The organism is Halobacillus litoralis (assembly GCF_020171725.1).
In the GTDB taxonomy this organism is placed as follows: domain Bacteria; phylum Bacillota; class Bacilli; order Bacillales; family Halobacillaceae; genus Halobacillus; species Halobacillus litoralis_F.
In genome coordinates this window covers 1-115,343 of sequence record NZ_JAIVAJ010000003.1, presented here as the reverse complement: position 1 = coordinate 115,343, position 115,343 = coordinate 1, and the positions used below count along the sequence as shown (strand labels likewise).

At 46.3% G+C, this 115,343-nt stretch carries 107 protein-coding genes, 2 tRNA genes and 2 rRNA genes (1 of these 111 running past the window's edge); 32 read left to right on the top strand and 79 right to left on the bottom strand.

Annotation, left to right across the window (positions count from 1 at the left end):
* The 3 genes from LCM20_RS07995 to LCM20_RS07985 all read right to left on the bottom strand — a co-directional run.
* Window positions 1–519: the 5' portion of a ribose-phosphate diphosphokinase gene (locus tag LCM20_RS07995; RefSeq protein ID WP_225194914.1), read on the bottom strand. Its footprint begins 426 nt before the window's first position; 519 of the gene's 945 nt are visible here — the first part of the coding sequence; its start codon is at window positions 517–519; the stop codon falls past the left edge of the window.
* 157 nt (window positions 520–676) lie between these two features.
* Window positions 677–1,327 (bottom strand): SDR family oxidoreductase, encoded by a 651-nt coding sequence (locus LCM20_RS07990; RefSeq protein ID WP_225194913.1) that lies wholly within the window; start codon window positions 1,325–1,327, stop codon window positions 677–679.
* 289 nt (window positions 1,328–1,616) lie between these two features.
* Complete coding sequence (locus tag LCM20_RS07985) at window positions 1,617–1,961, bottom strand: hypothetical protein (protein ID WP_225194912.1); 345 nt, start codon at window positions 1,959–1,961, stop codon at window positions 1,617–1,619.
* 134 nt (window positions 1,962–2,095) lie between these two features.
* Between LCM20_RS07985 and LCM20_RS07980 the strand changes: the two genes are divergently transcribed.
* Genes LCM20_RS07980 through LCM20_RS07970 form a run of 3 tightly spaced genes read left to right on the top strand, consistent with a single transcriptional unit; the run spans window position 2,096 to window position 3,908 of the window.
* Complete coding sequence (locus LCM20_RS07980; protein ID WP_225194911.1) at window positions 2,096–2,845, top strand: hypothetical protein; 750 nt, start codon at window positions 2,096–2,098, stop codon at window positions 2,843–2,845.
* Entirely contained in the window at window positions 2,846–3,226 is a 381-nt protein-coding gene (locus LCM20_RS07975) for a GntR family transcriptional regulator (protein WP_225194910.1), read from the top strand.
* Window positions 3,219–3,908, top strand: coding sequence for an ABC transporter ATP-binding protein (locus LCM20_RS07970; RefSeq protein ID WP_225194909.1), 690 nt, complete (start codon window positions 3,219–3,221; stop codon window positions 3,906–3,908). The genes LCM20_RS07975 and LCM20_RS07970 overlap by 8 nt, the downstream gene beginning before the upstream one ends.
* Window positions 3,909–3,922: 14 nt before the next feature.
* Here LCM20_RS07970 and LCM20_RS07965 read toward each other — a convergent pair whose 3' ends face one another.
* Both LCM20_RS07965 and LCM20_RS07960 read right to left on the bottom strand, forming a co-directional pair.
* The gene (locus LCM20_RS07965) at window positions 3,923–4,108 is read right to left on the bottom strand and encodes a hypothetical protein (RefSeq protein WP_225194908.1); all 186 of its coding nucleotides are present in this window, start codon (window positions 4,106–4,108) and stop codon (window positions 3,923–3,925) included.
* Window positions 4,109–4,113: 5 nt separating this feature from the next.
* Window positions 4,114–4,494 carry a YbaN family protein gene (locus tag LCM20_RS07960; RefSeq protein WP_225194907.1) on the bottom strand — a complete coding sequence of 127 codons (381 nt, stop codon included), beginning with the start codon at window positions 4,492–4,494 and terminating at the stop codon, window positions 4,114–4,116.
* Between the two features lie 164 nt (window positions 4,495–4,658).
* Here LCM20_RS07960 and LCM20_RS07955 point away from each other — a divergent pair, with 164 nt between their 5' ends.
* The 3 genes from LCM20_RS07955 (at window position 4,659) to LCM20_RS07945 (ending at window position 9,074) form a co-directional block, all read left to right on the top strand.
* Window positions 4,659–6,185 (top strand): BCCT family transporter, encoded by a 1,527-nt coding sequence (locus LCM20_RS07955; RefSeq protein ID WP_225194906.1) that lies wholly within the window; start codon window positions 4,659–4,661, stop codon window positions 6,183–6,185.
* Window positions 6,186–6,431: 246 nt separating this feature from the next.
* Window positions 6,432–8,564, top strand: coding sequence for a choice-of-anchor J domain-containing protein (locus LCM20_RS07950; protein ID WP_225194905.1), 2,133 nt, complete (start codon window positions 6,432–6,434; stop codon window positions 8,562–8,564).
* Window positions 8,565–8,693: 129 nt separating this feature from the next.
* Window positions 8,694–9,074 (top strand): DUF4870 domain-containing protein, encoded by a 381-nt coding sequence (locus LCM20_RS07945; protein ID WP_225194904.1) that lies wholly within the window; start codon window positions 8,694–8,696, stop codon window positions 9,072–9,074.
* Window positions 9,075–9,224: 150 nt separating this feature from the next.
* Here the strand turns inward: LCM20_RS07945 and LCM20_RS07940 are convergent, their stop codons facing one another.
* The 33 genes from LCM20_RS07940 to LCM20_RS07780 all read right to left on the bottom strand — a co-directional run bounded on the left by LCM20_RS07940 (window position 9,225) and on the right by LCM20_RS07780 (window position 45,583).
* Window positions 9,225–9,719: a DUF1456 family protein gene (locus LCM20_RS07940; RefSeq protein WP_225194903.1), complete on the bottom strand. Its 495-nt coding sequence runs from the start codon at window positions 9,717–9,719 to the stop codon at window positions 9,225–9,227.
* A 14-nt stretch (window positions 9,720–9,733) separates the two neighbouring features.
* The gene (locus LCM20_RS07935; protein WP_225194902.1) at window positions 9,734–11,104 is read right to left on the bottom strand and encodes a S41 family peptidase; all 1,371 of its coding nucleotides are present in this window, start codon (window positions 11,102–11,104) and stop codon (window positions 9,734–9,736) included.
* 126 nt (window positions 11,105–11,230) lie between these two features.
* Window positions 11,231–12,820 (bottom strand): metal ABC transporter solute-binding protein, Zn/Mn family, encoded by a 1,590-nt coding sequence (locus tag LCM20_RS07930; RefSeq protein WP_225194901.1) that lies wholly within the window; start codon window positions 12,818–12,820, stop codon window positions 11,231–11,233.
* A 139-nt stretch (window positions 12,821–12,959) separates the two neighbouring features.
* Entirely contained in the window at window positions 12,960–13,442 is a 483-nt protein-coding gene (locus LCM20_RS07925; protein ID WP_225194900.1) for a hypothetical protein, read from the bottom strand.
* 18 nt (window positions 13,443–13,460) lie between these two features.
* Window positions 13,461–15,593 carry a type IA DNA topoisomerase gene (locus LCM20_RS07920; RefSeq protein ID WP_225194899.1) on the bottom strand — a complete coding sequence of 711 codons (2,133 nt, stop codon included), beginning with the start codon at window positions 15,591–15,593 and terminating at the stop codon, window positions 13,461–13,463.
* 164 nt (window positions 15,594–15,757) lie between these two features.
* On the bottom strand, window positions 15,758–16,156 hold the full coding sequence (locus LCM20_RS07915; RefSeq protein ID WP_225194898.1) for a nucleotidyltransferase substrate binding protein: 399 nt from the start codon (window positions 16,154–16,156) through the stop codon (window positions 15,758–15,760).
* A gap of 264 nt (window positions 16,157–16,420) precedes the next feature.
* Window positions 16,421–17,077: a TetR/AcrR family transcriptional regulator gene (locus tag LCM20_RS07910; protein ID WP_225194897.1), complete on the bottom strand. Its 657-nt coding sequence runs from the start codon at window positions 17,075–17,077 to the stop codon at window positions 16,421–16,423.
* Between the two features lie 33 nt (window positions 17,078–17,110).
* A complete protein-coding gene (locus tag LCM20_RS07905; protein WP_225194896.1) occupies window positions 17,111–18,124 on the bottom strand; it encodes an ABC transporter permease in 1,014 nt (337 codons plus the stop codon).
* Complete coding sequence (locus LCM20_RS07900; protein ID WP_225194895.1) at window positions 18,121–18,843, bottom strand: ABC transporter ATP-binding protein; 723 nt, start codon at window positions 18,841–18,843, stop codon at window positions 18,121–18,123. Before LCM20_RS07900 ends, LCM20_RS07905 begins: the two co-directional genes overlap by 4 nt.
* A 175-nt stretch (window positions 18,844–19,018) precedes the next feature.
* On the bottom strand, window positions 19,019–19,708 hold the full coding sequence (locus LCM20_RS07895) for a 2OG-Fe(II) oxygenase (protein WP_225194894.1): 690 nt from the start codon (window positions 19,706–19,708) through the stop codon (window positions 19,019–19,021).
* 539 nt (window positions 19,709–20,247) lie between these two features.
* The gene (locus LCM20_RS07890) at window positions 20,248–20,703 is read right to left on the bottom strand and encodes a PH domain-containing protein (protein ID WP_225194893.1); all 456 of its coding nucleotides are present in this window, start codon (window positions 20,701–20,703) and stop codon (window positions 20,248–20,250) included.
* Between the two features lie 122 nt (window positions 20,704–20,825).
* Window positions 20,826–22,262, bottom strand: coding sequence for a 23S rRNA (uracil(1939)-C(5))-methyltransferase RlmD (gene rlmD, locus LCM20_RS07885; protein ID WP_225194892.1), 1,437 nt, complete (start codon window positions 22,260–22,262; stop codon window positions 20,826–20,828).
* Window positions 22,263–22,362: 100 nt separating this feature from the next.
* Complete coding sequence (locus LCM20_RS07880; protein WP_225194891.1) at window positions 22,363–23,091, bottom strand: phosphatase PAP2 family protein; 729 nt, start codon at window positions 23,089–23,091, stop codon at window positions 22,363–22,365.
* 64 nt (window positions 23,092–23,155) lie between these two features.
* Window positions 23,156–23,881: a phosphatase PAP2 family protein gene (locus tag LCM20_RS07875; protein ID WP_225194890.1), complete on the bottom strand. Its 726-nt coding sequence runs from the start codon at window positions 23,879–23,881 to the stop codon at window positions 23,156–23,158.
* 149 nt (window positions 23,882–24,030) lie between these two features.
* A complete protein-coding gene (locus LCM20_RS07870; protein ID WP_225194889.1) occupies window positions 24,031–25,071 on the bottom strand; it encodes a Gfo/Idh/MocA family protein in 1,041 nt (346 codons plus the stop codon).
* A 7-nt stretch (window positions 25,072–25,078) separates the two neighbouring features.
* Window positions 25,079–26,176: a Gfo/Idh/MocA family protein gene (locus LCM20_RS07865; protein ID WP_225194888.1), complete on the bottom strand. Its 1,098-nt coding sequence runs from the start codon at window positions 26,174–26,176 to the stop codon at window positions 25,079–25,081.
* A 33-nt stretch (window positions 26,177–26,209) separates the two neighbouring features.
* The gene (locus tag LCM20_RS07860) at window positions 26,210–27,031 is read right to left on the bottom strand and encodes a carbohydrate ABC transporter permease (RefSeq protein WP_225194887.1); all 822 of its coding nucleotides are present in this window, start codon (window positions 27,029–27,031) and stop codon (window positions 26,210–26,212) included.
* Window positions 27,028–27,969, bottom strand: coding sequence for a carbohydrate ABC transporter permease (locus tag LCM20_RS07855; RefSeq protein WP_412097989.1), 942 nt, complete (start codon window positions 27,967–27,969; stop codon window positions 27,028–27,030). Before LCM20_RS07855 ends, LCM20_RS07860 begins: the two co-directional genes overlap by 4 nt.
* A gap of 51 nt (window positions 27,970–28,020) precedes the next feature.
* A complete protein-coding gene (locus tag LCM20_RS07850; RefSeq protein ID WP_225194885.1) occupies window positions 28,021–29,283 on the bottom strand; it encodes an ABC transporter substrate-binding protein in 1,263 nt (420 codons plus the stop codon).
* A gap of 21 nt (window positions 29,284–29,304) precedes the next feature.
* Window positions 29,305–30,069, bottom strand: a complete 765-nt coding sequence (locus LCM20_RS07845) for a sugar phosphate isomerase/epimerase family protein (protein ID WP_225194884.1) — start codon at window positions 30,067–30,069, stop codon at window positions 29,305–29,307.
* 123 nt (window positions 30,070–30,192) lie between these two features.
* Complete coding sequence (locus tag LCM20_RS07840) at window positions 30,193–31,212, bottom strand: LacI family DNA-binding transcriptional regulator (RefSeq protein ID WP_225194883.1); 1,020 nt, start codon at window positions 31,210–31,212, stop codon at window positions 30,193–30,195.
* Between the two features lie 215 nt (window positions 31,213–31,427).
* Complete coding sequence (locus LCM20_RS07835; RefSeq protein WP_225194882.1) at window positions 31,428–32,618, bottom strand: MFS transporter; 1,191 nt, start codon at window positions 32,616–32,618, stop codon at window positions 31,428–31,430.
* A 512-nt stretch (window positions 32,619–33,130) separates the two neighbouring features.
* Window positions 33,131–33,436: a putative quinol monooxygenase gene (locus LCM20_RS07830; protein WP_225194881.1), complete on the bottom strand. Its 306-nt coding sequence runs from the start codon at window positions 33,434–33,436 to the stop codon at window positions 33,131–33,133.
* A 222-nt stretch (window positions 33,437–33,658) separates the two neighbouring features.
* Complete coding sequence (locus LCM20_RS07825; protein WP_225194880.1) at window positions 33,659–34,717, bottom strand: bifunctional transcriptional activator/DNA repair enzyme AdaA; 1,059 nt, start codon at window positions 34,715–34,717, stop codon at window positions 33,659–33,661.
* Between the two features lie 615 nt (window positions 34,718–35,332).
* A complete protein-coding gene (locus tag LCM20_RS07820) occupies window positions 35,333–36,283 on the bottom strand; it encodes a biotin-dependent carboxyltransferase family protein (protein WP_225194879.1) in 951 nt (316 codons plus the stop codon).
* Complete coding sequence (locus tag LCM20_RS07815) at window positions 36,276–37,049, bottom strand: LamB/YcsF family protein (RefSeq protein ID WP_225194878.1); 774 nt, start codon at window positions 37,047–37,049, stop codon at window positions 36,276–36,278. The genes LCM20_RS07820 and LCM20_RS07815 overlap by 8 nt, the downstream gene beginning before the upstream one ends.
* On the bottom strand, window positions 37,046–37,777 hold the full coding sequence (gene pxpB / locus LCM20_RS07810; protein WP_225194877.1) for a 5-oxoprolinase subunit PxpB: 732 nt from the start codon (window positions 37,775–37,777) through the stop codon (window positions 37,046–37,048). The genes LCM20_RS07815 and pxpB overlap by 4 nt, the downstream gene beginning before the upstream one ends.
* Window positions 37,778–37,788: 11 nt before the next feature.
* A complete protein-coding gene (locus tag LCM20_RS07805) occupies window positions 37,789–39,027 on the bottom strand; it encodes an NRAMP family divalent metal transporter (RefSeq protein WP_225194876.1) in 1,239 nt (412 codons plus the stop codon).
* 129 nt (window positions 39,028–39,156) lie between these two features.
* The gene (locus tag LCM20_RS07800; protein WP_225194875.1) at window positions 39,157–40,521 is read right to left on the bottom strand and encodes a sigma-54-dependent transcriptional regulator; all 1,365 of its coding nucleotides are present in this window, start codon (window positions 40,519–40,521) and stop codon (window positions 39,157–39,159) included.
* Window positions 40,496–42,202 (bottom strand): sensor histidine kinase, encoded by a 1,707-nt coding sequence (locus LCM20_RS07795; RefSeq protein WP_225194874.1) that lies wholly within the window; start codon window positions 42,200–42,202, stop codon window positions 40,496–40,498. Before LCM20_RS07795 ends, LCM20_RS07800 begins: the two co-directional genes overlap by 26 nt.
* Entirely contained in the window at window positions 42,186–43,625 is a 1,440-nt protein-coding gene (locus tag LCM20_RS07790) for a sodium:solute symporter family protein (RefSeq protein ID WP_225194873.1), read from the bottom strand. Before LCM20_RS07790 ends, LCM20_RS07795 begins: the two co-directional genes overlap by 17 nt.
* A 141-nt stretch (window positions 43,626–43,766) precedes the next feature.
* Window positions 43,767–44,165, bottom strand: coding sequence for a hypothetical protein (locus tag LCM20_RS07785; protein ID WP_225194872.1), 399 nt, complete (start codon window positions 44,163–44,165; stop codon window positions 43,767–43,769).
* 194 nt (window positions 44,166–44,359) lie between these two features.
* Entirely contained in the window at window positions 44,360–45,583 is a 1,224-nt protein-coding gene (locus LCM20_RS07780; protein ID WP_225194871.1) for a NupC/NupG family nucleoside CNT transporter, read from the bottom strand.
* Window positions 45,584–46,053: 470 nt separating this feature from the next.
* Between LCM20_RS07780 and aceB the strand changes: the two genes are divergently transcribed.
* From aceB to LCM20_RS07760, 3 genes are all read left to right on the top strand, one after another.
* The gene (gene aceB, locus LCM20_RS07770; RefSeq protein ID WP_225194870.1) at window positions 46,054–47,646 is read left to right on the top strand and encodes a malate synthase A; all 1,593 of its coding nucleotides are present in this window, start codon (window positions 46,054–46,056) and stop codon (window positions 47,644–47,646) included.
* A gap of 13 nt (window positions 47,647–47,659) precedes the next feature.
* Window positions 47,660–48,955: an isocitrate lyase gene (gene aceA, locus LCM20_RS07765; RefSeq protein ID WP_225194869.1), complete on the top strand. Its 1,296-nt coding sequence runs from the start codon at window positions 47,660–47,662 to the stop codon at window positions 48,953–48,955.
* A 101-nt stretch (window positions 48,956–49,056) separates the two neighbouring features.
* A protein-coding gene (locus LCM20_RS07760) for an IS3 family transposase (protein ID WP_225194868.1) occupies window positions 49,057–50,216 on the top strand; the annotation gives its coding sequence in 2 pieces (ribosomal slippage) (window positions 49,057–49,336 and window positions 49,336–50,216; 1,161 coding nt in all).
* 69 nt (window positions 50,217–50,285) lie between these two features.
* Here LCM20_RS07760 and LCM20_RS07755 read toward each other — a convergent pair.
* The 10 genes from LCM20_RS07755 to LCM20_RS07710 form a co-directional block, all read right to left on the bottom strand.
* Window positions 50,286–50,600, bottom strand: coding sequence for a hypothetical protein (locus LCM20_RS07755; protein ID WP_225194867.1), 315 nt, complete (start codon window positions 50,598–50,600; stop codon window positions 50,286–50,288).
* A 50-nt stretch (window positions 50,601–50,650) separates the two neighbouring features.
* Window positions 50,651–51,589 carry a glycine betaine ABC transporter substrate-binding protein gene (locus LCM20_RS07750; protein ID WP_225194866.1) on the bottom strand — a complete coding sequence of 313 codons (939 nt, stop codon included), beginning with the start codon at window positions 51,587–51,589 and terminating at the stop codon, window positions 50,651–50,653.
* A gap of 346 nt (window positions 51,590–51,935) precedes the next feature.
* Window positions 51,936–52,916, bottom strand: coding sequence for a hypothetical protein (locus tag LCM20_RS07745; RefSeq protein WP_225194865.1), 981 nt, complete (start codon window positions 52,914–52,916; stop codon window positions 51,936–51,938).
* 14 nt (window positions 52,917–52,930) lie between these two features.
* Complete coding sequence (locus tag LCM20_RS07740) at window positions 52,931–54,142, bottom strand: glycosyltransferase family 2 protein (RefSeq protein WP_225194864.1); 1,212 nt, start codon at window positions 54,140–54,142, stop codon at window positions 52,931–52,933.
* Window positions 54,139–54,915, bottom strand: a complete 777-nt coding sequence (locus LCM20_RS07735; protein ID WP_225194863.1) for a GGDEF domain-containing protein — start codon at window positions 54,913–54,915, stop codon at window positions 54,139–54,141. The genes LCM20_RS07740 and LCM20_RS07735 overlap by 4 nt, the downstream gene beginning before the upstream one ends.
* Window positions 54,916–55,146: 231 nt before the next feature.
* Window positions 55,147–56,718, bottom strand: coding sequence for a BCCT family transporter (locus LCM20_RS07730; protein ID WP_225194862.1), 1,572 nt, complete (start codon window positions 56,716–56,718; stop codon window positions 55,147–55,149).
* Window positions 56,719–56,850: 132 nt separating this feature from the next.
* On the bottom strand, window positions 56,851–57,402 hold the full coding sequence (locus LCM20_RS07725) for an SRPBCC family protein (protein ID WP_225194861.1): 552 nt from the start codon (window positions 57,400–57,402) through the stop codon (window positions 56,851–56,853).
* 129 nt (window positions 57,403–57,531) lie between these two features.
* Window positions 57,532–58,020, bottom strand: a complete 489-nt coding sequence (locus LCM20_RS07720; protein ID WP_225194860.1) for a hypothetical protein — start codon at window positions 58,018–58,020, stop codon at window positions 57,532–57,534.
* Window positions 58,017–58,901 carry a phosphotransferase gene (locus LCM20_RS07715; RefSeq protein WP_225194859.1) on the bottom strand — a complete coding sequence of 295 codons (885 nt, stop codon included), beginning with the start codon at window positions 58,899–58,901 and terminating at the stop codon, window positions 58,017–58,019. Before LCM20_RS07715 ends, LCM20_RS07720 begins: the two co-directional genes overlap by 4 nt.
* Window positions 58,902–59,307: 406 nt before the next feature.
* Entirely contained in the window at window positions 59,308–60,267 is a 960-nt protein-coding gene (locus LCM20_RS07710) for an ATP-dependent 6-phosphofructokinase (protein ID WP_225194858.1), read from the bottom strand.
* Window positions 60,268–60,523: 256 nt separating this feature from the next.
* Here LCM20_RS07710 and LCM20_RS07705 point away from each other — a divergent pair, with 256 nt between their 5' ends.
* The 3 genes from LCM20_RS07705 to LCM20_RS07695 all read left to right on the top strand — a co-directional run bounded on the left by LCM20_RS07705 (window position 60,524) and on the right by LCM20_RS07695 (window position 64,226).
* Complete coding sequence (locus tag LCM20_RS07705; protein ID WP_225194857.1) at window positions 60,524–62,563, top strand: catalase; 2,040 nt, start codon at window positions 60,524–60,526, stop codon at window positions 62,561–62,563.
* Between the two features lie 211 nt (window positions 62,564–62,774).
* Window positions 62,775–62,951, top strand: a complete 177-nt coding sequence (locus LCM20_RS07700; protein WP_225194856.1) for a hypothetical protein — start codon at window positions 62,775–62,777, stop codon at window positions 62,949–62,951.
* Window positions 62,952–63,011: 60 nt separating this feature from the next.
* The gene (locus LCM20_RS07695) at window positions 63,012–64,226 is read left to right on the top strand and encodes a hypothetical protein (RefSeq protein WP_225194855.1); all 1,215 of its coding nucleotides are present in this window, start codon (window positions 63,012–63,014) and stop codon (window positions 64,224–64,226) included.
* Between the two features lie 74 nt (window positions 64,227–64,300).
* Here the strand turns inward: LCM20_RS07695 and LCM20_RS07690 are convergent, their stop codons facing one another.
* Together LCM20_RS07690 and LCM20_RS07685 are read right to left on the bottom strand one after the other, a co-directional pair.
* The gene (locus LCM20_RS07690) at window positions 64,301–65,578 is read right to left on the bottom strand and encodes a hemolysin family protein (RefSeq protein WP_225194854.1); all 1,278 of its coding nucleotides are present in this window, start codon (window positions 65,576–65,578) and stop codon (window positions 64,301–64,303) included.
* 490 nt (window positions 65,579–66,068) lie between these two features.
* Complete coding sequence (locus LCM20_RS07685; RefSeq protein ID WP_225194853.1) at window positions 66,069–66,347, bottom strand: hypothetical protein; 279 nt, start codon at window positions 66,345–66,347, stop codon at window positions 66,069–66,071.
* A 452-nt stretch (window positions 66,348–66,799) separates the two neighbouring features.
* Between LCM20_RS07685 and LCM20_RS07680 the strand changes: the two genes are divergently transcribed.
* Together LCM20_RS07680 and LCM20_RS07675 are read left to right on the top strand one after the other, a co-directional pair.
* Window positions 66,800–67,012 carry a hypothetical protein gene (locus tag LCM20_RS07680; RefSeq protein ID WP_225194852.1) on the top strand — a complete coding sequence of 71 codons (213 nt, stop codon included), beginning with the start codon at window positions 66,800–66,802 and terminating at the stop codon, window positions 67,010–67,012.
* 24 nt (window positions 67,013–67,036) lie between these two features.
* The gene (locus tag LCM20_RS07675; protein ID WP_225194851.1) at window positions 67,037–67,219 is read left to right on the top strand and encodes a DUF4083 family protein; all 183 of its coding nucleotides are present in this window, start codon (window positions 67,037–67,039) and stop codon (window positions 67,217–67,219) included.
* A 544-nt stretch (window positions 67,220–67,763) separates the two neighbouring features.
* Here LCM20_RS07675 and betA read toward each other — a convergent pair.
* A complete protein-coding gene (gene betA, locus LCM20_RS07670) occupies window positions 67,764–69,452 on the bottom strand; it encodes a choline dehydrogenase (RefSeq protein WP_225195033.1) in 1,689 nt (562 codons plus the stop codon).
* 90 nt (window positions 69,453–69,542) lie between these two features.
* Window positions 69,543–71,036: a betaine-aldehyde dehydrogenase gene (gene betB, locus LCM20_RS07665; protein WP_225194850.1), complete on the bottom strand. Its 1,494-nt coding sequence runs from the start codon at window positions 71,034–71,036 to the stop codon at window positions 69,543–69,545.
* A gap of 271 nt (window positions 71,037–71,307) precedes the next feature.
* Between betB and cudC the strand changes: the two genes are divergently transcribed.
* Entirely contained in the window at window positions 71,308–71,859 is a 552-nt protein-coding gene (gene cudC, locus LCM20_RS07660) for a choline uptake/conversion transcriptional regulator CudC (protein WP_225194849.1), read from the top strand.
* 177 nt (window positions 71,860–72,036) lie between these two features.
* Window positions 72,037–72,939, top strand: a complete 903-nt coding sequence (locus tag LCM20_RS07655) for a glycine betaine ABC transporter substrate-binding protein (RefSeq protein WP_225194848.1) — start codon at window positions 72,037–72,039, stop codon at window positions 72,937–72,939.
* Window positions 72,940–73,437: 498 nt separating this feature from the next.
* Here the strand turns inward: LCM20_RS07655 and LCM20_RS07650 are convergent, their stop codons facing one another.
* Window positions 73,438–74,784: an Ig-like domain-containing protein gene (locus LCM20_RS07650; protein WP_225194847.1), complete on the bottom strand. Its 1,347-nt coding sequence runs from the start codon at window positions 74,782–74,784 to the stop codon at window positions 73,438–73,440.
* 343 nt (window positions 74,785–75,127) lie between these two features.
* Between LCM20_RS07650 and LCM20_RS07645 the strand changes: the two genes are divergently transcribed.
* The 4 genes from LCM20_RS07645 (at window position 75,128) to LCM20_RS07630 (ending at window position 79,738) form a co-directional block, all read left to right on the top strand.
* Window positions 75,128–75,703, top strand: a complete 576-nt coding sequence (locus tag LCM20_RS07645) for a TetR/AcrR family transcriptional regulator (RefSeq protein ID WP_225195032.1) — start codon at window positions 75,128–75,130, stop codon at window positions 75,701–75,703.
* A gap of 71 nt (window positions 75,704–75,774) precedes the next feature.
* A complete protein-coding gene (locus tag LCM20_RS07640; protein ID WP_225194846.1) occupies window positions 75,775–77,973 on the top strand; it encodes a YhgE/Pip domain-containing protein in 2,199 nt (732 codons plus the stop codon).
* 114 nt (window positions 77,974–78,087) lie between these two features.
* Window positions 78,088–78,534, top strand: a complete 447-nt coding sequence (locus LCM20_RS07635; protein WP_318247303.1) for a DUF2202 domain-containing protein — start codon at window positions 78,088–78,090, stop codon at window positions 78,532–78,534.
* Between the two features lie 115 nt (window positions 78,535–78,649).
* Entirely contained in the window at window positions 78,650–79,738 is a 1,089-nt protein-coding gene (locus LCM20_RS07630; protein WP_225194845.1) for an FAD-dependent oxidoreductase, read from the top strand.
* A gap of 65 nt (window positions 79,739–79,803) precedes the next feature.
* Here LCM20_RS07630 and LCM20_RS07625 read toward each other — a convergent pair whose 3' ends face one another.
* Together LCM20_RS07625 and LCM20_RS07620 are read right to left on the bottom strand one after the other, a co-directional pair.
* Window positions 79,804–80,178, bottom strand: coding sequence for a DUF805 domain-containing protein (locus LCM20_RS07625; RefSeq protein ID WP_225194844.1), 375 nt, complete (start codon window positions 80,176–80,178; stop codon window positions 79,804–79,806).
* A 312-nt stretch (window positions 80,179–80,490) separates the two neighbouring features.
* Complete coding sequence (locus LCM20_RS07620) at window positions 80,491–81,198, bottom strand: glycosyltransferase (protein WP_225194843.1); 708 nt, start codon at window positions 81,196–81,198, stop codon at window positions 80,491–80,493.
* Window positions 81,199–81,437: 239 nt separating this feature from the next.
* On the opposite strand from LCM20_RS07620, the gene LCM20_RS07615 reads away from it, so the two are divergent.
* The 4 genes from LCM20_RS07615 (at window position 81,438) to LCM20_RS07600 (ending at window position 85,438) form a co-directional block, all read left to right on the top strand.
* The gene (locus LCM20_RS07615; protein WP_225194842.1) at window positions 81,438–82,739 is read left to right on the top strand and encodes a nucleotide sugar dehydrogenase; all 1,302 of its coding nucleotides are present in this window, start codon (window positions 81,438–81,440) and stop codon (window positions 82,737–82,739) included.
* The gene (locus LCM20_RS07610) at window positions 82,736–83,722 is read left to right on the top strand and encodes an NAD-dependent epimerase/dehydratase family protein (protein ID WP_225194841.1); all 987 of its coding nucleotides are present in this window, start codon (window positions 82,736–82,738) and stop codon (window positions 83,720–83,722) included. Before LCM20_RS07615 ends, LCM20_RS07610 begins: the two co-directional genes overlap by 4 nt.
* On the top strand, window positions 83,719–84,624 hold the full coding sequence (locus tag LCM20_RS07605; protein ID WP_225194840.1) for an NAD-dependent epimerase/dehydratase family protein: 906 nt from the start codon (window positions 83,719–83,721) through the stop codon (window positions 84,622–84,624). The genes LCM20_RS07610 and LCM20_RS07605 overlap by 4 nt, the downstream gene beginning before the upstream one ends.
* A gap of 85 nt (window positions 84,625–84,709) precedes the next feature.
* Window positions 84,710–85,438 (top strand): GT-D fold domain-containing glycosyltransferase, encoded by a 729-nt coding sequence (locus LCM20_RS07600; protein ID WP_225194839.1) that lies wholly within the window; start codon window positions 84,710–84,712, stop codon window positions 85,436–85,438.
* A gap of 104 nt (window positions 85,439–85,542) precedes the next feature.
* Here the strand turns inward: LCM20_RS07600 and LCM20_RS07595 are convergent, their stop codons facing one another.
* The 9 genes from LCM20_RS07595 to LCM20_RS07555 all read right to left on the bottom strand — a co-directional run bounded on the left by LCM20_RS07595 (window position 85,543) and on the right by LCM20_RS07555 (window position 94,428).
* Entirely contained in the window at window positions 85,543–86,325 is a 783-nt protein-coding gene (locus tag LCM20_RS07595) for a glycosyltransferase family 2 protein (protein WP_225194838.1), read from the bottom strand.
* A gap of 129 nt (window positions 86,326–86,454) precedes the next feature.
* A complete protein-coding gene (locus LCM20_RS07590) occupies window positions 86,455–86,775 on the bottom strand; it encodes a hypothetical protein (protein ID WP_225194837.1) in 321 nt (106 codons plus the stop codon).
* 123 nt (window positions 86,776–86,898) lie between these two features.
* Window positions 86,899–89,385, bottom strand: coding sequence for a heavy metal translocating P-type ATPase (locus LCM20_RS07585; protein WP_225194836.1), 2,487 nt, complete (start codon window positions 89,383–89,385; stop codon window positions 86,899–86,901).
* Window positions 89,382–89,774 (bottom strand): ArsR/SmtB family transcription factor, encoded by a 393-nt coding sequence (locus tag LCM20_RS07580; protein ID WP_225194835.1) that lies wholly within the window; start codon window positions 89,772–89,774, stop codon window positions 89,382–89,384. Before LCM20_RS07580 ends, LCM20_RS07585 begins: the two co-directional genes overlap by 4 nt.
* A 210-nt stretch (window positions 89,775–89,984) precedes the next feature.
* Window positions 89,985–90,836 carry a DegV family protein gene (locus tag LCM20_RS07575; protein ID WP_225194834.1) on the bottom strand — a complete coding sequence of 284 codons (852 nt, stop codon included), beginning with the start codon at window positions 90,834–90,836 and terminating at the stop codon, window positions 89,985–89,987.
* A 126-nt stretch (window positions 90,837–90,962) separates the two neighbouring features.
* Entirely contained in the window at window positions 90,963–91,712 is a 750-nt protein-coding gene (locus tag LCM20_RS07570; RefSeq protein WP_225194833.1) for an SDR family NAD(P)-dependent oxidoreductase, read from the bottom strand.
* 42 nt (window positions 91,713–91,754) lie between these two features.
* Window positions 91,755–92,462, bottom strand: a complete 708-nt coding sequence (locus tag LCM20_RS07565; protein ID WP_225194832.1) for an HAD family hydrolase — start codon at window positions 92,460–92,462, stop codon at window positions 91,755–91,757.
* A gap of 117 nt (window positions 92,463–92,579) precedes the next feature.
* A complete protein-coding gene (locus LCM20_RS07560; RefSeq protein WP_225195031.1) occupies window positions 92,580–93,785 on the bottom strand; it encodes a Bcr/CflA family efflux MFS transporter in 1,206 nt (401 codons plus the stop codon).
* Window positions 93,786–93,996: 211 nt separating this feature from the next.
* Window positions 93,997–94,428 (bottom strand): GNAT family N-acetyltransferase, encoded by a 432-nt coding sequence (locus LCM20_RS07555; RefSeq protein WP_225194831.1) that lies wholly within the window; start codon window positions 94,426–94,428, stop codon window positions 93,997–93,999.
* A gap of 210 nt (window positions 94,429–94,638) precedes the next feature.
* Between LCM20_RS07555 and LCM20_RS07550 the strand changes: the two genes are divergently transcribed.
* From LCM20_RS07550 to LCM20_RS07535, 4 genes are all read left to right on the top strand, one after another.
* Window positions 94,639–96,159, top strand: coding sequence for a multicopper oxidase family protein (locus LCM20_RS07550; RefSeq protein ID WP_225195030.1), 1,521 nt, complete (start codon window positions 94,639–94,641; stop codon window positions 96,157–96,159).
* Between the two features lie 164 nt (window positions 96,160–96,323).
* Complete coding sequence (locus tag LCM20_RS07545) at window positions 96,324–97,244, top strand: ABC transporter ATP-binding protein (RefSeq protein ID WP_412097993.1); 921 nt, start codon at window positions 96,324–96,326, stop codon at window positions 97,242–97,244.
* On the top strand, window positions 97,241–98,341 hold the full coding sequence (locus LCM20_RS07540) for an ABC transporter permease (protein WP_225194829.1): 1,101 nt from the start codon (window positions 97,241–97,243) through the stop codon (window positions 98,339–98,341). Before LCM20_RS07545 ends, LCM20_RS07540 begins: the two co-directional genes overlap by 4 nt.
* A gap of 238 nt (window positions 98,342–98,579) precedes the next feature.
* Window positions 98,580–98,789 (top strand): hypothetical protein, encoded by a 210-nt coding sequence (locus LCM20_RS07535; RefSeq protein ID WP_225194828.1) that lies wholly within the window; start codon window positions 98,580–98,582, stop codon window positions 98,787–98,789.
* Window positions 98,790–99,061: 272 nt separating this feature from the next.
* On the opposite strand, the gene LCM20_RS07530 is transcribed toward LCM20_RS07535, so the two are convergent.
* The 3 genes from LCM20_RS07530 to groES form a co-directional block, all read right to left on the bottom strand.
* Entirely contained in the window at window positions 99,062–100,309 is a 1,248-nt protein-coding gene (locus LCM20_RS07530) for a hypothetical protein (RefSeq protein WP_225194827.1), read from the bottom strand.
* 436 nt (window positions 100,310–100,745) lie between these two features.
* Window positions 100,746–102,380, bottom strand: a complete 1,635-nt coding sequence (gene groL, locus LCM20_RS07525; RefSeq protein WP_225194826.1) for a chaperonin GroEL — start codon at window positions 102,378–102,380, stop codon at window positions 100,746–100,748.
* 51 nt (window positions 102,381–102,431) lie between these two features.
* On the bottom strand, window positions 102,432–102,716 hold the full coding sequence (groES, locus tag LCM20_RS07520) for a co-chaperone GroES (protein ID WP_225194825.1): 285 nt from the start codon (window positions 102,714–102,716) through the stop codon (window positions 102,432–102,434).
* Window positions 102,717–102,985: 269 nt separating this feature from the next.
* Between groES and LCM20_RS07515 the strand changes: the two genes are divergently transcribed.
* Both LCM20_RS07515 and LCM20_RS07510 read left to right on the top strand, forming a co-directional pair.
* Entirely contained in the window at window positions 102,986–103,693 is a 708-nt protein-coding gene (locus LCM20_RS07515) for a CPBP family intramembrane glutamic endopeptidase (RefSeq protein WP_225194824.1), read from the top strand.
* 1 nt (window position 103,694) lies between these two features.
* Window positions 103,695–103,907: a YdiK family protein gene (locus LCM20_RS07510; protein WP_225194823.1), complete on the top strand. Its 213-nt coding sequence runs from the start codon at window positions 103,695–103,697 to the stop codon at window positions 103,905–103,907.
* A 390-nt stretch (window positions 103,908–104,297) separates the two neighbouring features.
* Here LCM20_RS07510 and LCM20_RS07505 read toward each other — a convergent pair whose 3' ends face one another.
* Window positions 104,298–105,728 (bottom strand): MDR family MFS transporter, encoded by a 1,431-nt coding sequence (locus LCM20_RS07505; RefSeq protein WP_412097988.1) that lies wholly within the window; start codon window positions 105,726–105,728, stop codon window positions 104,298–104,300.
* Between the two features lie 193 nt (window positions 105,729–105,921).
* Here LCM20_RS07505 and LCM20_RS07500 point away from each other — a divergent pair, with 193 nt between their 5' ends.
* Window positions 105,922–106,740: an SDR family oxidoreductase gene (locus tag LCM20_RS07500; protein WP_225194822.1), complete on the top strand. Its 819-nt coding sequence runs from the start codon at window positions 105,922–105,924 to the stop codon at window positions 106,738–106,740.
* Window positions 106,741–107,175: 435 nt separating this feature from the next.
* Here the strand turns inward: LCM20_RS07500 and LCM20_RS07495 are convergent, their stop codons facing one another.
* Both LCM20_RS07495 and moaC read right to left on the bottom strand, forming a co-directional pair.
* Entirely contained in the window at window positions 107,176–107,829 is a 654-nt protein-coding gene (locus tag LCM20_RS07495; RefSeq protein WP_225194821.1) for a redox-sensing transcriptional repressor Rex, read from the bottom strand.
* A gap of 14 nt (window positions 107,830–107,843) precedes the next feature.
* Entirely contained in the window at window positions 107,844–108,320 is a 477-nt protein-coding gene (moaC, locus tag LCM20_RS07490) for a cyclic pyranopterin monophosphate synthase MoaC (RefSeq protein ID WP_225194820.1), read from the bottom strand.
* A gap of 144 nt (window positions 108,321–108,464) precedes the next feature.
* Between moaC and LCM20_RS07485 the strand changes: the two genes are divergently transcribed.
* Complete coding sequence (locus LCM20_RS07485; protein WP_318247302.1) at window positions 108,465–110,399, top strand: ABC-F family ATP-binding cassette domain-containing protein; 1,935 nt, start codon at window positions 108,465–108,467, stop codon at window positions 110,397–110,399.
* Window positions 110,400–111,054: 655 nt separating this feature from the next.
* On the opposite strand, the gene tsaD is transcribed toward LCM20_RS07485, so the two are convergent.
* From tsaD to LCM20_RS07440, 9 genes are all read right to left on the bottom strand, one after another.
* Entirely contained in the window at window positions 111,055–112,098 is a 1,044-nt protein-coding gene (gene tsaD, locus LCM20_RS07480; protein ID WP_225194819.1) for a tRNA (adenosine(37)-N6)-threonylcarbamoyltransferase complex transferase subunit TsaD, read from the bottom strand.
* Window positions 112,095–112,538 (bottom strand): ribosomal protein S18-alanine N-acetyltransferase, encoded by a 444-nt coding sequence (gene rimI, locus LCM20_RS07475; RefSeq protein ID WP_225194818.1) that lies wholly within the window; start codon window positions 112,536–112,538, stop codon window positions 112,095–112,097. The genes tsaD and rimI overlap by 4 nt, the downstream gene beginning before the upstream one ends.
* A 1-nt stretch (window position 112,539) precedes the next feature.
* Complete coding sequence (tsaB, locus tag LCM20_RS07470) at window positions 112,540–113,226, bottom strand: tRNA (adenosine(37)-N6)-threonylcarbamoyltransferase complex dimerization subunit type 1 TsaB (protein ID WP_225194817.1); 687 nt, start codon at window positions 113,224–113,226, stop codon at window positions 112,540–112,542.
* Window positions 113,223–113,678: a tRNA (adenosine(37)-N6)-threonylcarbamoyltransferase complex ATPase subunit type 1 TsaE gene (gene tsaE, locus LCM20_RS07465; protein ID WP_225194816.1), complete on the bottom strand. Its 456-nt coding sequence runs from the start codon at window positions 113,676–113,678 to the stop codon at window positions 113,223–113,225. Before tsaE ends, tsaB begins: the two co-directional genes overlap by 4 nt.
* A 4-nt stretch (window positions 113,679–113,682) precedes the next feature.
* Window positions 113,683–114,660: a thiamine-phosphate kinase gene (gene thiL / locus LCM20_RS07460; RefSeq protein WP_225194815.1), complete on the bottom strand. Its 978-nt coding sequence runs from the start codon at window positions 114,658–114,660 to the stop codon at window positions 113,683–113,685.
* Between the two features lie 152 nt (window positions 114,661–114,812).
* Window positions 114,813–114,889 (bottom strand) — tRNA-Asp (locus tag LCM20_RS07455).
* Between the two features lie 33 nt (window positions 114,890–114,922).
* Window positions 114,923–114,999, bottom strand: a tRNA-Met gene (locus tag LCM20_RS07450).
* 48 nt (window positions 115,000–115,047) lie between these two features.
* A 5S ribosomal RNA gene (rrf, locus tag LCM20_RS07445) occupies window positions 115,048–115,161 on the bottom strand.
* Between the two features lie 73 nt (window positions 115,162–115,234).
* A 23S ribosomal RNA gene (locus tag LCM20_RS07440) occupies window positions 115,235–115,343 on the bottom strand; the annotation flags it as partial.

The window sequence follows — 115,343 nt, the reverse complement described above, 5'->3', positions numbered from 1 at the left end:
TGTCGCTGGAGCCACGACTACAACGTCCTCAATGTTCTGCTTCTGGTAATACTCCGCAAGAATCGGAATCCCAAGCAGTTGATCCACCGGTACATTATAGAAACCTTGAATCTGAGGTGCATGTAGATCAAGCGTAATCACTCGGTCTATGCCGGCTTTTTCTAATAAATTCGCCATTAACTTCGCTGTAATCGGCTCTCTTGGACGAGCCTTCCTATCCTGTCTCGCATAGCCATAATAAGGAAGCACAACGTTGATGGTACGTGCGGACGCGCGCTTCAATGCATCAATCATGATCAACAGCTCCATGACGTGCTCGTTGACAGGCTGCGACGTGGACTGGATGACGTAAACATCTTCCCCACGCACGCTCTCCTCAATCGCAATCTGGACTTCCCCATCACTGAAACGAACCACTTTGCTTTTTCCGATCGGCAAGTTCAAGATTTCTGCAATCTCGCTCGCCAATGGCTCGTTCGAATTTAATGTAAATAACTTCATTTCAGATTCTGTACTCATGTCAAACCTCCCAGTCATAGCTTCTCCCATTATAGCATTAAGAAGACGCAAGATTCATCTTCCAAACGTCCCTCTTCCTACTCCACCGTTTTGAACCCCCTGATACATTCCCCCATAAAAAAGACAGCCTGACATCACGTCAGCCTGCCTCTTCTACTTATAATGATTTCACAGCATCCTCAACCGAAGTCGAGCCGCCTACCACTTGAAACTCTTTACCGATCGTCGAATCATTCTGCAGCGTCTCTAAGATGATACGCGCTACATCCTCACGTGGAATCTCGCCGCGTTCTACGGTTTCTGCAGCTTCCACTTGACCCGTTCCACCCTCATTATTAAGCATACCCGGGTGGATGATCGTATGATCGAGATCTGTTTTTCTCAACCAATCGTCTGCGTAATGCTTCGCAACCACATAAGGGGCGAAGGATTCAGGAGCCGACTGGATTGCTTCGCGTGTCGTATCGAATGAGCTGATCATCACATAACGCTTCACGCCTTTATGCTTCGCTGCTTCAATTGTCTTCACCGCCGCATCCAGGTCGATCATCATCGTTTTATCAGGACCTGTATTCGGACCGGAACCGGCTGTGAACACGACAGCATCCACACCGTCAAAGGCTTCGGCAATCGTATCAGGACCACTCTCTAAGTCAACAATCACAGGCTCTGCCCCAAGATCTTTGAAGTAAGAGGCCTGCTCTTCTTTACGGATCATCGCTTTCGCTTCCATATGTTCTGTATCTTGAATGAATTTCACAAGATGCTTCCCAACTTGTCCATTTGCACCTACTACAAGTACTTTCATCTTTGTTCATCCCTCTTTCTTTAAGTCCATATTCGTACTCTATATATGTATCCAAAAAAAGAAAAGGAAAAACATCTCAATAATCTGCCCGCCTTTCAAAATGCGGAAAAGGAACAGCTGAACTCGTAGTACTCACGTAGGATGAGCTGATGAAAAGTGAAGCAGCCTATCCGCTCCTTTTTACAGTTGGAAAGTAGGGATGTTTGCACCTCACACAGTCAAAGAGTCTGCGTGTAGCATGAGGTTCTGTACCCACTTCACTCATCCTAATACAGAACCTCCCCCTAGCCTATTTCCTAGCTTCCAGCTCCTCAGAGACTTGCACAACCGGTTCGTCCCATGGGTGGTTCGGGTAGATTCCTTCTTCGATGACACGCTTCAGAAGGTCCTCATCCCTCGGAATCGAAAACTCGAGACGTATAGACGGGACATACGTTCTCTCTCCCGCTTCTCCTTCTGTAGGTACAGAGCCTTCTGCAGGAACGAACTGCTCCACTCCAGGCTGGGACTGCCACATGACATTTTTGTAATTGCCCACCTGTAGAGCGTTGATGGACAAGACCCCTTCTTTGACTTTCTCAAGGTTCTCTTCTATGACAAACGTTTTAATTCTGTAGATTTTCACGAGTTCCATGGTTTTCATCCTTTCACAGGGATTTTCACCCTTAGTTTACCACCATGACTGGAAAAGAAAAATAAAGCTCTTGTTTTCTGAATTGACACAGTGTACTATTTAACTAGTACACTAATGTAAAAGGATGGATAAACATGAACATAATGGCTATGAAAGGGATTTGGAAAAAAGAATGGTTGATGATGCGTGGATACTATTTGACAGCTATGACTTTTAATATCCTCTGGCTCGTCTTTGCCCCTACAATCATGGGGAACAGTCCCTATCTTTCCACACCAACTGCTTTAATTCTCATTCACCTGTTCTATATGTCCGGCCTGCTCATTTACAGCTTTAACCGAGAGGCGGATCATATGGAACAGACGCTTCACTCGCCGTTATCCGGCTATCACATTGCAGGCGTGAAGATTTTTCAGTCCTTCATTTTCTTTACAGCATCTCTTCTCCTTGTGATTCTGGTCGGTATGGTTAGTGCACGTTATGAAACCATCTTGACTCTGCCGCAAATATTTACCGCGTTCAGTCAATTGGCCCTCTTCGTCATCGGAATCGCCATTTCTCTAGCGATCATTTTGTTTTTCCTATGGTCCTTACACCAGGTGATGAAAAAGTACATCGGTGGCTTCAGTGTCGTCATCTGCATTGTACTATTCTTTTGTATCGCCGCTTTCTTAACGTGGATTCAAGACACAGCCTTTTACCAAGCATTGCTATCAGTTGGTCCCGTGTTCTTCGATCAGGAGATCAGTACAACACAAGGAAATATCAGCTTTGATATAGGGACTGGACCTATCACATTAGGAAAAGTGTTCTTTTTCTTTATGTTGAATGCCCTACTCATACTTTCAGGAATGACGATTTTCGATCGAAAGGTTGAAGTGTAAATGACCATCGACTTCCAACCAGATAAGCCGATTTACCAACAGCTGATCGACCGACTTGCAGGCGAGATTATCCGGGGCATTCGAAAGCCCGGCGACAAACTTCCTTCAGTCAGGGAATATGCCGTCAAAACCGGCGTCAATGCCAACACCATTCAACGCGTGTACAGGGAGATGGAGCAGATGAACATAGCCCAGTCCAGAAGAGGTCAGGGAACGTTTGTAACAGAGAATACGGAGAGACTTCAAGAGCTGAGGGAACAGATGAAAGAGGAATACATCGAGTACTTCGTCCAGGATATGAGCGATCTCGGCTTTTCCTTAGAAGAGATGATGGAAGGGTTGAAGCTACACCAGAAAGAAAAGGGGGATTCACATGATTGAAGTGCAGCAGTTGGAGAAGCGATTTCTCGCTAAGAAAGCCATTCAGAACATTCATTTGACCATTGAGACGGGGCGGATTTATGGCATTATCGGAGAAAATGGAAGTGGTAAATCGACGCTGCTAAAGCTGATGGCGGGACTTATACACCCATCCAAAGGCTCAGTCAAGGTGAACGGGGAGCCTGTTACGAGGAAATCTGCGTCTCACATCGGCTACATGACAGACCGGGACACCTTCTATCCCTATTTGAAAGTAAAAGAGCTCGTCGATTTTTATGATAGTCAATTTCCTGATTTCAACCGTGAAAGAGCCCAGGACATCCTGGACTTCTTATCCGTTGATCCAGATGAAAAATTGACGAACCTTTCTAAGGGAAACCTGGGTCGTGCTAAGCTTGCCGTCACCATCGCTCGAGAGGCACCGTTCCTTCTTCTCGACGAGCCGCTCTCAGGGCTCGATCCGATGGTGCGCGAATCCATCGTCAAAGGGATTCTTCAATTCGTCGATTTCGAGCAACAGTCACTCGTCATCACGACGCACGAAATCCGTGACATCGAACCGTTACTCGACGAAGCCATCATCATCCACCAAGGTAGAAAACTCGCCCAGCAAAGCGTAGACGATATCCGGGAACACCAACACCTCGATGTCGAAAGCTGGCTGAAGAAAAACATGAAGTGAGGGATACGTCTCCCTCACTTTTTTCTACTAAACAGCACACCTGCAACCACGAGGGCTGAACCCACAACTAAATAAACCACACTGATCATCCCCCGCACACCCGACCACCCGAAGAATCCGATTCTCTCCAATATAAAGAACAACGGCGCAGTTAGTATGATCAAAATCCCCACTAACACTCGATTACTTCTCAACCACACCCCTATTACTCCTCCGGTCTATACGTTTTCGTTAAATAAATGACCACCGTGAAGAAGCAGGCTCCAAAGATAAATCCGATCCGCAGAAGAAGATTCGGTGCAATATAGATCGCTGAGAAAAGAAACGAAAACCAAATCATGATCAGCACAGAAATTTTCGCCTTGATCGGGATGCCGCGCCCCTCTTTGTAATTCTTAATATAAGACCCGAACCACTTATTTTCCATCAGCCAGTTATAGAGACGATCCGAACTGCGAACATAGCAGGCCGCAGTCAATAAAAGAAACGGCGTCGTCGGCACGAGTGGCAGAATGATACCCAAAACGCCGAGTCCAAGCGATATACTTCCGATGATAATTAATAGAATTTTGACAACCTGGTTCATAGCAAGCGCTCCTCAAACATTATCTCTCCTTAACATACCACTTACACGCCTTTTCTTTCATTTCATAGCTTTTACATTTAAATTTATTTCCAAAATTAGGTTTCGATTGGAAGTGCAGGGGGATATATAAAGTAGCCTATTCGATCTTCTCGAAAGGAGACGTTATGAAAAAACAATTACGCAATCCTGTCTTTCTCATTTCATCCATTGTTGTTTTACTGCTCGTCATCCTTGGGGCCGTCAATCCTGAAGGTTTCGGCGCTGTAGCCACGAAGCTTTTTGAGTTCACTACGATCAACTTCGGTTGGTTTTACCTCCTTTCTGTATTCGGTTTCGTCCTGTTCCTCGTCGGATTAGCCTTCAGTAAATATGGCAAAATCAAGCTCGGGCCACAGGATTCCAAACCAGAGTACCCGTTCTTCACTTGGATCGGTATGCTTTTTTCTGCCGGATTCGGGGCAGGTCTTGTCTTCTGGGGCGTGGCAGAGCCGATGAGTCACTTCTTCGAGACACCATTCTCAGACCTGGATGCCCAAACCGAAGAAGCAGCCCGTGTCGCCATGGGGTATTCCTTCTTCCACTGGGGAGTCAACCAATGGTCCGTCTTTGCGATTGTCGGTCTATTAATCGCCTTTTTACAATTCAGGAAAAACAAAGACGGTTTGATTTCAACCGCACTTGAACCTGTCCTTGGCAAGAAGAAAGGTGTCAAAAATGCCATCGACTCACTCGCTGTCATAGCAACCGTCATGGGAATCGCTACATCACTCGGGCTTGGCATCCTGCAAATGAACGGTGGTTTGAACGCCGTCTTCGGCTTACCGAATGAGAAATGGGTACAGCTTCTCATTACAGCCGGTCTGCTCGCCTTATACTTACTATCGTCCTCGACTGGTTTGAACAAAGGGATCAAGTGGCTGAGTAATATCAACCTCGGTCTATGTCTTGTTCTGCTCCTATTCGTATTTGTAGCAGGACCGACGGTATTCATCTTGAATTCCTTTACGCTTGGAATCGGAGACTATATTGCCAATTTCGTCAACTACAGCCTGCGCCTGACGCCTTATCAAGGGGATGGATCGTGGCTTAGGGAATGGACGATTTTCTACTGGGCATGGGTGATTGCCTGGTCTCCATTTGTCGGAGCCTTCGTTGCCCGTGTATCAAGAGGACGTTCGATTCGCGAATTTATTTTCGGTGTACTCATCGTCCCGCCCGTTATTGCCTGCTTCTGGATTGCATCGTTCGGAGGTACAGCGTTGAACAGTGACTTGAACAATGGTACGAATATCGCCCAGGCGGTGAACGAGAACATTACGGTCGCACTGTTTGAAACGTTCCAATACCTGCCGATGACGAGCATTCTATCGATCTTGTCAATTTTGTTGATTGCCACCTTCTTAATTACATCAGCAGACTCAGCGACCTATATATTAGCCAGCATGACATCGAACGGGGATCTTCAACCATCCCTCGTCATTAAGATGATCTGGGGCGTTCTCATGGCTGCCATCGCCGGAGTCCTGCTCGTTGCGGGTGGACTGAATGCACTGCAGACAGCCTCCCTCGTATCCGCTCTGCCCTTTACAGTCGTGATCATCTTGTTCGTTTATGCGTTTATCAAGATGATACGAAAAGAAGAAATACCACATAAGAAAAAGGATCAAGTCCAGAAAAGAAAGTCCAGTTGATATTCGATTTGCCCCCTAATCTATTACCATGACTAGATAAAGAAGAGCCGATTCTAGACAGAATCGGCTCTTCTTCTACATTCTCTTACATTTTATAGTCTTTTATGACCATAACTTAAAACCCCCATTGAACCTTTCGAGGCACGAATGTTCGTATAATTTCATTCTAATCTACCATTCAAAATTTTCTTAATATTCTTCATAATAGAAGACGGACTTACAAAATTTACTTCGGGAGGAATTCATTTGAACAAGCATAAATTAACCGCACTGCTTTCTACTGGTGCATTGACGTTGTCTTTACTGGCCCCTGTAGCAACGCCGAGTGCAGAATCAAGCTCTACATACGAGAACTGGAATGTAGAACGCTACGGCGACCGTATCGACATTGACAGTCAGCTTCAAAAACAAACAGAAAGTGACAGCTTCCAAAGAAAGGCGCTACAGGACATTAAAGACAGTGCCAAAAAGACGAACTTCAACGAAGAGGAAGCGAGTGCCAAGTCTTCTGACGGAAACTTTACGTACGACGGAGGTACGAAGCAGTTCTTGAACCGTGACCTTCAGTTCCAGGATTTCACGCTCAGAAGTGTTGGCGAGCACGTTGAAGTATGGGTAGCCAATGACTTGTCCTTCGGGGAAGGCGACCCGCGTGAGGCACATGTTGTCAATCAGGAACAAGTAGATAAGATGGCGAAAGAATTCGATGAAAACATCTATCCGAAAGCTACAGAATTCTTCGGTTCTCCTGAAACACTGGATGGAACGAACGCACAGCTTGAAGACCTTGGCATCGTACCAGAAGGCTACTATAACGGAGAAGGCGACAAAGTCATGATCCACGTCAGCAACATTAAAGATGACAACTACGCGGATCCTGAATATCCATTCTTCGTAGCCGGATTCTTCTGGCAGACTCTTGAGAACTACACAGACCGCAATATTATTTCCATCGACTCCAGCGACTGGGATAACCGTCTGGAAAGCACGTTCTTCGCTACAACGATTCACGAGCTTCAACACTTGATTCACGCAGACAACGACGGAGACGAAACATCCTGGTTGAACGAAGGAATGTCTACGTTCTCTGAATACCTTGGAGGCTACGGATTAAGTGAAGGATCCGTTAACTTCTTCCTCGATCACCCGGAAAACTCTCTAACAAACTGGGACGAGCACGTGAATGCAGCTACAGGACCAGAAACGATTGCGGATTACGGCCTTGTACAACTGTTCACCCTTTATAACTACGAGCGATTCGGACAAGAGTTCATCCGCCACGTAGCAAAAGACGATAAAAACAGTATTGAAAGCTTCGAAAGTGCTTATGAAGACTTCAACCTTGGCGTGACGTTTAATGAAGTGTATCGGGACTTCACTACAGCACTTGTTATGGATGATGACAAATTCAAAGGCGGCAAATACGGCTTCCAAAACGTGGACCTGCGTAAGCTTCCAACAGAGAACGGTGAGCGCGGATTTACCGTAAACTTTGAAAAAGCGAAAACCTATGAAAAAGAAGGAGTCCCTGCTTGGGGAACAGACTTCAAAGAGTTTGATTTCTCACCACACGAGAAAGTAGATACCATCAACTTCAACGGAACAGACTTCGTCGGCAACACATGGGAATCTCAAGAAGATCCACTTGGTTCTGACAATGAAGTTCTATGGGCTGGCGAAGGTGACGAACTGGATAACAACTTGATCTTTAAAGCGGACCTTTCCGAAGTAAGCGAAGCAACGCTGAACTTCGATCACTTCGTCGACATTGAAGAAGGATGGGATTATGGCGTCGTTCAAGTCTCAACAGACGATGGACAAACTTGGACTTCCCTATCAAATGAGAACACACGCACGGATGTAGTAGAAGATGGTTACCCGAAAATCAAAGAGAACGTTCCTGGCTTCACAGGTCACTTTGAAGACTATCAATCTGAGTCGTTCGACCTTTCTGAGTATGCAGGACAGGAAGTACACATCTCCTTCCGTTACCTGACGGATTGGGGTTACAATGACACAGGCTGGTTCATTGACAACATCGAAGTACCAGAAGTCGGCATCAGCTATGACGGATCTACGAAAGAACCGTTCATGTCGAAAGCTGAACTACTAGGCAACTACGTCAACTACGGCGTGACGTTCCTGAAAGAGAAGAACAACGGCAAATATCAGGTCATCGAAGTGGATCCATTCAACATCACGCAGCAAGATGCACTTGACCTGAAACAAGCCTTCCGTAAAGGCAAGACGTACATGACCACTTACTATGCAGCACCACAAGACAGCCTGAACCCTGTTTCCTTTGAATATGAAGTGAAGTATAAGGAAAACGGAAAAGATAAGAAAAAAGACAAAGGTAAAGGTAAAGACAAAAACTAATGAAAAGTGGGATCCAGCTGGGCATTGTCCAGCTGGCTTCTTTTTCGTAAAAAAATAGATTGCATTCATCCGACAATATTATATAATTAATTTAACAGAATAATCTGATAGTTATAAGGAGGAGACGACGTGACACAAGGACCAAACCCTCCCGTACCTGGTGGCACAGGAGCGAAGAAGTCATCCACTGGTTTGCAGGAAAATGCAGGTGGTTTACTGGCGTATTTGTTGGGGTTTGTCAGCGGCATTGTCCTATTGCTTGTAGAAAAAGAAAACGAGACCATCCGTTTCCATGCCATGCAGTCCACAATCGTTTTCGGCGGGCTTTTTTTAGTAGGAATCGTGTTGAACTTCATTCCGATCATTGGTTTAATCGTCAGTATTTTTCTAGCACCGGTCACCGTCATTCTCTGGATCTACTTGATGATCAAAGGCTATTCAGGTGAACGATATCACCTTCCGATGGCTGGATCATTCGCTGAGGAGCAGTTGAAGAAGTTTTCGAAATAACGAAAGAAGCTTGCCATGATCCCTTTCATGACAAGCTTCTTTTTTGTCGAGAAATGGACTCTACCAAAGCGTCGTGAGACTTCCCTTCTCGTCCCTTTCATTCCCTTTTACACTATAAAAAAGTTGAGAGCACACCGCTCTCAACTACTTTCAGCCTCTATACCTGATCGCAAGACCTTTCAGGAAGTTCCGGGCATATTTGTCCATGCAGACTTTATAGTTTTTGTGACCTTCCTTGCGTAGGAACGAGCCCAACTCGCCTTTGGTCATCGTCACGCCGGCTTCATCGAGGATGTCGATCACATCTTCGTTCGTCAGCTTCAAGGCGATCTTCACTTTTTTCAACATGACATTATTCACGCTCGAATAGTTCTTGATTGAGCGGTCCGGCTTCACCGGCTGGCCGTCCTTCGTCTTCTGTGGACCGCGCTTGAATGTGATGAACCCGTTCAGGAAGGATTCGAGCATGCTGTTCGTGCAACGGATGTGCTCGTCTTCATCGAGATCATCATCGGTTCTCGTCAAAATCTTCTTCACTTCTTCTTTCGTGAAATCTTCGCCACCAAGCTCAAAGATTTCCACCATCTCGATATCCTTCAGGTCGAGCGCATAGCGTAATCGAATTAATATATCATTGTTATCCATTTATAAGCCTCCTCTTATGGTCGAACTAAGACCTCTGTCATGACGCCTTTTTCGCTTGGGACACCCTTCTCACTTTCCCATCCCGGGTGGACAAGGAGCAGATATTCCTCCCCTTCTACCAATGGTTGCTGCGGCGTCACGTCCACCGCATTCTCTTCGCTCTGGTTAATTGTAACCGGCACCTCTCCTCCACCTAAGTGAACGAGTTGTACGTTTTCGACAAAAGAATGAACGTCTGCGGCTGTAGACAGCTTAACATGAAACACTTTATCTGTCGGCACTTTTTTCAAACCGGCCAAGCGCTCGTAAGCTTCGTGGTGGTCGACGAACCAATCCTCGTGAGCGTCTTCCAGCGGCGTTGTCGTTTTTACATCAGGTGAGATGCCGACTCCTTGGATCGCATTTCCGTCAGGCGTTCGGAAGCTTGCAGTCGTAAGGACGACATATCCTCCGTGATCAAGGGTGAAGGTATTCTGCATCAACCCTTTTCCAAACGTGTTTGTGCCATATAATGTCGCACTTCCACTATCCTGCAACGCTCCTGCCACGACTTCCGAAGCACTGGCACTTCTTTCATTGATTAAAAGATCGACTTCATCTTCAAATTGCTTAGGCTGTGGGTCTGACGGAAGTACCTCGCTTCCGCTCTTGCTATGAATTTTCATCGTTACATCGACACCTTCGAACATACCGACAAACTTCTGCGTCGCCGTCACGTAACCACCGGGGTTGTTCTGAACATCAAGAATCCAGTGCTCTACGTCTTCGTATTCCCTTAATTCCTCCTGCATACGCGGCACTGTATCATGATTGAAAATCGATACCTTCATATAACCGACGTTTCCAGCTAGTTTTGACGCTTCAACAACCGGCGTCTTCTCGATCGTACGTGTTAACGATGTCGGTACCAAGGAATCGGTCGACACACGATAAAACGTCACGTCCACACTCGTTCCATCAGGCCCGTAGATGTCAGCATTCACATCGCTTAGAGCACGTCCATATACGGTTTCCCCGTCGATGGAATGAACAAGATCTCCGACCATAACCCCTTCTTCCGTTGCAGTCGTTCCTTCCAGCACGTCGGTCACCTCAAGCCCTCTTTCGCTTACCATCAGTTTGACCCCAATGCTGATCGTTTTATTCTGAATAAAATCGATGTACTGCTGGTAGCCTTCTTCTGTGTAATAGACAGAGTAAGGGTCCAGATCACCGAGAATCCCTTCAATCGTTGTTTGACTCAACACGTCCTCTTCCACTGGTTGATAGTACTTCTCCTCGACAAGGTCCCTCAAATCTTCGACAGGCGTCAGTGGATCAGCTGCAACCGTCGCCGTGGATCCAAGCAGGAAAGCGGCGCACAGACTGGCTGTTTTACTTTTCAAAGACAAAAAATCATTCCTTTTCTATGTATTCTATCCTTAGTATCCTATAGACCTTTTGGAATGGAAAGAGGCGAATAATGGAATGAAAGTATAAAAGAGCGACCACAATAGTGATCGCTCCCTCTATTAATGCGCCATCATCTCATGCGCAATTTCCTCACCGCTCAAATCAGACGGATAATACGTCGGCCAGTGCTCGACTTCTTCCAGAAGCGCTGCGCGATCATCGCCCCAGTATAAGTGGTAGTGATGCGCGTCTGTCGGGTAGATGCTGTGGTCGCTGAACTGGATGTATTGCGGCATATCGCCCTGTTCATCGGTGAGCTTGAATACATAACGAACACCACGGTTACCGGCTTCATAGGTTAACACTTCATATCCATCGTACGTGTAGCTCCCGGACATCTCCTCTCCATTCTGGTAAAAAGTGAAGGTGTCTCCGTCGATGACGATGCGATCTACATCGGTTTGATATCCCTTCGTATAGTACGCTTTATACTCCTCGGCTGTCTTGTCGCCTTCTTCTGCTTTGTGGGCAAACACTTCATCAAGCGTTCCGTCCTTCAGGTAAGGATAGACAGACTGCCAGTCGCCTTCCCAGTCCGCGAGCGTACGGTCTTTGATCTGCTCGTCCTCAAAGTAGCCGTCGTAGATTTTCTGGGCTTCTTCACCTGATGCATGTCCGTGGTTATGGCTGTGTTCCTCTCCATGCTCATGGTCATGCTCGTCTCCGTGGTCGTGGCCATGATCTTCTTCTGGTACAGATTGCGCTTCGGAAAGTGCAGTGGTCAGCTGTTCCAGGTTGTGTTCCATCAACGTAAAGTACGTTTCTTCATTCTGGATATCCTCTTCTGTCAGCACGGAGACGTTATGGAGTCTCAATGCTTCTGCTCCGATCTCCTTACGCACGACGTCTGCGATTTTCGGTGTAACATTTTGTTCAAAGAAGACGTAGTTCAATCCATATTGATTGGCCTTCTCAACGATATTTTCCAAATCCTTCTGAGAAGGTTCGTTCGTCGGGCTTAGGCCGGAAACGGCGATTTGCTTAATCCCATAAGCCTCTTCCCAGTAGCCGTAAGCTGCATGGGAAACGATGATGTAGCTGCCTGGTAAAGATTCAAGCTGTGATGAGAACTGTTGGTCCAGCTCTTCAAGCTCTGCTTTCAAAGTTTCAAAGTTTTCCGTGAAAACCGCTTCTTTCTCCGGTCTCAATTCTACCAGCGTATCTTTCACTTTTTCTGCTAATTGAACGGAACGCATCGGGTCAAGCCACACGTGAGGGTCCTGGTCCCCATGATCGTGTCCGTGGTCGTGATTGTGGGCGTGTTCTGCCAGGTCCATCCCTTTAGAGGCTTCAACCACTTGTACAGATTCCGATCCAACGGAACTTGCAATTTTCTCTGCGTATGCCTCAAGTCCCGCTCCATTATAAATAAAGGCATCCGCGTCCGCGATCTCGATCATTTCCTTCGATGTCGGCTCATACGTATGAGGGTCCGATCCAGGTGGCAGAATCGATTCAACGTCCGCCTCCTCACCCGCTACTTCCTGTGCAAAAAACTGAAGTGGATAAACGGTCGTGAACAGTTTTAACGGTTCAGCGGAAGGTTCACTCTCCTCTTCCTCGCCATTTCCACTAGTCGCTTCTTCTCCCCCGCAAGCTGCAAGGACGAGAAGGGTAAGTATAGATAATAGAAACATCCATTTCTTCATTTTGTTATTCCTCCTTCTATGTCACAACATATATTATCGTAATGATTACACTTTGTAAATAGTAATCATTACTTTTTATGAGAAATAAAAAAAGAGCCTGCCCCATTTTGGACAGACTACTAATGTTTTTTTCAACGAGTTAAACGAGCAAGATTGCGACAATCAGGAAAACGACCGTGCCGGCATAACTCGACTTGATCACCGATTCATCTTTATCTACATACTTGGACACAATCGATACAATCAATAGATAAGTAACCGAAATGAACAGGACGAGGAATGCGTGGACCAACCATTGTTGACTGACAGGGTCCCCCGCAAGTCCAAACCATAGGAAGAGTACAATGAGAAGCCCTTCCATGACTCCGAAAACGAGCGGCCCTTTTTCCCACACAGGGCGGTCGAAGAAGGCTGAGTCCTTCTTCTGCATCTGCCAATAGAGCATCAAATAATTGAAACTCACGAGCAGGTAGATGACAGAGCCGACAAAGAGCTGCATGCCGATTTCGGACTCCATGGACGCCAGCACATTGATAAAGTCGCCTGCCATCCAATCAAACAGGATAAACGCAGCAACAAGCAGGATGATTCCGAGCACTTGATACAAACTCCACTTACTCATAAAACAAAATCCCTTTCGTTACGCTTTCTGTTTCCCGAAATCAAACTTGATCTTATATTCTTCGTCCAGCGCAAGGGCGGTACTGAACTTTTTCTTCCCTTTGAAGCCTTTCAGCACCCTCGTCTTCTTCTTCTCACATAACGTCTTGATCATATTGCGCGTCAGCGACTTCCCAGCAAGCCTCTTCGGAAAGGCGACGGTGCACTCTTTCTTGTAATTGGAGCACGCATAGAATTTATAGCGGTCCATAATCTGACCCGTCTGACAGGCAGGACATTTGGCAATCGGTTCTTTCCAGTCCTTTTTCTCCTCACCCGTATCGCGGATGTTCACGTTCTGAATCGCATCAGGCGTTTCCTGGATCAGCTTCTCGATGAACTGACTCGTCTGCTTGATGAACATCTGTTTCGAGCCTTCGCCGCTTCCGATCTTTTTCAAATACGATTCCCATTTCGCGGTCATCGACGGGCTCGATAACAATGTTCCTTCAATCGCTTCACACAGCATGATACCTTTATTGGTGACATAGACGTTGTTTTTTCGAACGGATATATATTTCTGTGCCTTGATCGTCTCGATGATGCTCGATCGGGTAGCCTCGGTGCCGAGACCTTCCACTTCCTTCAGAATTTCCACGTCTTCCTCATCGTCCATCAGCCTTCCGCACGTCTTCATCATGTTGATCAGCTGACCTTCCGTATAAGGCTTAGGCGGTTTCGTCATGCTTTCTTTGATCTCCACGTTCGCCGCGACCTGTTCGCCGTTCTGCACGTTCGGAAGTTTCGGGTCCGTTTCCTTTTTCGGCTTTGGAAAAAGCTCCTTCCACCCTTGCTTGACGTCGCGACGTCCAGTCGTCTTGAACGGAAGCTCATTCACGTGCGTCCAAATCGTCGTTTCTTCATAGACGTAGTCGCCGTGGAACATCGCAAGCGTCGTCGCCATCACTTCGTTATAGATGTTGCGCTCATCACGGCTCAGGCTGTTGAGCTTTTTCTCGGTCGGAACCGTCTTCGTCGGAATGATCGCATAGTGCTCCTGGACTTTGCTGCTGTTCACGTAGCGTCCATTCGGGCGTGTCGATGCCGGCGTGAACGAAACATTCATCGCCTTTTGATACCCGTCCAGATTTTTGACAAGGTAATTGAATTCGCTGTTGGTGATAAAGTTACAGTCCGTACGCGGATAAGAAACAAGCCGCTTCTCATAAAGCTTCTGCATCGTCTTCAGCGTATGGGACGGCGTGTACTTCCAGCGCCTGTTCGCGACACTCTGCAGCGTAGACAGCGAATGAAGCTTCGGCGATTTCTGATGCTTCGTCTTCTTATCGACTTTATGGACAACTCCGGAATGCCTCTCTTTTTCCTTCAGCCCGTGCTTGTCCATCAACGCCTGCACCTTCGCCTTGTCCTTTTCCTTAATCTCAGCCAGTCCCTTGTACAAGCCTTCCTCTGCCTTGAACTGCCCTTCAATTTGGTAAAAAGGTTCCGGCTTAAAGTTCTCGATTTCCTTATGTCGCTGATAAATCAGGTACACCGTCGGCGACTGCACACGTCCGATCGACAAGTAGCTTCCGAACCCTTTCTTCTGCAAATGCAGCGTAAACAGGCGGCTCGCATTAATCCCGACCATCCAGTCACTAATCTGACGCGCCTTCGCTTCATCGAACATCCTTAAGTCCTGATCGTTATCACGAAGATTCTGGAACCCTTTCTTCACTTCATCCTTCTCAAGTGAATTGATCCACAACCGCTTGATCGGCTTCCCTTTCACTCCCGTTAAGCGGAGAATGCTGTAGAAAATATTCGAGCCTTCACGGTCGACATCGGCTCCGTTCACAATGACATCCGCCTGCTGGAACAAGCGCTTCACTTCCTTGAACTGATCCCACTTTCCCTTGGACACCTTTTCGAGAAAACGATCCGGTACGATCGGCAGCTGCTCAAGCTTCCAGCGCTTCCACTCCGGTTTATAGTCATGCGGTTCTTTTAATTCCACAAGGTGACCGACACCCCACGTAATCGTCGCCCCGCTTGGGAACGTGGCGTCCGGCTTCAGTTGTATGTATGTCTTTGTCTTTTGTTGTACGGTAAAAGCCTCAGCATAGGCTTTCGCCTGCGAGGGCTTCTCGGCTAAGATGACCACTCGTGTCATGGCCGCCCACTCCCTTCTCTTCACACAGAAAGCGCCGGAAGCCTAGAGGCTCTGGCCAGCGCTTTTGTTCGTTTCCTGTTTCTTATAGATGACCTTGCCTTCACGTTCGATATGCTCCCTGAGGCTCTGATGATAAATTGTTCTTTTCAACCCGTATGGGATTACTATTCTTTTTTTAGCGTTTGATAAAGTTCGTCAAAGGCTGGAACATAGACCTTTTTAACCTCTTCAACAAACTTCTCCGCAAAAGCTTCATCATACGTATGAGTTGTAAGGGTCCGCTTCGACAACCCTTCCATCCAGATATGTCCATCTGAGATCAATTCAGTTTGGTAGGCTTGTTTAATGGTTTCTCTAGGACTTATAACCTGATAGCCTTCACCTTCCAGATAGTCCTTGATGACATTAAGGGAGAGTTCAAAAGTAATTTCAAAAAAATGGATAATACCCGCTTCCTCTATCTCTGACTTCTGCTCTTGAAATGAATATTTCTTTAAAATAAGGAATGCTTTTTCAAAGTTTTCAAACCGTTGTTTCCATCTTGTATCTTTCAGGTTATCCATCTGTCTCCCCCTATTATGAAGGCTGGCTTTTCTTATATTTTACCATATTAAGGGCAGACATTATATCTCTCATGGTATAAGTGCAGAAACCGACGAGACACCCGCTCTCACAACCTTTTCAATCTCTGAACGCCTCGGAAACGGTTGATGAGAAGAAGAATCTAGACTGTTTCACGTCTTATCATGCACCAAAATGGTCGTGACTACCTTTCTCTCAACCATTTAAACAGCCATAAAAAAACAAGTACTGCGAGAGTACTTGTCTTATGAGTTGGATAACCCATGCATAATAAAGTGAACCGTCTGATCGAGCTCTTTGTCATCATCCCAAGGAAGATCCGGCGCAATCAAGAATCGTGTAACAAGAAAACCGATAATCGGGGACATGATCATCCGGATGATCGTCGCATTCGAAAATTCGACGACCGCTCCTTTTTCCTTCAGTTGATCAATCGCCGCCTCGAATTTCGGAAAGATCTCATCGTAGAAAACGGCCTGGAACTGCTCCTTCAGCTCGGGGTGAAAAGCGAGTTCCTGAAGGACGATCTTCAATAACGGCGCGTTTTCCTTCACGAATTCGAAACGGTTTTTGATGAGTGTCTTGAGTAAATCTTCGAGCTTCTCAGGGGGCACATCGAATACTTCATTTACGAAACGTGCCGCAAAGAACGGGACGGCAAACCCTCTCATGAAGGGCTTTACGATCGCGATCAGAAGCTCTTTTTTCGTTTTATAGTGACGGAAGATGGTGCCTTCCGCAACATTCGCTCTTGAGGCGATTTCACTTGTAGAAGACGATGCGTATCCTTTCTCAGCGAACACCTCCACCGCCGCCTTCAGGATCTGCTCCTGTTTGGGCGTCAGCTTCTTCTCTTCTGATGGCGGGTGCAGGGTGTTCATCATTTCTTCAAACTCTTTCATAAAACAGCCTCCTAGGCAGGATATCTCCCTCTATTATAGACTGCGATGACGCTTCAATGCGAATATATTTAACGTCGTGAAAAGAATCGAGAATCCGATTAAGATATAGATGTCAAACTGAATCCCGGCAAGCCCTTCCCCTCGAAGCATGATGCCTCTAAGCGCCTCTGCCCCGTAGGTAAGCGGCATGATCTTCCCGATTGCCTGAAGCCACGATGCCATTCCTTCTGTCGGAAACAACCCCGAGAAGAAAACCTGTGGAATGATGACAAGCGGAATGAATTGGATCAACTGAAATTCATTTTTGGCAAACGCTGATAGAAGCGTCCCGAGACTCAAAGCCGTCAAAGCCAGCAGGAACGTCACGACGATGACATAGAAGAAGTTCCCCGTCATATAAACCTGCAAAATATAAATGGAGAAGGCCGCAATAATGATCGACTGGATAATGGTGAATATCCCAAAGCCGCCAAGGTAGCCGAATACAAGCTCCCTGCGCTGGATCGGCGTTGCGAGGAGTCGCTCCAATGTCCCTTGCGTTCGCTCCCTCAGGAAGGAAACCCCTCCAACGATGAAAACGAAGAAGAAGACGAAGAATCCAATCAACACGGGACCAACGTAATCGAATAACCCATGCGAATCCGTGCCATGCCAGAACTCCACCTGCATCTCAGGTTGAGCCCCTGAAGAAAACGCGCTGCTGAGCACCTTTTGAACCTCACCACCAGTTGTTGGACTGCTGCCTTCTACAGTTAGAAGAGGCGCGCCCTCCTCCCACTGAAGCATGGCGTCAATATTCCCTTCCTCCAGTGACTTTTCTGCTTCCGAGAGCGAAAGATCCAACCACTCAGCTGAGTCATCGTCTAGCTGTTGTTCTACTTGATCCGGGACATCAACCAAGGCAACCTCAAGCGTTTGGTCGTCTGCATCCAGCACAAGCCACATTAGAGTCAGCACAAGCATCGGAGCCACAATCATCAGCGCCACACTTCTTTTATCCCGTTTGAACTGTTTCAGAATCCTCTTCATGACGGCCCATGTATTCATTGATTGCCACCTCCATAATGTAAAAAGACCTCTTCAATGCTTGCTACACCAATCGTCTCCTTCAACTGCGACGGGGTGTTCAAGGCAATGACTTCGCCTTCCCGAAGCAGCGCAAGACGATCGCATTTTTCCGCTTCATCCATGACGTGCGTCGTCACAACAATCGTAATCCCCTTTTCCTTCAAACGCTGAAGTTCATTCCAGATGGACTGCCTGAGCACCGGGTCAATTCCGACCGTCGGCTCATCCAAAATAATCAGTTCAGGTTCATGCATCAACGCTGCCGCAAGCGACAACCGCCTCTTCATCCCACCCGAGAACGTCTCAACCGGCTGATGCAGATGCCCAGAAAGATCCACCATCTCCATCACTTCTGAAATTCTCTTTTTTCGATACGTCTTAGACATTTTGTACAGCGACCCGAAAAAGTCGAGATTTTCATAGGCCGTCAATTCTTGATAAAGTGCATCCGATTGAGCCATAAATCCGTACTTCTTCATCTGCTCCAAAGACGGAATCTGCTCCCCGTTCATAAACACTTGACCCTCCGTCGGTACGAGCGTCCCCGTCATCATCTTGACGAGCGTCGTTTTGCCGGCACCAGAAGGCCCTAGCAAACCAAAGATCTCCCCTTTTTGAATATCGAACTCAATGTTATTGAGAATGTTCCGCTGGTTAAACTGCTGAGAAATGTCTTTTAATTGCAAAATCGCATCCATTTTCATCCCTCTTCCTTTTTATGTGAGTGATTACTCACTTTTTATTATACTCGGATTGAAGGGAAAGTAAAGTGAGTAATCACTCTTATTGTTCTGAGCAATTGACACAAAAGCTATAACCCGCCTCTTTAACCAACAAAAAAAAAAGACGAGCCGCAGCCCGCCTTTGTCTCATTTATCGATATTGTTTTCGGCGCACCCACATCGTAGCTGCCCATTTTTCGCCCTCTGTTACCGGCGAACCACCATGAAGCGTACGCTCATTGATCGCAGAATCAGAATAGAAGTATTCAAAGTAAACCGCCATCCCCTTTTGAGGCGTGATGGATAGATTCATATGAGGGAAATACGTCTGGCCGCCCTCTTCGACGTCATTCAAATAGACAACGAGCGTACTGATTCTCGGATTGGGTGTCGTGCCATTGTTCTTTGGTTTGAAGAAATCATAGTGGGCCTTATATTCCTGCCCGACCTTATAATTCAAAATATGAAGGCCTTCTCCATTTTCAACCGGCACATTCATAATCTGAGCAATGCGTTTTTCAATCTTCGCCGTCACATCGTCTCCATCAAGAAAAGCCCCGCTGCTCGTACGGATGTCGCTTACATCTTTTCTGGAGCCGATTTTCGACCGATTGATTTTATCTTGGGAAATGCGGATCAGCTCCTCACATTCCTCATCACTCACGACATTGCCGAGAAGGGCAATCACCGGGTCCTCCATACGCGCAATAATCGAGATCTCGCGGTCCTCTGTCACAATCTTATTTCCAGTGTAATCAAAGATTGAAGCTTCTTTCACCTGCGTATTCAACTGTTCATCTTCCTCTACTTTTTGATAAAACCTGTATACAAAAAATATCATAGCACCTTTACCTATTTATGTTTTATTTTTCATAAAAATTACATGTAATGTTCACAAATGAAAAATGCTTATGAAAAAAAGCTTGCTAAATCGGTTTTAAAAGCAATGAGATTTTGGGATCGGCTTATTGGGACAGAGGAATGCTGTTCCGCAGATCGACCTGTTCCATTTAAAGAGAAATGGGACTACGAGCCTCTCGATTGATGTGGTGCTTGTCCCATTAAAGCATTTATGGGACTGTGATCCGCTCAATTGGTGTTGTGCCTGTCCCATTAAAGCATTTATGGGACTGTGATCCGCTCAATTGTTGCTGTGCCTGTCCCATTAAAGCATTTATGGGACTATGAGCCTCTCGATTAGTGCAGCGCCTGTCCGATTAATAGAATTATGGGACTATGAGCCTCTAGACCAGTGTGATGCCTGTCCGATTAAAAGGATTATAAGACTATGACCCTCACAATCCTCCCATGCTAGTCCTAATCCAAAGCCTTCAGAAAACCAATAAAAAAACAGGCTCCCACAAGGAACCTGTTCATCGGTTATATATCTTCCACTACAATATTGGCGTTCGTATCCTTCAATCGCTGAATAAACGCTTCTCTATTTTTCGGTGAAACACTGATCACCTTATACGTTTTGTAGTAAATGGCTAGACGATTGTTCGATAAGGCTGGGGCTGTCACGGGGCTTTTTTCTTTGCTGATTTTCTTAATCTGCTTCGGATCGATCGACCATTTGAAAGGACCGAATGTAATCTTCAATTGCTTTTCGTGAACATAGTATCCTGTCCCGAACCAGATCCAAAGCAGCAGCGCCACCATCAAAGCTGAAATGATATACCCGAACAGGCTGTTGTATGTAATGATCTGATAGCCAAAGGGCTCGCCCCCGAAGATGTACACCAAGACGATAAACAAAATGAATCCTCCAAAAAGCACGGCCATCGGAATCCCTTTTTCGGATGGAAAATACACGGAATCCTTCTCTTCTTTCATAGCCTCTCCACCTTCGCCATTTACCTTATTTTAACATAAAAAGAGGTAGGGTTGTCAGAACCCTACCTCTTTTCTCATACTTACAAAAGGTTGAATGAAACGCTAACCCCCACTTATGATCGTTACCCTTTACGCACCAGCTTCGCGACCGACTCGACGTGATACGTCTGTGGAAACATATCCACCGGCTGAATGCCTTCTACTTCATACCCATTCTTCGTCAGGTACGCCATATCCCGCGCCTGCGTTTCAGGGTTACAGGATACGTAGACGACTTTCTCAGGCTTCAGCTTCACGACGCTCGATAGAAACGCTTCGTCACTGCCGCTTCTCGGTGGATCCATGATGACCACATCCGCCTTTTCACCGCGTGCGGCCATATCGACCATGAACTCCCCCGCATCTCCTTGGTAGAAGCGAGCGTTGTTCACGCCGTTGCGCTTGGCGTTTCGGATCGCGTCTTTCACTGCATCTTTGTTGACCTCGACGCCGATCACTTTACCAGCCTTCTTACTTGCGACGAGCCCGATGGTACCAATGCCGCAGTAGGCATCGATGACGGTTTCTTTTCCTGTAAGCTCGGCCATTTCGATTGCTTTGCCATAAAGCTTCTCGGTCTGGACCGGGTTGATTTGATAGAACGACTTGGCCGAGATTTCGAACTCGAGTCCGCACAGCGTGTCGGTAATCGTCCCTTTTCCGAACAAGACTTTTTCCTGATTCCCGAGAACAACGCTTGTATCGCGCTTGTTCACGTTAAGAAGCATCGTTGTAATCTCAGGATGGGCTTTTCTCATCGCTTTGACAAAATTGTTCTTGCCTTTGAATTCCGAAGAAGCTGCGACAAGCACGACCATGATTTCACCGCTTAACTTGCCAACCTTGATCAAGACGTGTCTCAGGAAGCCATGTCCTGTGTCTTCGTTATAAGGCTGCATTTTCGACTTTCTCATGTATTCTTTAATGGAATTCGCAATGTCATCGGCTTTCGGGTCGTGAATCAGGCACTGATCCATGTCGATGATGTCATGCGTATTCTGCTCATACAGTCCTCCAACCACTTGACGCTTGTGATTGAGACCGAACGTCGTGTGGCTCTTATTCCGGTAATCATAAGGATGATCCATCGTTAAAATAGGATCCGGTATTCCGAATGGCTTCATCAACTGCACCATTGCATCTTGTTTAAAGGTGGACTGAGCGGGATTGCTCATATGCTGCAATTGACAGCCGCCGCACTCGTAATAGTAAGGACACGGTGCTTCGACGCGGTCTTCTGAAGCCTCAATTACGCGCTTTAATTCAGCTTGCACGAACTTCCCTTTCTGAGAGACAAGCACTTCCGCTTTTTCTCCTGGTAAAAGGTGAGGAACTTCAATGTCCTGCCCTTTCCATTTCGCAACACCCTTCCCTTCTGGCGTCAGAGCGGAGCACGTCACTTCAGCAGTCATCGCTTTCGGTTGACGTCTTGGAGGACCACCCTTTTTTCCTTTAGGTGCTCCTTTCGGCGGTTTGCTGTGTGGTTTAGAATGGTTTCGTTTCGTCTTACGTTTACTCATAGGCACTTCCCCGTCTTTTCTGATTTGCCCTCATTATAAACCACCCGGGGGCAAGGGTAAAATGAGTGCGTAAAGCCTGAATATTGGCATAACAATAAGGCTACAAATTTCCGAGCGCCTGTGACTCCTCATCTTCCTCCGCACGTTTCCTTTTCACCCGATACCTCATCGTCATTTCAAAGCCTGTGATACAGAGGGCTAACCAAACACAGCCTAGAAAGAAACCGGTGACAAGGTCCGAGAAGTAATGCACACCTAAGTAAACACGGCTCATACTGATCCCAACGATGATAAAAGTCAATAGAAGATGAATGGCCGCTTTCCATTTGCGCCCGAGCTTTGATGCTCCTATTACATACATCATGAACCCATAGAAAACGACTGCGCCCGATGTATGCCCACTGGGGAAGCTCGACGTACTGCCATGATAGTCCCCCATAAACTCTGGACGGTCTCTTGAAGTCGACATTTTTGCTAGTTTCGTGATCAGGCTGACCCCTGCCATACCTAAGGCAAAATACAGCCCCAGCCACTTGCTATGAGAAGATAAGAACAGGAAATAGAGGAGGATGAGAACAGATGCCGTAGCCAATACCACTACAGAGCCGAGTTTACTGATCGATTGAAAAAACCATTCCTGTCCTTCCCCGGATGTAGCACGGACGAAATCAAATACCCGCTGATCCATCATCAGCTTTTCTTGAGACAGGATACGCCACGTTAATTGAATGGAGTAGATCGTACCAGCCGCGACGAGGAAAAACATGAACAAAAGCAAGGCCTTTGTCCCCGTACCCAAATCGGAAAACCGTTTTTCAGAAAAATACATACCGCTTCTCCTTTCCCACAATCTCTATGAAATGCTGCTTACAAGCAGACCAAACGACCTCGCCCTAGTTGGACGAGGAGGTCATCTTCAACTGATCTTGTTTGTTCTTGAATCGTCTCTTTCTCCAAAGCATCACTTCAAGCGCTGCAATACAAACAAGCAGCCAAGACAGACCGATGGCAATCCCAGCCATAATGTCCGTAATGAAGTGAACCCCGATGAATACTCGGCTCAACGCAACCAGTAACGCCCACACTGCAAGGAATGAATTAATAGCCCACTTCCACCCTTTGCTCAGTCGACTGACCACGACCAAATAAATCATAAATCCATAGAACGTCACAGCTCCCGTTGAATGACCACTCGGAAAGCTGTATCCTGTTCCGTCGAATTCTTCGATAACAGAAGGACGCTGCCTTTCGAAAAGAAGCTTCAATCCCTTTGTCAGCCCACTGATTCCAAGCATATTGATGGCTAAAAACAACACCACCCAATTGCTCTTATCGGAAAGGAAGAACAAGTATGCCGCAACTAATACCGTAGCAATCGTCAGCCACATGACGGACCCTGTTTCGGTTATATATCCCATCGTATTCGTGAGTCCGGGCGTGTTGAAGGAAGCGATGAATTGATTGACGGTTTCATCGATTTGGAACTTCTCGTTTTCCCAAACCTCTTCTGCCAAGGATAGGAATAGATAAAAGGCCACAAAAACAGTAGCAAAGCCACTCAAGATGAGGGCAATGGACATTTTTGAGGGATTCTTAATATGGGTGCCTTGAAAAAGCATCCAGATACCTCCTTGTAAACTTTTGTATTATGTAACAATATCCCCTCCGATTCTGTGGCTGAAACATGATGAGCCTCCTGCTCACATAACACTCATGCAAAAAATAAAGAGCAGCACCGAATTGAAAACGGGAGCTGCTCTTGATCAAATCAATATACCTCTGTTGTTTTTCTAAGTTCAACAATCTGTTTGGTCTCATTTGCCTCCAAAGCAGATAGAATAACCTGCAGAGATTTCAATCCTTCCTCGCCTGAAATCAATGGCGTTTGATCATTCAGAACGGACTCCACAAAATGATCAATTGTATGAGTGGTCACTGGCGCCTTGTCATCATTCGTTTGGATTTTATCCAACTTATGATGGACACGATCACCATTCCGATACTCTACCTTTAAAGAATAATCGGGGTCATTTTCCAATTGCAGCGTTCCTTTTTCACAATAGATTACCGTAGAATTGTCATTTGTGCTGTAAGACCAACTGGCAGTCAATGTTCCAACGACCCCTGAATCCATCTTAAGTATGCATACAGCGTTATCATCAACCGTTGTATTCGATTTCGCTGCCGTTTCGACAAAGGCGCCCACTTCTGATACCTCACCTATCAAATACCTGATTAGATCGGCTTTATGTACACCCAGATCTCCCATCGCTCCTACAAAGGCTGCTTCTTTATTGAAGAACCAACTACTACTTCCATCTATACTCCAGTTCTCAGGACCGCCATGACCAAAAGTCGTTCGGAAGCTGTACACTTTACCAAGTTCGCCTGAGTCGAGGAGCTGTTTCGCTTTCTGATGAGAAGATACGAATCGCTGGTTGTGGGCAATCATTAATTTCTTCTCGTTTCTTTCGGCCGCTTGATTCATCGCTTCAGCCTCTTCAATCGAGATTGCCATCGGCTTTTCACAAAGAACGTGCTTCTTGGCATCGAGTGACTCGATGGTTACAGAAGCGTGAAGGTAGTTCGGTAAACACACACTGACAGCATCAACCTCAGCTAAGTTAATCGCATCCATGTAATTTGTAAAAGGCAGAGCCCCATATACTTCAGCCATCTCTTTCGCTCGTTCCTCTACAACATCACAAACTGCTACTATATTCACCTGACTATTGGAGTGGTATTCTGGAAGGTGTCTCTTTCTGGCAATGCTTCCACACCCAATAACGGCTACGTTTAGTTTTTTCATCAATCATTCATCCTCTCGTTTTTTGTAAAGATTCTTCAAGCAATGGTGATGGCGCGCAAGTGCTGCCTAAACGAACTCTCTCACCCTGGTCAGATGATTCATAGAAGGCTTTCATAGCATCGAGCACATGAAAGGCAAGTTGCCCGTTCGCTCTAAAAGGAGTACCTTCCTGAATGGAGGTAACCATATCGAGAACTCCTATGCCCCGGCTGTTCTCCACATACGAATACCGGATATCCACTTCGGTCCAGTCCACTTCCCCTTTTCTCTGTAAAAAGATCGGACCACCGAAGTGATTGGGATCAGGAACACGCAACGTCCCTTCCGTTCCATAAATCACGATTGATGGTGGGTGAGGAGCCGCAATATCAAAGCTCATCATCATAACTCCCTCCACACCACTCTTGAACGTCAAGTTCCCCGAAAAATGAGTGGGGGTCTCCACTTTTATGACCTCACCTTTTCTTTCACCTGATTGAATGACCCGTTCTGGATAATGTGTTGAAGCTGAGGCAGAGATCGCTTCAATCGGTCCAAGCATTTGAATAAGCGCTGTCAGATAGTATGGGCCCATATCCATCAGTGGTCCCGCACCTTCCTGATAAAAAAAGTCCGGGTTAGGGTGCCATTGTTCTGGACCTGAACTCATCATGAATGCTGTCGCAGCTACGGGGTCTCCAATCGCACCACTTTGAACAAGGTCTTGGCATGTTTGAAGCCCTCCGCCCAAGAACGTATCAGGAGCTGATCCAGCCATTCTCCCTTTTTCATTAGCTTTTTCTAAGATGCGGAGCCCGTCTTCCTTAGTCACCGCTAAAGGCTTTTCACTATAAACATGCTTGTCGTTTTCCAATGCTCTTATGGAAAGATCAGCATGAACCTTCGGTGGAGTCAGATTGATGACAAGCTCGATCTCGGGATGTTCCAACAATTCAGGAACAGATAATGCATTTGGAATCTGATACCTCTCTGCTTTTTCTAAAGCCAGCTCTTCTTTTAAATCGGCGCAGGCAAAAACATCTACTTTATCAAATTCACTTAAGTTCTGGAAATAGATATCGCTGATATTCCCGCAGCCCACTACTCCCACTTTTATCGTTTCCATCATTACTCCCCCTCTCTATTTCATCGTTCGCGTTTATTCTTTTACCGCACCGCCACCTAGTCCTTTGACCACTTTTTCTTGTGAGAACAAATAGACGACAAGAATCGGCAGACTTGCAAGCGTAAGCGCGGCCATTAAACCAGGTACGTTTACTGAAAACTCACCTTTGAAGTCCTGCAGTCCAAGCGGGAGTGTCATATTCGTTGGACTTGAAATAAGTACGAGAGCAAAGATGAATTCGTTGAACAAATGGATAAAGTTATAAATCAAAACGGTCATGAGTGCTGGAGTCAGCATAGGAAGAATCACTCTCCAGAAGATCCCAAAGTGTGTGCAGCCATCCATTTTTGCTGCCTCCTCCAAAGCCTTGGGGATGTCTTTCATGAATTGAGTAAGGATGAAGATTGAAATCGGAAGACTGAACGCAATATATGGTCCCAGTAAAGCGATTAGCGTATCATAGAGACCGATATTCTCTGTCAGTTTGAAAATTGGAATTAAAGTAGCGTGAATAGGCAGCATCATTCCTGAAATGAATAGTAGAAATACCACCCTGTTCAACTTGAAATTCATTCGACTCAGTGGATAACTCGCTAGAGCCCCGACGAACATGACGATGAATACAGCAAGAACTGTCACTAAGATACTGTTGAAGAAGTAGCGGGTAAGCCCCATCTCAAAAACCGAGAAGAAGTTTTCCAAATTGAAGGATGAAAACAAGGCAAAAGGTTTTTCGAAGAAGTCACTTTGACTCTTCAAAGCAGTCGACACCATATAAAGAAAAGGATAGCCCGTAAAGATCAGCAGTAAAATAGCAACCACATATAAGAAGGTCTTTTTAATCAGATTGTTCATGATAAGGCTCCTTTCTTTTTACGGTAATAATCCATCGTCTGGATAATAATAGTGACAATCAATGCGATAAAGAACATCAGGAAAGCGATGGCACTCGCATACCCCATGTTGAAGTTGACAAATGCCTGCTTGAACATGTAGGTTCCCATAATCTCCGTGTTATGGTTCGGGCCGCCACCCGTCATGATGTAGAAAATATCAAATGCTTTTAATGAACCAACGATGGCTAAGATTGATGAGCTTACGATTGTCGGCATCAGCATAGGGAGTGTGATGTGAACAAACTTCGTAATGGTGTTGGCACCATCAATTTCTGCTGCTTCATATAATTCTTCTGGAACCCCGACGATAGCGGCTTTAAATAGAATCATATAAAAAGGAGCGAACTGCCATACGATGACTAATAAAACAGCAAAGATCGCTGTGTTTCCTTCACTTAACCATGCTACATTTTCAAATCCAAAGACATTGATAAACTGGTTCACAACTCCATTGATCGGGTCATACATCAGCACCCACAACAGACCGATCGCTACAGTCGACATCAGGAACGGGAAGAAGTAGACGCTGTTCATAAGTCTAATTCCTCTGATTGGAGCGAACAGCATGAGTGCCATAATAAGTCCGAGTGGAATTTGTACAAATACAGAGGTCAGCACTACCCACGTATTATTGGTTAACGCTGTCCAAAATACCGCATCATTAAATAACTGAACATAATTCTGCAACCCCACGAACGTCATTTCACTCATTCCGTCCCATTCATACAGGCTGTAATTGAATGTGGAATAAATCGGGTACAAGACATACACCGCATAAACGATGAATGCAGGAGCAATGAAAGCAAGTATGGTGAGATTCTTCTTCCAATTATTATGACTCTTTGAAACCGACCGGGACTGACTGCGGGAACGAGCAACTTTTATATGAGTCTCCACATGCATCCTCCTTAGTGATTCAGAAGAGAGGGAGACCCTCTCTTCTTACTGTTATTCCAATAGTTCCTGAGCTTTTGCTTCCATCTTCTCGGCCGCTTCTTCAGGTGTCATTTCTAAACTGAAGATCGCTTGTGTCGTGTCTTTGTGAAGTTCAGCAAGCTCTGGTGGAAGGGTCTGATCGTAAGGCATCTGCATATGTGTAGCGTTCTCGGTAATTTCATAGAAGCGTTTTGTAAATTCATCAGATGGCTCAACACCTTTGATACCGTTCAGAGATCCTGTTCGATCAGAATAATCTTTCGCTGTCTCTTCACTTGTCAATTCTTTTAGAAGCTCTGCCGCTAACTCTGGGTGTTCGGTATCTTTAGAAACGGACCAAACCGGACCAGTTGCTGCTCCAACCTCTGTCTGCTCTCCCTCGCCACCTTCGATAGTCGGGAATAAGAAGAAATCTAATTTCTCTTCGAATTCGGGAGCTTCAGACCGAACATTATTCAGAAACGAGATTGTCATATCCATCATGGCTGCCTGCCCGGAATAAAGGAGTTGACGCCCTCTTCCTTCGTCATATGGAATGCCATTGAAGCCCTCGTTAAAGGCATCTTTTTTCACCATTTCCTGTATGTACTCTCCTGCCTGTACATACGCTTCATCGTCAAAACCTTTGCCCTCTCTGTTGAAAGCGCTGTCAAAAAGGGATGGACCTGCTAAACGACTTGTGAAATTCATTAAGTAATACGCACCTGGCCATTTCGTTTTGTTCGCAAGGGCAATCGGGGTTACGTCATTCTCGTTAAGGGTGTCGATGATCGTCAGCCACTCTTCATAAGTTTGCGGTTCTTCGAGATCATATTGCTCAAAGATTTCCTTATTATAAAAAACGACATCGATAGAAAGACCAAGAGGTAAGCCATAAACCTTTTCATCAAACGTACCATTGTCTAAAGCCAATTCATTAAAGTGGGATGGATCTATATCATCCGTGATGTCCAGAACCTTATCTTGGTCGACGAATTGCTTCAGCCATCCGCCTCCCCAACTATGAAACACATCGGGCGGGTTTCCCCCGGACATTGCGACTGATAATTTTTGTTTATAGGAGTCATTTGGAATACGGAGCATTTTCACATTGACATCGGGGTGTTTTTCTTCAAATCTTGCCACAGCGTCTTCATATACAGCCTCTTTTTCACCGGGGTCAATATGCCAGAATTCAATTTCCTTCTGGTCCTCACCTGAACTCACAGATGTCCCCCCACAAGCCGCCAAAAATAGTATAGAACTGAACAGAATAAAACTAATAAGCTTTTTCATATTCACTTTCTCCTCTCGTATTTAGGTAGCTACTGTATCTTTTCTTTTCAAATACTCAAAGCTCTGTTGAATGCTTTCAAAAGGTGTTTTCCTCGATTGATCCTGCTCTACAATCCACCACTCCACCGCATTCTGTTCACCAAGGGACAAGACTTGATCCAGTTGAACACCGCCAGTTCCTAACTCAGCAAAGAATTTCTCTTCATCCGTCGTCATGTCTTTCAAGTGGACTAGAGGCGTACGACCACGATATTGATTCAACCACTCTTCAGGACTTTCACCCGCTTTCGTCAGCCAGTAGATGTCGAACTCTGCTTTTACCCAATCTGGATTGGTTTCCTGCAGGAGGATCTCAAGAGGCTTTCTGCCATCTATAAGATCAGTCAGCTCAAAGTCGTGGTTATGGTAAGATAATGAAATCCCCTCTTCCTGACACTTGCGTCCCGCATGATTCAAGACGTCAACGAGTTTATAGTACTCTTCCTTTGACCTTCTTTCGACAGGTAAGAACGGGCATACGATGTGCTTGCTCCCTAAAATCTGTTGATCATGAATCACTTGATCAAGCTCATTTTCAATAGAGTCGAGAGGAATGTGGCTGGAAGCAGCTTTTAATCCCAAGGAGTCAATTGTTTCTCTTAATTGTTGAGCGTCCATCCCGCCATAACCAGCGAATTCAACACCCTCAAATCCTATCTCTGAAACTCTTTGTAACGTGCCTTTAAAATCTTCCTTACTCTCATTTCTTAATGTGAACATTTGAACGGCAACTGGTGCTTTAAACATATATGGTCTCCTTTCAAAATTGAAATGTAATCGATTACAAATATTCATAAAAAAATAATTCCTACGTTAAAACTCACCTCCTCAATGACTTTGTAATCGATTACATTTTTACACAAAATACGATTAAGTGCGGATTAACTTCTCTTTCAACCTCGCACCACATGAATCGCGAATGATCAGTTCATCCGGCAAAATATGTTCTGTCTGTTCAACAGGTTCTCCATTAAATTTCTTCATCAGCAATTCCATAGCTTTCTCACCCATTCCAAATTTCGGCTGAGCGATTGTTGTAAGTGGAGGATCAAAAACAGATGAAAACCTGATGTTATCAAACCCAACAACAGCTAAATCTTCTGGTACATTCACACCTCTGCTTTTAGCAGCATTAATGGCTCCCATGGCCATCTCATCACTTGCTGCAAAGAGCGCCGTTGGGGGGAATTTCTGATCCAGAAGGTTCATCATCTGCTCATATCCGGATTCAAATGTGAACTCTCCTTCGCGAATGAGTTGGGTATCATAGTCGATACCGTTCTCTTTCATCGCTTCCCTGTACCCCTTAAACCTGTACCTGGAAATCATTGAGTCAAGCTGACCAGTTATATGAGCAATTCTTCTATGCCCTAATCGAATAAGGTGTTCAGTAGCCTTCTTACTACTGCTCACATTATCTATGGATACAACAGGTATTTTCGTTTCATCGAGATGGGCTGTAGCAAGCACAATCGGATACTTTTCACTAATATCCTGCAGGATCTCTTCATCAAGCCGAGGCGACAACATAATCATGCCATCCACCTGTCTCTGCTTCATGTGCTCTATGGAGCCATATTCTCGGTCGATTTGATTGTTTGAATTACGTAGTAAGACTCTATAGCCATTCTTGGAAGCTTCCTCTTCTATACCTCCAACAATCTCAGCAAACACTGTATTGATGATGTTCGGTACGACTACTAGAATGGTGTTGGTTTGACTACGCCTGAAATGTCTTGCAAGCATGTTGGGTTGATAATTCAACTCCTCAATCGCTTCAAGTACCTTTTGCTTTGTAGTCTCTGTGACGGTTTCTGGATTTCTCAGCACTCTGGAGACGGTAGCTGTTGATACTCCCGCAAGTGCTGCAACGTCGCTCATTTTTGTCATAATTCATCTCATCCTGTTCTCTGCATTTCAATGTAATCGATTACAAACAGTGTAAATGATATTTTTCTGAATTTCAAGACAATTTAAATTTTAAATTTCAGTTTCTTGTAAAAAACCCTCTCTCAGTACCGTTTTTGTCGTATATAAAAAAACAGGCCCCATTCAAATGAGAACCTGCTTTTCTATTCAAGAGTTTTCATATTCCTTGATCATTATCACCTATTCACTCTCATCATCCTCTGCAGCAGCAGATAACCTCCAGCCACAACTACAAAGACGACCCACAATCCAACAAACCCGTCCGTAAACCCGATTCGTTCAACCGCGAAGCCGAACAACGGGAAACTACTCATGATCAGAAAGCTCTCCATCAATCCAATCAACGAAAAGAACGTCGATCGAACCGAGCTCTCCAAACGATTCTGCACGAATGAGCTGAAAATCGGTTCAAACAGGCTCAATAGCTGTGCCAGGAATAAGAACGATAGAATGATTGCCCAGTCCGTCGCAAAAATGAACAACAGGAAAAACACAAAGAATAATCCCAGTCCATAATAGAGGATGTTGAAGAAAGCAAAGCGCTTCTCAACTTTATAAGCCACTTTCGCCATGACTACTCCAAGCAGCCCTTCTACCGTAAATACCGCTCCGACCACAATAGACGAGTAGCCGAGTTGAATAAAGTACTCCTGTCCATAGAAAACGATGATGACCATCACCGCCCCTGCCAGAATAAACAAGATGACAGGCGTATGAATAACCGGATTCTTCTTCCAAACAGCAAGCCCCGATTTGAATTGATGGACCCACTGATGATACCAGCGACCACCGATGTCCGCTGTCTTTTCCCGTTCAGGTTCTTTCAAAAAGAATAGAGGAACAAGAGCCAGGACATGAGTGAAAATGGTCGATCCGTACACAAGCTCCCAGCTCACCTCTGCCATGAATCCTCCTAGGAACTTAGCCAGACTGAGCGATAACAAGGCGAGTGCCGTCATACTTCCAATGACCTTCGTGTACTCCTTCTCGCGGCCTTCCTTTTTCAACGTATCGTACGCAAAGGCTTGTTCTGCGCCGGAATGGAACGTCACCATCAATCCCATTGATAGAAAGGCAAGCGTAAACATTGAAAACGTACCGCTGATCAGCATGAACAGCCCGTATAGAAGGCTGAACACATTTCCGATGACAAGACTTACTTTTCTACCGTACAAGTCTGCAATCATTCCTGTCGGTACTTCAAACAGGACAATCGCCAGGTGAAGAAGCGCCTCGATCAGCCCGATTTCACCAAACGTCATTCCTTTGTCGCCAAGGTAAATGACCCATAGCGCCCGGTCAAAAAATAACTGGGCGAGAAAGATATAAAGATATAGCATATAGATGTTGCGTTTTGTCTTAAACATGAAAAAATTCGTCCTCTCTTATACGGAGCAAAGGCGTAAGCGCCCTCCTAGCAGTGGAAGTTCGACTAAGTACGCAACGTCCTGTTGCAACGTCGAACTGACCTGCATCCGCAGGCCCAAGCAAAACGCCCGTAGGAAGGCGGACTTTCCTTTCGCAGGGTGGATTGCTTATGTCGCGAGGAGCTGGGCGCTGGAGCCGGACGTCACTGATCCGGCATGCGTTATCCATATAGCTCAAATTTTAGTTTCCTAGAATAAAAAAAGCCACAGGAGATCATTCCCCTGTGGCCATACTCATTCTAGTTCAGGAAATCATACTTCGGTTCACATTTATGAAATTTCAGCTAAAAAAGGACAGACTTGTCCCAAGGACAGCTGAAATTCCAAAAATAGACATCATGAATAAGAGATGCTGAGTCTCGATTTTGATGCCTAATGTGAACGTATGCATGACCTTCCCTCCTTTACGTATAAGATCTTTTCACATCATACCATACTTTGCAGGTGCCTACTCAATTGATTCCCTTCCCAGCTACCGTCTCCAATGTATGAATCCGCTGAACATCCTCTAAAATCGGCTTCGCCTGAGCAATTAGATTCCGCGTGGTTTCCAGACTCAAGGAACTTTGGTGTGCTTCCGCATCTTTCCATACTTCAAATACGCAAATCGCATCCGGTTCCTCATCAGTTTGGTTCACAATATACAATTCACAACCTTCTACTTCGTTCATGAAAGATGCAACGTTTGTCATGATTTCCGCTAGCTGAGTTCGTTTCCCTTCAGCTGCCACTAATTTGCCGTAAAGACCATATTTCATGATCACCACTCCTCGTTATACAATTTATAGCAATGCCTACTTCCTCTGAAAATGTCTCTTTGATTGATTCAAGGAAGAGGAGTGCCTTTCCTCCTTCTTCAAATCAAAATAATAATTTAGTCAGGAGGATGACCTTACATATACAGACTTTATGGCAAGGACAGGGCAATACACGTTATAACAAATCTCACCTACAATAAAAGGTCAGGAACCTCCCTTTTTTTACACTCCAAGGGAGATCCCTGACCTTTGTTCATGTTGAATCAACCATTCCTTACGAGGCAGCCCGCCACCATAGCCACCCAGCTCACCATTCGAGTTAATGATACGGTGACATGGAATCATAAGGGCCAGCTGATTGGCTCCATTCGCCCGCGCAACCGCCCTGTAACCGGAGGGCTTCCCAATCGATGCCGCAAGCTCGGCATAAGACCATGTGTCGCCAAACGGAATCGTACACAACGCCTCCCAAACCTCCATTTGAAAAGGAGTTCCCAGCAACTTCACTGGAGTCTGGAAACACGTCAATTCTCCTTTGAAATATTGATCTAACTCTTCCTCAATGGAATCAATCGGATCCGTCTTACCAGGGATGATCGCTGCCTTTGTCTTTTTCCTCAGCCGCTCGACCTCTCCTTCAAGCCCTCGACGGTCCACGAACTCCAGCAAATACAAGTCCTGTTCGTCCGCGATGGCAACCATCGGGCCAAGCTTCGTATCGAGCCAGGCTGCTGAGAGGACCTTGCCCTCTTCCCCCAAGCTTGGAGGAGAGCCCATAATTTTAGAAAAGGCATCGCGGAAACCGCTGCTGGATTCATAGCCTGTAGACAGCTGAGCTTCAATGACCGGCTTGCCTTTTCTAATTTCCTTCATTGCCAGGCCCATCCTTCGTGCACGCGCATATTCGATAAAAGTCATCCCAAAACGCTTCTTGAACTGACGTCTCGCTGTCGATGCATCCAAGTCCAATGCCTCAAAGTCTCTTTCTCTCCAGCGTTTTTCAGGATTTTGTTCCACCATCTCGACAAGCTGCTGGACGGACTCCGAAACATGACTCGGATGAGAAAGGGGCTGACACCTTTTGCAAGGTCTGAACGAAGCGAGCAGAGCTTGTTCTGCTGTCGCGAAAAACTCGCAGTTTTGAAGCTTAGGTTTTCTCGCAGGACAAGTAGGCCGGCAGAATACGCCGGTCGTTTTGACCCCGACAAAGAAAACCCCTTCGTATTCTGTGTCCTTCTCTAATAAAGCTTGGTAATATTCCCTACTCTTCTGATCTGTCATCACAGCTCCTCCTCTGAACGATCTCTTCTTTCATTATAGATCAGTCCAAAGTCTATGCAGCCGAAATTCAGGCATTGATTTTTACATAAGCCCTTTTTCCTCCCTCACAATTGATTAACCGACCGGCTTACTGTCTCATTTCTTTCTTATTGGGACTACCTTCTCTGCTTTCAGAAGGCTCACTATCCCATTTATCCTTTATTAGGACTACCTCCTCTGCTGACAGCACGCTCGCTGTCCCATTTATCTTTTATTAGGACTACCTCCTCTGCTGACAGACTGCTCGCTGTCCCATTTATCTTTTATTAGGACTACCTCCTCTGCTGACAGACTGCTCGCTGTCCCATTTATCTTTTATCAGGACTAGCCCACCCTCTTACGCCCCGATCGCTGTCCCATTTTTTCTTGTCGAGACTTTCTCCCCTGTTTATGCACTGCTTTCTGTCCTTTTTCTAATTCCATTTTTTGGTGTACAAATATAATAATTAAAGGAATACAGTTTCGCTCTGATGGGTGTTGGGTGTAAATAACCTACTATTAGAATTTATGAATGTAGTGATAATAGTAAAAAAGCTTGAAACTGTTTCCATAAAGGATTCAGCTTCAAGCTTTTTATTAATGGACGGCTACACGTTCCAACGTTCGGAGAAAACGATCCTTCTCACGATAGACCTCCTGCGCTTCCTCAACCGTCACTTCACGGAAGCGGAGTTTGCATCCAGGCATCGCCTGTGCAAGATACGGGATATCACTTGAAATGACGGTGGCAATCCTCGTATATCCGCCTGTCGTCTGGCGGTCTGCCATCAGCAAAATCGGCTGGCCGTTTGCCGGGACTTGAATCCCGCCGAGTGGAATGGCTTCAGAAACGATATCTGCTGAAGACCGGTGCTCGAGCTTCGGTCCTTTCAGCCTGTATCCCATACGGTCGGATTGAGGGGTCACCTCGTACGTGGATGAAAGAAACGTACGAAGAGCTTCTTCAGAAAAGGCATCGAGGTGAGGACCGGGAACGACGCGGATGTCCATCTCCCGTTCGTAGGTAGGGGTCTCGTCCGGTCGGATTGCCCGCCCCTTTACGCCACTCGCATTTCCAACCTTCGATAAAACGTCCCCCTTCTCAAGCGAACGTCCTTCAAAGCCTCCCATTCCGGCTTTCAAATACGTGGATTTGCTTCCCATTACAACCGGGACATCATAGCCTCCAGCGACGCTGATATAGGCTCTCGCTCCTTCAATCGGCTGGCCGAATTCAAGCAGATCCCCTTCTTTCACCGCAAAACTTTTCCACATCGATACAGAGTGTCCGTTCAAACGGGGGGAAAGGTTGGCACCGCAGATGGCGATGACCGAATCAGAGAGTACCTTCAATTCCGGTCCCATCACGGTGACCTCAAGCGCCGCTTCACCGCCTTTGTTTCCGACAAGGAAATTGGCGATCTTCAGTGCATACGGATCCATCGCTCCGGAAGCGACGATGCCATATTGCTGATACCCATGCCTTCCTTCATCCTGAAGCGTGGTAAGGAGGCCTGGTTTCTCAATTTGAAAAATCGGATTAGACATGTTCATTCGCTCCTACCCGCTCGATCCGAATCCCTTCCTGCTGGATGCGTTCTCGCAGTTTTTGAACGAATTGGAGAGCTTCCGGCTCGTCTCCGTGTACACAGATTGTATCGGCTTGTATCGTGATGTCATGACCATCGACAGCCTCTACCTTCTGATCTTGAATCATACGAATCACCCGGTCCACGGCAACGTCCGCATCGTGAATCATGGCGTTTGCTTCAGTTCTCGGTGTAAGCGATCCGTCCTGCTGGTACGTCCGGTCAGCGAAGACTTCCTGCGCAACCTTCAGTCCGGCTTTCTCTCCGGCCTTCACCAGTTCACTTCCGGCTAACCCGTAAAGCACAAGCTCTGAATCAACAGCTTTCACAGCATCCGCAATCGCTTCTGCAACATGGCTGTCTTTAGCGGCCGTGTTGTAAAGCGCGCCATGCGGCTTCACGTGGTGAACGGTCGTTCCTTGTGCTGCGGCGGCTGCTTTGATCGCTCCAATCTGATAGGTGATGAGATTGAAGACCTCTTCCGGGGATACCGCCATTGCGCGACGCCCGAATCCAGCAAGGTCCGGGTAACCCGGGTGCGCCCCGATGCTGACCCCTTTTTCAGCGGCGTCTTTCACCGTCTTCATCATGACGTTATGGTCGCCCGCGTGAAAACCACATGCAATGTTCGCAGATGAGATAAAGGCCAGCACCTGTTCATCGTTTCCGATGGTATAAGCACCGAAGCTTTCGCCTAAATCACTGTTTAAGTCAACGGATGTCATGGCATAACCTCCTCCTTTTTTTCCGTCTGAACGGTGTACTCGCCCCGTTCGATTTCCTGCTCGATTCGGTCATATTCATCCTTACTGACAGGCTCAAACCGAATGTAATGTCCAGATTCCAGCAAAATCGGTTCTTCTTGATCAGGGTCGTACAGCTTTACCGGTGTACGGCCGATCAACTGCCAGCCTCCTGGTGAGGTCAACGGGTACACGCCCGTCTGACTGCCGGCGATTCCGACAGAACCTGGCGCAATCTCGGGGCGCGGATCGTCACGCCGTGGTGTGGCAATCTGATCCGACATCCCACCTAAGTAAGGGAAGCCTGGTACAAAGCCCATCATATAGATGAGATAGTCTTCACTCGAATGGATCCGGACGACCTCTTCTTCCGTCAGTCCATTCTTCTCCGCTACAAAGGATAGGTCCTCCCCTCCGTAATACGTCGGAAGGATGTAAACAAGAGAAGCAGAAGCTGCTTCCCTTTGTTCTTGAACGTTTTGAAAGATGCGCTGTAACGAATCTTGTAATGCGCGATACGTGATTACGCTCGGGTTATAGTAGAGAGTCAGCGTTGTATAAGCGGGTACCCACTCCGTAACGCCTTCAATTGGATGAGTCTTCAAATGATCGGTCATGCGTCTGATCATTTGATTGGTCTCTTTGGAGATTTCGGTACCAAAGACGACCTGCATCCCTGTATCTCCGAGCGGTGCATATGATACTTTCATTTATTCGCCTCCTAGCCAAACAACTGTGGAACTTTATCAATCAAGGTCATAACAGCAAGGTAAGCCGTTAAGAGAAAGACAATTCCACCGAAAATCGTTAACCACAGCGGGTGTTTGTAATCCCCGACGATGGATTTCTTGTGTGCACCGACTAAAATCGTTCCTAATGCGACAGGCAGGATCAATCCGTTGAATGCACCGGCTAAAATCAGAAGCAGGACGGGTTTACCAATGAACGTGAAGACGATCGTCGAGACGACAATGAAGCCGAGTGTGAAGGCTTTCTCATTTCTCGCTACTTTATTGGACAACGTCTTCAAGAAGGAAACGGACGTATAAGCCGCTCCGATCACCGACGTAATCCCTGCTGCCCATAGGACGATTCCGAACATCTTATATCCGACCATTCCAGCTGCCTCTTGGAAAACAGAAGCCGGCGGGTTCGACGGATCCAGTGTGAATCCAGTCACAACGACTCCAAGCACAGCGAGGAAAAGGAAAATACGCATAACGGATGCAATCAGAATCCCTGATATAGAACTTTTCGTCACTTGATGTAGATTTTCCTTCCCGGAAATGCCCGCATCTAATAAACGGTGCCCTCCGGCAAAGGTGATGTATCCTCCGACTGTACCTCCGACAAGCGTGATAATCGCAAAGATATCAATAGTCGTCGGGGCAAATGTGTGTGTAATGGCATCCCCGACGGGCGGGTTACTCTGGAAGGCTACATAAAGTGTAAGGAGAATCATGGCGCCTCCGAGCACACGGGCGATCTTATCCATCGCAACGCCTGCTTCCTTCGATAAGAAGACACCGATTGTGATCGCACCTGTAATGGCCGCTCCAACTCGAGGATCGATTCCGAACAGGACGTTCATCCCTAGACCGGCGCCCCCGACGTTTCCGATGTTAAAGGCCAGTCCACCGAGCGCTACAGCAAAAGCAAGGAAATAACCAAGACCCGGAAGAACCATATTGGCGATATCCTGTCCTCTCTTCTTCGAGACCGCTATGATCCGCCAAATGTTCGCCTGTACACCGATATCCAATATGATCGACATGAGAATGACAAATCCGAAGCTTGCCAACAGCTGTTCAGTGAATACAGCCGTCTGTGTTAAGAACCCAGGTCCAATGGCTGAGGATCCCATAAGAAAGGCCGCACCTAATATGACGCTCCACTTACTCTTCGTCTTCTGACCGCCATCTTCCAACGTGTGAGGCACTTGTTCTTTTCTTAATCCCATACTCATTCCTCCTATAATTTTTCATACGTTCTACCTCTTACTTCCACGATATCACTAAATTTTCTGAAATTATTAGAAGTTTCCGCACAAAAAACCGCCCGAATCGGGCGGTTTCGCACATGGTAGCATTTAGGTGATGTCGTATTTATCAATGCGCCTCTGCAAGGCATAGCGGCTGATGCCCAACTGCTTGCCGGCCTTCGTAATGTTCCACTTCGACTCTTTGATGGCGCGTTCAATATATTCCTTCTCGATCTGTTCTAAGTAGTCTTCCAAGGAAAACTGTTCCGAAAAGCGAACCTCTCCAGCAACATCCGATTGATGTGTCGAGACGTCGGCAGGCTGCAGGAAGTCCAAATGCTTGGCAGAGAGCGCCTTCTCCTGATGTAAAATCGCGACTCTCTCGATCGAATTCTTCAGCTCCCTGACATTTCCCGGCCATCCGTAAGATAATAAGAGCGATTTGGCGTCATCCTTCAGGACGGGGACAGCTTTACTCATCTGCTGGCAGAATTCGCTCAGGAAGTGTTCGGCAAGCATGATGACGTCTCTACCCCTGTCTCGTAACGGCGCCAACTGAACCGGCACAACGTTCAGGCGATAGTAAAGGTCAGAACGGAACAGCTTCTCCTGGATCATCGTTTCTAAATGACGGTTCGTTGCGGCGATGACCCGGACATCGACGTCGACATCATGAACGCTGCCGACGCGCTTGATTTTTTTATCCTCGAGAAAGCGGAGCAGCTTCACTTGCAGGTCCAGCGATAAATCGCCGACTTCATCCAGGAACAGCGTACCGCCATCTGCCCATTCCATTAATCCGACCTTCGTCTCCTGGTCGGCCTTCATACGCCCGAACAGCTCGACTTCGATCAAGTCCTCCGGAATACTCGCACAGTTGACGGCTACGAACGGTCCTTCACGACGGCTGCCTTGCTGATGGATACTCCGTGCAACAAGCTCTTTCCCCGTCCCGGTCTCTCCGCGCACGAGAACGGTCGTGCTTCCACTCTCTGAAATCAGCGAGATCTTCTCCCGCAGTTCCTTCATGGGGACGCTTTCCCCGATCATCCGGACAGGGTGGGTTCTCCGCTCTTCCTCCCTGTAACGCTCCACCTCTCGTTCAAGGTCGTGCTGTTTCATCCATTTCTCGAGGGCAAGCTTCAATTCCTCAAGCTCAAACGGCTTCGTCAAGTAGTCAAACGCCCCGTCCTTCATCGCTCGAACGGCCGTCTTGGCATCCCCGTAAGCCGTCAGCATCATGACAGCCATGTCTGGATGGTGCGCCTTCCATTCCACTAAAGAATCCAGCCCGTTCCCGTCCGGAAGGCGGATATCAAGAAGGGTGATGTGGGGCTGAAAGGCGTTGATCAGCTCCCATCCTTCCTTCAACGACGAAGCAGTCTCCACTTCATAGCCTTCGTCTTCCAAAAACATCTCCAGCGTAAACCGAAGCGTCGTCTCATCATCAATGATTGCGACTTTCACCGCCATAGCTGCTCCCTCCTTCTGCTCTCTGAAAGCTGATTTCAAACGTCGTCCCTCTTCCTGAAGTACTGACCACTTCGATATCGCCCTTATTCTGAACCACTAACTGGTGGACAATCGAAAGGCCAAGTCCTGTTCCTTCAGCACGTGTTGTGAAAAAGGGATCGAATATTCTTTCCACTGTATCTTCATCCATCCCAATGCCTGTATCTGAAATCGTCAGAATCACGTCATGGTCGGTAGCCCGGCTGTTCATGGTGAGCTCGCCTCCGTCAGGCATTGCGTTCAGTCCGTTCATCACGACATTTAAGAGGATCTGCCGCAGTTGATCGCGATCGACCCACACATCAAACTGATGCACACAATGTTTGAACGTCACCTGCTTTTCTTTTGCCATCGTTCTCAACAATAGCAGCACAGACTGGATGCTTTCGTCTACTTTCACATTCACCGGCTTCGACTCGACCGGACGCGAAAAGTCCAGTGTCGTCGTAATCGTTTTGTTTACACGCTCGATGTCGATCAGCATGTTCTCCGTCAATTTGACTTCCTGCTCGGATAGTTTCAACCTTCTTAACAAAAGCTCCGTCGTCGATTTGATTCCTGCAAGAGGGTTGCGGATCTCATGAGCAATACCAGACGCCATTTCTCCAAGCGAGGCCAGTCTCGACATCCGCTCGACCCGCTGCTCCAACTTGCGCCGCTGCGTAATGTCTTCGAACGTCATGATCGCTAAATCGGAATCAGCCCCCATACGTTGGTAGCTGACGGCATAGTACACTTTCTCATGATCTACATGTGTCATCATGATTTCTTCCGTTCTATGCCTGGACCGCCTCTCGATCAGTGCCTCTAACTTTCGTTGCAGCGTCTGGTCACGTTTCAACATCTCTTCTGCGGCTACATTCGATAAAGGCTCTGTATGCTTCCTTATCAGCAGGATGCCGACATGGACACTGTTTAAAATCCGTTCATTCTGCTGTTTGATCCGATCGATTTGCTGCTTCTGTTCATCAAGGTTATGCACCATTTCCTGAAGGGACGTCGCAAGCACGCCGATTTCATCTTTTCGCCGTGATCCGATACGGAGTTCTGCTTTCGCTTCCCCTTTGGCAATCCGCTTACAGAACGAAGCCAGGTCCTTGATCGGCTTCGAAAGGTGATGGGAGAACAGAATGGTGAACTGAACCGCAATGACGCCGGTGAAAATCGCGACAAGCAGCGTATATTTCTGAATATTCAACAGCGAACCAGAGTAGAAGGACAGCTCGACAGGGTGATACAACGTCCATCCCCACTCAGGGAGTGCTTCGCTCAGCACCAGCCGCTCCTCTAGAAAACCAGCCTCCTCTGACAAAAGGGAAGCCACCTGGTTCGGCAGTAACATACGATCATTTTTGTAAATGACGCCTACATCATTCTGTGCGTAAAGCCCCTCCGTATCTTGAATCAACTCTCTCATCATAGACCGCGCATCCTGCTCCGCGATTTCGCCCTCGTCCACCCGGTTGCGGAGAAGGGTCGCATAACGGTGCACGCTGTCGAGCTTCTCCTCCACAGTCGTCACCTTCAATTCCTTCTCAGACTGATAGCTCGACCAAAGCGACACCGCTCCGGTCACCAGACTCGGCAGGAGCACAATGATCAAGAATGGAACTAGAATTTTTCGTTCAATGGAATGACGCATGCCGCTTCCCTCCTGTCCAGAAGAACAATAAGCCCGCAATCAGCAACGAAGGCAGAACCGGATGGTACACGTCCTGCCATGTAGCTGGTATCAGCCAAAACGCCACGATGTAGGCGGCTACTCCTCCGAAGGTCGATCGAAGCGCGTTCGGTTTCGGTACTTTTGTAAAAAGGCCGCCATATAAAGGGAAGAACAACGACACGGTAATCATCCCCCATATATGTCCACTGAACGGGACGATGCCTTCAGGCGGTGTGAAGGCGATGACTAAGGAAGAAGTTGCAAAAAGAAACACCATCCACCTTGTCCACGTCACCACACGGTCATTCGGCAGCTTTGTTTTCCTCAACGGCAGCGAAATATCATAAATCGAGCTTCCAGCCATGAGAAGGAGCTGCGAATTCGCGGTTGAAACACAGGCCGCTACAATACTGATCAGAAGAACGCCCTTCCACGGTGTATCCAGTAAATACGTGATGACATAAGGGTAGACTTCGTCTGTCGTAAGGAAGACAAGTCCTCCGTCCAACGCTCTCGAACCGAGTCCGATGATTAAAATACTGACATAGATGATCACAATGAACACGAGACTGAAGAGCATCATATTCCTGGCTGTCCTTCTAGACTTGGCAGACAAGATCCGGACCGCGTACTGCGGGTTCGCCGCCACTCCGAGTCCAAGCGTGAAAAAGGCGCTGATGAACAACCAGATCGACAACCCCTCAGAACTCGAACGGCTCTCTGTTTGAATCGCCTCAAGGGGAATTTCTCCTGATGCCTCTACAATCAGAAAAGCCCCAAGCATCGTGCCGATCAGAATCAGGAAGAAGTGAAATGCATCGGTCCGTGCGACGGAATGCAGTCCACCGAATGTCGTGTACAGTACGAATATATAAATCAGACAAACACTGACGGAGTAAGGGACGCCGAGCATCTGACTGATGACAATCCCGAACCCGCGGATCTGGATCACCACGTAAAGCAAATAGCTGAAGACAAGCACAACCCCGATCCACACTTGAAGAACCTTCGAGTCATACCGGACCCGGAAAAATTCCGGGACGGTCATGACGTCATAAGCGTAGAGCTTTGATGAGATGACAAACAACCCTGCCATTCCGAGGACCCAGGCGACCGCCGTCGTCCAAATGACGGACACTCCACCATCATAAATCAACCCGGGCAATCCAAGAATCGATGCCGCACTGAACCACGTCGCACAAAAGGACGTCACACTCGAAAACAGCCCTAATCCCCGGCCGGCAAGGAAATACTCCGATAAATCATCCGTCTTATCGAACCCGTGCTTCCCGAGGATAAGAATCGCAATCGTATATAAGAGAAAAACACCTAAATAAAGCAACTCATCCATATAAACCGTCCCCTCTACGCCGCCTTCACGAAAACGTTGTCTAGCATTCATTATATACAATCACCAACGCTTCAACCAAATCAGTCCGTGGGGACAGGAACGCCGCCCTCCCATATTTTCCGGAAATACCGACTAAAAAAGACATACCTCTGTAAGGTACGCCCTCTTGTGCCTTCCACTATCGAAGACTTCCTATGTTGTTCTTTCTTTAAAATGAAAGTTACATTTACCTTTTGCCTGTTCCCCTTCGATTTCTACTCGATGTAGTCGCTTCACGGTTGTGAACGTAAACACGTCTTCTAAGTCCGAATCCATCTCTTTCTCAAAAATGACACGCTTCCCTTTATCTCTCATGATCAACTTCATCACGCCCGCCTCGATCTCCAAGTCATAGTGCAAGTCATACGATTGCTCTTTCTTCAACAGAAAACTGAACTGTTCGAACCCGTTCAACTTCTTATAAGTTGCCGAAACGCCTTTACTAGATTTCTTATAATATCCCGTAACCGAGTTGAATTTGAGTATCTTCAACTTGTACAAAATGAAAAGCACTACTCCCATTACAGCCATAGCAATAAACAACTCTCCCATACGTTCACCCCCTTCTTATTCTATCCTAGCATATAGTAAAAAGGTGTCTGTCCCCACTAAACGAAAGAACATCACATCGTTTTGATAGAAGTTGGTATCTGTTTGAAAGAAGATTACCGTCATTCGAAAGAAGGTCGACTTCAAATGATAGAAGGACCCCTACATTTGAAAGAAGTCCCTCATCGAACAAACACTTACACCAAGAACATCCCTGCAATACTCGCAGACAACAGGTTCGCAAGCGTCGCCGCCGCAACGGCACGCAGACCTAGATGAGCGATGTCTTTACGACGATCCGGCGCAAGTCCACCAATAGCTCCGAGCTGGATGCCGATCCCGGACAAACTTCCGAAACCAGTAAGGGCAAAGGTTGTGACAATCTCCGCTTTCTTACTGAGCTCACCCTGCACGTCCCCTAAACTGGAGAACGCGACGAATTCGTTTGAGACGAGCTTCTGTCCGATAAATCCAGCAGAACGAACCGCTTCATCGAACGGTACTCCGACAACAAACGCGAGCGGTGCAAGCAGGTAGCCGAGCAGTTGCTCAAGCGACAGGTCCACTCCGAACCAGCTTCCTGCAAAAGCAAAAAGTCCATTCAACAGCGCGAGCAAAGCGATGAATGAAAGCAGAATGGCCGCAATGTTGACCGCGAGCTTCAGCCCTGTCGTTGCGCCGTTCGCTGCTGCGTCGAACACATTCGCTGTATCATTGTCCTCCGGATGCACATCATCCTGCGCTGCGACTTCCTCCACTTCCGGAACAAAAAGCTTCGCCATGACAAGAGCCGCAGGAGCCGCCATAAACGACGCAGCGATCAGGTACTCCGCATTAATTCCGAGTAAGGTGTAGCCGACAAGCGTCGACCCTGCAATAGAGGTGAATCCTCCGGTCATGACAGCAAACAACTCCGACGTCGTCATTTTCTGAATGAACGGGCGGATCAACAAGGGGGCTTCGGTCTGACCGACGAAGATATTTCCTGCTGCATTCACACTCTCCGCCTTACTCGTTCCCAATACCTTCGATAAGAATCCACCGATCCACATGATGAAGAGCTGCATGATGCCGAGGTGATATAAGACAGCAATCAGCGAGCTGAAAAAGATAATGGTCGGGAGGACTTGAAAGGCGAACATCATCCCTAGGTCCGCCTGGTCGATGAGTGTAATCAAAGGTCCATAAAGGAAGCTGATCCCTTCTGACGTGTAGCCCATCAACTGATTGACCAGGTCCGACATGAACGAGAGAACAGACTGCCCCCATTTTGTTGCAAAAACGATAAAAGCGAACGTCACCTGAATCGCGAGTCCGCCTAGGATGGTTCTATATTGAATGGATTTCCGGTTATTCGATAGGCTGAAGGCGATCAGAAGGACCACCATCATACCACCTATTCCCCAAAGGATATTCCCCAAGGTGTTTCCCCTCTTTCTCTTGCGATGTCTCAAATTCATAAAGTAATAATCTATCACCGTCCCCCATCGTTTTCAACACTTTTTTTCATAGGCTTCTGCCTTTTTTAAAAAATGTAACCGATGACAAAACCGCAGCACCAAGGGTTCTGACGCGCCCCCCTCTCCGAAATGGATAAAATTTTCAAAAAAGTAGTTGCAATTCTGTGTTGGTCATCGTAAACTGTACCATAACAGATAACAAAAGTAACAACTGTTATATTAAAGGAGGTGCTGAACCCGATGAAACCATCCACCATTTCGTCCACTGTTTCCTGTCCGCAATGTGGGAAAGAAGAAACATCTCAGGTGTACACATACATGATGGAGTGTGATCGCTGTCTTTCTAAGAAAGACGAATAATTTTTTGTGACAACTGTTATATATCAGTAGTTAAATTAATCTTATATTATACAACAAAAGGTGGCGGATACATGGAAACGAAGACGAGTAACTGGCTTGTGGCAGGAGACACCCCTCCTGCCTTTGCCGATATTTTGACCCCCGAAGCTCTGGCTTTTCTAGAACAACTTCACCAACGCTTCAACCCGAGGAGAATCGAATTACTGGCGCGCCGGGAAACGATCCAGGATGAGATCAACAAAGGTTCGAAACCTTCCTTTTTAAAAGAAACCGAACAGATCCGACAGTCCGATTGGAGAATCGCTCCCCTGCCACACGACCTGCAGGACCGTCGAGTGGAAATCACAGGGCCCGTCGACAGGAAGATGGTCATCAACGGCTTGAACTCCGGCGCCAAAGTATTTATGGCCGATTTCGAAGACGCGAACGCTCCGACATGGGCGAACACCATTCAAGGGCAAATCAACTTGAGAGATGCAAACCGCGGCACAATCAGCTTCCAGAATGACAAAGGCAGAACCTATGAATTAAAGGAAGAGACCGCCACATTGATGGTCCGCCCGCGTGGCTGGCACTTAGAAGAAAAGCACCTGACTCTAAACGGCGAACCCGCTTCAGGGAGCCTCGTCGATTTCGGACTGTATTTCTTCCATAATGCCAAGCAGCTCTTGGAAAAAGGATCCGGACCCTACTTCTATCTGCCGAAGCTTGAGAATCATCAAGAAGCACGGCTTTGGAACGACGTCTTCCTTTTTGCTCAAGAAACGCTGGGTGTTCCGACCGGCACAATCAAGGCGACCGTATTACTCGAGACGATACTCGCGGCATTCGAGATGGATGAGATTCTCTACGAACTGAAGGATCACTCGGCCGGCTTGAACTGCGGACGCTGGGACTACATCTTCAGCTATTTGAAGAAGTTCCGCGAAGACCCGAGCGTCATTCTACCGGACCGTTCGGAAGTGACGATGACGGTCCCGTTTATGAGAGCCTACTCTCTACTTACGATTCAGACGTGTCACAAACGTGGAGCACCGGCGATCGGCGGAATGGCCGCACAGATCCCCGTCAAACACGACGAAGCCCGCAATCACGAAGCCTTCGAAAAAGTACAAAACGATAAGCTTCGTGAGGTGAAGGATGGCCACGACGGGACATGGGTCGCCCACCCGGCCATGGTTCGTACCGCGATGGAGGTATTTGACAAGCATATGCCCACACCGAACCAAATCAATCGCCTGCGCAACGACTTCCAAATCACAGAAAAAGAATTGTTGGAAGTCCCGGAAGGCGTCATCACCGAACAGGGCGTCCGTACAAACATCAACGTCGGCATTCAGTACATGGCTTCATGGCTCGCAGGAAGAGGCGCCGCTCCGATCCACAATCTGATGGAAGACGCAGCGACCGCCGAGATTTCACGCGCCCAGCTGTGGCAGTGGATCCGTCACCCTAAAGGGGTCCTGAACGATGGACGCAAGGTGACCTTTGATTTGTTTGACCAGTGGAAGCAGGAAGAAATGATCGCCATTCAGCAGGAAGTCGGAGCAGACGCTTTTCAAAACGGCCGCTACCAGGAAGCGGAAGCGATGTTCGACACGTTCATCCGTGATGATGATTTCGCCGAATTTCTAACCATAAAAGCATATGGGCATTTATCTTAAGGGGGAAACGGAAATGACAAACGAACGGATCAAGAAGCTGGAAGACGCATGGAAGAATGAAAACCGCTGGGGTGCGGTGACACGCCCTTACGACGCAGAAGAGGTCATCAAACTGCGAGGATCGATGGATATCGAATACACCTTAGCGCAAAAAGGATCCGAGAAACTATGGCGCCTGCTTCATGAAGAGAACTATGTGCACGCCCTTGGTGCCCTCACAGGGAACCAGGCGATGCAGCAAGTGAAAGCCGGTTTGAAAGCCATCTACCTGAGCGGCTGGCAAGTAGCAGCGGATGCGAACCTGTCCGGGCATATGTATCCCGATCAGAGCCTATACCCGGCAAACAGCGTTCCGCAAGTCGTGAAACGCATCAACCAAGCGCTTCAGCGAGCTGATCAGATCCACCATATGGAAGGGAAACACGACATCGATTGGTTCGCCCCGATCGTCGCCGATGCTGAAGCAGGCTTTGGTGGGCAGCTGAACGTGTTCGAGCTTATGAAAGGCATGATCGAAGCAGGCGCATCCGCCGTTCACTTTGAAGACCAACTTTCCTCTGAAAAAAAATGCGGCCACCTTGGCGGGAAAGTATTGCTTCCGACACAGACAGCGGTACGGAACTTGATCTCTGCCCGCTTCGCTGCGGACGTCATGGGCGTGTCGACCATCATCATTGCGCGGACCGACGCCAACGCAGCAGACTTGATCACGAGCGACATCGACCCGGCGGATGCCTCGTTCCTGACAGGTGAACGAACTGCGGAAGGCTTCTATAAGACGCGCGCTGGTCTCGATCAGGCGATTGCCCGAGGTCTTTCTTACGCTCCTTACGCCGACCTCGTCTGGTGTGAAACCTCAGAGCCGAACCTTGAGGAAGCCCGCCAGTTCGCAGAAGCCATTCATGAACAGTATCCAGGCAAACTCCTTGCCTACAACTGCTCCCCGTCCTTCAACTGGAAGAAGAAACTGGACGATGAAACCATCGCCCACTTCCAGCAGGAGTTAAGCAAGATGGGGTACAAATTCCAATTCGTAACGCTTGCCGGATTCCACGCGCTCAACCACAGCATGTTCGAACTTTCGAGACAGTACAAAGAGCGGGGAATGGAAGCCTACTCTGAGCTCCAACAGGCAGAATTTGCGAGTGAACGATACGGATATTCCGCAACACGTCACCAGCGTGAGGTCGGCACAGGCTACTTTGATGAAGTCGCACAAATCATTTCAGGCGGCACGTCTTCGACTACGGCCTTGAAAGGATCGACAGAAGCGGACCAGTTTACAGAAGATACGATTCATACACCATAACGAAAAGCCCTGACTCTTCCATTAGAGTGACCTATTAAAATGAGACTTAATAAAACACCTTCAAAGTTGTAATACTACTTACACATGGAGGTGTTTTTCTTATGGGTAAAAAAACAAACTATCCAGAAGAAATAAAAAAGAAAGTGGTTCAATTAAAGTTAGAGGGAAATCATACGAATCAAGAGTTGATGGATATGTTCGGAATTAAGAACAAGTCTCAAATTAAAACTTGGATGAAATGGTATAGGAATGGTGAAAGCCACCGTTTCGCTCAACCAGTAGGTAAACAATATTCTTATGGTTTGGGGCCTGAAGATGAGAATGAAGTAACCTCATTGAAGAAAAAGGTTGCTTATTATGAAATGCGAGAAGAACTATTGGCAAAGTATCAGGAAATCGAAAGGAAGTGGTCCCGGAAGTATTCATCCAAATTGTAGAATCGTTTAAGCACAAGTACACGGTAAAGGCTATGTGTAAATGTTTTGGTATCGCCAAAGCGACATATTATCGTTGGCGGGGAAAGTCATGGGGGCCATCGGAGTTAGAGAAGAAAATAATAGACATCTGTGAGAATTTGAAATTTCGCATCGGTCACCGTATGGTCCGCGATCTACTGCGTAAGGAACACCAAATCAAAGTCAATCGAAATACAGTCCAAAAAATTATGCAGAAATTCAACCTGCAGTGTCAGGTTAAGCCGAAAAGACAAAACTATATAGCTGGCGAAAGTAAAGTGGTTGTCCCTAACTATTTAGACCGTCAATTCAACGCTTCTAAGCCCAATGAGAAATGGGTTACAGATATTACCTATCTTCCTTATGGTGAGAAGATGTTATATTTATCAACGATTATGGACCTGTACAATAACGAAGTGTTAGCTTATACGATTAGTGATAAGCAAGATAAATCTCTCGTGTTAGATACACTAAAGAGAGCATGTGAAGGGCGTGATGTGTATGAATGCATCCTTCACAGTGACCAAGGATCTCAGTACACATCGTATGAGTATCAGGCAGAAGCTGAAAAAAGAGGCATTATCACAAGCATGTCCAGACGAGGAAACTGCTTTGATAATGCCGTGATTGAATCCTTCCACTCTTCTTTGAAGTCGGAGGAATTCAGCCCTCTGTGTCGAGGGAAACTCACCAATCATACAGTACGAGAAAAGGTAGAATCGTACATGTATTACTATAATTATTGTCGACCTTTTTCTAAATTAAACTGCCAGACTCCAATTGAATTCAGAGTTCTGGCAGCATAGGTGTTTTATTTAGTCTTATTTGACTGTGTCACTCCACATTCAGAGTCAGGGCTCTTTCATTCGGGTACTTCATGAAGAAGATCGAAGCCCCGCCAAAATCAATTTCAAAGCCGCAATCACTGTCGTAAAGGCAAGAAGAGGCACAAGGATCACCCACGGGTAATGGAGGATCATTCCATAATCAACCCCCACTAAACCCGCCCACTCACTTGATAACGAGAACTTCTTCTGAACCTCCCTTTCGATGTCCATGGCAACAACACGACTTCCACCGATGAAAACCCCAAGGATTCCAAGGTGGATCAGTAGGATCAGCAGTTGAATGACCTGCTGAAGATAGACCGTGAACAGCCTCGGTTTCACATTCGGCTTGGATTTTTTCACAAAAAAACACTCCCATCCTCAGAGGCGGGAGTGTTCATCCTATTATCTCATTATTCTTTCGCTTTCAGATCCTCAATTGAATCGATCTCCATATAAGAAGGAACAACAAGGCCGATTTTAGCACCTTTCAAGTTCTCACCTAGATCTTCAAATTCCCCTTCATACTTCTCATAAAAGTCACCGTGCGTGGCCGGCATCCATGGAGCTAGAGAAGCATCGCCATCCCCTTGTGCAATGGCTTTGAATGCAACAGAAGGAGAAACGTTGGTCAGTTCAACATCGTATCCGATCTGCTCAAGCACTACTTTTGCAACGTGTCCTGAAGAACGCTCTGTATCCCAAGGCGTTTGAACAAGCTCGATGGACGTGCCGTCAACAGAACCGACTCCGTCTGTCCATTCCGTTACTTTGTCCTGGTTGTTGTCGATCCATTTTTGAGCCGCTTCTTCAAACTCCATTTCCTGCGCATCTAACATGACTTGCTCCATATCTGCCGCTTCCCAGTGGAAACGATCCAGAACGGTATAAGCTTCCGGCATTTCTTCCTGCAGACCTGTACGCGTAATGGTCTTGATTATTTCTACGCCACCATATACTTCATTAGGATCCTCTAGATATTTCAAATCGTACTGAGCAAACATATAGTGAGGAGACCAGCCTGCGACAATGACAGGTTCTTCATTATCGATCGCTTCACCAAGAGCCGTCAGCATCGCTGCTGTAGAAGCAGTCTCTTGATTCCATCCTTCAAGGTTTTCATACTCTTCAAGCGCATTTTCCGTCGCTTGAGTGATTCCGGCACCTGGCTCGATTCCTGTAATTGTGTATTCAAGTTCTTCCCCAACGTTTACCGATTCTTCCGTTTGGTTGTTACCACTGTTATCCGTGCTCGTTGTTTCCTCTGGCTCTTCTTGACCACATCCAGCCACAGCAAGAGATAAGGACAAACCTGCAATCGCTCCGAACTTCTTCAACTTTGTATTCAACATGTACAAAAACGCTCCTTCAATCATTTTAATCAATAAGTACTTTCGAGTTAGCATGCTTATGTTCTTTGACCATTCAAGAAATAAATACCGGTATTCTTTGTCACGATGCCTCAATAGGACTTTTACAGTATATCGTTCTCCTCACCTACGTCACAACAATCAAATACAGTTAAAATTATTCATATAGTATATTCAGTTTATATTAAACGAATCAGATGCATCAGTCTCCCAAGATTCCTCCTTCATCATCCGAATCCCTCCAAAATCATGAACTCTACATTCTGAAAATTAAAAGGTAGCTAAAATTATACAAGGCTGCTCATCAGAGCAGCCTTTTCAAGCACCATCACTTCACCTTTCGAAAAGATTCCTCAGCAAGTAATGGTAAAATATTATCAAAGAAATGCGCATTGTTTTCCGTCATCTTGTACCCACCATCATCACTCTGCAGACCCTTCATCTTTCTATAGAAGATGTCCGCAGACGAAACATCTTCCTTCTCTAGATAAGCGAGTGTTAACAAAGCGTACACTGCGGGGGATTCATACGTGACCAGAGACTCCATCGTGTCCCGGTCATACCGTCCATAGACCTTTCCACGCGCTTGAACCTCACTCTCTACAAACTGATAAAACGCCTCTGTCTCGACTCCTAGTTGATTGGAGTGATAAGCAATGAGCGCCTGGTCGATCATATTCACTTCCTGCTGGTAACGAAAACGCCTTTCGTCTACAGCATACACTTCTGGGAAGAAGGGTTCCTCACTCACACTTGATAGCAAGCTGTGGTGGGCGTCGATCACAGGCTTATCAAAGAATCGAAGCGCCTCTCCATCTATATAAGACACATGCAGCTCATTAGAAGCTTGATCCGATGCACGATCGTAGAAGTCTACAATCAAATCAGCTTGAACCTGATGGTCTTCAATAAACTGCTGAATCTCTCCTGCCAGCACCTCGTATGAACTGATTTCCCATTTGATCGACGCTTCATACAACGATTTCATTATTCTCATATCGTCAACGGAAGCATTGGAATGGGCGTCTTCCCTTCTCCAGCTCAAGTAGCCTGCGTCTGAAATCTCTTCAACAATCTGCGCCTGTCTATGAAAGCCCTCTTCCTGATCGGTTAAGAGAAGGTACTGCATGTAAAGCCCGATGCTTTCTGTTAAAAACGTCTCCTCCTGAATATACGTACGAATGCTTCCATCGTCCGTCATAAAGTGATCGTGGATAAACGTCTCTGAAGATGGTGTATCCTTCATAATCACCAACACGATTCCTCCAATAAGAAACCCAGCTAATAGAATGATGACAATCTGCTTCATATCGAACACCCTTTTTAGAACCTAATCGTTTTGTCCCACTCGATATGCTTGCCTTTAATTCGGTTTCGGACATACGAGAACAGGCTCCGGATCAACAGAATGAGGAAAACTTGTGAGTAGGTAAAATACATGATGACGGATATAAAGCTGTTGTAGACACTGACGGTATTGGAGAATACCATCGCACTGGCGTGTTGAATCGTGTACACAATGTAACTCATATACCAAAATAGAATGAGCGGGGTATGGACGAATTCCGTGTTGAGTCCGAAAATGCCCATGATAAACCAAATATGAGAGATCGATAGTAAAATCACGAAGAAAAGATAAACAGATATATGATGAAGCGTATGGAACAGGGTCCTGTCTTTCCACGCTTCTTTATTGAATAATGACTTCTCTAAAAGATAGATATTCCCCTGGAACCATCTCGTACGCTGCTTCACTAATGTCCGAATCGTTTCCGGCTCCTGTTCCCATGTTCTCGCGTCTGCGACAATCGGTAGTACATACCCTTTTGACGATATTCTCATCGTTAACTCCGCATCCTCCGCTAAGGCGTAAGGGTCGTATCCTCCCATTTCCTCGATGATGTCGCGGCTGAGCAGCATATTCGTTCCCGTCAGCGAACCCACCCGGAACAAAAACCATCGTCCACTCTGCATCATCAGTTGATGAACTTGAAACTCCATTCCAATCATCCGAGTCAGCCAGTTTTTGTTCATGTTCAAGGTCTTTACGTATCCAACAGCCCCCGCCGCCTTGTTCGTCGTCTCCGCTTTATGGACCAACAATTTCACAGCATCAGGCTCCGGCTGATTGTCCGCATCAAATATGACGAAGTATGGACTTTCTGTGATCGACAGGCCATAATTCAAGACCCTCGACTTCCCTTTCGGTTCACCGGGCGGTACTTGGATATGATGAATATGATGATAGATACGATCGAATTCCCCCGCAATCTCCGCTGTCTCATCACGGGAGTTGTCGTTCAACAAATAAATATTTAATTTCCCGGGATAGTTTAAGTCGGCCATTGCTTCAAGTGTGTTCCTGATGACTTTCCCTTCATTGTGAGCGGGAATCAGAACGTCTACCGCAGGGTAGAAATCAATTTCTTCCACCGGCTTCCGGGTCCGGTCCAGCACCCCGGCAATGGTTAGTACAGAGTAGAAAAAAAGCATGACCCAAAAGAAAATCATAATGCCGACTAACAGATATGTCATAGCGCTTCCCCTCTATTCTCTTCCAGCTCAAGTTCAAAGAATTCGTCACTCAGTTTATGCTCGAAGATCGTGTAAGGTTTATCTGAAAGATTAATCTCCTCAGATAAATCCCCTTCAAATCGTTCAATCACTATGGATTTCCCGAACTCATCTGTATTTTGCAGCAATACGATATACGTGTCACTGCTGTAACTTCCCACCAGATCATAGTTCCCTCTCACGGTCTTCCACAAGTGGTTGGCAATGGTTCTATTTAAAGCTTTCTCTGTATGGTTGGCCCCGTCGGTAAGCGATACGAAAAGAAGGATCCCTTGCTCGTTCCGCCTTTTCATCCCCGTCCAAACCACTTTTGCTTTTTCCATAAATTCATTTCTTGTCAGAATCTTTGTTTGAGGGTCATATCTTTGAAGCAACTTCAATTCATCCCTCATCTTCTCGAAATTTTTTCTGTCCTTCTTCAAAATATAAAAGATGATCCATAGAAGTGTGATACAGAATACAAATAAGACGTGGTACGTCACGACTGGAATTTGTTGAAGGGCTGCCAGGTTATCCTCATAGGCAACATACGTTAAATAGAATCCTAAACCTATAATTTCAGAGATAAGAATCACAAAACCAATGGCATTCCTGATAAAAGCAAACAAAAAGCCTGTCATCAAAATCAGTACAAAATAAGCCATTCGGAACGGCGTATTGTCCATCCAAAACAAGGCTAGAACAGAAATCGAAAGGAACAGGAACAGAAAATAAATTAACTTCGGCTTCTCCATCTTAGAACCACCTCACTAAAATACTTCCACAATCAGACAAAACACCCATATATACCCACAAGGGTATATATGGGTGTTTTCATCATCATACCACAGATCATAGGTATACAATTAATCTATCTTACTTATTCTATTTTCATCTAGAGGAATTGTGTACCAATTTAAAAAGAAAAAACCCTTCCCAAGCCTATTGGGAAAGGTTTTATAGCTAGAGATTCTCTACGTCACTTCTCAAGCAGAATGGTAGTTTTGCTCTTTTTCAGACGATGATTTTCTCACATTGTATACCCATGCTTCGTCTTTATCCATCATCCGCTTCGCAGCATAGATCAATACGAACTGCAGTACAATGACCGGAAGTCCCATCAAGCCGGAAATCACCTCCAGCGGTGGAAGTCCCCCGATCCGCATCAAGATGAGCGCAACAGCCGTGATGACTCCTGCAATGATGACACGCAGCGTTTTAGGAGGTTCGAATTTACTCATATCCCTCGTACTCGTATAGGCGGCGACCGTATACGTCGTCGAATCGAGCGTCGTCGTTAGAAAAATGAGCGCGACGATGATAAAGATCACGATGGCTACGCTCCCGAACGGAAGGGTTCCGAGTATTTCAGGAATGGCCGCCATCCTTTCGTTGTTCTCAACAAGTTGAAGAATCGATAAATCTCCTTCCAAGTATCGGTCGACACCAAGTCCACCGAGCACACCGGTTGCCAACCAGGAAATGGCCGTCGGAGCGAGCAAGTACGTGAGAATCATTTCTTTAATCGTCCGCCCGCGCGAGATCTTAGCAGCAAACACACTGTGAAGCATCGCCCACGTCGCACTATATGCAAACCAGAAGACCGTATTGCTCTGGATATGGGATGCCTGACCCTGATGGACGGAATCTGTATTTAATGAAAAGCTAAAGTAGTTCGATAGTAAGAACCAAACGCTGTCTGTGAAGTAATTCAAGATGAACACGCCCGGTCCTGCAATTAAAATGAATACAGCCAGAATCCCCGCTAAATACATGTTCCACGTACTGAGCCGTTTAATTCCTTTTTCGATCCCTACGTAAGCACTCAGAGAGAAAAGCGCTACCCAGACAATGGTCACGATGATGGTCATGGTAAAGGTCACGTCCATGTCTAATAAGTACGATAGGTTATGAGTAATGATCGGTGCTCCAAGACCAAGCGTAACAGCCGCTCCCGCTAATATACTGACGAGAAACAGCATATCAAGAACTCGTCCTCCCCATCCATCTGTGAAACGGTCACCGAATAAGACACGACACGCTTCTGAAATCCTCATCAACGGCCGTTTCTTCACATGAAGGATATACCCCATCGCAGGCGCAATCATCACGAAGATCGCAAACACTTGGAAGCTCCACAGGAACATGCTGTAGGAATTCCCCCAAAGAATAGCTTCCGCAGACCCCGGGGCGACACCAGCAGGCGGGTTATTCGCAACAGACGTCCACTGCAGCATCCCTGTTCGCATGATCGTCGATCCGACCCCCATCGCAATGAGAATCGAGGCATATTCGAACAAGGTAAACCTCGGCTTCTGCTTCGGATCTCCCAATACAACCTGTCCATATTTAGAAAAAGATAAGTAAAGCGCAGCAGCCACAAGCAGCACACCATACCATAAGTAGCCCCAGCTGAAGACCTCCACTATGTAGTCAAAAATGGCATTCAACATCTCCAGAGACTGCGCTTCATACAGCGCAAATGGAATACTGATCAATACGACAATCAGTAACGATGGCATGAAGATCTTGTAGTCAATTAGATTCTTTCCATTCATCATCTATCTCCCCTTTTTCCCAATTAAATGGTAATGTAAAAACTTCTCTTCCCGAAAAATTTCTGCATTAAAACGGAATTTGAAAAGAAATCGAAAAAAGTGCCTGTCCTCGATAGAAGACAGGCACCCAATCTATAGTTCTTCATACTGCGATTCCAATCTCATTTGTTCCTTGAGATGATCATCCAAACGTTCCAGCTGCGAACGATAGCCATCCATCATCCCCATTCCCAACACTTCATTCAACTGCTCTTCATCTTCGAAAGTAGACTGGATGACAAGCTTTGCCTCCCCCGCCTCATCGCGGAATTCAACAACCACTTCCATTTGAGGCATCGTCTCGACGATCCGTCCGTCTTTATCAGAGAAAGCGTCCGAATACACGATTCTTTCCTGGTCGACGATTTCATGAAAAACAGCCCTGCCCCACGAACCCATGCCGTAGAAATCCACCTGGTCCTCATCTGTACATGTCATGCAATAATGCCATAAGCCTCCAGGTCTGAAGTCGAATACGAGATTCTCCGTCTCCCAGCCTTGCGGACCCCACCAAACAGAAAGTTCGTCCGAGCTTGAGTACGCTCGATACAGCAGTGACTTTGGTACTTGAAAAGATTGTTCCATGACCAGCACTCGTCCATCAATCTGAGTCGTCAATCGGCCTGCAAAATCGTATTCAGACATCTTCTTTTCTCCCTCCAAAGAATGAATTTTGGGATAATCTTTTTATATTCGACGCCTAAAGCTCTTTTCCTTCTTTTTCACGATGAAAAAAGTCATGTCTGAACAGCCAACTGTTGAATACCCCACTCCTTACATATCCACATCCACGATAATGTCTTCAGCGCTCACTGCGGTTATGCTAAGGTACGCCGCTATCGAATATGACCGCTCTTCTTGATTAACCGTAAAGTATTGAGTAAAAGTACGGGATCGATCTTCATCTTTTCCCAGCGACTCTTGATGAAAAGACAACGCATCGCCTGCGGAATCAAGCGTTATATCAATGAACTCCGTTGACACTTCCCCCAGCTCATTTTCAAAAATTCGAAGTCTTGCTGTAACATCCATCTTATCCTCGGTAGGTTCTCCTGCGTACGGTATCTGGATATTCTTTTTTGTGACATCCAGAAGCGTCTCCTTACCTTCTGCCGTCACCTTTGTTTCAAGCACTTCAATGTTCTGGTCTGTATGATGCTCCTTCAAGGTCTCTTTCACATCAGGTTGGTAAGACGCTTCTTCCTGACATCCCATCACGGAAAACAAAAGCATAAATAAAACAATCATCGAATTCTTCTTCATCCAAACCACGCCGGGTGATCCAGCCACTCTTCCATCGGGTCGTCTCCCTGCACCTCAAGCAGGCGATACAGAAAGCGATACGGACTCCTGCATTCCGTCAAGTCCGGAAGCGGCATAACCGATTCATACCCTTTCGCAAACGAATCCGCTGACTCTTCATCCAAGACATACTCCAGTCCAATCAAATCAAATGCTCTTGGTGCCAACGCATAAGCCTCCGTATCGACCAACCCTGTCAGCTGAGAACCGTCTGTCAAAAATTGAGTCGGGTCGATATCAATCAATACCATCGAAGCAGATGTAGGCACTCTCAACCTTTCAAGCTGCGGCTTTATTTCATCTCGCCACAGCTTTTCAATCGCCAAATCCCCCCGGTAAAACAACGCCAGTAACTTCTCAATATGTACTTCCAGATGGTGATGAAACTGTGGCAACGGGATCCAGACCGACTGACTCGGGTGACCTGCATAGTCGAACGTCCTCTTATGTATATGGGCAAGCCCCTTCCCCGCCTGTTCCAGAATTACAGGTCTTGCCTCTGTAAAGCTCTGTAACGTAGAACCTTCAAGCTTTTCAACAATCGCCCATTCACGCTCGCCATGAACGACCTCCAACACATCCGGCACAGGAATCGTGCTTGCTTCCCTCAATAGATCGTTCACTTTCTTAAGGCGGCTGACCTTACGCGGATCTATGCCAAACATGTTGTGACAGCCCCACCAAAACGGATCACTCGTTACTTCCTGAAGCTTCGAAGACCTCGCAATGTAAACACCTTTCTCCGTCTCCACTTCCCAGACATCGCTGCCGTGATTCGCATAGCCTGGATCAAGCTCCTTTTGACTGATGATTTCCTCTGAAAAAAGGTCCTGCAGGTTCATAAGGAATCTCCCCCCCCTTTTACATACAATTATTTCAAAATGAGGAGGGATTATCAATTTTCATACACATTACGAATCTGAGGTTTCCGACGAACACGCATAGATTCCCTGCCAACGCACATAGACTCACCTCCAACGCGCATAGACTCCCTCCAACGCGCATAGACTCACCTCCAACGCGCATAGACTCCCTTTAACGCGCATAGAACTCCCTCCAACACCCATAGACTCCCTCCAACGCGCATAGACTCACCTCCAACGCGCATAGACTCACCTCCAACGCCCTTAGACTCACCTCCAACGCCCTTAGACTCACCTCCAACGCCCTTAGACTCACCTCCAACGCCCATAGGACTCGCCACCAACGCACAAAAAAAGCGTCCACCCTTTCCGGGCGGACACCTGTTTAAATCGACAGCCTTTTCGGCAGTTCATATAACGATTCATTCCAATCCGCACGCTTCTCCACCACTTCATCAAAACCAAAAGCAGCAGGCTGGTCATCTTTGATGCTGACGACTTTGCCAGACTCCCCGTCCATCACTAAATCGACGGCGTGAGCCCCCAGTCGGCTTGCCAGAATGCGGTCTCTGGCAGTCGGCGTCCCACCTCGCTGCGTGTGACCGAGCGATGTAACACGGGACTCCATTCCAGTCGCTTCTTTCAGCTGCCTGTGAAGATCCGTTGCATTCATCAGCCCCTCAGCCAAAATGATGATACGGAAGCGGTTGTGACGGCCGGGCCCTTGCTGGACTTCCTGAAGAATTCGGTCCAAATCCTCTTTCTTCTCCGGAATCAGGATATTCTCCGCTCCACCAGCCAATCCGGAAAGTAAAGCGAGATTCCCGGTATCTTTGCCCATCACTTCGATGATCGAAGACTTCTCATGGGACGTCGCCGTGTCGCGGATCTTATCAATGTAATCGACAATCGTGTTCAGCGCCGTATCAAACCCGACTGTTTCCCCGACGCACGGGATATCGCGATCGATGGTTGCAGGGATGCCCACACATGGCATTCCTTTACGCTCAAGAATAGACGCAGCAAGCATCGCTTCTTTTCCCCCTATGACAATCAAGGAATCGATCTCATGTTTATGTAGCTCATCGTATACGTGCTGCTGGCCGTCTTCTGTAAAGACGAGATCGCATGGTGAGGATTGCAGAATGGTACCTCCGCGCTGCATGATCGACCCCACTGAAGCGGCATCCATATGTTTCACTTCATTTTTCAACAAACCTTGGAACCCACCCTGGATTCCGTACATATCTGCATTATGGTAAATTCCAGAACGGACGACCGCACGAATGGCAGCATTCATGCCCGGGGCATCCGGTCCACTTGTTAACACAGCAATTCTTTTCATCGTAACCACTCGCTTTCTATTCGTGCTGTATTCAGCTTATGTCTATTTTACAGAAAAAGATCGCATAAACCTAATACTGAATATTATAGCAATCCTCTCCTAAACAAAAAGCACTTTCTCACGATCTTTTACTATTTTCCCGAAAAACTATTCCGAAAATATTTTTCAGGTTTCGAAATTAATTCACCTGGGTAGATAGATTGTACTCGTTATTGATTACTTATTATTCTAAAAAACTACATAGGAGGTAGAGATAATGAGCAATAACAAACAGAACCGCAAGGATGAGCAGTTGGAACAGTACCGGACCGATGATTCGGGAAAACACACGACGACGAATCAAGGTCTGAAAGTTTCCGAGGATGAATTCTCGTTAAAAGCAGGCGAACGTGGTCCTACATTAATGGAGGACTTTCATTTTCGTGAAAAAATGACGCATTTCGACCATGAGCGTATTCCTGAGCGAATTGTCCACGCCCGTGGTTTCGCCGCTCACGGGGAATTCCAGCTTTACGAGAACTTGGAAAAGTACACGAAAGCGGACTTCCTGAACGATACATCGAAGACGACACCTGTCTTCGTCCGCTTCTCTACCGTCGCCGGATCAAAGGGTTCGCCTGAAACGGCCCGCGACGCGCGCGGATTTGCGACGAAGTTCTATACAGAGGAAGGCAACTACGATTTAGTCGGAAACAACATTCCCGTCTTCTTCATCCAGGATGCCATCAAGTTCCCTGACTTGATCCATGCCGTCAAACCAGAGCCACATAACGGAATGCCCCAAGCGGCATCGGCCCATGATACGTTCTGGGATTTCATCGCCAATAACCAGGAATCGGCTCATATGGTGATGTGGGCGATGTCTGACCGTGCCATCCCGAGAAGTTTCCGGATGATGGAGGGCTTTGGTGTGCACACATTCCGCCTCGTGAACCAAAACAATGAAGCGTTCTTTGTGAAATTCCACTGGAAGCCGGTACTCGGCACTCACTCCCTCGTCTGGGATGAAGCCCAAAAGATTTCCGGTAAGGATGCAGACTTCCACCGTGGTGACTTGTACAGCTCCATCGAGAACGGGGACTACCCTGAGTACGAACTCGGTCTTCAAGTCATCCCTGAAGAGGACGAGTTCAAATTCGATTTCGACGTCCTCGACCCGACGAAGCTGTGGCCGGAAGAAGATGTGCCCGTTGAAATCGTCGGTAAAATGACGCTCAACCGCAACGTGGATAACGTGTTCGCCGAGAATGAACAAGTCGCGTTCCACCCTGGACATGTCGTACCTGGCATTGATTTTACAAACGACCCGCTACTTCAAGGGCGTCTGTTCTCCTATACCGACACCCAGTTGATCCGCCTTGGAGGACCGAACTTCCATGAGCTCCCGATCAACCGTCCGGTATGCCCGTTCCATAACAACCAACGTGATGGATACGGTCGCCATACCATCAATAAAGGGCAAGTGAGCTACCATAAGAACGCCCTATGGAACAACACGCCCTCCCCGGCTTCTGAGGAAGAAGGCGGCTATGCTCACTATCAGGAGAAGGTCGAAGGTAGAAAAGTCCGAGCACGCAGCGAGAGCTTCAAAGACCACTTCTCTCAAGCTACTCTGTTCTGGAACAGTATGAGCGATCATGAGAAGGATCATATCATCCAGGCGTTCAGCTTCGAGCTCGGGAAAGTCGGAAGCGAATCGGTGCGTAACCAGGTTGTCGACATGTTCGCGAATGTCAGCCTTGACCTGGCCAAACCGGTAGCGGAGAACATCGGTGTCGATGCTCCTACGTCCGGTGGGTCTGATGTTACGAAGTCGTCACCAGCCCTTAGTCAGGAAAACACCGTTCAATCGACGAAAACGAGACACGTCGGCGTCATTCTAGGCGAAGGATTCGACGGCTCTGTGGTACAAGAGGCCATCCAATCTATGAAGTCAGAAGGCATGATTCCGATGGTCATCAGTCAGAAGCAAGGAACCTTGAAAGGAAAAAATAACGAAGAGCTGGCCGTCCAGCACACCTTCACGACCATAGATCCAGTTTTACTCGATGCGATTTATGTGGCAGGTGGAAGCATGGACGACAAAGCCTTTAAGATGAACGCTTCCTATTACGTCAGCGAAGCATTCAAACACTTCAAACCAATTGGAGCAACAGGCAACGGTGTGGAATTATTGAAGGAACAAAACGTGCACAATCAAAAGGGTGTCGTATCAGCTGATGATGCAGCATCATTTGTAAAAGACTTCAGCCAAGCGGTCGCTGCACACCGACACTTCCAACGTGAACTCGTGTAAAAATTTTTTTCACTTAGTTATGAAACAATAAAATAAAAGGTCCAGATGCTCTCCCCAGGCTCTGTCCCAGGCCTGGGGATTCGTCTGTACATAAATCCGGCACTCACTACAAAAATATTTTCTTAAAATAATGTTTGCATCAAAGAGGCACATATATTACCATGAAATTCCTACTGTTGCCTCCCTACCTATAGAGAGGAGGCAGAAAAACATGTCAGCGTTCGAAATTGGTACGACCATCACTCACCCTTGCTTGAGCTGTTTCTATGAAAAACAGACGATCATGAAGGTGACACCCAAGGAGTTTTCTGAGAAAACAGCCTATGTCTTATGGACCCAATGCGCCTCGTGCGGTCGAAACGACACACACTTGAGGCAAAGCGAATAAAAGGAAATGCCGGATTCAGCGTTTCCCCATGTCCCATGACATCTAAGAAGAGGTGAGTGCATGTCCAGCAACACAAAGACTCTAGGATTAATCAGCGCCCCTGGATACCCGGATAAATTAGGCGACGTTCTTGGAAAAGAGTTGCCCGAACTCCTTCAGTATTATGTGGATGATGCGTATGAATGGAAGGTGGAATATCATGTCCGCTCCATTGCGGGAGCGACGGATGATTCCGAGGAAGTGCTCGAAGCGGCTAGAAAAGAGAAAGAAGAATGCGGTTGGGATATGGCCGTCGCTTTAACGGACCTCCCGCTTTTTCACGACAACAAGGCCTTGATCGCAGAAGCGTTCAAGAATGGCTGCGTCGCACTCATCAGCCTTCCCGGCCTCGGCTCCACGCCGATGGTCAAACGAGTACGCGAATCCGTCCTGCAACTTGTCAACGAAATGTATTATGGCAGCTCATCTGAGCAACGCGAATATGCTGATCAACGATTAAAACTCAAAGGTCAGAACAAATATCCAAGCGTTAAAAATAAAAGCTCAACATCTTTGATGGGGAAGAGAATCATTGAACGGCTCTCCCCCATTCAACGTGAAACGGAAGAAGACGATTCAGAAACGAACGTGTACTTCACGGTTACGACACGCATCAGCGGTGCAATCCGACATGTAACCGGGATGGTCCGCGCCAACCGGCCATGGTCCATGTTCCCCGCTTTTCTTAAGCTGATCGTCATCGCCTTCACAACCGGGGCTTATGCACTCGTTTTTCCAACGTTATGGATGCTCAGTGACCACTACGCTATTTGGCGTCTCTCCTTACTGACGCTTGTATCGATCACATCGATGGTCGCCTGGATCATCCTTGCGCATAACCTATGGGAGAATCGAAGGACGAGCTATCAAGGGGTTCATTTACGAAGACTTTATAACATGGTCACCCTTTGCACACTCGTCATTTCAGTCACTCTCTATTACGTGATGCTGTTTTTCATCTTCTTCCTTGCCGTGTTTCTTCTTATTCCGATGGGACTGCTTGAAATTCAATTAAACGGTGATGTGAATTACATTCAATACTTGTATATCGCGTGGACCGTCACAAGCGTCTCTACCATCATCGGAGCACTCGGCTCCGCCTTGGAAAACGAAGAAGTCGTGCTTTCCTCCACCTATGGATACCGGCACCGGCAGCGCTATGAACAAATAAAAGAAGTGAGACAGAATCAGGAAAAGACAGTCGACGACCAAGATAACGTGAAGAAAACAAGCTGAAGTGGTCTGATAGAAAAGCAGACTCTAAACACAAAGAAGCAGCCCTCATCGGACTGCTTCTTTTACATATTAGTTCAGGCTGACACCTTCACCTTTCGAATCTGATCATCTTCCATCTGCACCACTTCGAAGTTGTACGCCTCATAGGCTAACTTCACTCCTTCACGGACGTCCATGATGTTCTTCAGGATCCATCCGGAAATGGTGTCGACATCGCCATTCTCAAGCGTAATGTCAAAGTAATGGTTCACATCGGATATCGAAACTTTCCCGTCTAAAATGAACGTCCCGTCTTCCGCTTCCACAAAGTCTTCTTCCTCTTCGTCGAATTCATCGTGGATATCGCCGACAATCTCTTCAATGATGTCTTCGATCGTGACAATACCAGAGGTTCCACCGTACTCATCGGTCAGGACCATCAGCTGAGTCTTTTCCTTCTGCATCTGCACAAGCAGCTGGTGGACCGGAATATTTTCAAATACCTTGCCTACTGGATGAATGAACGGCTTTAAGCTGTCTAAGTTGTTTAGATCATAATGAAAGAGCTCTTTGATATGAATGAATCCAATGATATGATCCTTATCCCCTTGAACGACAGGGTAGCGGGTGAACTTTTCGCTTCGTATATAATCGATGGATTCCTGCAACGGGGCGTCGATGTCGACAACCGCCATATCTGTACGAGGAGCCATGATCTCTTTTGCAAGTCGTTCGTCGAAATCAAAGATCCGCTCGACGTACTCATATTCAGATTGATTGATTTCCCCTTTTTCATAGCTCTCTGATAGAATGTGTCGCAACTCTTCTTCAGAGTGGACTTCATCTGCCTCGCTGACAGATTTGAATCCAAGCAGGCGAATCAGGACGTTCGCTGATCCGTTCAATAACCAGATCAACGGATACATCACCTTACTATATACAACTAGTGCAGGTGAGAGCATCAATGTAAGAGCTTCTGCTTTTTGGATAGCCAGCGTCTTAGGAGCAAGTTCTCCTAAAACGACATGTAAGAATGTGATGACAAAAAACGCGATCGCAAAACTAATGGTGTGAGACAGCCCTGCTGGCAAACTGAATCCTGCAAGCAGAGGATGGAGAAGGACTTCAAGCGTTGGTTCACCTAACCACCCGAGCCCAAGTGCCGTAATCGTTATTCCGAGCTGACAGGCAGACAAATAATAATCAAGGTTGTTTGTAACCTTCAAGGCGAGCTTCGACCTCTTATGTCCCTCATTCGCTCGTGCTTCCAATTTAGACTTTCTCACTTTTACAATAGCAAATTCGCTTGCAACGAAGAACGCTGTTAACACAATCAACACCGCGATCGCTGCAAGCTTCATCGACGTTTCCATAGTTTATCCCCTTTTTTTATCCATTTCATTTCAACATGTATGTGATCTTCCACTATGACAATTCCTCTAAGCATGACCTACAATCGATCCTCTCCCCTTTCTATTTCATAAAAAAAACCCTTACCATTCTGATCAGGTAAAGGTGTGGGTTCTAATGTCATACCTTTACCGCGATGGCAAAGGTCTTGCAAACAACATGAATGTTGCCAGTTTAGCCGGTGATCATTTAACCTGACCACGTTTTGTCGACATCACTGTAAGCTACTCCCCTTTGGAGTATTACTATATTCGGAAATTCCCAGTTCATACTCGTAAACTGTACGCTAATTTTATACAAATTTCAGAAAAACGTCAACTGTTGAACAGTAGCTCAAAGCTCCGATCCCTTGGACTTAACGTTCGTGGAAAGCCGGACGCCACTGATCTGGTACGAGTTATCTGTAGCGTTCAAATTTCATCATTTATACAACCTGAACGTATCATTCCAGCCTCAATCTTCTTGGTCAATGGACTTGATTTTCGACTTCCAACGAACCAGATCACGGTTCAACGCTTCAACGTCCTCCCACACGCTGTCTTCATATGGATCTTTGCCCGGGAAAGAAACAGGATGCCAGCTTCTATATGGCTTCAGGACGACAAGATCCTCAGATGGCTCCACGGTCACCTTGTAGGCCCGCCCACCGTAAAATTGTACAATGTCACCTGCTTCAGCCCATTTCTGCTTGGAATTCGAATCCTCCCATCCGTTCCTGAAGAAATTCTTCAAAGGTGAACCCCTCCTAAAGTAAATACTTTCATCCCTACTTACGGATCACGAAGTAAAAAGTTTCCATTTTTAACTAAAATTGCATATTAAGAACACATTTACCTTTGGAAATCGATTACACTTATAGTATGTACTATCACTTTATAGGACAGGTGGATGAATGGATGAGCGAAGAAATGATGATGATCATCGGTCCCGTAACTTCCATTTTGATAGGACTTCTCATTGTCGCTTTTCTTATGAACATGGACAAGCGGGGAGACGAATAATGACCATTGTCTCAAAAATAGCTAGTCCCTCCCCTATCCTCCAGTCTCTTTTGTTACACTAAGGTTGGAGGAAGTGGAGGAATATGGATACCTGATCATGTTGTTCTGAAATCATGCTATACATATTTATAAACGCGTTTCTCCATTAGACACCTCCCATCCTGAAAAAAGGAGATGGTTGGAATGTGGGAATACATAATCGTTCAATTGCTCTCTCTTATCACCCTGGGTATTGGAACGCTCTTGGTCGTCCTGACGCCATGGCTGATGAAAGAAAACAAGATCACGGGCAGCATCAGTTTTGCTATTGGGATATTCATTATTGGCTTGCTGCTTTACTTTCTTTTTGGCAATCCAGTAATCAGGGAACAGATTCTCAACCACGGGTTTAACTAGAAAAAGAAATGGAGGTGTACAACCTTGATTCTAGGTGCTTTTTATTTAGGTGATATGATTTTTCAAATCATGATGTTTCTTTTCATTGTTGGGATTTTCTACGTCGTTTACCGTTTAATCGCCGACCGGCCTACTCGCAGAAATGCAGATGATACGAACGAAAAGCTGGACCGAATCATTCAACTGCTGGAAGACGAAAGAAAATAGAAAGTCTCCTCAAAGAAGTTGGTGCGAATAGGTTTCATTTGAAGGTAAATAGCAATAATTACTATTTTGGTATATAAATGTTGTGGAATCTTTGAGATAATGGATATACAGTGTTTCTTTTACTCTACACACTGGCAGGAGATGATTCGATGTTCTTGCTCGTAAGAACATTAAACGGAAAGAGACAAGTTCTTAAGGACTCCAGTAGTTTTCGGACCAAGACTTTCCGCAGTAGTTCATCCGCCAAGCTTCTTTGTAACCAGTTAAATAGTGAGACGTCTTTAGATAAACAATGGGCTGTCGAAAAGATCAGCCTTTCCCAGTAAGCAGAATTCGTTCTGCTTACTTTTTTTGTGCCATTTTTTGAGAATCCGAACGTAGAAAATCCAGTGCGGGTGGCTTACAGAGTCATTTACTCATTTTTCTATGTATCAAAAAACAGCCGATTCAGGGCACTAACCTGAATCGACTGTCTCTGACGACTCGTCTTTGGGTAAAAGTCATCTATTTATAAGGGGGAAAGGTTTCATTTTACATGAACGTCTTATTTAGACTTCGGCACTGTTCCTGCGTCTGCTGGATGCTCGCCGTGACGGTAGTAATCAGCATCGATTGGATCGAGTGGCTTACGTCCACGGATTAAGTCGGCTGCTTTTTCAGCAAGCATTAATACAGGGGCGTGGATGTTACCGTTCGTCACGTATGGCATGGCGGATGCATCGACAACGCGCAGGTTCTCAAGGCCATGAACTTTCATCGTTTCTGGGTCGACAACGGACATTGGATCAGATTCTGGTCCCATTTTCGCCGTACAAGACGGGTGCAGGGCTGTCTCTGCGTCTTCGCGTACCCAGTCCAGGATTTCTTCATCTGTTTGAACAGTCGGTCCTGGAGAAATTTCGCCAGCGTTATATTCTTTCATTGATGGTTGAGCCATGATTTCACGTGTGATGCGGATCGCTTCGACCCATTCGCGTTTGTCCTGCTCAGTAGATAGATAGTTGTACACCATGCTTGGGTGCTCTTTCGGATCTTTAGACTTGATCTTCAAGGAACCACGAGCATCAGAGTACATCGGTCCGATGTGCACTTGGAATCCGTGATCCGTCGGCGCTACTTGTCCATCGTAACGGACTGCAACCGGAAGGAAGTGGAACATCAAGTTCGGATAATCGACGTCTTCGTTCGAGCGTACGAATCCTCCACCTTCGAAGTGGTTCGTTGCTGCTGGACCTGTACGTCCAAGCATCCACTGAAGACCGATCCAAGGCATACGCCATTTCTTCAAGTTCGGCTGCTCTGAAACCGGTACTGGGCATGCGTGCTGCACGTACACTTCAAGGTGGTCCTGAAGGTTTTCCCCGACTCCTGGAAGGTCGATAACTGGATCGATTCCAAGAGATTTCAGGTGCTTCGCATCGCCGACACCAGAAAGTTGAAGCAATTGTGGTGTGTTGATTGCACCACCAGCAAGGATGACTTCTCCTGCTTGGACTTGGTGCATCTTACCGTTTCGCTTATACGTCAGACCTTTTGCTTTCTTACCATCGAAGTCGATGTTCGTTACGAAAGCACGTGTCTTGATCGTCAAGTTCTCACGGTCTTTGAACGGGTGAAGGTAAGCACGGGATGCAGACAGACGCTGCCCTTTATAAACGTGCTTATCAAACGGACCGAATCCTTCTTGACGGAATCCGTTCACGTCAGGTGTACGGTTGTACCCGGCATCTACCGCAGAATCAAAGAACGCCTGGAATAGTGGGTTCTTCGCAGGACCACGCTCCAATTTGATTGGGCCGTCGTGACCACGAAGATCATCATCAGGTGATGCCAGAGCATTTTCAAGACGCTTGAAGTATGGAAGGCAATGTTTCCAGTCCCAGTTCTCCATGCCTTCATCAGAACCCCAGCGCTCATAGTCTTTAGGGTTACCACGTTGATAGATCATGCCGTTGATGGAGCTTGATCCACCAAGAACTTTTCCTCGTGCGTGAGAAATGCGACGTCCATTCATATGTGGTTCTGGATCAGAATAGTACTGCCAGTCATACAGGTTCTTTCCTGATGGGAACGGAAGAGCTGCCGGCATTTGAATAAGCAGGTCCCATGCATAGTCACTGCGTCCTGCTTCGAGGATCAGCACACTCTTGTCTCCATCTTCACTCAGGCGGTTACCTAGTACAGATCCCGCACTTCCGCCTCCAACGATTACGTAATCATATGATTCAATCATAGCCATATCTGTTCCTCCTTGATGTGTAAGTTGTGGAAGAAGGGATCAGACCCTTCCTCCTTTATATAAAAAGTTTAGTTAAGAGTTTGATTAGAACCAGTTGATTGGTTCAGGTTTCAGGTTTTGGAAAATATGCTTCGTTTCCGTGTATTCTTCAATACCAAGCTTTCCTAGTTCGCGTCCAATACCGGACTGCTTGAATCCACCCCATGGTGCGTGTGGGAAGTACAAGTTGAATTCATTGATCCACACCGTACCCATGCGCATTTTCGCTGCACAGCGTTCTGCTTTTGCGATATCATTCGTGAACACGCCGCCAGCAAGTCCATAAATCGAATCATTCGCAAGGCGTACAGCTTCTTCTTCTTTCGTGAATTTTTCGACCGTAATGACCGGGCCGAAACCTTCATCCTGAACGACACTCATGTCTGTCGTACAGTCTGTGAAAATCGTCGGCAGGAAGAAGAAGCCATTCTGCAATTCAGGATCTTCCGGACGCTTACCACCTACAGCAAGCGTTGCACCTTCTTCGATTCCTGCTTCTACATACTTTTCGACCTTAGCCAGATGCTCCGCTGAAATTAACGGCCCCATCTGTGTCTCTTCGTCGAATCCGTTTCCGATTTTGAACTTCTTCACGCGCTCGACAAGGGCATTTACGAATTCGTCGTGAATGCTTTCTTCAACAATCAAGCGTGTACCCGCAGAGCAGATCTGCCCAGCGTGGAAAAAGACGCCATTCAATGCCTGATCGACTGCTAGTTCGAAATCAGCATCTGCGAAAATAACGTTCGGGTTCTTACCGCCCAGCTCAAGTGCCAGCTTTTTCACATTTGTACTGGCCGTCTGCATGATTTTCTTCCCTGTTTCGATTCCACCTGTGAAGGAAATCAAGTCGACGTCTTTATTCTCTGCTAGTTCCTGTCCGACTGTTGCGCCAGCGCCAAGCACCAAGTTCACAACACCAGCCGGTACACCCGCTTCTGCCATCAGTTCAAAGACTTTAATGGTCGTAAGTGGTGTGATTTCACTCGGCTTCATGATCAGTGTGTTTCCTGTTGCTAAAGCAGGAGCGAGCTTCCATGAAGCTTGAAGCAGTGGATAGTTCCAAGGTGTAATCTGTCCACACACGCCTACAGGCTCGTGTACGACTTTACTGATGGAATTCGGTACTGGAGAATCGATCATCTCCCCACCATTCTTATCAGCAAGCTCTCCGTAATAACGGAAGACGCCTGCGATATCGTCCATATCTCCACGACTTTCTTCTACTGTCTTCCCTGTGTCCAGAGACTCAAGATAAGCAAGCTCTTCCTTATCTCGTTCAATCAGCTCAGCAATCTTCGTTACGATTGCGCCGCGTTCGGTTGCCGGGGTACTCGCCCACTCTCCGTTATCAAATGCTTCTCTTGCTGCAGCAATCGCAGCCTTCGCATCGGCTTCGTCCCCTTCTGGAACGACAGCAATCGTTTCCTGGTTGAATGGATTAATGATCGTGCGCGTATTTTCCGAATCAGCGCCAACCCATTTCCCGTTAATGTAATGTTGCAAGTTTAATTTAAGATCCAATGTGATCAACTCCATTTTCGAAGTAGATTAAGTTTATTAAGAATTTATTTAACATTTTAAACACTAACACGTCCCTTGAAAGATGTCAAAGGACGAAGCAAAGAAAATTCTAGAAACAAACCCCACCTACAATTTTTTATTGTTCCTATAATGAAGGGACGGGATTCACTGCATCAAAATCCTGCGATTCCATTTGACATTTTCTCTGAACACGTTAACATGAAGTTCGTAAAGAAAATTTGATAAATATTTAACAAGCTTTACTTTGATCGAAGGAGCGACCCCTATGAGTGAATCAAAAGAGACACCACAACTCAAAATAGAAGAAGCAAAAGATAAAGTCATCGGAGCGATTGCAGAAACGATGGATTTATACGGGGTGACCCCCGCTGCTGCAAACCTTTATGCAACGATGTACTTTGAAGATCAGATGACGCTCGATGAAATGCGTACAGAGCTCGGGATGAGTAAGCCGAGCATGAGTACGAGCGTCCGCAGGCTCCAGGAAATCGAAATGGTTAAGAAAACATTCACTCGCGGATCAAGAAAACACACCTATGCCGCAGAGAAGAATTTCTTCCGTTCCTTCATGGCATTCTACTGCCAAATGTGGGAGCGCGAAGTGAAAATGAACCTTGAAGCGACTGAAGAAGCCCAGGAAGATTTTATAGAAGTCATCAAAGATTCCAACAGCACGCCGGATATCGTGGCAGAAGCAAAGAAGTACTATGATCAGCTAGAAGAGTCTAAGAAATACTATCGTTGGTTGAACAGCCTGGTGGATAGCATCAGAAGCGGTGATATCTTCGACTTCTTACCGAAAGAACCGCAAGATTAAGTAGAATCCAACCTTCAGGGAGTCTGACCACAGACTTCCTGATCAAGGTATGTTTCACTCTTTCATGAAAAAAAGAGAGGGCTTCGTTTGGCATTTTTGTTTAAAAGATTCTAAATACATTTAAATCTTTAAATGTATTAGAAAATATACAAAATCTAAAAGAAGGAGTTTTTCAACATGAACAAGTGGAAAAAGGTACTTAGTTTGATGTCCGTGATTCTTTTGATTACTGTGCTGGCCGCATGCGGGAGCTCAGATGAAGGATCAAGTAGCGATGAGCAGGAAGGATCAAACTCAGAAGGAAGCAACAAGGAATTATCTATCGGTCAAATCAACTGGGCTGAGAACATCGCCGTTACGAATATGTGGAAAGTCATCTTAGAAGATAAAGGGTACAGCGTAAACCTGAACAACTTGAACATGGGTAGTACAATGAAAGCCCTGGAAGCAGGCGATCTGGATGCAAGTTTAGAAATCTGGCTGCCTGTACAGGATGCGAACTACTTAGAGGAATACCAAGATAAGGTGAACTTCTCTGATGCAACGTGGTTCGACAATGCGAAAGTAGGTCTAGTCGTACCGACATACATGGAAGATGTAAACAGCATCGAAGACTTGAACGCAAATAAAGACATGTTCAACAGCGAAATTGTAGGCTTTGACCCGGGTGCAGGTACAATGGAAGTTACAGAACAAATGATCAACGATTACGGCCTTGAATACGAACTACTGTCAAGCTCTGAACCAGCAATGCTCGCTGAAATCGGAAATGCAGTAGAAAACGAAGAGCCGATCGTCGCTCCACTATGGAGTCCACACTGGGTCTTCTCTAAATATGACCTGAAGTTCCTCGAAGATCCTCAAAACACATTTGGTGGAACAGAAAAAATCCACCACGCAACACGCCTAGGTTTCGATGAAGAATATCCTGAAATCAGCGAATGGTTCAAGAACTGGAAGATGGACGACAAACAAATCGGTGAACTGATCAACTATGTTGAGAACAGTGAAGAACCGATTGATGGTGCTCAGAAATGGGTAGAAGAAAACCAAGACCTCATCAATGAATGGGTAAAATAAACATGTAACAAAAAACCGGCTTCTCCTTTTCGGAGTTGCCGGTTTTTCATTTATATGGACTATTGTAATCACGACCTAATGCAGCGTCTTTATCGACGGTTCTTCTTCCTTCTCAGCGGAGAACGTCGTTTATATCTCTTTTATCGACGCTTCTTCTTCTTTCTCAGCGGAAAACGTCGTTTATATCTTTTTTATCGACGTTCCTTCTTCCTTCTCAGCGGAGAACGTCGTTTATATCTTTTTTATCGACGTTCCTTCTTCCTTCTCAGCGGAGAACGTCGTTTATATCTCTTTTATCGACGTTTCTTCTTCTTTCTCAGCGGAGAATGTCGTTTATATCTTTTTTATCGACGTTTCTTCTTCCTTCTCAGCGTCCTGACAAACTTACTCTCCATCCAACCGGAGAGCATAACAATGGTGCCTGCCCCACCACTTTACTTCCGTGAAAATGGGGAGACAGGCACCACGTTTTTTTATTGCCAAAGATGATGAGGTTCCTTATTTAATCGTAAATTCCATTTGAACAGCACTCTTCAAAGAAAGCTCGTTCTGATCATCCGCTTGGCTTGCAATGATCAACGTGTACGTCGCTCCTGATTGATAAGCCTGATCAGGAATAATCTGTACGACATTGCCCTCTGCATCATATTCAGTTGTCACGGAGACAAGCTGCATTTCATCATCGAACACATAGAAATTCAATGAATCAAGCCACTCACTCTTGAAGCTTTGATTAAAGGTGACTTCCCAGACTTTCTGATTGTCCACTTCATTTTGTTTCTCAAACTCTTCTTTCTCTTCTTCCTCTACTTCCTTAACCGCCTCATCCTGCTCTTTTTGAAGCTTTTCTTTGATGTCCGTTATCTCTTCACGAACTTCATCCACTTCCTCAAACAAATCTTCCAGTTCACTCAAGTCAGCATCTGACCCCAGTTTCTTTTCTCCCCACGTCATCAGTTTACTGATCTGCTTCTCGACGACATCAAGTTTGTTTAATTGAGAATCCAATTTTCCAGAGAAGCTGTCGGCTTGATCATCCATACCTTCCCAGTACTCTTCCTCCCACTCATCTTCTTCATCGGAATCATCTTCATCTTCTTCGTCAGACTCATCTTCATCCTCTTCGTCGGAATCATCTTCATCCTCTTCGTCGGAGTCGTCTTCATCCTCTTCGTCAGACTCATCTTCATCTTCTTCGTCGGATTCGTCTTCATCCTCTTCGTCGGAGTCATCTTCATCCTCTTCGTCGGAGTCATCTTCATCCTCTTCGTCGGAGTCGTCTTCATCCTCTTCGTCGGAGTCGTCTTCATCCTCTTCTTCAGACTCGTCTTCATCCTCTTCGTCGGAATCATCTTCATCCTCTTCGTCAGACTCGTCTTCATCCTCTTCGTCAGACTCGTCTTCATCCTCTTCGTCAGACTCGTCTTCATCTTCTTCGTCGGATTCGTCTTCATCTTCTTCGTCGGATTCGTCTTCATCCTCTTCGTCAGACTCGTCTTCATCTTCTTCGTCGGATTCGTCTTCATCCTCTTCAGCAGACTCATCATCAGAATCCGAGTGTTGGTCTTCTTTAAGATCGAAGTAGTAATCCATGCGATCTTCCACACGGTCATTCTGTTCTTTAATTCGTTCCAGCCTGTTTTTAAGAATTTCCGTTCTCTTTTCGAATACTCTTACATGGTTCTCCTTTTTATGTTCCACTTTCTTTAACTGCGTCACTTCAATATGACTCTTGCCTCTTGTTCCTTTGTCTTCGGAGTCAGCAAGCACAGTGGTGACAGGTACTGTTGATAGAAAAGCTACAGTCGAAACCGTTGCAAAGATTTTCTTCCATTGTGGGTTCATGATACGATACCTCCTATAGTGTATATCTATTGTATCGGTCTATTTTTTTCAGTCTGCATGGGTCGAAGGTTCATTCTTCATCTGATTCTCCCGATGCGGAAGATGTTAAAAAGTGCCTTCTTCCCACCACTTTCGTAGAGTGGAACGTTACGTTGTTGAATCTTTCTACCCCTATGCAAAGGAGAATCAACAGGCTACTTCTGCACATCATAAGGCCCTTAACCAACTGGCTCCCCCCTTCAGTGAAAAGCATCATAAATAGATGGTTGCATTCTGTAAAAGGAGGCGTATAATAGGAAAAGAAAACTGATTGACTATATTATTCAAATGGTCAGGTGATACAATGACAGTGGATAAGAAACGTGAAATCTTGCAGGCAGCACAACAATCCTTCAGCTTGTTCGGCTATAAAGCCACCACGATGGACCATGTAGCAAAAGCCTCTCAGGTAGCGAAAGGGACCATCTATAATTTTTTCAAAAACAAAGAAGAACTGTTCCAAGCTGTGATTGCCGAACTCCTGCAGGAAATGAAAGACAAGGCAGAATTGGTCATGGATGATGATCTCCCTCTGAAAAAGAATGTCCATGCCGCATTGGTCGAGCTTCTCGAGTATAGAAAGAGTCATCAATTAACCGTAAAACTCGTGTACGAAGCGAAAGACAAAGGGACCACAGCGGTGCGTGAAGCGCTCGATCATATCGAAGAACTCATCTTAAATTACTTGAAAGAGAAGATCGTGAAAGCCATTGAGAAAGGCGATATACGACCGTGTGATCCTGAAATCACTGCTTTTATGATGCTCAAGCTTTACAGGGCGTTCATTTTAGATTGGGAAGAGCGACATGAGCCACTGGCTAAAGAAGAGATGTTCCAATTGTTTGATGAATACGTATTTAAAGGGTTGTCACCATCCTGATACCCTTTTTCTTTTTCACTAAAATGACCAAATGAACAAAGTAGTCAAACGTTATACAGGAGGGTAAATTAATGAATGGATTTCGATTGTGGCTCAGTGAATTAAAACATATCGGATCAAATAAAAAAGTACTCATTCCATTTGTAGCTGTTCTCATGATTCCGTTAATATATAGTGCCATGTTCTTATGGGCATTCTGGAATCCTTACGAAAACATGGATCAACTGCCGGTGGCCGTCGTCAATATGGACGATGGATCAGAGTTCAACGGGGAATCACTGAACATTGGTGAGGAGTTCGTTGATCAGCTCAGTGATAGTGGAGATTTTGAGTATCACATGGTGAGCGAACAGGAAGGTTACAATGGACTGAAAGATCAGGATTACTACATGCTCGTCGAGATTCCGAAGCACTTCTCGGATGATGCGACAACCATTCTCGATGATGAACCGAAAAAACTGCAGCTCAAGTATGTACCTAACGAAGGCTACAACTTCTTATCCGCACAAATTGGTGAAACGGCGACAGAACAAATGAAACAGAAGCTCTCATCAGAAATGACAGAGACGTATGTGAATGCCATGTTCACTCAGTTTAGTGAAGTTCAATCAGGGCTGACTGAAGCGAGCGACAAGGCTAGCGACTTGAACAACGGAGCTTCTGAACTGAATGACGGTGTTGAAAAAATCGAGAAGAACCTGAAGCAGTTAGCCGCTAAGCAGGTTGAACTGGCAGGCGGCACGGCAACACTCCGTAACGGAACATCCGAGTTAGCAAGCGGCACACAAGAGCTCAATCAAGGATTGGGTCAATTGTCTGAAGCGATGGGCAAACTGAATCAAGGACAATCAGAAGCCAAAAATGGAGCCGCACAACTTCAACAAGGGATCCAAGCATCCACCTCAGGGGCAGCAGAGCTCGAACAAGGATTGGAGAAAACGGCCGCTGAAACAGGGAATTTACAAAAAGGTGCCGCTCAGCTGGCACAGTCGGTTTCTTCTCTGAATCAAGGATCCAGTCAGCTATCGCAATCAGCTGGTCAGCTTCAACAAGGAATTCAACAATTAGAAGCTTCCATGTCTCCGCTATTAGAGCAAATGGACGAAGAACAAAGAAAAAACGTCCTCGCTCAGCTGGAGGCTCTGAAATCCGGAACGTCTTCTGTCAACGAAGCGGCAGGTCAGCTTGCCGAAGGCTCTAAACAAATCGACAGCCGAGTCTCTGCACTGCCTGGACAAGTCACGGCCCTTCATGAAGCGCAAGTGAAGCTCCATAAAGGAAGTGCAGAACTAGCGGCAGGTCAGCAGTCTCTTCAATCGGGAGCAGATGCCTTGCTTTCAGGAGAACAGACGTTAACGGCCAAGATGCAGCAATTTGCCAAAGAACTGAACAAGGCAAACAACGGTTCAGCTGACCTCGTCGCAGGGGCTGCACAGGTCAACAAAGGTGCCCAGCAGCTTGCTTCTGGTTCGAACCAGTTGGCAGATGGGTCCAGTCAATTACGTGACGGCGCAACAGAATTGTACAGCGGAAGTACAGAATTGGCTTCAGGTGCCCTTACCTTCCAGGAAAGTCTGAATGAAGCATCGACGGAAGCATCCAGCGTCCAACTAGGGCAGAAGGTCGAATCCATGATGGCATCTCCTGTGGGCGTCAACAAAGCATCGATCAACCATGTCCCGAACTATGGAACAGGATTCACGCCTTACTTCCTTTCACTTGGACTGTTTGTGGGCGCTTTATTGATCACCATTGTATATCCCGTCAAACAATCCGTTGCTGAACCTCGAAGCGGCCTCAGCTGGTTTGTATCGAAATACAGTGTTCTTGCTACAGCCGGGATTGTTCAGGCATTGGTTGCCGCAAGCGTCATTCTTTACGGCCTCGGGCTTGAAGTAGGAAGCACCCCGCTATTCTATGGATTCAGCATTCTTACCAGCCTGACATTCATGGCGCTTATCCAAATGCTTGTCTCGTTAATGGGAGACCCTGGTCGATTTGTGGCCATCATCATTCTTATTTTGCAGTTGACCACAAGCGCTGGAACATTCCCATTAGAGTTGATCCCGCAACCGTTACAAGCGTTCAACCCATTACTGCCAATGACGTATTCCGTATCGGCCTTCAAATCGATTATTTCGGATGCACAGCCATTGATCACAACTGACACATTGGCTATGCTCGGATTCATGGTGGGCTCCATGCTCATTACGATTATTTATTTCAGCCGAATCCTAAAACGGAAAACAAAGCTTCAACTGGCATCTTAATCAGCAGAGGAGAGTGACGTCACTCTCCTCTCTTTTTTGTTTACGGAAAAGGGACACACTTCCTCGAGCAGTCTCATACCTTATAGGCGAATCACACTTTCAGGAGGTCACCCTATGCCAAATGAGCAAACTTTCGGAGCTAAAGGAGCCTTGAACGACGACTCACTCACGTTTCCAAAAGCTTTAACGTACGCCATGCAGGATGAATACCTGGCCCAAGCCAGATACGACGATATCTTGAACACATTCGGATCGATCCGCACATTCGAGCAAATCAAACAGGCCGAACTGCGCCATATCAATGCGTTAACCGTGTTGTTCCAACGATATCAAATCCCTCTCCCAGAAAATGACGCAGCAAATTACGTCACAACGCCCACTACAGTAAAGGAAGCCTACAGCCAGGGCGTCCAAGGAGAAATCGATAACATTGCCATGTATGAAAAGTTCCTGACGTACGAACTCCCTTCAGACGCAAGAATCGTATTCACTCAACTCCGCAACGCCTCCCTTAACCACTTAGCTGCGTTCGAACGAGGCGCGTCGAGATCGGATGGTTGAATCGTACCTGCCCTCTCGTTCGAGGGCAGTTTTTTATATGAAACGGAAATATGTATAGGTTTGCCTGCTTGCTTGATACTAAAGGCATAAACGAACTTTTGAGAGGAGGTCGACCATGAAAATAGCGATTATCGGCGCGGGCCTTGCCGGCCTTTCCTGCGCCATTACGTTGGAAAAGCACGGATTGGAAGTGGATGTTTTTGAAAAGCGGGGAATGTCAGGTGACCGGTTCATGAATGCAGAAGCGATGTTCTCCATGACGCAGCACCCCGTAACAGATGGTGTGAAGTTCCTTTCCGAAACATATGGTATCCACCTGAAGCCATCCAGTAGCATTCAAAGGCTACAGAACTATTCTAAAAATGAAAAAAGCCAATTGGACGGACAATTAGGTTTTATTTTTATGAGAGGGAAGCACCCGGAATCGTTGGAGTCCCAGCTTGTGTCACAATGGAAAGGCCAAATCCAATATCGCCAAGACGTCTCCTACGACGACATCGCCAAAGAATATACGCACGTCGTAATCGCTACGGGGGACGCCCGGGATACGAAAAAACTACAGCCGTACGATGTGGCTTTCAAAGCAACGTTCAGAGGAGCTGTTGTCGAGGGTGACTTTGATCAAACCGAAGCCCATGCCTTCTTCAATAACGATTTCGCTCCCAAAGGAATGGCTTATCTACTCCCCCACTCCGATTCTAAAGCCTCTCTCGTCTTGGTCTATCCTCAATATCACGAAAACGAGCGACTTGATAAGGAAGAGCTTTGGGAGATGTGTTATCAGGAATGCTGCCGAAGATTAGATCAGGACCTGAAGATCATCAGCAACTTTTCCCTTAAAGATTATATGATCGGGAAAGCGGAGCATTCGCGCATCGGCAATACGTTCTTCATCGGGAACTGCTGGGGCGCCATCACCCCTGCCTTTGGATTCGGGCAGTTCGAATCGATGCTGACAGGTATTTATGCGGCAGAAGACATCGCAGGCAAAGGAGACTATGAAGAGCTCACAAAGCATCTATCACAAGGCTATCACGATTCCTTAACGCTCCGCCGGGGATTGGAGAAGTTGGATAATCAAAAGCTCGATCTGCTCACTAAGTCGATTAGCAATAAGTTCGCAGAAGAGCTGATCACGAGTAAAAACATCAACCTTTTCAAGATAATCGGACGTGCCCTCCACCCCTTCAGCCGGAAAGCTTGATAAATGTTGTATAAAAGAACCTGCCCCTCCTGTAAGGGCAGGTTCTTTCATAATCAAGCGCCGAGTTACGCTGCCTGCTTTGGATTTGATCCGAACCGGTTCTCCGTGTCGCTTTCCAGTAGCGCGAAGACAAGCAGCGCACCTCCACCAATGAAAGGAATCAGAGTAAGCAGGAACCACCATCCACTCCTTCCTGAATCATGGAGCCTCCTGATGGTTACAGCTATTGAAGGAAGGATCGTACCTATGAAATAAAAAACGAGTACATAGCCTAGTATAGTCGGTGTCGACGTTTCATTCTCACCAAAGATAAGAATATTAAGGATGAGAATCCCGATGATCATCAATAAATTTATTAGATGAAACCACCAAAATTCTTTTCTCCTCGCCCGACCACGGAACACGGCGTACTTCCTCAATGCTTTAACATACCACTTCATACTCATCACACCTCTCTTTTTCAATTCGTTTACATATTCCACCACCCCCGAATCAATAACCTTTTTTTAACAATTCGGAACTAAAAAAGCGCCTTCCCCCACTTCTTTACCATTATAAAAGGTTTGGGGTCGGGCACCGGACATTAACTTTCTTCATTATAAGAACTCTTGATGGTATAACCAGCAAGAGTTCTTGAGTTACCTTCAGATTTAGCATCTAGTACTTCACGACGTAGGGGTCAAGTCCCTCCACCCGCAATTTATTGTGGAATTAGTTCTGTTTTAAAGGTCGGAGTCAGGCACCGGCATTCTTCACTGATCCGACACAGTTAAATCAGCGGTGTACATAATGAACCTACTTCGCCTACGTAAGGCGGAATCCAAACTATCGGAAGTATGATGCCCTCTTTCTGGATATCGCTTATATACATAATTTTTGGCAGAGGACGAATAAATCTTCATCCCACTGTAGTAACAATTCATTTGAAATTCGCTGTCTTCTCCTTGACTGAGAGAAGAGAAAGGTATTACGTCAATTATATTTTTTCGAAACGTTAATGTCGCTCCACTTAGAAAATGACGAGCGGTGTAACGTTGATTTCCCTGCCTCGTTACCCATCGATTCTGCTGAACAGGGTTATAATGGCGCAATTCTTTTCTTTCTAAGAAATAAATATAAAAAGAGGCTTTACCGACTATGTCCGCTTCCTGATTGATTAATGTATAGTAGCTTTCCTCTAGATAACTCCCACCATAATAGTCATCATCATCCATTTTGGTCACAACCGGATACTTCGCCTGGCGTATTCCGAAATTCAAGCATTCTCCCAGAGAAAAACTCCGATTCATGTTAAACAACTTGTATTCGTATTCTCGCAAAGCATCTTGCACATTAGGAAGCTGACCGTCTGTGTGCAAGATGAGGATCAATTCCTTCTCAATAATAGACTGATTTTTGAATCGCTTTATGACGTCGAGTGCTAAGTGAGGTCTTTTCGTACAAACAACAACTGAAATCATTCCTCTCTCCCTCTCCTTTACGATAAATCACCATTAGAATAAGCACCCATCACTTAAAGATTGGATGCTTTTGCGATACAGAATTAGTTAATACAAAGATGCTGCTCATTATATGTAGGAGCAAAAGGATCATTCTATTTGGATGAATAAACCAAATAATTTCTGAATGGTTGACCACCTATACACCAACTTATTATTTACATACGATATTTAGATATTACTATGAAAGGAGATTAATTATGAATGAAAAGCCAAGTCAACACACACCTGTTGTAGCCGTAGTAGGACTTGGATATGTCGGGTTACCTCTGGCCATGCTTTTTTCCAAAAGAAATATAGACGTTATAGGGCTGGATATAAACGAAGATAGAATCACTCAATTGAAGAACAAAAAGAGTTATTTACCAGATATACAAGATGAAGAAATCAAATTGAATATTGAAAGAGGTATATTCAAACCGACTTCTAAGTACACCGATCTAACTAGTGCTGATGTCATCATCATCTGCGTACCTACTCCTCTAACCGACTATCACACGCCTGACCTCAGCTATCTACAGAGTGTCGCTTCAAGCCTTTCCTCTCACTTGCGAAAAGGACAATTGGTCATCTTAGAGAGTTCCACTTATCCAGGAACAACAGAGGAAGTGCTTCAACCTCATTTAGAAAAGAAGAGTAAGTTAAAGGTAGGTGAGGACTTTTTCTTAGCCTACTCACCAGAAAGAATAGACCCAGGGAACAAACAATTCACCGAGATTGAAAAGGTCCCTAAAGTTGTCAGTGGAGTTTCTGAAGCCTGTAAGGAGAAAATCATTCAATTATATAGCCTTATATTTGACCACGTCGTAGCGGTTTCTTCACCAAAAGCTGCAGAGTTCACAAAATTGCTTGAGAACAGTTTCAGGCTTATCAATATCGCTTTTATCAATGAACTGGCTAGAGTAGCTGATCACTTGCACATCGATATTTGGGAAACCATTGAAGCAGCCAACACGAAACCATATGGCTTCACCCCTTTCTATCCAGGCATCGGAGCAGGAGGACACTGTATTCCAGTCGACCCTCTCTACCTCAATTGGAAAGCTCAGCAAGTTGGTAGCGATAGCGAATTCATCAACCTTGCCGACCGCATCAATCGATTATCTGCAGACTACGCCGTAGCCCAAATACAGAAAGCACTGGACGAAACTGAAAACCCTCGTGTCTTACTCGTCGGTGTCGCATATAAGAAAGACTTAGATGATATAAGAGAGGCACCTTCCCTGACGATAATAGATTCTTTAATGAAGAAAGGCATAGATGTGACATACCATGACCCTTTAGTGCCCAAGCTCAAAGTAGAGAATAAGTGGATAAACAGTGTAGAACTTTCAGAAGAAAATTTAAAGCGAACGGACTGCGTGGTTCTGTTGACTGATCATTCAAACTTGCCGATTCAGAGGATTCTAGATTCTTCAAGCCTAGTCTATGATACTAAGAACATGACAAAAGACATGACCGGAAAAGCTCGCATCATTCGTCTTGGTGGTGGTGGGTCGTGAAAATTCTAGTAACAGGCGCTGCTGGTTTTATTGGATCTCACCTTACGGAAAGGCTTCTTAATCAAGGTCACCAAGTGATTGCATTGGATGATTTGTCTACGGGGCGTGTGAATTATCTAAAAGATGTAGCTGCGCATCCTCACTTAACATTTGTGAAAGGTTCCGTTTTGGATCAGGCTTTATTAGGGAAGGTTCTGGACGGATGTGAAGCCGTCTTCCACCTGGCAGCAGTGCTTGGTGTTAAAAATACGGTGGATAATCCCTTGAAGGTCATTGAAGGAAATATTGACTCGACTCGTAACGTTCTCGAACTTGCCTACCAAAAGAAAATCAAAGTCATATTTGCCTCCACCTCAGAAGTATATGGAAAAAACACAGAACTTCCTTTCCAAGAACACGAATCCAACAGAGTTTTAGGATCCACGAAAACTCACAGATGGTGTTACGCCACTGCTAAAGCCCTGGATGAACACTTGTGTTTTGCCTATGAAAAAATGGGACTGCCCATCACTGTCATCCGCTATTTCAATGCCTATGGACCAAGACAAAATGGCACGCAGTACGGACAGGTGGTTCCAAAATTTATAGAAGCTGCATTGAAAGGGGAACCGATCCCCGTTTATGGCACCGGAGATCAGGCGCGCTGTTTCACCCATGTGAACGATATTGTAGATGGAACCATTTCCTGCCTGGACTCAAAAGCAAACGGGGAAATTATCAATTTAGGTAAGGACGAAGTCACTACGATTAATGAATTAGCTACTATGATTAAAAGAATCAGCAACTCTACCTCACTGATCACACACATATCTTATGAAGAGGCTTACGGAAAAGGTTTCGAGGATATGGAGAAACGCATCCCTGATATCACCAGAGCGAAAGAGCTTTTGAACTACTCCCCGTCTTTGAATTTAGAAACTGGCCTGAAGCAAACCATCGATTGGTACAGAAATAACATCTCTGAAAAGAATGAACGTCCATGAAGGTACTCGTGACAGGAGGTGCAGGATTTATAGGGTCTCACATTGTAGATAATCTTGTGAACGAAGGGATCGAAACGGTTGTCGTCGACAACCTCAGTTCCGGGCACCGATCCTTTATACCGGAGGACGTTTCGTTTTACCAAGCAGATCTAAACGACGACTCTCTAGAGGACATTTTCAAAAAGGAAAGGCCGAACTATGTAATTCACCAAGCGGCACAAGTGGATGTAGCTACCTCGATGGAGGACCCCACCGGAGATGCCAGGACGAATATTCTGGGTACAATCCGCTTGCTTCAATTGTGTAGAGATTATGGAATCAAAAAGATCGTTTACGCCTCCTCGTGTGCCGTTTACGGCGATGCAGGTGATTGTAGCATCAAGGAAGGCTTTTCTATAAACCCTTTATCTTACTATGGTATGTCCAAATATACACCAGAGGTCTACATTCGCTTGTTTCACAATCAGTGTGGATTGCCGTTTACAATCTTGCGTTATGCAAATGTCTATGGGCCAAGACAAACCCCCAAAGGCGAGGGAGGCGTCATCTCTATTTTCTTGGAAAAAATGAGAAACGACGAGCCTGTTACGATTTATGGAGATGGCAGGCAGACGAGGGACTTTGTTTACGTTAAAGACGTAGCAAATGCCAATGTCATGGCACTCCAAAAAGCTAACAATGAAATATTAAACATCGGAAATGACACCAAAACCAGCATCAATGAGTTGTTCCACCACCTCCAAACACTTCATGGTAGTACGCATTCTCCTCAATACAAACCATCAAGAGCTGGAGACATTATGTACAGTAGGCTGGATTCTACTAAAGCTTTAAATAGATTAGGTTGGACGCCCACACACACGTTGGAAGAAGGATTGATCGAAACAATCAACACTCACTGAAACCAGTTCATTCAAAGGAACACGACATCTAACGGTTCCTCAGGATAACCATGATTTGAATAACCTATGATGGGAGGATTGATGAATGGATGATAAAACGTATGAATACGAACACCGACATTTAGATTTAAGTGAAGTGCTGGCTATGATAGAAGATGCTCTCTTACACCGACACCCTTTTTCTCTAGCAAGATACGGTCACGCCGAGATTTACTACTCTTTATGGCCTTCACCAACAGCATCCGGCAGAGGCTTGGATTACTACCAAAACTACAACGGAGCAATCGGAGACCCAGTTGAGATTGGCAAACAAATCATAGACTCTTTACAAAACACTCACCTAGCAGGGCTATACAGCCACCACGAGGATGAAGCAAGTCATAGGGAAACCAAACAATTGTTGTCAAAAATAAACTATGTCCCCTCCAATGTATGCTCCCCCTTTATTACTCATAAGATGGCGGAGAATCCCGATTTTTGGTCTATGCTCAAACCCTTGCGTGTCGCCTTAGTAGGAAGAAGAGCGAAAGAAGCCATTACATCTTTTGAGAACCAAGGCGTCAAAGTAGCTGAAACTTATAACCTCGAAGGACTGCCACAAGCCAATCACCTCGAAAAAAGTCTTATAGATAAAAAAGATGAATGGGACCTGGCCATTATGGCTGCAGGGATCCCCGCGACGATAATAGCTGAACGGATTGCAAATGCAACCCATAATGTTGTCCTCGACTTCGGTCATGCACTGGATAAAATAATCGATGGAGAAGCATTTGATTTCGAAAAGTTAGTTCAAAACTTCTATGAGGATATATAACCTCTAACAAGATTTAAATGGTTTATTTTGTAAAACTAAATTTTCGCCACGTTTAAAAGCCTGCCTATCTATAAACGATAAGGCAGGCCATTTTTTAGTTTCGACTATTTAGTTTTCAATGAACGAACGAATATCCAGCCATTCTCTTCTTCAAACTCAGCTTCATAATGATCTCCCCATCTTTTCAATGCATCCTCAACCGTCCAGCGAGTAATGATTCTATAGGAAGCTTCATCGTTCGTTTGATTACTGCCATGAAGACGATGACAGTATAACGCTTTATCAATCCAATAAAATCTAAAATGTTCAATTAGATAGAATAGGACTCTTTTATCTTCATTAAAACGACCTTCGAAGGGATCATCCGTAGGCCACCCTCCAACTTTCCTCAGTGCCGATACCCTGTAGAACCTCGGCCATACTGACATGTTGGAGAGCATATAGTCATATTTATCTTTAAAGCCTCTCCCCTTCTTGGTTCTTTTTTTGTGGACATCACCTTTACTATCCTCAAAGTAAATCGTTATATTCCCGCTGACCACCGCATAGTCTTCTGGTAAAGCCTTCGCCTCACGAACCATCGTCTCAAGAGTGTGTGGGTAAAACCAGTCATCCGCATCGAGCTGAATCATGAATTCCGTTTCGACATGATTCAGCCCGACATTTAATGACTTGGACTGGCCAATATTTACGCTGTTATTTATCAATCGGACTCTTGGATCACCTAAGTAAGGGGTTATAAATGATAAGCTGTTGTCCGTGGAAGCATCATTTACTAATAGCATCTTCCATTCCTCATACGTCTGATCGAACACACTCTCAATAGCTGTGATAATATACTTCCCAGGATTGTAAAAGGGAATGACGACCGTAACCTTTCCTGACATATATACACTCCTTCGTTTATCCATTCGGTAACTACTGTTATCCATACGAAGTCAGATCAGCTGTTATGCCAAAAAGGTCTTGGGGTAAAGTAATAAATCCTATTAATTCGCCCCAAAACCAAATCCCCCCTAACATGAATCGGGGAGATCATGTGGGTGATCAGCATCTACAGAGACACTTTCAATTGCATCACATCGTACAAATACAACCCTTTTTTCTATATATGGAGTCATCACTTCAGGTTCAAGAAGAACCAAACAACCATCTTTGGTTACACAAACCACTTCTCCTTCGAAAGCATCTCCAGAATTTGTTCTAACCATGACTTCTTTTCCTACCGCAAATTTTTGAAGAATTCTACAAATGCAAGATTCACCATTGTTTTTTGAGCATTCCAAGCCTACCCCTCCCTCTCGCACATAATCGTTTCTATTATTATATTCATCCATGAGTTGAAAGGGTGGGCAATACACCGTACAAATCCCTTGAACCATCAAGGGTTTCAGGCTTTTCACGGGACTGAAAGAAAAAAACACCGAATCAATTAAGCGATTCGGATGTTTTTAATCTTACTATTTTATTTTCAATAACCTCATACTGTTCAAGATGACCAGCAGCGCCGCTCCTGTGTCACTAATGACAGCCATCCAAAGCGTAAGGAACCCTGGAAAGATCAGTAGGAGAGCAGCAAGTTTGGTGAGCAGAGAAAACCAGACGTTCTGCTTGATGATGGCTAAGGCTTTTCTACTTAAACGAATCGTGTGAGGAAGCTTCTCTAAGTTATCAGCCATCAGAACAACATCCGCCGTTTCCATCGCTGTGTCCGTTCCTGCACCTCCCATTGCGATACCTAAGTCGGCCGTCGCCAGAGCTGGGGCGTCATTGATTCCATCTCCGACCATGGCTACTTGTTTCCCTTCTCTTTGCAAGGTCTTTACAGCCTCCACTTTATCTTCAGGCAGCAATTCAGCAAAATATCGGTCAACACCCGCTTCAGAAGAAATCTTTTTGGCGGTTCCTTCATTATCGCCCGTCAGCATGACCATTTCCCGGAGTCCAACCTCTTTCAACGATTGAATGGATTGAACGGTTATGTCACGGATCGTATCCGAAACAGCTAGGAGACCCATCACTTCTCGATCTGTACCAATGAGAATAATCGTATGTCCACTTTGTTTAAGAGATGCGATTTGCTCTGAAAGGTGATCAATCGGTACCCCCATCCGATCAAAAAGCTTCGGCTTACCTGCCCTATATAGGACACCATCAATGGTCGCTTCGGCACCTTCACCCGGTATGGCGCCAAAATGAGTCCCCTTTTGAGCAACAATGCCTCGTTCTTCGGCATAGGTGGTCACTGCTTGCGCAATGGGGTGTGTGGAATGTTCCTCAATGGTCCGTGCAATGGAAATCAATGTCTCTTCATTGTGAGTTTCGGTTACGACATGCGTCACTTTCGGCTTACCTTCCGTTAACGTACCGGTTTTGTCAAAAGCAACCGCTTCAATCAGTCCCGCTTTCTCTAAGAACGTTCCTCCCTTTATTAACACACCATTTTTCGCCGCATTCCCAATCGCAGACACGATGGCGACAGGTGTGGAGATTACCAGTGCACATGGACAAGCAACCACCAGCAAGGCGAGCCCTTTATATAACCATTCTCCCCAGGAACCGAAACCAAATAACGGGGGAACAACCATTACAAGCAGTGCCAAAGCAAAAACAATCGGAGTGTACACATTGGCGAAACGATCGACGAAAGCCTGTGTCGGAGCTTTCTGTTCTTGAGCCTCTTCCACGAGGTGAATAATCTTGGAGATGGTCGTATCTTCAACTAACTTTGTGACGACGACTTCCAACGAACCACTTTCATTAACGGTTCCTGCATAGACGATGTTGCCCGTCTGTTTGTCGACTGGCATAGACTCTCCTGTAATCGGAGCCTGGTTCACACTGGATGAGCCACTTATCACTTCACCGTCTAATGGGATTTTCTCCCCTGGTTTGATGATCATGATCTCATTCACATTGACCGCTTCCACTGCTTTTCGAACCTGTCTATCGTTTTCCTTAATCGTAGCCTCTTTAGGCGTAAGGTTAATCAGACTTCGTATCGAGTCTCTTGTTCTTTCAATCGATCTATTCTGCAGGGAATTACCAAGGGCAAAGAGCCAGACAACCATGGCCCCCTCAAACCATTCACCAATGAGAGCAGCGCCAAGTGCGGCAGAAGCCATCAACACGTTCATATCCAGTGACTTGCTTTTCACCGCATAAAAAGCACTTCTGGCAGGCTTCCATCCACCTATTCCAATCGTAAGAGCATAGGACACAACCGCCACATAGGATGGAATGGGCAAGAAGGAACTTAAGAATCCCAGCGCAAGAAAAATACCTGAAAGGGTCGTCGTTGAACGGAGTGGATGCGCTCCCGTTTTCCGAACCGCTTCTTCGTCATTCTCTAGTGCCGCTTCGAAGCCTGCTTTTTCAACTTCCTTGATCACCTCTTTGGAATTCGTCGCATGACCGATCTGCATCTTCCCAGTTGAAAAATGAACCCGGACTTCTCTTACATCAGGGTGCTTGCTCAGATGCTTCTCAATCGTCGCTGCACAGGACCCACAGTCCATTCCTTGAATCCGATATGTTTCGAGATCGCTGGAAGGACTCATCGACTCCGCCTCAAAACCAAGCTTTCTAACCTGCTTCGGGACCGCATCATGAATGGCAGCACTCTCTGCCCCTACCACCATCTTAGCTGTTCCATAATGGACTTGAACGGATTCAATCCCCTCTCTATTTCCAAGCGACTTCTCTATTGTCAGAGCGCAGGAAGGACAATCCATCCCGGTGACCTTATACTCTCTAAGCGTAGCGGTTGAATCAGGATTGCTGGAGACTGTTTCCTCCGATCGTTTACTGTCTGCGTGGGACCCAGAAGAACAGCAGGAAGATTTAAGCGTTTGATTGTCCCCTTCGTTTGAACAACAGGTTGACTCTTGCTTATCAGCTTGTAAATCGCTGGAGCAACAACTCTCCTTCAACTCTTGATCCTTCATTCAGCAACACCCTGACCAACCGTTGCTTGTGTATGCAGAAGAGCCGTTGATATCAATTGATGGACATAATCATCCGCAAGGGAATAGAAGACCAACTTCCCTTCCTTTCGAAACTTTGCCAGTTTCATATTCCGTAGCAGCCGCAAATGATGAGAAGCAGTAGCCGTAGTCGAACCGATGATGTTCGCCACATCGCATACACAAAGCTCATCTTCTAACGTCAGGGCGTAGGCAACCTTCACTCTTGTCGCATCTGAAAGTGCCTTGAACACCAGCTCCACACCTTCTACCCGGTCCATCTGCGGCTGGACCCGCTCCACCAGTTCTTCATCGTAACAAAACGTATCACATGTATCTTTCGAAAGCTTCTTCTCTACTTTATTAGACATATCCACACCTCATTCAAATAGTCGTTTGAATATAGTGTATGACGCTTAACGAAGAAGGTCAATGGTTTCATTCAAATAATTGTTTGAATATAAAAAGGCCTGATTTCGACTTCTAATTGATGAAGTTGAAATCAGGATTTTAAATTATAAAAGAAATGCTAAACCAAAAAAAGATGGAAAGGCTGCGACCATAAGCAGCCTTTCCATCTTTTAATGCTCTAATCCTGCCACCCCGAAACCACCTGCTCCGGAATGAGTCGAGATCATACCACCTGCCTGAATCCACCTGACATTCTCGAAACCATTCTCTTCAGCTAGCTCATCCATCCGCTCCTTGATGCTTTCATCCAGTCCGATCGAGTAGATAAAATAAAGCTGCTTGCGATCAATGTTGAATTCCTCGAGGTAATCCCTCACAAGTTTCTCAGTAGCCTTCTGCATTTTCCCTCGGTATTTCTTGGTCGACACAAGCTTTCCATCCTTCAACTCGATGCACGGCTTTATTTTCAAAAGTGTCCCGATCAAAGACGCCATGTTGCTCACCCGACCGCCCGCTTTCAAAAACTCCAGACTACCTGGGATGAAAGCGAGTCTCGATTTAGGTACGACGGCCTCTATTTTTTCAACCAAACGTTCGGGTTCAATGCCCGGTTCTTTTTCTAAAACTTCGGCGGCGTAACAGACTATGGCGGCTAATCCTCCTGTGACGTTCAACGCGTCAATGAGAAATAGATCCTCAAATTCTTGTGAGGCAATCACGGCGTTCTGGAACGACGATGACGCCTTTGATGTATAGCCGATGTGTACAATGATGCAATCTGGAAATTCGTCTCGAATGGAAGTGAAAAACGCTTGGTATTCATGAGCATTGGTGGAGGTGGTCGTGGGTATTTTCTTCGTGCGTTCGTAATAATCGTAAATATCCTGAACGGGCAGATGACCGTCCAAATAATCGTTTCCATCCATAATAATGTGCATGGGAACCACTCGGACATCGTACTTTGCAGCCAAGTCCTGTGGCAGATCGGCCCCGCTCTCGGTCGTTAAGATGATCCTTCGCATTCTGTTTCCCCCTTGGTTGGATTGGAGACTCGCGCTTACGATAACGTGCTGCTTTCATTATACACGATAAAAAAAGACAGAAACCCTGGACAAGGTCTCTGTCATCTTAGAAAAATAGAGCCCCCTCTATTCTCCTTCATTTACACCTAATGTCATACCGCCGTCTACCACAATTTCTGTGCCTGTGCAGTACGAGCTCTCATCAGACGCAAGAAAGGCGGCTACCTTGGCAATCTCAACCGGCTGCCCGATCCGACCTAGAGGAACTGAATCATAAAAGGACGGAACCCCTTGACCTTGTGTAGCCATTTCCGTCTCAACTCCACCAGGGTGGATCATGTTGACCCGAATCCCTTTCTGTCCTAGCTCAATCGCTGCTGATTTAGACATCGCAACAACCGACGCTTTCGTCGCGGCATACGCAGAGGAGTTTGCAATCGGAGCAAATGATGAGATCGATAAATTGTTGATGATGGACCCTTTCTTCTGCTTCTCCATCTGAGGTGTGACGGCCTTCATGCCGCGAAAAACACCCAGCTGATTCACTTCAATCATCTGCTGATATTCATCAATCGAAAGGTCATCGAACGGTTTCCGGATCAGGACACCGGCATTGTTCACAAGTACATCAATCGCACCGAACTTGTCTACGACCTCGTTCACAGCCGCTTCCCAATCAGATGATTTCGTTACGTCCAGCTGCACCGGATACGCATGACCTCCCCCAATTTCAGCCGCTATCTCTTTCGCGCTTTCTACATTCCGTGCACCAACCACGACCATTGCACCAAGCGTAGCAAGGTGCTCGGCCATCGCCTTACCCTGCCCGCGGTTTGCTCCTGTGATCAGGATTACTTTATTCGTTAAATCAGGCATACTTTCTCTCCTTTACCTTTATTAAATATGATTCATGACGAATTACTTCTTTAGAATTCTTCTTAACACAGACACAGGGCTCTCTTCCCCATCGATTATATAATCCGGACGATGTTCCGCATCCGATGGAATCTCATGCTTTCTTCTATTTATCCACACCGCATTCCATCCAGCTTTTTTTGCCCCTACAATATCATGTCCATATGAGTCTCCGATGTAGTAGGCGTTCTCTGGGGCAATCCCCATCTCCCTCTCTACAATCCGGAAGATTTCCGTGCTCGGCTTGGCGATACCTAATTTTCCAGAGATGAAAATATGATTCTCATCCACCCAGTTTTTGATTTGCAGTTGCTCCACTTTGTTCGCTTGGTGCTCTCCAGGACCATTGGTGATGACCCCGATTTTCAACCCGTGGGATTCAGCTTCATTCAACAGTTCTACCATTTCAGGATCCAATTCGATTTCCTTTTGATTCTGAGCATATAACGCTTGAAAACGCTCCGCTTCTTCCCGCAAGATTTCAATATCAAAATAAGCGAAGGCTTTGCTGATCCTGTATATATGCATCTCGTGCTTGTCCATCTCGCCATTGCTGACTAAGTCAAAAACCTCTTCGCTGTAATACCGGCTTTTCACAAACAATTGATCGACCGGCACATCCAGATGATTGAACAGCTCCCGGTATGCTTTTTCAAAAGGTGTCAACTGATTATAGAGTGTATCGTCTACATCCAATATGATGTGTGTCATTGTCATCCTCCTCGTTCTCTACTCCTACCATTATCGTAACAGATTGCAGCTTTCTTCAATGAAGAAAAGCCCCGCTCCGTCCAAAAGGACCAGCAGGGCTTCCCATTCAATTTCAAGTTATGCATAGCTCGTTGTTTTCTTCGTCAACGTGAAGAATAAAGTCGCTCCGATCGATGCCGTTACAAACAGGATGGCTCCCATCGGCACAGCCGTCGTTTCATCAAGACCGACAAGCGGCGAGACCATCGCACCAAACAACAGAGGCAGCATGCCAAGCACCGCACTGGCACTCCCAGCTCTGTGCCCCTGATGCTCCATCGCAAGAGTGAACGTACTCGTCAGCACCATTCCCATCGCCGTCATGTAGATGAAGATCGGCACAACAATCGAATACAGCGGCCCTTCGATTATAGTCATGATTAAAAGGAAACCTGTTGCACTAACCGCAACCAGTACCGCCGTCCGAAGCAAACTTCTTTCGTGAAAAATGCCTCCAAGACGTCCGACTAAGAAGCTCCCTGTAATGATCGCGAGACCGTTCACTCCGAACAAGAAGCTGAACGCTTGTGGAGACACGTCGTAAATCCCTTGATACACGAACGGTGTCCCCGAGACATAAGCGAAACTCCCGCCATGGACAAAACCAATCGTCAAAGCATACCCAATGAAGGACCGGTCTTTCATCAAGCGGCCAATCGTCAAGATCGACTCCTTCACTGAGCTCGGCATCCTTTTTTCTATAGGAAGCGACTCCGGCAACTTCCCTGCCACGGTCAGCACAATCGCTAACCCCGCTATACTTAGAAAAAGGAAAATCGTCTCCCATGTGGCGAATGGTAAAAGCAGAATCGCTCCACCCGTAATCGGCGCAACCATCGGAGCCGTCGCATTGATCACCATTAATAAAGCGAAGAACTTCGTCAACTCTCTTCCCGTAAACACATCACGAACGACCGCTCGGGATAGGACCACCCCGGCAGAAGCCGTGAATCCTTGAATAAAACGAGCGATGACGAGCACATAAATATTCGGCGCAAGCGCACAAAGAAACGACGCCACCGCGAAGAGGGAAAGGAAGACAATCAACGGCTTCTTCCTCCCTTGAGAATCACTGATCGGTCCGACGACAATCTGCCCGACCGCAAGCCCAATCAGACACGTCGTCAAGCTGAGCTGGACAAGCGACGCACTCGTCTCCAAATCAGACGCGATTCCTGGAAAGCTGGGAAGGTACATATCAATGTTCAGCGGTCCGAGAATCCCGAGCATTCCGAGCAGAAACGCAAGACCGATTCTTTCTTTTCCTGTTGGATTATGTAAAATGATCAAACACCTTCTTCTTTTTCTGGCTGTTAAACTATGATTTTATCTGCATTTGTTCTGGAAGTCTACCCTTTAGCATTTCGATCATTGCGGAAGGTGTCGTTCGTACAAAAATGATAATCCTTCTATATCCAGATTCATCTATCTTCCATTCAAAAAAGTGCCTGCCTCTCATCAATCACAATAATGGAGGTCAGACACTTTTTTTCACTCAATAGGATTCATTATTTTTCACAAGACGCAGGAGTGTAAACCCATTATCATGTTTGTAACTCTTCAAGAAGGAGAAGCCATGTTTCTCATAAAACCTTCTCCCCAAATGGTTCTCTTCGAAGACATCTACGACTAATTCACTTCTATTCTCATAAGCAAACTCGACCAATTTCGTCCCCATCCCTTGAGAATGGAATTCCGGATTTACGAATAACCCTCCGATTTCATTTCCAAGTAAACTGATAAACCCGACAGGTCGATCACGGTATGTGTAAATCCACGTTTCGCTTTGATTGATATATTTCGTTTTGAGATTTTCTAATTCTTCATCCAAAAACGCCCGGGATACAAAGGGATGCCCTACTTTGGATGCCGCTTCGAAAATATCGAGCACATAAGGTAGATCGCTGTTTACAAAAGGACGAATCACATCGTCACCTTCCCCTCCGTTACTTTTAGTAGCAACTTATGTCTATTTAAGAATATAGGAGCGATCACTTATTATCAATATCGATAACAATGGAATTACGCTCACCACACTCTAATGGAACAGGGCGTGACGAGCAACGGCTTTTTTTATGCGTAAACCCCTAATTTTCAAAATAAGCTTAACTAAGACCAACAACCAAGAGGAGCGATCATCATGCTGAAGAAGTTCGTGGACCCCCTTTCCATCATGGAGACCATCCACCCGACATGCCTGATGCAGCATAAGCCGTACTATGAAGTGACGATGCAGGAAACCTTTCAGAAGCTGCATCGAGACCTCCCGCCGACGAAGGTCTGGGGCTATAACGGACAGTATCCTGGACCGACGTTTCACGTACAACGACATCAGCCCGTGCACGTATTGTGGAAAAATGAACTCCCCAGGCATCATTTCCTGCCGATTGATACGACCGTCCACGGCGCTGAGAAAAGCAATCCGGAAGTGCGGACCGTCGTGCACCTTCACGGAGGGGTTACGCCGGATACGAGTGACGGCTATCCAGAAGCATGGTTCACGCGTGATTTTGAAAAAGCAGGTCCCTACTTCACAAATAAAATGTACACCTATCCCAATCACCAGCCTGCGACGAACTTGTGGTACCACGACCATGCGATGGGCATCACCCGCCTCAACATATACGCCGGGCTTGCCGGGATGTACGTTGTCCATGATCATGAAGAAGCCCGCTTGAACCTCCCAAGTGAGCCATACGACATTCCATTGATCATTCAGGACCGTTCCTTTCACGAAGATGGAAGCTTGTTCTACCCAAGTGAACCAGATCAACCCGTAACCGTTCCACACCCACCTGTCGTACCAGAATTCTTCGGAGACACGATTCTCGTCAATGGAAAAGTGTGGCCCTATTTCAATGTAGAACCGAGACGGTACCGCTTCCGCATACTGAACGGGTCCAACACACGCTTTTATCAACTTTCCCTTTCCAACGGAACCCCCTTCATTCAAATCGGCACAGACCAAGGGTTGCTGGAAACGCCGATCCGCGTTCCGTCTCTAGTGCTTGCACCTGCAGAACGAGCGGACGTCATTGTCGATTTTTCCAACTGTGAGGGTCAATCGATTGTGATGCGAAATGCGTTCATCACACAGGGAGAAAAGCCAGACCCTGAAACAACAGGGAGCGTCATGCAATTCCGCGTCTCCAAGCCGCTCACCTGCCCGGACACAAGCTCCATACCTGCTCACCTGTCTTCTGTACCCAAGCTGACACATTACCAACGAACCCGTACGCTGAAACTCAACATGCGAAAAGATTCCTACGGCCGTGATATCCACCTGTTGGATGACCGGCTGTGGTCAGACCCCGTCACCGAAACTCCGAAGCTCGGTCAGACGGAAATATGGAACTTGGTCAACGTCACAGAAGCCACACACCCGATTCACCTACACCTCGTCCGTTTCCAAATCCTCGACCGTCAGCCGTTCGACCGGAAGCGGTTTGAAGATCATGGAGAGATTGTTGCCGCTGGACCTCGTGTTCTACCGGAGTTAAATGAGAGAGGATGGAAAGATACCGTTCGTGCCAGGGCTGGTGAGGTGACGCGGATTATTATGCCGTTCGGTCCTTATCCTGGGTTGTATGTATGGCATTGTCATATATTGGAGCATGAGGATTATGAGATGATGAGGCCTTATGTGGTGATTCGATAAGTAGAGTAAGTACCTGTCGCCTTCTACTCAGTGCGGCAGGTATCTATACATAGGTACACCCCCTTTAATGGCAGCGCAGAAAGACAGAGAGCAGTATTTTTTCACAAGAAGGAGCAGTCCCCTCATCCATCCATGGTATATTGGATATGAATGGAGTTGAAATGATGACAAATACAATGATCCATGTAGAAGGATTAGTGAAGAAATACGGGAATATGACGGCTGTCAACGGCGTTGAATTCGATGTGAAGGCTGGCGAAGTATTCGGTCTTCTAGGACCGAACGGGGCTGGAAAGACCACGACGATCGAAATGCTTGTCGGGCTCCGCAAGCCGGATAGCGGAACAGCTACTCTATCAGGCTACGACATCCGCAGACAAATCGATCAAGTGAAAGAGGTCATAGGCATTCAACTGCAGTCCACTTCGCTGTTTGAATTGCTGACCGTTCAAGAGATCATGCAGATGTACGCAAGCTTCTATCCAAGCCATTTCTCAATTCCACAACTGATTGATGACATGCTTTTAACAGAAAAGAAAAAGGATCGCATCAAAGGATTGTCGGGTGGCCAGAAGCAACGCCTTGCCATTGCCTTAGCGATTATCCATGACCCTGACATCATCTTTCTGGATGAACCGACGACTGGACTCGATCCTCAAGCGAGAAGAACGCTCTGGGATATCATCGAAACATTGAAATCCAAGGGGAAAACCATCGTTCTCTCCACCCATTACATGGATGAAGCGCACGTATTGTGTGACCGCATCGGGATTATGGACAAAGGGGAATTGATTGCCTTAGATACCCCGTCCAGATTAGTAAAAGAACTACATTCCGACAGCGCCATTGAATTCACGCTCCCGATCGGGGAAGACGATACTTTTCTTCGTCGCTTACAACGAGTGACTCAAGTTACGAACAGAGACGAAGCCTATGTCATTTACACCGACGACCTCCAACTGACATTGATTGATTTGATTCAACACTCCAAGGAAAATGACCTGATTCTACAAGACTTACAGACGAGAACCGCTACACTCGAGGATGTCTTTATACATATGACCGGAAGGAGTTTACGAGAATGAAAGCTTATTGGCAATTAACCCTAGCGCAGTTAAGAATCTTCGCACGCAATCGCCAGGTGCTGTTCTTCACACTGCTCTTTCCCATTATCCTTATGCTTACACTAGGTTCGTTTCTTGGAAACAGCGGAGGAACGAGTATTACGATGGCCGTCGTGAACCATGACGGATCACCTGAATCCGAACAGCTCCTCTCCACTTTTGATAACAATGAATCCATTCAACTTGATCAACACACGGATGTAGAAGAAGCATTAAATGAACTGAAAGAAAGTGACTATCAAGTCGTCATGGAAATCCCCGAAGGTTACGGCGAACAATTGCAATCCCATACGGATGAAAGCCAAGCCTTCGAGCTTCCCGTTTATTACAACGAAACGGATGCCACGGCTTCTCAGCTCGGGTTGACCGTCGTCAATGCAGCCATCGATCAAGTCAGTAAAAATATAGAAGACTACTCCCCGGCCGTAGCCGTCCAGGCTGAAGGCGTGCGTGCCTTGGATCTAGGCTACATCGATTTCCTAGTGCCCGGGATCGTCGCCATGATGATCATGAACAACAATATGAACGGAGTCGCCGGACAAATTTCCGCCTGGCGAGAGCGCGGAATCCTCCGCCGCATGCAAGGAACCCGTCTCAAAGCCTCGACATTTATAGCAGGACAAATCACAGCCAGGGTCATCTTAAACGCCTTACAAGCATTACTTGTGCTGATTGTCGCCAGTCTACTGTTCAATGTCCAGGTAAATGGCTCATGGCTCGCCCTGCTCACGTTCGTCGTACTCGGAACACTCGCCTTCATGGCCATCGGCTTCATCATCGCCGGTCTCGCGAAAAACCCGGAAAGCGCAGGCCCGATTGCCGGCTTCGCATCCTTCCCGATGCTATTCTTAGGCGGCGTCTTTTTCCCAATCAACAACATGCCGGAATACCTCCAGCCTATCGTCCATATTCTACCGATTTCCCATTTGAGTACAGCTCTTCGGGAAACGATGAATGTAGGATTGCCTTTCTTCGACCTTTGGCAGCACTGGCTTACGTTAGCCGCCTGGTTGGTTGTGGCCTTCTTCATCGCGAGTCGAACGTTTAAATGGGAATGATGTAAAGAATCTCTAGCGTCAACAGCATTAAAAAGGTGCAAGACCCCCACTACTTGAACGTAGCGGGGGTCTTGCACCCGGATAATTATGAAATGTTTAATGGCAAATAATCTGAAATTCCTTTTATACCCTATATCATGTTATACTAACAAACTTAGGATAAATACAATTTTTCTCTCTATAGAAACGATGCCTAGAAAAGCCTGCGCCTAGAGATGAAATCGGGAGGTGTAAGAGTATGAATAAACGATGGTCAATCGATAAAATTAATGGATTTGTTGAAAAGAATTCTGATAGTACTTTATTATCGACAGAATTCAACGGTTTCTCTCAAAAGTTACTTTTTAAGTGTTCATGTGGCAATGAGTTTGAAAAAACGTTTAAAAAATTTAAAAATAACAATCAACGTAAATGTGATGTATGCCAACCACCCAAAGCGTCACGTTAAGAGAGTTTATACGAAGAGCCAATTTCTTTTGAATAGAAGTTGTCTCTTTTTTAATTCATAGAAGTAATCCATCATAGAAGCGCGGGGACGGTTCCTAATTACAATAGAAACACCACTTCGTATGATGGAATTGCCCGCACTCAAACTAAAAATTCCTTACCCCTACTACTTTAGCGCAGTGGGGGTAAGGAACCCTCTTTAGCACCATCCACAATGAGGTCTATCCCTTCCATATGGTTTTTGCGCTTTATTATAAATGTCTTCTCAAAACATTATTTGGGATTATTAGATTGTTTTATTATCTCTAGTATAGTTTGTAATGGCACCTGGGTATTGTCAGCGTTATTTTGATGGGTGCTTTCATTATCAGTTGCAGCTGCTGTCTCTTTGGTAAACAAATGATCAGCTAATTTAAGCTTCATATCCTTAACTTCTTGAGGTGATTCATCTTGGTAATTTTGTAAGTATGGATTGATTGATTGGATTTTCATTTGTACATTTCTATTGTATCGGGCTTCTCTTTTATGGTCCCCAGCTTGTTTGGCTGAATATGTTATTAGAGCACCAATACCCAATGTTATTGAAAGTTTCTTGGTTATTTCCACCATTGTAAATGACGTAGAAGTTTCAACAAAAAATTCTGAAGCAAAAAATACCCAAACAGAATACAAAATTAACGCACCGAACCCTCCTATAGTTATTTTAGTCCACATTTTCCTTGCATTGTCTTCATCTTTAGCTGCTTTATTAAACTCTCCACTTATTGTTTTATCTGTCACAAATTCAAACAATTCATTAAGTTCGCTTTCTTTTTCCCTTAAGCTTTTATTTGTTTGTCCTGCTTGTTCATCAACTTTTTCGACTAGTTCTCCAAGTTGCTCTATATATGATTCTCTTTCTTCTTCTAAGACTTTATCTTTTTCTGTAATGAAAACATCTTTTTGTGTGGTTAATAGTTCTTCGATTTGCTTGGGTAGGTTTTCTTTTAAAGTTCTAATTTCTTCTTCATAGCTTGTCAGCTTTTGTGTTAAATCAGTAATTTCACTTTCTAATGTAGTTTTCAATCCAGCTACCTTTTCACCGTCCTCTGTTACATTTGCACGGTGTTGACTAATTGAACGTTTTACAGTGTGTATATGTTCTCTAAATTGCTCAAGATCATCTATAGTATGAGGGATTGAGAAGTGTTGTATAAGCTTTATAATAGTATCGCAATTTGCATTTGCGTTAGTTAGATTTGCAATTTGATTATTACCTTTATAGCCATTTATTTGATTATACATATTGTTTAGATTGTCATTAATAGTTTTCACAGAATCGTAAGGGGTGAGGATGAAATTAGCAGAATTGATTCTGCTTTCTAGAGCGTCTAAAACTAATTTAATTCGTTCTAATCGTTGTAACACTTGCTCTTGACCTTCAAGTTCTTTTTCCTCTTCAATAAGGGATATCATCTCCCTATTTCGAGCTATATTGGAGGTTATATTAAGCTCTTCGATTCTATTTATGTAGTTCTCCATACTAGTTGGTCCTCCCTATTTCTAATTACTTAAATTATAACAAAATACCAATATTAGGTCATTTAGAAAGCGGATAATAGATATTCCTAAAAATTATGTTATTAGTTAATTAATATTCAACCGTAAATAATACCGAATCTGGTCGGCTTAAAATGGAAGGATGTAGATTTAATAAACCATACCATAAGCATCACGAAGGAAGCGTGGGGACGGTTCTAGCGCTACAATTTACAATAGAAACACCGTTCGTAACAATATGATGGAATTGCCCGTACTCAAGCGTTTTGCAGCTAGAGAATGATCAAGTTAATAATACAAAAAAGAGGCTCCTCAAAAGTTTATTTAACTCATGAGAAGCCTCTATTCATATCGAAATGTTAGCATTTGGTTATCGAAATCATTCAAAACCCTTATCTATCAAGGGTTTGAGCGGTCATCACATCATGCCGCCCATTCCGCCCATGCCACCCATATCTGGCATACCGCCGCCAGAATTATCTTCTTCTGGGTGATCGGCTACTACCGCTTCTGTAGTCAAGAACATAGCGGCTACAGATGCTGCGTTTTGTAATGCGGAACGTGTTACTTTGGTTGGATCTACGATACCTTGTTCAACCATGTTGACCCATTCGCCTGTTGCGGCGTTGAATCCGACGCCGACTTCTTCGCCTTTAAGGCGCTCGACGATGATGGATCCTTCAAGGCCTGCGTTGTGGACGATTTGGCGAACTGGTTCTTCTAGTGCGCGGAGCACGATTGCGGCACCAGTTGCTTCGTCGTCTGAAAGGTCAAGACCTTCAACGGACGTGATGATGTTAACAAGCGCTGTACCACCACCGGCTACGATTCCTTCTTCTACTGCTGCTCTAGTAGAGTTCAGGGCGTCTTCGATGCGAAGTTTACGCTCTTTCAGTTCTGTTTCTGTTGCTGCGCCGACTTTGATGACAGCTACGCCGCCGGAAAGTTTTGCAAGGCGCTCTTGTAGTTTCTCTTTGTCGAATTCAGAAGTGGACTCTTCTGCTTGGGCACGGATTTGAGCGACGCGGGATGCGATTTGCTCTGGGTTTCCGTTTCCTTCGACGATGGTTGTATTGTCTTTTGTAATGACTGCTTTAGACGCGCGTCCAAGCTGGTCGATTGTTGTATTCTTCAGATCAAGACCTAGGTCTTCTGTGATCACAGTACCACCTGTAAGGGTAGCGATGTCTTCAAGCATTGCTTTACGACGGTCACCGAAGCCTGGTGCTTTAACGGATACAGCGTTGAATGTACCGCGTAGTTTGTTTACGACGATAGTCGCAAGTGCTTCGCCTTCTACGTCTTCAGAAATCAATAGAAGTGGCTTGGATTGTTGTACGACTTGCTCAAGGACAGGAAGAACTTCCTGGATGTTGTTGATCTTCTTGTCTGTGATCAAGATGTACGGATCCTCAAGAACCGCTTCCATCTTGTCTTGGTCAGTGACCATGTATGGAGAAGCATAGCCGCGGTCGAACTGCATACCTTCAACCACTTCTAGTTCTGTGTTGAATCCTTTAGATTCTTCGATTGTGATCACGCCGTCGTTTCCAACGCGCTCCATAGCTTCTGCGATCAGCTGGCCGACTTCGTTGTCAGCAGCCGAGATGCTTGCAACTTGTGCGATGGATTCGCGTCCTTCGATCGGCTTGGAGATTTTCTTAAGTTCTTCTGTAGCAACGGCTGTCGCTTTTTCAATACCACGACGGATGCCGACAGGATTTGCACCGGATGTTACGTTCTTAAGACCTTCGCGGATCATCGCCTGCGCTAGAACCGTCGCTGTTGTTGTACCGTCACCGGCAACATCGTTCGTCTTAGAAGCAACTTCGGATACAAGCTGTGCACCCATGTTCTCGAAGTGGTCCTGAAGTTCGATTTCTTTTGCGATTGTGACACCGTCGTTTGTAATCAGTGGAGAACCGAATTTCTTATCAAGAACGACGTTACGTCCTTTTGGTCCCAATGTTACTTTTACAGCATCAGCTAATGTATCTACACCACGCAGCATAGAGCGGCGTGCGTCTTCACTAAATTTAATTTCTTTAGCCATTTAAAATGCCCTCCTCATTAAATCGTATCTCTAAGTAAAGGTTGTCCAAACTTACTGGACAACGGCTAGAACGTCATTTTCGCGGATAATCAAGTATTCGTTTCCTTCATACTTCACTTCTGTACCTGCGAATTTAGAGTAAATTACGCGATCGCCTTCTGCGACTTCAAGCGCAACTTTTTCACCGTTATCTGTAATGCGGCCTGTACCGACTGCTACGACTTTACCTTCTTGCGGCTTTTCTTTCGCAGAGTCCGGAAGTACGATTCCGCTTGCAGTTGTCTGCTCTTCCTCAATCAATTCAATTACAATACGATCACCAAGTGGCTTTAACAATTCGAGCACCCTCCTTGAAAAGGTTTATTCAAATTTTGTCGTTTATTAGCACTCGTCAATGGAGAGTGCTAACACAATTCTTATCATAATGAATTCCTGCTTCATTTTCAAGTCATAACCCCATTATTTTTCACAATTTTTTTCGACATTTTCACGCCGCAGTCCTATTCCGTGATGACGGTTCGTAAACTGTGATAAAATACAGGAAGTATGTAAAAAACATGGATGAGAACGTCCTTTGTTCTTCAACATAAAAGGAGTTATGCAGCATGCCTAAACGTTATTGGTACATTATCATCACGTACATTGCGGCTCAGCTTTCGATCAGTCTCTTTCCTCTTTTCATGCTCGGGGGAATGAGTCGGAACGATGCGGTGACCACGATGTCCCTCATCAGCTTCTCCATTGCGACGGCTCTGATGATCTATCTCCTCAGGAAGGATATGAAGCAGGCTGAATTCAGAGAGGAGAACTCGACGCCTGGCGCGATTGTCCTCTGGTCGATTGCAGGTGTGTTTCTTGCCCTGTTCGCTCAAGGCATCGCCGCTTATATCGAAACGACGTTCCTCGGCATTCAGCCAGGCTCTGAGAATACGATGGGGCTGATGGAGATTGCGCGTGAATCACCGTTCTTCATTATCGTGCCTGTCCTATTCGCGCCGATCACGGAGGAGATCATTTTCCGTAAGATCATCTTCGGCAGTATTTATAAGCGCACGAACTTCTGGGTAGCTGTCATCGTATCCGCACTTGTATTCGGTGCGTTCCACTTTGATTTCACCCATATGCTAGTCTACTTCTCCATGGGCGTAGTATTCGCCTTCCTGTACGTCAAAACTCGTTCGATTATTACACCAATCGTGGCTCACATGGCCATGAACTCGTTCGTCGTCATCACCCAGTACTTCCTGGACGAAGAGCAGATCGAAAGAATGCGGGAACAATTGGAGACCATCTTTATTGGAGGCCTTTTATAATATGAGAACTTCACCATTGTTCATGGCGTTCCTTTACTTCGGCATGGGGGTTGCGTTCACGTACATCGCAGCCCAGGCCGCAGGAGAGACGGTATGGAATGCAACGACGCTGCTGCTCGCCATCGTGGCGACGTTCAACATTGCGGTAGCGATCCGCTTGTTCAATCTTCATTTGAAGATCAGTCAAAAGGATAATAACAACAAGAAGAAGTAAAAGCACGGAGGTGGATGCCTCCGTGCTTTTTTCATTGTTCTTTCGTATTCGCTTGCGAAAATGTAATAAGAAGGGTTTTAACGACGTTTGTTTGTCCTCACCGTTTGGAAGGGAAGATTATATTTGGATTATCGACGTTTCTTCTCTCTCGGCGCTTTGAAACGTCGTTTATATTCGTTTTATCTACCTTTCATCTTTCCCACCACTACGAAACGTCGTTTATATTCGTTTTATCTACCTTTCATCCTTCTCACCACTACGAAACGTCGATTATATCTGTTTTATCTACCTTTCATCTCTCCCACTGCTGCAAAACGTCGATTATATGAAAATTATCGACGTTTCACCTCACTCATGATGTCAAAAAGTAGATAATAACCATCAACTTCTCTATTTCTTATCATCCTGTACGCCTTTCAAAATGAAAGATATCGGGAAGGCGATTAACAGGACGACGGCTGAGACGAGGAAGGCTTCGTTGATGGTCTGGAGCTTGGCCGCTTCCGTTGCAAGTCCTCCTCCCATCTCGAGCTGGGCACGTCTTGTTTCATAGTAGATGGAGAAAAAGACGATTCCGAGTGAAGATGAGATTTGGCGGATGATGTTGTTCATCGCAGATCCTTGGGCGACGAGCTTGTCGTCGATGGCATTCATGCCGGATGTCGTGGCCGGAATGTTGCTCATGCCCATGCCCATTCCACGGACAGTATTCAATAGTAGAATCAGCCAGTACGGTGTGGACAGCTTGATGAAGCCGAGTCCGATCGTTGAGGATGCCATGATCAATAGACCGGGCGGCACGACGTATTTGGGTCCTTTCTTGTCCAAGATGTTCCCGCCAATCGACATGAAGATGCCGCTTGCTGCCGCTGCGGGCAGGAAGAGCAGTCCGGTCAATACTTCGTTCATGCCGTACACTTCCTGAATCAACAGCGGAAGCAAGAAGATACCGGAGAACAGGCCGATCGAGGCTGCGGATGTACAGACGATCGAGACGGCATAGGTCGGTACTTTGAAGACGGTCAGGTTCAGAAGCGGGTCTTTCTGTCGGTTTTCATAGAGGACGAAGATGACCAGCGCGATGAGACCGGCTAGTACCAGTGTGATGTTCAACGTGTCGAACAGCTTCTCTGGTGTTCGTCCTCGGCCGAGGGCGTATAAGACCGCACCGATTCCGAGCGTGACGATGACGAAGCCGCCATAGTCGAATTTCTTGTCCGGGTTCGTCTCTGTTTTATCTAAGAATTTACTGGATAAGATCAATCCTGTGACGCCGAACGGGATGTTCAGGGCGAAGAGCCATGGCCAGTCGACGTATTGGATGAGCACGCCTCCGACAGTCGGGCCGATGGCTGGGGCGACCATGGCGGCGATGCCGTAGACGCCTGTTGCGAGTCCTCGTTCATGACGGGGAAAGGCATTGAAGATGAGTGCCATGGCGATTGGAAGCATGAGGCCGCCTGCAATCCCTTGAATCGCACGGGACATGATGACCATCGACAAATTTTGCGAAAAGAAGCCACATATCGAACCGACGATGAACAGGCTGAGTCCGGTGATGTAGACTTTCTTCTTGCCGAAGCGGTCTCCGAAGTAGCCGGTGAGCGGCATCGTCATCCCCATGGCGACCATGAAAATGGTGATGATCCAGCCGACAGCTACGGCGTTGGCATCGAAGATTTGGATGAAGCGCGGAAGAATCGGGTTCAACATACTGTTATTCAGAATGACTGTGAACGTACCGAATAGAACCGATACGACGACGAGCCACTTTTTTTGGATTTTATGCAGCAATTCGGGCGCCTCCTCTCCATTTTTCACTACCTTTTCTATATACCACTGAGAGGTTTCATTAACCTTACGGAAGCCGATTTCGTCGATTTTTTCAAGGGTTGTGGACAGTGCGGGGATGGTAACGTTTACGCCTTCCTGATGTAAACGCTCCCCCTTTCTTCCATAGGTTTACAACTTGTTCGTTCGTGGGTAAAGGCGTCCCATAAGGAGGAGATGTAAGATGAGATTGAAAAATAAAACGGCTGTGATTACAGGGTCTGCGACTGGAATCGGAGCAGCGACGGCTTATTTGTTCGCGAAGGAAGGGGCGAAGGTCGTCTGTGCGGATGTGAATGTGGAGGATGTGCAGAAAACCGTAAATGAAATCAAGGAGGCAGGCGGTCAGGCGGAAGCACGGGAGCTCGACGTGTCGGATGCTGATCAAGTGGAGTCGTTTGCCCAATACTTAAAGGAAGAATACGAAACCGTTGACGTGCTGTTCAACAATGCAGGTGTCGATCAGGAAGGCGGAAAAGTCCATGAGTATCCGATCGAACTGTTCGACCGGATCTTGGCCGTCGACCTCAGAGGGACGTTTCTGGTAAGCAAATTTCTCCTTCCATTAATGATGGACCGTGGCGGATCGATTATTAATACGACGTCCATGTCCGGACGCGCGGCAGACTTGGACCGTTCCGGCTACAACGCGGCAAAAGGAGGCGTCATCAACTTCACGAAGGCCCTCGCCATCGACTACGGGCGCTATGGCATCCGTGCGAACTCGATTGCGCCTGGAACGATTGAGACACCGCTGATCGATAAGCTGGCAGGCTCTGAAGAAGAAGACGAAGGCCAAGAGTTCCGCGACGCCCAGAAGTGGGTTACACCACTCGGTCGATTAGGAGCACCGGAAGAAATGGCAAGCGTCGCCCTTTTCCTTGCCTCTGATGAAAGTTCGTTTGTAACGGGCGAGAACATCTTAGCAGACGGTGGTTTGCAAGCTTACACGTGGCCGGGCAAGATGTTGATCGATAAGAGTTGGAAAGAGAATATTAAGTAAGGGGGGGGGGCAGCATGCTCGGTTTGAGTGTGCTGGCTTTTTTTGTATGGTTGGGGTTTGAGAAAAGCTCTTAAACTACTATTGGGACTCACTGGCTCTCTTTGGCTTGGACCTTGTCCTTTTAAATTTTTATTGGGACTAGCTGGACCTCTACCTGGCTGCTCGCTGTCCTATTTATCTCTTATTGGGACTACCATTACCTCGACTCGAACGCTCACTGTCCCATTAATCTTTTATTCGGACTACCATCACCTCGACTGCAATGCTCACTGTCCCATTAATCTTTTATTCGGACTACCATCACCTCGACCTCAATGCTCACTGTCCCATTAACCTTTTATCAGGACAGCCGCTCCCCCAACCAACACCCCGCCTGTCCCATAAACGCCCATTAAAAAAAGCCAGCATACGCATTGTGGTATGCTGGCTTCAAAATCATTCCTCTTCTTCTCCATCCTCCAGCGGATAGTGCTTCAAGAAATAGACGAGAGCCTGCAGCTCTACGGCAAGGTCGATATGGTGGACACGTACATGAGGCGGAACGGTGATCCTGGCTGGTGTGAAGTTCAGGATCGCGGTGACGCCCGCTTCGATGAGGCGTTCGGCCATGCCTTGGGCTGCGTTGGACGGGACGGTGAGGATGGCGACTTTGATGTTTTCGATTTTGTTTTCGAAGTCATCGATGTGTTCGACCTTCACTCCGCCGACCTCTGTGCCGACGCGCCGCTTGTCCGCATCGAAGGCGACCTGGATGCGGGTGTTGTTGTTCTTTGTAAAATTATAGTTCAAGAACGCTGTTCCGAGGTTTCCGACTCCGATCAAGGCGACTTCTGTCGTCTCATCCTGGTCGAGTGTCTTTCGGAAAAAGGAAAGCAGGTATTCGACGTTGTAGCCGTATCCTTTTTTCCCGAGCGCTCCGAAATAGGAAAAGTCTCGTCGGATCGTCGCCGAGTCGACTTTGACTGCTTCGCTCAGTTCTTTCGACGATACACGTAATTTACCCTGGCTGTGGAGATTGTTGATAAACCGGTAATAGAGTGGCAGTCGTTTAGCTGTTGCCTGCGGTATTTTCGTTGGTTCTGTATCCATGCCATTTCCCTCCTTTATCTGCGGTAATCTCCGCTTTTCCCACCTGTCTTCTCGATGAGGTGAGTTGGTCCAATGACCATTCCTTTATCGATGGCCTTGCACATGTCATATACGGTAAGCGCCGTCGCAGAGGCTGCCGTTAGCGCTTCCATTTCTACACCTGTGCTTCCCTTCGTTTTGACGAACACTTCGATATGAAGAATATAGGCTTCCTCGACTTCCCATTCGAAGGAAATGTCGACGCCTGATAGTGATAACGGGTGACACATTGGAATCCAATCCGAGGTCTTCTTTGCGGCCATGATGCCCGCTACCTGTGCAACAGACAGGACGTCCCCCTTCGCCATTTCCTGATGCGTCACTTTATGATAAATCTCTTCGTTCACTTCAACACTGGATTTGGCAATCGCGGTGCGTACGGTTTCTTTCTTCTCGGAAATGTCGACCATCCGCGCCCGACCTTGCTCATTGATATGAGTCAAATCTGACATGCCCACGACTCCTTTCAATTGGAACATTACCCCTATTCTATCAAAAAAATAGGGAGAAGTCGTTAAATGTTTCACATAGTAAGCCCATAGTCTTGCCTGCTCATTCAAATATAAGATACACTTGTCTCATTGAGGTGAAACGACATGATTCTCATGCAATTGAATCAGCTCGAAAAACGATTCGGAGCTGAGTTAATTTTATCGAATATTAAGTTAGAAGTACAAACAAATGACCGCATCGCGATTGTCGGGCGGAACGGTGCCGGGAAGTCGACCCTCCTGAAAATCATGGCTGGCGAAATGAGCTATGATGGAGGAGAGATTTTCAAGCCGAAAGACACGACCGTCGGCTACCTTGCCCAGAATACCGGCCTGCAGTCGAATGAATCGATCTGGAATGAGATGGAGACCGTCTTCGCCCATCTGAAGGACTGGGAAAAAGAACTGAGATCGATGGAAGCGAAGATGGCCGACCCGGACTTGATCGCAGATGAGACGCGCTACCAGCAGTTGTTGAACGAGTATGACCGGAAGCAGGAAGCCTTCAAGACCGCCGGCGGCTACCAATACGAAGCCGATATTAAAGCGGTCCTGAACGGATTGAACTTCCATGACTTCGACTGGAGCACCTCCATCGACTCACTCAGTGGCGGACAGAAAACCCGTCTCGCTTTAGGGAAGCTGCTTTTATCGAAGCCTGACGTCCTCATACTGGACGAGCCGACCAACCACTTGGATATCGATACCCTGTCGTGGCTTGAGAGCTACCTGTCCGGCTATGACGGAGCCGTCGTCATCGTCTCACACGACCGTTACTTCCTCGATAAGATCGTCGATACCGTATACGAGATCGCCTTCCAATCATCGAAGCGCTACACAGGTAACTATACCGATTACCTGAAGCGCAAGGAAGCCGACTATGAAATCGAGATGAAGCACTTCGAGAAGCAGCAGAAGGAAATCGAGAAGATGGAAGACTTCATCGCGAAGAACATCGTCCGTGCCACAACGAGTAAACGAGCACAAAGCAGACGCAAACAGCTTGAGAAAATGGAACGGCTCGAGAAACCGAAAGACGATGATAAATCGGCAAGCTTCCAGTTCCAAATTGACAAAAAGAGCGGAAATGACGTGCTGCGCCTGCAGGACTACGCATTCCGGTACCCGAACGCATCCCACTACCTGTTCGACAACCTGCGCCTCGACTTGAACCGTGGCGATTCAGTTGCCCTCGTCGGACCGAACGGAGTCGGGAAAACGACGTTGCTGAAGACGATCATCGACGATTTAGAAGCCTCTAAAGGGGAAAAGATGATCGGAACGAACGTTCAAATCGCGTACTACGATCAGGAACAGACGAAACTGAATTCGAAGAAAACCGTGCTGAACGAGCTTTGGGATGACTACCCGATGAAGAATGAAAAAGACATCCGCACCGTGCTCGGGAACTTCCTGTTCTCCGGCGAGGATGTATTGAAGCCGGTTTCTGCCCTCAGCGGTGGCGAGAAGGCACGATTGTCCCTTGCTAAGCTGATGATGCAGAAAGCCAATTTCCTCATTCTCGATGAGCCGACCAACCACCTCGACCTTGATAGTAAGGAAGTGTTGGAAGCCGCACTCATCGATTATCCAGGCACCCTGCTTTTCGTTTCACACGACCGTTACTTTATCAACAAAATCGCAACCCAAGTCGTGGAAATGCTGCCCGGCGAAACACGGAAGTTCCTCGGAGACTACGATTATTATGCAAACAAAAAGCAGGAAGAATACGAGCTCCAGCAAATCGAAGAAGCGGAACGCGCCGCAAACGAACCCGCTTCCACCGAGAATCAAACGAAAAACAGCTTCCAACAAGACAAAGAAGCAAAACGCGAAGAGCGCAAACGGAACCGCCGCATCTCAGAAATCGAAGCACGCATCGAAGAACTCGAAGCCCAGCTCGAAGAGAACGACGAACTACTCTGTGACCCTGACATCTACCAGGACCACGAACGTTCACTCGAACTGACAGAAAGCAATGAACAACTGAACAAAGAACTCGAATCACTCATGGAAGAATGGGAAACCCTCCACGAATAAGAGGGTGTGTATAAGTGGCCAAGCCTCCATTAAATCCGTACGACACCTATGAATGGATGTCGTACGGATTTTGTCTTGCAGATACGGTTTTGAAATCTCTCATTACGGCAGACACTCCCCCTGTATTGCTGCAGAACATTCAGGTTCAGACTATCTTACGTAAAGGTGATGGGGAAACGGGGAGACTCCTACCTGATGATCCCGCAGTGAGCGAAGCGAAAGAGGAAGCTCACCGTCCGCCGCGGAAAGCGAGTTATTTTCCACTCCACTGTCCACACCATATGGTACAGAACCTTTTCAACCTAAGAATCGACAAAATACGTTATGCATGAATGCTGTATAGAGGATATGAACCATGATTCATTACCCACATGGTTTTCCACATCAGAAACACTAATTTTACGGTTTTCAACAGGTTTATTCACATTATCCACATTTATGTACAGACTTATCCACATTTTTGTTAACGATTTCTTAACGCATTTACACGACCTTTACACAGATTATCCACTGCATATTCATACATTGTGGATAAGTTTACTGGAAAAGAAATGAATTCCGATAAACGCTATACCCCCTGTCCTCATAGGGTTCAGCCTTCACCTAAAAAGTAGAAAAGCTCAGAGTTTTCAGACTCTGAGCTTGTATCATCCACTTATTCTGTTGATAACTTTCCACGATTTCCGTAAAGCTCAAGGTCGAGGCCTGGGTTTGCGTTCAAGTCCCACTGTGCACGGTGACCTTGGTTGTAGGCTACAGCACCTGCTGCGGCAATCATTGCTGCATTATCTGTACACAAGTGGATAGGTGGAATCAGCAATTCTGTATCCACAGCTTCGAATTTCTCCTGTAAGGCAGCTCGCAATCCGCGATTTGCTGCTACTCCACCTGCTACGATCATTTGTTTCACACCGTACTCCTCGGCTGCACGCAATGCTTTTGTGGATAACACGTCCACAACACTAGCCTGGAAGCTTGCGGCCACATCTTCAGGTCTGTATTCGATCCCTTTTTGCTTGGCGTTGTGGAGGGTGTTGATAACTGAAGACTTCAAACCGCTGAAGCTGAAGTCATACGAACCATCCTCCAACCAGGAACGAGGGAAATCGATCACCTCTTCTCCTTCCTTCGCCAGCCTGTCGATATGTGGGCCTCCTGGATAAGGAAGCTTGAGCGTACGAGCCACCTTATCATACGCTTCTCCTGCTGCATCATCCCGGGTCTCTCCGATAATCTCGAACTTTCCATGCTCCCGCATCAAGACAAGCTCAGTATGACCCCCTGATACAACAAGTGCGAGCAGCGGGAACTCGAATTCTTTATCCAGACGATTGGCGTAAATGTGCCCGGCGATATGATGGACACCGACAAGAGGCTTCTGCTTCGCAAAGGCAATGGACTTGGCGGCGTTCACACCGACAAGCAGTGCCCCCACTAGGCCTGGACCTTCTGTCACAGCAATCGCATCCATATCATCAAGACTGAGTCCTGAGTCATCCAGCGCTTCCTGCAAGGTAACCGTCATCTGTTCAATATGGTGACGCGAAGCGATTTCCGGTACAACACCGCCAAAACGCTTATGGCTCTCAATCTGAGAAGCCACAATGTTCGTGACAAGCTCCCGTTCATTTTTCACAATGGCTACGGCTGTTTCGTCACAGCTCGTTTCAATCGCTAATAGATATTGATTTTTACTCATTTTAATCCCACCCACATGACTAATGCATCTTCACCGTTATCGCTGTAGTAGCGTTTACGGATGCCGCCTGGCACAAGGCCGAACTTTCGGTACATGTGCTGAGCCGCGGTATTTGAAACTCTGACTTCTAACGATAGCTGAATCGCTCCGTGTTCAATCGCTTCCTGACAAGCATGGCGGAACAGCTTTTCTCCGTACTGCTGCCCCCTGGAATCAGGGTGAATGGCGATGTTCGTGACATGGGCTTCATCAATGATCACCCATAAGCCACAGTATCCAAAGACATGCTCATCCTTCTCAATTACAAAATAGTGCGCATACGGATTGCCGTCGACTTCTTTCTCAAACGTCCCTGAATCCCAAGGGACTGGAAACGACGCACGCTCCACATCCATCACATCCGGAATATCCTCTTTCTGCATTCGCCGAACGGTTACCATGCTACTTCTCCTTCTGCTGGTCGAGCCACTTCTGCTCGGCTTCCGGAATCCTTAAGTAGTTCGGCACCAATTCGTGAACTGTCCCCGGCTCTTTTTTCTCACCGGAAAGGGCAATCAAGGAAGGTCTCGAATAATGATAAGGATAGGAAGGGAGCACCGCACGGCTGCCCAGGATCTCCCGAATCAACTCTTCATGCACACTCAAATCCTGGCTGACAAAAAGAATCTTCTGATCGAGCTCTGAAAGCTCCTTCAGCCAGTCTTCCATCAATACGTTCTTCTCCTCTTTCACAACGTTCATATCTGCATCGTAGAGACCCGTGTACACAAGTCCTCTCCGGGCATCAAAGAAAGGAGCAACATATCCATCAAAGAACGCACCCTGTCTTGCCACGGCTTCTAAGCTGGAGACTCCGACAACCGGAATATCAAGCGACCATGCCATCGTCTTTGCCGTCGTCAGGCCAATTCGCACGCCTGTATAAGAGCCGGGACCATGAGCCACGGCAATCCGGTCTAACTCCTCCGGTGCAACGCCGGTTTCCTTCATTAACGCGTCCACCGCAGGCATCAGGCGAATGGAGTGGTTCTTTTTCAAATGGGTGACGTATTCCCCTGCTACAACCCCGTCTTTCACGATTGCGACACCCATGACGTAGTTGGATGTATCAATTGCTAAAATGTTCATGGCGCTAACTCCTTACAAATCTGGTCAAAGTGATCCGAGTGGGCATCAAGAGAAATGACGCGTTCATCATCCCCTTTGTAGGCAATTTGAATCGCCAATCGTTTCTCCGGGAGGAATTCTTCAATAAAGTGTGCCCACTCGACTACACATACTCCCTCCCCATTAAAGTACTCGTCAAAGCCTAGATCTTCATCACTATCTTCAAGACGGTACACATCCATATGATAAAAAGGCATCCGTCCTTGATATTCTTTAATAATCGTAAAGGTCGGGCTGTTGATTGTACGCTTCACCCCGAGCCCTTTGCCCAGTCCTTTGGTAAAGGTCGTCTTTCCAGCGCCGAGGTCGCCCTCCAGCGTGCAGACGTCCCCTTCTTCCAACCGTTCACCTAAACGCTCCGCAAACTCCATCGTTTCGTCAGCGGATGTGCTCGTCCACTCATACTGCGCCATCGACTCACCCTCTCTTCATATGTGTATAACCTGTTTTCTCAAGGAGTTTCTGCACTCCCTCTTCTACTATATAGACGGATGGATGGTTTTTCTTCTTTTCGGTCACCTTACCGATTCTTGTGATCGGCACTCCTGTCTGAGATGCTGCTTCCTGAACGACAGCCCACTCACTCTCAGAAACTGTACCAATGAGTTCGAAATCCTCTCCTCCAGAGAGCATCCATTCCTTCATCTTTTCAGGATATAAGGCTTGAATCGCTTTTGAAAAAGGGAGCGCGTCCACGTCGAGCACCAGATCCACATCTGATGATTCCGCTATCTCATTCGCCTCATTCGCAATCCCATCACTCACATCGTTCAACGCTACACGTTCACAAGCACCTATTGCGTCGGCAAAAGCAACTCTCGGTGAAGGCCTCCGGTGACGTCCAATCAAATAAAGCGAATCCTCTGTTTCCTCTTTCTGATCGAATAGACACGCAAGCCCCGCACGGGAATCACCTAATGACCCTGTAACAAAAACAACATCACCCGGCACAGCAGCCGAACGATATCGTGCCATATCCTTTGTCACATAACCGAAAACCGTCACAGACACGCATAGCTCCTGTCCTCCTACCGTATCGCCGCCGATCAAGTCCATATGATACGAATCCGCAAGCTCGCCCATCCCTTTATATAATTGATCCAGTTCCTCCTGTGACCAATCATCAGGCACAACGAGAGACACGAGATAGAAAGCGGGACGGCTCCCCATCGCCGCTAAATCACTCAAGTTCGCTGCTAACGCGCGATACCCGACATCTGCTGCCTCCATCGTCTCTTTAGAGAAATGAACACCCTCCACCATCGTATCCACTGCTGTGACGACGTCCTGTCCCATAGGACGGAACACTGCTGCATCGTCATCTATACCTTTAATTAAAGTAGGCTGCCGATACGTATTCGGACGGATTGACCGAATAAAAGAAAACTCATCCATACGAACGCTCCTCATTCTTTTCAATATGCCTATTATACCAAGATTCCCTGGTTGTTAACAAAAAGGAGCTTCCTTTGCTTCTACTCTATAAAAAAATCCATAACAAAAGCCTTAGGAAAACTTCCTAAGGCTGGAACATGTAAATTTAGAAGTGGCGGTCCGGACGGGACTCGAACCCGCGACCTCCTGCGTGACAGGCAGGCATTCTAACCAACTGAACTACCGGACCTAACTTATGTATGGATCTTTATCAAGAATAATTTGGTTGCGGGGACAGGATTTGAACCTGTGACCTCCGGGTTATGAGCCCGACGAGCTACCAGACTGCTCTACCCCGCGATGTTGTGGGAATTTTTCATTTTAGTTCCCATTATAAAATTTGTAATGACATGGCGGCGTCCTACTCTCACGGGGGTAAACCCGACTACCATCGGCGCTGAAGAGCTTAACTGCTGTGTTCGGCATGGGAACAGGTGTGACCTCTTCGCCTTCACCACCATATCATTATAAGGTTTAAAAGTAAACCTTCAAAACTGGATAAGAGTTGTTCAAACCGAAATAAATGTCTTTTCAGATAGATAAGTCATCGATCCATTAGTATCTGTCAGCTCCACGTGTCACCACGCTTCCACCTCAGACCTATCAACCTCATCATCTCTGAGGGATCTTAATTACTCTGGGTA

Bases quoted from the DNA above. Each gene is read 5' to 3' on its own strand.
- LCM20_RS07990 (WP_225194913.1), bottom strand. From the start codon at position 1,327: ATGAAAGTACTTGTAGTAGGTGCAAATGGACAAGTTGGGAAGCATCTT.
- LCM20_RS07985 (WP_225194912.1), bottom strand. From the start codon at position 1,961: ATGGAACTCGTGAAAATCTACAGAATTAAAACGTTTGTCATAGAAGAG.
- LCM20_RS07980 (WP_225194911.1), top strand. From the start codon at position 2,096: ATGAACATAATGGCTATGAAAGGGATTTGGAAAAAAGAATGGTTGATG.
- LCM20_RS07975 (WP_225194910.1), top strand. From the start codon at position 2,846: ATGACCATCGACTTCCAACCAGATAAGCCGATTTACCAACAGCTGATC.
- LCM20_RS07970 (WP_225194909.1), top strand. From the start codon at position 3,219: ATGATTGAAGTGCAGCAGTTGGAGAAGCGATTTCTCGCTAAGAAAGCC.
- LCM20_RS07960 (WP_225194907.1), bottom strand. From the start codon at position 4,494: ATGAACCAGGTTGTCAAAATTCTATTAATTATCATCGGAAGTATATCG.
- LCM20_RS07955 (WP_225194906.1), top strand. From the start codon at position 4,659: ATGAAAAAACAATTACGCAATCCTGTCTTTCTCATTTCATCCATTGTT.
- LCM20_RS07940 (WP_225194903.1), bottom strand. From the start codon at position 9,719: ATGGATAACAATGATATATTAATTCGATTACGCTATGCGCTCGACCTG.
- LCM20_RS07930 (WP_225194901.1), bottom strand. From the start codon at position 12,820: ATGAAGAAATGGATGTTTCTATTATCTATACTTACCCTTCTCGTCCTT.
- LCM20_RS07925 (WP_225194900.1), bottom strand. From the start codon at position 13,442: ATGAGTAAGTGGAGTTTGTATCAAGTGCTCGGAATCATCCTGCTTGTT.
- LCM20_RS07920 (WP_225194899.1), bottom strand. From the start codon at position 15,593: ATGACACGAGTGGTCATCTTAGCCGAGAAGCCCTCGCAGGCGAAAGCC.
- LCM20_RS07915 (WP_225194898.1), bottom strand. From the start codon at position 16,156: ATGGATAACCTGAAAGATACAAGATGGAAACAACGGTTTGAAAACTTT.
- LCM20_RS07910 (WP_225194897.1), bottom strand. From the start codon at position 17,077: ATGAAAGAGTTTGAAGAAATGATGAACACCCTGCACCCGCCATCAGAA.
- LCM20_RS07905 (WP_225194896.1), bottom strand. From the start codon at position 18,124: ATGAATACATGGGCCGTCATGAAGAGGATTCTGAAACAGTTCAAACGG.
- LCM20_RS07900 (WP_225194895.1), bottom strand. From the start codon at position 18,843: ATGGATGCGATTTTGCAATTAAAAGACATTTCTCAGCAGTTTAACCAG.
- LCM20_RS07895 (WP_225194894.1), bottom strand. From the start codon at position 19,708: ATGATATTTTTTGTATACAGGTTTTATCAAAAAGTAGAGGAAGATGAA.
- LCM20_RS07890 (WP_225194893.1), bottom strand. From the start codon at position 20,703: ATGAAAGAAGAGAAGGATTCCGTGTATTTTCCATCCGAAAAAGGGATT.
- rlmD (WP_225194892.1), bottom strand. From the start codon at position 22,262: ATGAGTAAACGTAAGACGAAACGAAACCATTCTAAACCACACAGCAAA.
- LCM20_RS07880 (WP_225194891.1), bottom strand. From the start codon at position 23,091: ATGTATTTTTCTGAAAAACGGTTTTCCGATTTGGGTACGGGGACAAAG.
- LCM20_RS07875 (WP_225194890.1), bottom strand. From the start codon at position 23,881: ATGCTTTTTCAAGGCACCCATATTAAGAATCCCTCAAAAATGTCCATT.
- LCM20_RS07870 (WP_225194889.1), bottom strand. From the start codon at position 25,071: ATGAAAAAACTAAACGTAGCCGTTATTGGGTGTGGAAGCATTGCCAGA.
- LCM20_RS07865 (WP_225194888.1), bottom strand. From the start codon at position 26,176: ATGGAAACGATAAAAGTGGGAGTAGTGGGCTGCGGGAATATCAGCGAT.
- LCM20_RS07860 (WP_225194887.1), bottom strand. From the start codon at position 27,031: ATGAACAATCTGATTAAAAAGACCTTCTTATATGTGGTTGCTATTTTA.
- LCM20_RS07850 (WP_225194885.1), bottom strand. From the start codon at position 29,283: ATGAAAAAGCTTATTAGTTTTATTCTGTTCAGTTCTATACTATTTTTG.
- LCM20_RS07845 (WP_225194884.1), bottom strand. From the start codon at position 30,069: ATGTTTAAAGCACCAGTTGCCGTTCAAATGTTCACATTAAGAAATGAG.
- LCM20_RS07840 (WP_225194883.1), bottom strand. From the start codon at position 31,212: ATGACAAAAATGAGCGACGTTGCAGCACTTGCGGGAGTATCAACAGCT.
- LCM20_RS07835 (WP_225194882.1), bottom strand. From the start codon at position 32,618: ATGTTTAAGACAAAACGCAACATCTATATGCTATATCTTTATATCTTT.
- LCM20_RS07830 (WP_225194881.1), bottom strand. From the start codon at position 33,436: ATGAAATATGGTCTTTACGGCAAATTAGTGGCAGCTGAAGGGAAACGA.
- LCM20_RS07825 (WP_225194880.1), bottom strand. From the start codon at position 34,717: ATGACAGATCAGAAGAGTAGGGAATATTACCAAGCTTTATTAGAGAAG.
- LCM20_RS07820 (WP_225194879.1), bottom strand. From the start codon at position 36,283: ATGTCTAATCCGATTTTTCAAATTGAGAAACCAGGCCTCCTTACCACG.
- LCM20_RS07815 (WP_225194878.1), bottom strand. From the start codon at position 37,049: ATGACATCCGTTGACTTAAACAGTGATTTAGGCGAAAGCTTCGGTGCT.
- pxpB (WP_225194877.1), bottom strand. From the start codon at position 37,777: ATGAAAGTATCATATGCACCGCTCGGAGATACAGGGATGCAGGTCGTC.
- LCM20_RS07805 (WP_225194876.1), bottom strand. From the start codon at position 39,027: ATGGGATTAAGAAAAGAACAAGTGCCTCACACGTTGGAAGATGGCGGT.
- LCM20_RS07800 (WP_225194875.1), bottom strand. From the start codon at position 40,521: ATGGCGGTGAAAGTCGCAATCATTGATGATGAGACGACGCTTCGGTTT.
- LCM20_RS07795 (WP_225194874.1), bottom strand. From the start codon at position 42,202: ATGCGTCATTCCATTGAACGAAAAATTCTAGTTCCATTCTTGATCATT.
- LCM20_RS07790 (WP_225194873.1), bottom strand. From the start codon at position 43,625: ATGAATGCTAGACAACGTTTTCGTGAAGGCGGCGTAGAGGGGACGGTT.
- LCM20_RS07785 (WP_225194872.1), bottom strand. From the start codon at position 44,165: ATGGGAGAGTTGTTTATTGCTATGGCTGTAATGGGAGTAGTGCTTTTC.
- aceB (WP_225194870.1), top strand. From the start codon at position 46,054: ATGGAAACGAAGACGAGTAACTGGCTTGTGGCAGGAGACACCCCTCCT.
- aceA (WP_225194869.1), top strand. From the start codon at position 47,660: ATGACAAACGAACGGATCAAGAAGCTGGAAGACGCATGGAAGAATGAA.
- LCM20_RS07750 (WP_225194866.1), bottom strand. From the start codon at position 51,589: ATGTTGAATACAAAGTTGAAGAAGTTCGGAGCGATTGCAGGTTTGTCC.
- LCM20_RS07745 (WP_225194865.1), bottom strand. From the start codon at position 52,916: ATGAAGCAGATTGTCATCATTCTATTAGCTGGGTTTCTTATTGGAGGA.
- LCM20_RS07740 (WP_225194864.1), bottom strand. From the start codon at position 54,142: ATGACATATCTGTTAGTCGGCATTATGATTTTCTTTTGGGTCATGCTT.
- LCM20_RS07735 (WP_225194863.1), bottom strand. From the start codon at position 54,915: ATGGAGAAGCCGAAGTTAATTTATTTTCTGTTCCTGTTCCTTTCGATT.
- LCM20_RS07730 (WP_225194862.1), bottom strand. From the start codon at position 56,718: ATGAATGGAAAGAATCTAATTGACTACAAGATCTTCATGCCATCGTTA.
- LCM20_RS07725 (WP_225194861.1), bottom strand. From the start codon at position 57,402: ATGTCTGAATACGATTTTGCAGGCCGATTGACGACTCAGATTGATGGA.
- LCM20_RS07720 (WP_225194860.1), bottom strand. From the start codon at position 58,020: ATGAAGAAGAATTCGATGATTGTTTTATTTATGCTTTTGTTTTCCGTG.
- LCM20_RS07715 (WP_225194859.1), bottom strand. From the start codon at position 58,901: ATGAACCTGCAGGACCTTTTTTCAGAGGAAATCATCAGTCAAAAGGAG.
- LCM20_RS07710 (WP_225194858.1), bottom strand. From the start codon at position 60,267: ATGAAAAGAATTGCTGTGTTAACAAGTGGACCGGATGCCCCGGGCATG.
- LCM20_RS07705 (WP_225194857.1), top strand. From the start codon at position 60,524: ATGAGCAATAACAAACAGAACCGCAAGGATGAGCAGTTGGAACAGTAC.
- LCM20_RS07700 (WP_225194856.1), top strand. From the start codon at position 62,775: ATGTCAGCGTTCGAAATTGGTACGACCATCACTCACCCTTGCTTGAGC.
- LCM20_RS07695 (WP_225194855.1), top strand. From the start codon at position 63,012: ATGTCCAGCAACACAAAGACTCTAGGATTAATCAGCGCCCCTGGATAC.
- LCM20_RS07690 (WP_225194854.1), bottom strand. From the start codon at position 65,578: ATGGAAACGTCGATGAAGCTTGCAGCGATCGCGGTGTTGATTGTGTTA.
- LCM20_RS07680 (WP_225194852.1), top strand. From the start codon at position 66,800: ATGTGGGAATACATAATCGTTCAATTGCTCTCTCTTATCACCCTGGGT.
- betA (WP_225195033.1), bottom strand. From the start codon at position 69,452: ATGATTGAATCATATGATTACGTAATCGTTGGAGGCGGAAGTGCGGGA.
- betB (WP_225194850.1), bottom strand. From the start codon at position 71,036: ATGGAGTTGATCACATTGGATCTTAAATTAAACTTGCAACATTACATT.
- cudC (WP_225194849.1), top strand. From the start codon at position 71,308: ATGAGTGAATCAAAAGAGACACCACAACTCAAAATAGAAGAAGCAAAA.
- LCM20_RS07655 (WP_225194848.1), top strand. From the start codon at position 72,037: ATGAACAAGTGGAAAAAGGTACTTAGTTTGATGTCCGTGATTCTTTTG.
- LCM20_RS07650 (WP_225194847.1), bottom strand. From the start codon at position 74,784: ATGAACCCACAATGGAAGAAAATCTTTGCAACGGTTTCGACTGTAGCT.
- LCM20_RS07645 (WP_225195032.1), top strand. From the start codon at position 75,128: ATGACAGTGGATAAGAAACGTGAAATCTTGCAGGCAGCACAACAATCC.
- LCM20_RS07640 (WP_225194846.1), top strand. From the start codon at position 75,775: ATGAATGGATTTCGATTGTGGCTCAGTGAATTAAAACATATCGGATCA.
- LCM20_RS07635 (WP_318247303.1), top strand. From the start codon at position 78,088: ATGCCAAATGAGCAAACTTTCGGAGCTAAAGGAGCCTTGAACGACGAC.
- LCM20_RS07630 (WP_225194845.1), top strand. From the start codon at position 78,650: ATGAAAATAGCGATTATCGGCGCGGGCCTTGCCGGCCTTTCCTGCGCC.
- LCM20_RS07625 (WP_225194844.1), bottom strand. From the start codon at position 80,178: ATGAAGTGGTATGTTAAAGCATTGAGGAAGTACGCCGTGTTCCGTGGT.
- LCM20_RS07620 (WP_225194843.1), bottom strand. From the start codon at position 81,198: ATGATTTCAGTTGTTGTTTGTACGAAAAGACCTCACTTAGCACTCGAC.
- LCM20_RS07615 (WP_225194842.1), top strand. From the start codon at position 81,438: ATGAATGAAAAGCCAAGTCAACACACACCTGTTGTAGCCGTAGTAGGA.
- LCM20_RS07605 (WP_225194840.1), top strand. From the start codon at position 83,719: ATGAAGGTACTCGTGACAGGAGGTGCAGGATTTATAGGGTCTCACATT.
- LCM20_RS07600 (WP_225194839.1), top strand. From the start codon at position 84,710: ATGGATGATAAAACGTATGAATACGAACACCGACATTTAGATTTAAGT.
- LCM20_RS07595 (WP_225194838.1), bottom strand. From the start codon at position 86,325: ATGTCAGGAAAGGTTACGGTCGTCATTCCCTTTTACAATCCTGGGAAG.
- LCM20_RS07590 (WP_225194837.1), bottom strand. From the start codon at position 86,775: ATGGATGAATATAATAATAGAAACGATTATGTGCGAGAGGGAGGGGTA.
- LCM20_RS07585 (WP_225194836.1), bottom strand. From the start codon at position 89,385: ATGAAGGATCAAGAGTTGAAGGAGAGTTGTTGCTCCAGCGATTTACAA.
- LCM20_RS07580 (WP_225194835.1), bottom strand. From the start codon at position 89,774: ATGTCTAATAAAGTAGAGAAGAAGCTTTCGAAAGATACATGTGATACG.
- LCM20_RS07575 (WP_225194834.1), bottom strand. From the start codon at position 90,836: ATGCGAAGGATCATCTTAACGACCGAGAGCGGGGCCGATCTGCCACAG.
- LCM20_RS07570 (WP_225194833.1), bottom strand. From the start codon at position 91,712: ATGCCTGATTTAACGAATAAAGTAATCCTGATCACAGGAGCAAACCGC.
- LCM20_RS07565 (WP_225194832.1), bottom strand. From the start codon at position 92,462: ATGACACACATCATATTGGATGTAGACGATACACTCTATAATCAGTTG.
- LCM20_RS07545 (WP_412097993.1), top strand. From the start codon at position 96,324: ATGACAAATACAATGATCCATGTAGAAGGATTAGTGAAGAAATACGGG.
- LCM20_RS07540 (WP_225194829.1), top strand. From the start codon at position 97,241: ATGAAAGCTTATTGGCAATTAACCCTAGCGCAGTTAAGAATCTTCGCA.
- LCM20_RS07535 (WP_225194828.1), top strand. From the start codon at position 98,580: ATGAATAAACGATGGTCAATCGATAAAATTAATGGATTTGTTGAAAAG.
- LCM20_RS07530 (WP_225194827.1), bottom strand. From the start codon at position 100,309: ATGGAGAACTACATAAATAGAATCGAAGAGCTTAATATAACCTCCAAT.
- groL (WP_225194826.1), bottom strand. From the start codon at position 102,380: ATGGCTAAAGAAATTAAATTTAGTGAAGACGCACGCCGCTCTATGCTG.
- LCM20_RS07515 (WP_225194824.1), top strand. From the start codon at position 102,986: ATGCCTAAACGTTATTGGTACATTATCATCACGTACATTGCGGCTCAG.
- LCM20_RS07510 (WP_225194823.1), top strand. From the start codon at position 103,695: ATGAGAACTTCACCATTGTTCATGGCGTTCCTTTACTTCGGCATGGGG.
- LCM20_RS07500 (WP_225194822.1), top strand. From the start codon at position 105,922: ATGAGATTGAAAAATAAAACGGCTGTGATTACAGGGTCTGCGACTGGA.
- LCM20_RS07495 (WP_225194821.1), bottom strand. From the start codon at position 107,829: ATGGATACAGAACCAACGAAAATACCGCAGGCAACAGCTAAACGACTG.
- moaC (WP_225194820.1), bottom strand. From the start codon at position 108,320: ATGTCAGATTTGACTCATATCAATGAGCAAGGTCGGGCGCGGATGGTC.
- LCM20_RS07485 (WP_318247302.1), top strand. From the start codon at position 108,465: ATGATTCTCATGCAATTGAATCAGCTCGAAAAACGATTCGGAGCTGAG.
- tsaD (WP_225194819.1), bottom strand. From the start codon at position 112,098: ATGAGTAAAAATCAATATCTATTAGCGATTGAAACGAGCTGTGACGAA.
- rimI (WP_225194818.1), bottom strand. From the start codon at position 112,538: ATGGTAACCGTTCGGCGAATGCAGAAAGAGGATATTCCGGATGTGATG.
- tsaB (WP_225194817.1), bottom strand. From the start codon at position 113,226: ATGAACATTTTAGCAATTGATACATCCAACTACGTCATGGGTGTCGCA.
- tsaE (WP_225194816.1), bottom strand. From the start codon at position 113,678: ATGGCGCAGTATGAGTGGACGAGCACATCCGCTGACGAAACGATGGAG.
- thiL (WP_225194815.1), bottom strand. From the start codon at position 114,660: ATGGATGAGTTTTCTTTTATTCGGTCAATCCGTCCGAATACGTATCGG.